At 52.5% G+C, this 115,343-nt stretch carries 102 protein-coding genes and 1 pseudogene (1 of these 103 running past the window's edge); 44 read left to right on the top strand and 59 right to left on the bottom strand.

Annotated features, from left to right (window positions below; translation table 11 throughout):
- Positions 1–525, top strand: the 3' portion of a protein-coding gene (locus OGX91_RS18155) for an ABC transporter permease subunit (protein WP_286627109.1). 471 nt of this gene lie to the left of the window's left edge; only the last 525 of its 996 coding nucleotides appear in the window; the start codon falls outside the window, past its left edge; its stop codon occupies positions 523–525.
- A gap of 115 nt (positions 526–640) precedes the next feature.
- Positions 641–1,582, top strand: a complete 942-nt coding sequence (locus OGX91_RS18150; protein WP_005132549.1) for an ABC transporter substrate-binding protein — start codon at positions 641–643, stop codon at positions 1,580–1,582.
- Between the two features lie 81 nt (positions 1,583–1,663).
- On the opposite strand, the gene OGX91_RS18145 is transcribed toward OGX91_RS18150, so the two are convergent.
- From OGX91_RS18145 to OGX91_RS18125, 5 genes are read right to left on the bottom strand one after another with little or no spacing between them, the layout of a single operon-like run.
- Positions 1,664–3,070, bottom strand: coding sequence for a KPHS_23130 family T6SS system protein (locus OGX91_RS18145; protein ID WP_286627107.1), 1,407 nt, complete (start codon positions 3,068–3,070; stop codon positions 1,664–1,666).
- The gene (locus OGX91_RS18140) at positions 3,067–3,327 is read right to left on the bottom strand and encodes a PAAR domain-containing protein (RefSeq protein WP_199947635.1); all 261 of its coding nucleotides are present in this window, start codon (positions 3,325–3,327) and stop codon (positions 3,067–3,069) included. Before OGX91_RS18140 ends, OGX91_RS18145 begins: the two co-directional genes overlap by 4 nt.
- Position 3,328: 1 nt before the next feature.
- On the bottom strand, positions 3,329–4,114 hold the full coding sequence (locus OGX91_RS18135; RefSeq protein WP_286627104.1) for a T6SS immunity protein Tli3 family protein: 786 nt from the start codon (positions 4,112–4,114) through the stop codon (positions 3,329–3,331).
- A gap of 9 nt (positions 4,115–4,123) precedes the next feature.
- The gene (locus OGX91_RS18130) at positions 4,124–6,220 is read right to left on the bottom strand and encodes a T6SS effector phospholipase Tle3 domain-containing protein (RefSeq protein ID WP_286627102.1); all 2,097 of its coding nucleotides are present in this window, start codon (positions 6,218–6,220) and stop codon (positions 4,124–4,126) included.
- Positions 6,213–8,753, bottom strand: coding sequence for a type VI secretion system Vgr family protein (locus OGX91_RS18125; RefSeq protein WP_286627100.1), 2,541 nt, complete (start codon positions 8,751–8,753; stop codon positions 6,213–6,215). The genes OGX91_RS18130 and OGX91_RS18125 overlap by 8 nt, the downstream gene beginning before the upstream one ends.
- A gap of 550 nt (positions 8,754–9,303) precedes the next feature.
- On the opposite strand from OGX91_RS18125, the gene OGX91_RS18120 reads away from it, so the two are divergent.
- The 3 genes from OGX91_RS18120 to OGX91_RS18110 are packed head-to-tail and all read left to right on the top strand — an operon-like array spanning position 9,304 to position 11,863.
- Positions 9,304–9,987 (top strand): D-lyxose/D-mannose isomerase, encoded by a 684-nt coding sequence (locus OGX91_RS18120; RefSeq protein WP_005132558.1) that lies wholly within the window; start codon positions 9,304–9,306, stop codon positions 9,985–9,987.
- A 14-nt stretch (positions 9,988–10,001) separates the two neighbouring features.
- A complete protein-coding gene (locus OGX91_RS18115) occupies positions 10,002–10,862 on the top strand; it encodes a ketose 1,6-bisphosphate aldolase (protein WP_286627099.1) in 861 nt (286 codons plus the stop codon).
- Positions 10,859–11,863: a carbohydrate kinase family protein gene (locus OGX91_RS18110; protein WP_149691944.1), complete on the top strand. Its 1,005-nt coding sequence runs from the start codon at positions 10,859–10,861 to the stop codon at positions 11,861–11,863. Before OGX91_RS18115 ends, OGX91_RS18110 begins: the two co-directional genes overlap by 4 nt.
- Before the next feature lie 87 nt (positions 11,864–11,950).
- On the opposite strand, the gene OGX91_RS18105 is transcribed toward OGX91_RS18110, so the two are convergent.
- Positions 11,951–12,682, bottom strand: a complete 732-nt coding sequence (locus OGX91_RS18105) for a response regulator (protein ID WP_005132562.1) — start codon at positions 12,680–12,682, stop codon at positions 11,951–11,953.
- Between the two features lie 288 nt (positions 12,683–12,970).
- On the opposite strand from OGX91_RS18105, the gene fdhF reads away from it, so the two are divergent.
- Both fdhF and yjcO read left to right on the top strand, forming a co-directional pair.
- Complete coding sequence (gene fdhF, locus OGX91_RS18100; protein WP_082031702.1) at positions 12,971–15,118, top strand: formate dehydrogenase subunit alpha; 2,148 nt, start codon at positions 12,971–12,973, stop codon at positions 15,116–15,118.
- A gap of 103 nt (positions 15,119–15,221) precedes the next feature.
- Complete coding sequence (gene yjcO / locus OGX91_RS18095; protein ID WP_005132572.1) at positions 15,222–15,911, top strand: Sel1 family TPR-like repeat protein YjcO; 690 nt, start codon at positions 15,222–15,224, stop codon at positions 15,909–15,911.
- 104 nt (positions 15,912–16,015) lie between these two features.
- On the opposite strand, the gene gltP is transcribed toward yjcO, so the two are convergent.
- From gltP to nrfA, 8 genes are all read right to left on the bottom strand, one after another.
- Positions 16,016–17,329, bottom strand: coding sequence for a glutamate/aspartate:proton symporter GltP (gene gltP, locus OGX91_RS18090; RefSeq protein ID WP_005132574.1), 1,314 nt, complete (start codon positions 17,327–17,329; stop codon positions 16,016–16,018).
- 345 nt (positions 17,330–17,674) lie between these two features.
- The gene (gene nrfG, locus OGX91_RS18085) at positions 17,675–18,295 is read right to left on the bottom strand and encodes a heme lyase NrfEFG subunit NrfG (RefSeq protein WP_040229787.1); all 621 of its coding nucleotides are present in this window, start codon (positions 18,293–18,295) and stop codon (positions 17,675–17,677) included.
- Positions 18,292–18,720 carry a heme lyase NrfEFG subunit NrfF gene (gene nrfF / locus OGX91_RS18080; RefSeq protein ID WP_199947699.1) on the bottom strand — a complete coding sequence of 143 codons (429 nt, stop codon included), beginning with the start codon at positions 18,718–18,720 and terminating at the stop codon, positions 18,292–18,294. Before nrfF ends, nrfG begins: the two co-directional genes overlap by 4 nt.
- A gap of 73 nt (positions 18,721–18,793) precedes the next feature.
- On the bottom strand, positions 18,794–20,521 hold the full coding sequence (locus tag OGX91_RS18075; RefSeq protein ID WP_199947701.1) for a heme lyase CcmF/NrfE family subunit: 1,728 nt from the start codon (positions 20,519–20,521) through the stop codon (positions 18,794–18,796).
- Between the two features lie 8 nt (positions 20,522–20,529).
- Positions 20,530–21,486 carry a cytochrome c nitrite reductase subunit NrfD gene (gene nrfD / locus OGX91_RS18070; protein ID WP_040229791.1) on the bottom strand — a complete coding sequence of 319 codons (957 nt, stop codon included), beginning with the start codon at positions 21,484–21,486 and terminating at the stop codon, positions 20,530–20,532.
- The gene (gene nrfC / locus OGX91_RS18065) at positions 21,483–22,154 is read right to left on the bottom strand and encodes a cytochrome c nitrite reductase Fe-S protein (protein WP_005132585.1); all 672 of its coding nucleotides are present in this window, start codon (positions 22,152–22,154) and stop codon (positions 21,483–21,485) included. Before nrfC ends, nrfD begins: the two co-directional genes overlap by 4 nt.
- Complete coding sequence (gene nrfB, locus OGX91_RS18060; protein ID WP_005132587.1) at positions 22,151–22,717, bottom strand: cytochrome c nitrite reductase pentaheme subunit; 567 nt, start codon at positions 22,715–22,717, stop codon at positions 22,151–22,153. The genes nrfC and nrfB overlap by 4 nt, the downstream gene beginning before the upstream one ends.
- Positions 22,718–22,761: 44 nt before the next feature.
- The gene (nrfA, locus tag OGX91_RS18055; protein WP_005132589.1) at positions 22,762–24,198 is read right to left on the bottom strand and encodes an ammonia-forming nitrite reductase cytochrome c552 subunit; all 1,437 of its coding nucleotides are present in this window, start codon (positions 24,196–24,198) and stop codon (positions 22,762–22,764) included.
- Between the two features lie 432 nt (positions 24,199–24,630).
- Here nrfA and acs point away from each other — a divergent pair, with 432 nt between their 5' ends.
- The 3 genes from acs (at position 24,631) to actP (ending at position 28,735) form a co-directional block, all read left to right on the top strand.
- Entirely contained in the window at positions 24,631–26,589 is a 1,959-nt protein-coding gene (gene acs, locus OGX91_RS18050) for an acetate--CoA ligase (RefSeq protein WP_286627090.1), read from the top strand.
- Between the two features lie 185 nt (positions 26,590–26,774).
- The gene (locus tag OGX91_RS18045) at positions 26,775–27,089 is read left to right on the top strand and encodes a DUF485 domain-containing protein (RefSeq protein ID WP_003031750.1); all 315 of its coding nucleotides are present in this window, start codon (positions 26,775–26,777) and stop codon (positions 27,087–27,089) included.
- A complete protein-coding gene (gene actP, locus OGX91_RS18040) occupies positions 27,086–28,735 on the top strand; it encodes a cation/acetate symporter ActP (protein ID WP_040229798.1) in 1,650 nt (549 codons plus the stop codon). The genes OGX91_RS18045 and actP overlap by 4 nt, the downstream gene beginning before the upstream one ends.
- 45 nt (positions 28,736–28,780) lie before the next feature.
- Here actP and OGX91_RS18035 read toward each other — a convergent pair whose 3' ends face one another.
- Both OGX91_RS18035 and OGX91_RS18030 read right to left on the bottom strand, forming a co-directional pair.
- Positions 28,781–29,470 carry an LrgB family protein gene (locus OGX91_RS18035; protein WP_005132595.1) on the bottom strand — a complete coding sequence of 230 codons (690 nt, stop codon included), beginning with the start codon at positions 29,468–29,470 and terminating at the stop codon, positions 28,781–28,783.
- On the bottom strand, positions 29,463–29,873 hold the full coding sequence (locus OGX91_RS18030; RefSeq protein WP_005132599.1) for a CidA/LrgA family protein: 411 nt from the start codon (positions 29,871–29,873) through the stop codon (positions 29,463–29,465). Before OGX91_RS18030 ends, OGX91_RS18035 begins: the two co-directional genes overlap by 8 nt.
- A 101-nt stretch (positions 29,874–29,974) precedes the next feature.
- On the opposite strand from OGX91_RS18030, the gene OGX91_RS18025 reads away from it, so the two are divergent.
- Positions 29,975–30,865 carry a LysR family transcriptional regulator gene (locus OGX91_RS18025; protein WP_005132605.1) on the top strand — a complete coding sequence of 297 codons (891 nt, stop codon included), beginning with the start codon at positions 29,975–29,977 and terminating at the stop codon, positions 30,863–30,865.
- 84 nt (positions 30,866–30,949) lie between these two features.
- Here OGX91_RS18025 and OGX91_RS18015 read toward each other — a convergent pair whose 3' ends face one another.
- From OGX91_RS18015 to soxR, 3 genes are all read right to left on the bottom strand, one after another.
- A complete protein-coding gene (locus OGX91_RS18015) occupies positions 30,950–32,596 on the bottom strand; it encodes a Na+/H+ antiporter (RefSeq protein WP_040229801.1) in 1,647 nt (548 codons plus the stop codon).
- Between the two features lie 157 nt (positions 32,597–32,753).
- A complete protein-coding gene (gene ghxP, locus OGX91_RS18010; RefSeq protein WP_005132609.1) occupies positions 32,754–34,103 on the bottom strand; it encodes a guanine/hypoxanthine transporter GhxP in 1,350 nt (449 codons plus the stop codon).
- 593 nt (positions 34,104–34,696) lie between these two features.
- Positions 34,697–35,155 (bottom strand): redox-sensitive transcriptional activator SoxR, encoded by a 459-nt coding sequence (gene soxR, locus OGX91_RS18005; protein ID WP_003826630.1) that lies wholly within the window; start codon positions 35,153–35,155, stop codon positions 34,697–34,699.
- Between the two features lie 86 nt (positions 35,156–35,241).
- On the opposite strand from soxR, the gene soxS reads away from it, so the two are divergent.
- Positions 35,242–35,565, top strand: a complete 324-nt coding sequence (gene soxS, locus OGX91_RS18000; protein ID WP_005132611.1) for a superoxide response transcriptional regulator SoxS — start codon at positions 35,242–35,244, stop codon at positions 35,563–35,565.
- 2 nt (positions 35,566–35,567) lie between these two features.
- Here the strand turns inward: soxS and pdeC are convergent, their stop codons facing one another.
- The gene (gene pdeC / locus OGX91_RS17995; RefSeq protein WP_040229803.1) at positions 35,568–37,154 is read right to left on the bottom strand and encodes a cyclic di-3',5'-guanosine monophosphate phosphodiesterase PdeC; all 1,587 of its coding nucleotides are present in this window, start codon (positions 37,152–37,154) and stop codon (positions 35,568–35,570) included.
- A gap of 551 nt (positions 37,155–37,705) precedes the next feature.
- Between pdeC and OGX91_RS17990 the strand changes: the two genes are divergently transcribed.
- Positions 37,706–37,987, top strand: coding sequence for a YjcB family protein (locus OGX91_RS17990; protein ID WP_005132615.1), 282 nt, complete (start codon positions 37,706–37,708; stop codon positions 37,985–37,987).
- Positions 37,988–38,070: 83 nt separating this feature from the next.
- Here OGX91_RS17990 and OGX91_RS17985 read toward each other — a convergent pair whose 3' ends face one another.
- Positions 38,071–40,380, bottom strand: a complete 2,310-nt coding sequence (locus tag OGX91_RS17985) for an autotransporter family protein (protein WP_199947653.1) — start codon at positions 40,378–40,380, stop codon at positions 38,071–38,073.
- A 482-nt stretch (positions 40,381–40,862) separates the two neighbouring features.
- Positions 40,863–41,387 carry a single-stranded DNA-binding protein SSB1 gene (gene ssb1 / locus OGX91_RS17980; RefSeq protein WP_003826621.1) on the bottom strand — a complete coding sequence of 175 codons (525 nt, stop codon included), beginning with the start codon at positions 41,385–41,387 and terminating at the stop codon, positions 40,863–40,865.
- 251 nt (positions 41,388–41,638) lie between these two features.
- Between ssb1 and uvrA the strand changes: the two genes are divergently transcribed.
- Entirely contained in the window at positions 41,639–44,461 is a 2,823-nt protein-coding gene (uvrA, locus tag OGX91_RS17975) for an excinuclease ABC subunit UvrA (protein ID WP_199947655.1), read from the top strand.
- 123 nt (positions 44,462–44,584) lie between these two features.
- Here the strand turns inward: uvrA and OGX91_RS17970 are convergent, their stop codons facing one another.
- The 5 genes from OGX91_RS17970 to dnaB form a co-directional block, all read right to left on the bottom strand.
- Positions 44,585–44,941: an MmcQ/YjbR family DNA-binding protein gene (locus tag OGX91_RS17970; RefSeq protein WP_005132621.1), complete on the bottom strand. Its 357-nt coding sequence runs from the start codon at positions 44,939–44,941 to the stop codon at positions 44,585–44,587.
- Positions 44,942–45,068: 127 nt separating this feature from the next.
- The gene (aphA, locus tag OGX91_RS17965) at positions 45,069–45,782 is read right to left on the bottom strand and encodes an acid phosphatase AphA (protein WP_199947657.1); all 714 of its coding nucleotides are present in this window, start codon (positions 45,780–45,782) and stop codon (positions 45,069–45,071) included.
- Positions 45,783–46,029: 247 nt separating this feature from the next.
- Entirely contained in the window at positions 46,030–47,223 is a 1,194-nt protein-coding gene (tyrB, locus tag OGX91_RS17960) for an aromatic amino acid transaminase (protein ID WP_005132638.1), read from the bottom strand.
- A 129-nt stretch (positions 47,224–47,352) separates the two neighbouring features.
- Positions 47,353–48,432: an alanine racemase gene (gene alr, locus OGX91_RS17955; protein ID WP_005132641.1), complete on the bottom strand. Its 1,080-nt coding sequence runs from the start codon at positions 48,430–48,432 to the stop codon at positions 47,353–47,355.
- A gap of 145 nt (positions 48,433–48,577) precedes the next feature.
- A complete protein-coding gene (dnaB, locus tag OGX91_RS17950; protein WP_286627083.1) occupies positions 48,578–49,993 on the bottom strand; it encodes a replicative DNA helicase in 1,416 nt (471 codons plus the stop codon).
- A gap of 64 nt (positions 49,994–50,057) precedes the next feature.
- On the opposite strand from dnaB, the gene OGX91_RS17945 reads away from it, so the two are divergent.
- The gene (locus OGX91_RS17945) at positions 50,058–51,041 is read left to right on the top strand and encodes a quinone oxidoreductase (protein ID WP_182289516.1); all 984 of its coding nucleotides are present in this window, start codon (positions 50,058–50,060) and stop codon (positions 51,039–51,041) included.
- Positions 51,042–51,342: 301 nt separating this feature from the next.
- Here OGX91_RS17945 and pspG read toward each other — a convergent pair whose 3' ends face one another.
- The 3 genes from pspG to OGX91_RS17930 form a co-directional block, all read right to left on the bottom strand.
- Complete coding sequence (pspG, locus tag OGX91_RS17940) at positions 51,343–51,585, bottom strand: envelope stress response protein PspG (protein WP_040229808.1); 243 nt, start codon at positions 51,583–51,585, stop codon at positions 51,343–51,345.
- 133 nt (positions 51,586–51,718) lie between these two features.
- Positions 51,719–52,717, bottom strand: a complete 999-nt coding sequence (dusA, locus tag OGX91_RS17935; protein WP_286627082.1) for a tRNA dihydrouridine(20/20a) synthase DusA — start codon at positions 52,715–52,717, stop codon at positions 51,719–51,721.
- Positions 52,718–52,823: 106 nt separating this feature from the next.
- The gene (locus tag OGX91_RS17930) at positions 52,824–53,312 is read right to left on the bottom strand and encodes a cupin domain-containing protein (protein ID WP_155021927.1); all 489 of its coding nucleotides are present in this window, start codon (positions 53,310–53,312) and stop codon (positions 52,824–52,826) included.
- A gap of 115 nt (positions 53,313–53,427) precedes the next feature.
- On the opposite strand from OGX91_RS17930, the gene zur reads away from it, so the two are divergent.
- Positions 53,428–53,946, top strand: a complete 519-nt coding sequence (gene zur / locus OGX91_RS17925) for a zinc uptake transcriptional repressor Zur (protein WP_005132657.1) — start codon at positions 53,428–53,430, stop codon at positions 53,944–53,946.
- 44 nt (positions 53,947–53,990) lie between these two features.
- Here the strand turns inward: zur and OGX91_RS17920 are convergent, their stop codons facing one another.
- The 4 genes from OGX91_RS17920 to OGX91_RS17905 form a co-directional block, all read right to left on the bottom strand.
- Positions 53,991–54,200, bottom strand: a complete 210-nt coding sequence (locus OGX91_RS17920) for a CsbD family protein (RefSeq protein WP_005132658.1) — start codon at positions 54,198–54,200, stop codon at positions 53,991–53,993.
- 136 nt (positions 54,201–54,336) lie between these two features.
- Positions 54,337–55,656 (bottom strand): MATE family efflux transporter DinF, encoded by a 1,320-nt coding sequence (gene dinF, locus OGX91_RS17915; RefSeq protein WP_286627081.1) that lies wholly within the window; start codon positions 55,654–55,656, stop codon positions 54,337–54,339.
- Between the two features lie 70 nt (positions 55,657–55,726).
- Entirely contained in the window at positions 55,727–56,335 is a 609-nt protein-coding gene (gene lexA, locus OGX91_RS17910) for a transcriptional repressor LexA (protein ID WP_003826596.1), read from the bottom strand.
- A 109-nt stretch (positions 56,336–56,444) separates the two neighbouring features.
- Positions 56,445–56,813, bottom strand: coding sequence for a diacylglycerol kinase (locus tag OGX91_RS17905; RefSeq protein ID WP_005132664.1), 369 nt, complete (start codon positions 56,811–56,813; stop codon positions 56,445–56,447).
- A 171-nt stretch (positions 56,814–56,984) separates the two neighbouring features.
- Between OGX91_RS17905 and plsB the strand changes: the two genes are divergently transcribed.
- Positions 56,985–59,405 (top strand): glycerol-3-phosphate 1-O-acyltransferase PlsB, encoded by a 2,421-nt coding sequence (gene plsB, locus OGX91_RS17900; protein ID WP_005132666.1) that lies wholly within the window; start codon positions 56,985–56,987, stop codon positions 59,403–59,405.
- A 54-nt stretch (positions 59,406–59,459) separates the two neighbouring features.
- Here the strand turns inward: plsB and ubiA are convergent, their stop codons facing one another.
- From ubiA to malK, 5 genes are all read right to left on the bottom strand, one after another.
- On the bottom strand, positions 59,460–60,332 hold the full coding sequence (ubiA, locus tag OGX91_RS17895) for a 4-hydroxybenzoate octaprenyltransferase (protein WP_005132667.1): 873 nt from the start codon (positions 60,330–60,332) through the stop codon (positions 59,460–59,462).
- Between the two features lie 13 nt (positions 60,333–60,345).
- The gene (ubiC, locus tag OGX91_RS17890) at positions 60,346–60,843 is read right to left on the bottom strand and encodes a chorismate lyase (RefSeq protein WP_005132668.1); all 498 of its coding nucleotides are present in this window, start codon (positions 60,841–60,843) and stop codon (positions 60,346–60,348) included.
- A gap of 180 nt (positions 60,844–61,023) precedes the next feature.
- Positions 61,024–61,971: a maltose operon protein MalM gene (malM, locus tag OGX91_RS17885; RefSeq protein WP_005132669.1), complete on the bottom strand. Its 948-nt coding sequence runs from the start codon at positions 61,969–61,971 to the stop codon at positions 61,024–61,026.
- A 113-nt stretch (positions 61,972–62,084) separates the two neighbouring features.
- Positions 62,085–63,440, bottom strand: a complete 1,356-nt coding sequence (locus OGX91_RS17880) for a maltoporin (RefSeq protein WP_005132671.1) — start codon at positions 63,438–63,440, stop codon at positions 62,085–62,087.
- A 78-nt stretch (positions 63,441–63,518) separates the two neighbouring features.
- Positions 63,519–64,628: a maltose/maltodextrin ABC transporter ATP-binding protein MalK gene (gene malK, locus OGX91_RS17875; RefSeq protein ID WP_005132674.1), complete on the bottom strand. Its 1,110-nt coding sequence runs from the start codon at positions 64,626–64,628 to the stop codon at positions 63,519–63,521.
- 361 nt (positions 64,629–64,989) lie between these two features.
- Here malK and malE point away from each other — a divergent pair, with 361 nt between their 5' ends.
- The 4 genes from malE (at position 64,990) to xylE (ending at position 70,560) form a co-directional block, all read left to right on the top strand.
- Positions 64,990–66,180, top strand: coding sequence for a maltose/maltodextrin ABC transporter substrate-binding protein MalE (gene malE, locus OGX91_RS17870; RefSeq protein ID WP_003031680.1), 1,191 nt, complete (start codon positions 64,990–64,992; stop codon positions 66,178–66,180).
- A gap of 131 nt (positions 66,181–66,311) precedes the next feature.
- Positions 66,312–67,856 (top strand): maltose ABC transporter permease MalF, encoded by a 1,545-nt coding sequence (gene malF, locus OGX91_RS17865; RefSeq protein WP_005132677.1) that lies wholly within the window; start codon positions 66,312–66,314, stop codon positions 67,854–67,856.
- A gap of 14 nt (positions 67,857–67,870) precedes the next feature.
- Positions 67,871–68,761 carry a maltose ABC transporter permease MalG gene (gene malG / locus OGX91_RS17860; RefSeq protein ID WP_005132680.1) on the top strand — a complete coding sequence of 297 codons (891 nt, stop codon included), beginning with the start codon at positions 67,871–67,873 and terminating at the stop codon, positions 68,759–68,761.
- A 323-nt stretch (positions 68,762–69,084) separates the two neighbouring features.
- On the top strand, positions 69,085–70,560 hold the full coding sequence (gene xylE / locus OGX91_RS17855) for a D-xylose transporter XylE (RefSeq protein WP_040229820.1): 1,476 nt from the start codon (positions 69,085–69,087) through the stop codon (positions 70,558–70,560).
- Between the two features lie 46 nt (positions 70,561–70,606).
- Here xylE and psiE read toward each other — a convergent pair whose 3' ends face one another.
- The 6 genes from psiE to pgi form a co-directional block, all read right to left on the bottom strand.
- Positions 70,607–71,017, bottom strand: a complete 411-nt coding sequence (gene psiE / locus OGX91_RS17850) for a phosphate-starvation-inducible protein PsiE (protein ID WP_003031674.1) — start codon at positions 71,015–71,017, stop codon at positions 70,607–70,609.
- A gap of 178 nt (positions 71,018–71,195) precedes the next feature.
- A complete protein-coding gene (locus tag OGX91_RS17845; protein ID WP_286627077.1) occupies positions 71,196–73,292 on the bottom strand; it encodes a YjbH domain-containing protein in 2,097 nt (698 codons plus the stop codon).
- Complete coding sequence (locus OGX91_RS17840; RefSeq protein WP_040229825.1) at positions 73,292–74,029, bottom strand: capsule biosynthesis GfcC family protein; 738 nt, start codon at positions 74,027–74,029, stop codon at positions 73,292–73,294. Before OGX91_RS17840 ends, OGX91_RS17845 begins: the two co-directional genes overlap by 1 nt.
- Positions 74,026–74,664 (bottom strand): YjbF family lipoprotein, encoded by a 639-nt coding sequence (locus tag OGX91_RS17835; RefSeq protein ID WP_182289534.1) that lies wholly within the window; start codon positions 74,662–74,664, stop codon positions 74,026–74,028. The genes OGX91_RS17840 and OGX91_RS17835 overlap by 4 nt, the downstream gene beginning before the upstream one ends.
- Positions 74,665–74,783: 119 nt before the next feature.
- Complete coding sequence (gene yjbE / locus OGX91_RS17830; RefSeq protein WP_040229828.1) at positions 74,784–75,026, bottom strand: exopolysaccharide production protein YjbE; 243 nt, start codon at positions 75,024–75,026, stop codon at positions 74,784–74,786.
- A gap of 418 nt (positions 75,027–75,444) precedes the next feature.
- The gene (pgi, locus tag OGX91_RS17825; protein ID WP_003826559.1) at positions 75,445–77,094 is read right to left on the bottom strand and encodes a glucose-6-phosphate isomerase; all 1,650 of its coding nucleotides are present in this window, start codon (positions 77,092–77,094) and stop codon (positions 75,445–75,447) included.
- Between the two features lie 301 nt (positions 77,095–77,395).
- Between pgi and lysC the strand changes: the two genes are divergently transcribed.
- Positions 77,396–78,745, top strand: coding sequence for a lysine-sensitive aspartokinase 3 (gene lysC, locus OGX91_RS17820; protein WP_149691931.1), 1,350 nt, complete (start codon positions 77,396–77,398; stop codon positions 78,743–78,745).
- Between the two features lie 42 nt (positions 78,746–78,787).
- Here lysC and OGX91_RS17815 read toward each other — a convergent pair whose 3' ends face one another.
- Positions 78,788–79,573 carry a nucleotidyltransferase domain-containing protein gene (locus OGX91_RS17815; protein WP_286627073.1) on the bottom strand — a complete coding sequence of 262 codons (786 nt, stop codon included), beginning with the start codon at positions 79,571–79,573 and terminating at the stop codon, positions 78,788–78,790.
- Positions 79,574–79,578: 5 nt separating this feature from the next.
- The gene (locus tag OGX91_RS17810) at positions 79,579–80,706 is read right to left on the bottom strand and encodes a slipin family protein (RefSeq protein WP_040229834.1); all 1,128 of its coding nucleotides are present in this window, start codon (positions 80,704–80,706) and stop codon (positions 79,579–79,581) included.
- Positions 80,707–81,154: 448 nt separating this feature from the next.
- Between OGX91_RS17810 and rtcR the strand changes: the two genes are divergently transcribed.
- From rtcR to OGX91_RS17775, 7 genes are all read left to right on the top strand, one after another.
- Positions 81,155–82,735, top strand: a complete 1,581-nt coding sequence (gene rtcR, locus OGX91_RS17805) for an RNA repair transcriptional activator RtcR (protein ID WP_155021926.1) — start codon at positions 81,155–81,157, stop codon at positions 82,733–82,735.
- Positions 82,736–82,846: 111 nt separating this feature from the next.
- Complete coding sequence (gene panS / locus OGX91_RS17800) at positions 82,847–83,785, top strand: ketopantoate/pantoate/pantothenate transporter PanS (protein WP_286627072.1); 939 nt, start codon at positions 82,847–82,849, stop codon at positions 83,783–83,785.
- A 244-nt stretch (positions 83,786–84,029) separates the two neighbouring features.
- On the top strand, positions 84,030–85,616 hold the full coding sequence (locus tag OGX91_RS17795) for a hypothetical protein (RefSeq protein ID WP_005132774.1): 1,587 nt from the start codon (positions 84,030–84,032) through the stop codon (positions 85,614–85,616).
- 27 nt (positions 85,617–85,643) lie between these two features.
- Positions 85,644–86,483 carry a beta/alpha barrel domain-containing protein gene (locus OGX91_RS17790; protein ID WP_149691929.1) on the top strand — a complete coding sequence of 280 codons (840 nt, stop codon included), beginning with the start codon at positions 85,644–85,646 and terminating at the stop codon, positions 86,481–86,483.
- A 17-nt stretch (positions 86,484–86,500) separates the two neighbouring features.
- Entirely contained in the window at positions 86,501–87,364 is an 864-nt protein-coding gene (locus tag OGX91_RS17785; protein ID WP_005132776.1) for a Cof-type HAD-IIB family hydrolase, read from the top strand.
- Positions 87,351–88,109, top strand: a complete 759-nt coding sequence (locus tag OGX91_RS17780) for a DeoR/GlpR family DNA-binding transcription regulator (protein WP_005132777.1) — start codon at positions 87,351–87,353, stop codon at positions 88,107–88,109. The genes OGX91_RS17785 and OGX91_RS17780 overlap by 14 nt, the downstream gene beginning before the upstream one ends.
- A gap of 62 nt (positions 88,110–88,171) precedes the next feature.
- Positions 88,172–88,444: a YjbD family protein gene (locus tag OGX91_RS17775; protein WP_003031655.1), complete on the top strand. Its 273-nt coding sequence runs from the start codon at positions 88,172–88,174 to the stop codon at positions 88,442–88,444.
- Here OGX91_RS17775 and rluF read toward each other — a convergent pair.
- Positions 88,441–89,322 (bottom strand): 23S rRNA pseudouridine(2604) synthase RluF, encoded by an 882-nt coding sequence (gene rluF / locus OGX91_RS17770; protein WP_005132778.1) that lies wholly within the window; start codon positions 89,320–89,322, stop codon positions 88,441–88,443. The two genes, OGX91_RS17775 and rluF, sit on opposite strands and share 4 nt — an antisense overlap.
- A 475-nt stretch (positions 89,323–89,797) precedes the next feature.
- Between rluF and OGX91_RS17765 the strand changes: the two genes are divergently transcribed.
- The 8 genes from OGX91_RS17765 to OGX91_RS17730 all read left to right on the top strand — a co-directional run bounded on the left by OGX91_RS17765 (position 89,798) and on the right by OGX91_RS17730 (position 96,318).
- Complete coding sequence (locus OGX91_RS17765; protein WP_286627141.1) at positions 89,798–90,745, top strand: sugar-binding transcriptional regulator; 948 nt, start codon at positions 89,798–89,800, stop codon at positions 90,743–90,745.
- A 70-nt stretch (positions 90,746–90,815) separates the two neighbouring features.
- Positions 90,816–91,622, top strand: a complete 807-nt coding sequence (locus OGX91_RS17760; RefSeq protein WP_286627065.1) for an SDR family oxidoreductase — start codon at positions 90,816–90,818, stop codon at positions 91,620–91,622.
- A gap of 9 nt (positions 91,623–91,631) precedes the next feature.
- Positions 91,632–92,039, top strand: coding sequence for a mannose/fructose/sorbose PTS transporter subunit IIA (locus OGX91_RS17755; protein WP_005132790.1), 408 nt, complete (start codon positions 91,632–91,634; stop codon positions 92,037–92,039).
- Positions 92,039–92,533, top strand: coding sequence for a PTS sugar transporter subunit IIB (locus OGX91_RS17750; RefSeq protein ID WP_286627064.1), 495 nt, complete (start codon positions 92,039–92,041; stop codon positions 92,531–92,533). The genes OGX91_RS17755 and OGX91_RS17750 overlap by 1 nt, the downstream gene beginning before the upstream one ends.
- Before the next feature lie 65 nt (positions 92,534–92,598).
- Positions 92,599–93,396 carry a PTS mannose/fructose/sorbose transporter subunit IIC gene (locus OGX91_RS17745; protein ID WP_040229849.1) on the top strand — a complete coding sequence of 266 codons (798 nt, stop codon included), beginning with the start codon at positions 92,599–92,601 and terminating at the stop codon, positions 93,394–93,396.
- An 11-nt stretch (positions 93,397–93,407) separates the two neighbouring features.
- Positions 93,408–94,232 carry a PTS system mannose/fructose/sorbose family transporter subunit IID gene (locus tag OGX91_RS17740; protein WP_005132797.1) on the top strand — a complete coding sequence of 275 codons (825 nt, stop codon included), beginning with the start codon at positions 93,408–93,410 and terminating at the stop codon, positions 94,230–94,232.
- Between the two features lie 51 nt (positions 94,233–94,283).
- Positions 94,284–95,504, top strand: a complete 1,221-nt coding sequence (gene sorE / locus OGX91_RS17735; RefSeq protein ID WP_005132800.1) for an L-sorbose 1-phosphate reductase — start codon at positions 94,284–94,286, stop codon at positions 95,502–95,504.
- Position 95,505: 1 nt separating this feature from the next.
- Positions 95,506–96,318 (top strand): shikimate 5-dehydrogenase, encoded by an 813-nt coding sequence (locus tag OGX91_RS17730; protein ID WP_286627059.1) that lies wholly within the window; start codon positions 95,506–95,508, stop codon positions 96,316–96,318.
- Positions 96,319–96,351: 33 nt separating this feature from the next.
- Here OGX91_RS17730 and OGX91_RS17725 read toward each other — a convergent pair whose 3' ends face one another.
- From OGX91_RS17725 to OGX91_RS17715, 3 genes are all read right to left on the bottom strand, one after another.
- On the bottom strand, positions 96,352–96,669 hold the full coding sequence (locus OGX91_RS17725) for a CcdB family protein (RefSeq protein WP_003841409.1): 318 nt from the start codon (positions 96,667–96,669) through the stop codon (positions 96,352–96,354).
- Positions 96,669–96,962 (bottom strand): type II toxin-antitoxin system CcdA family antitoxin, encoded by a 294-nt coding sequence (locus tag OGX91_RS17720; protein WP_182289546.1) that lies wholly within the window; start codon positions 96,960–96,962, stop codon positions 96,669–96,671. The genes OGX91_RS17725 and OGX91_RS17720 overlap by 1 nt, the downstream gene beginning before the upstream one ends.
- Before the next feature lie 96 nt (positions 96,963–97,058).
- Complete coding sequence (locus OGX91_RS17715) at positions 97,059–97,424, bottom strand: hypothetical protein (RefSeq protein ID WP_286627056.1); 366 nt, start codon at positions 97,422–97,424, stop codon at positions 97,059–97,061.
- 141 nt (positions 97,425–97,565) lie between these two features.
- Here OGX91_RS17715 and OGX91_RS17710 point away from each other — a divergent pair, with 141 nt between their 5' ends.
- The 4 genes and pseudogenes from OGX91_RS17710 to OGX91_RS17690 all read left to right on the top strand — a co-directional run bounded on the left by OGX91_RS17710 (position 97,566) and on the right by OGX91_RS17690 (position 100,278).
- A complete protein-coding gene (locus tag OGX91_RS17710) occupies positions 97,566–97,727 on the top strand; it encodes a hypothetical protein (protein ID WP_005132808.1) in 162 nt (53 codons plus the stop codon).
- Positions 97,728–97,967: 240 nt separating this feature from the next.
- Positions 97,968–99,109, top strand: a pseudogene (locus OGX91_RS17705) (DUF8093 domain-containing protein).
- On the top strand, positions 99,103–99,372 hold the full coding sequence (locus OGX91_RS17700; RefSeq protein WP_040229864.1) for a hypothetical protein: 270 nt from the start codon (positions 99,103–99,105) through the stop codon (positions 99,370–99,372). The pseudogene OGX91_RS17705 and the gene OGX91_RS17700 overlap by 7 nt, the downstream one beginning before the upstream one ends.
- Positions 99,373–99,999: 627 nt before the next feature.
- Entirely contained in the window at positions 100,000–100,278 is a 279-nt protein-coding gene (locus OGX91_RS17690; RefSeq protein ID WP_005132814.1) for an addiction module antidote protein, read from the top strand.
- A gap of 9 nt (positions 100,279–100,287) precedes the next feature.
- Here the strand turns inward: OGX91_RS17690 and OGX91_RS17685 are convergent, their stop codons facing one another.
- A complete protein-coding gene (locus tag OGX91_RS17685) occupies positions 100,288–100,605 on the bottom strand; it encodes a helix-turn-helix domain-containing protein (protein ID WP_286627054.1) in 318 nt (105 codons plus the stop codon).
- Positions 100,595–100,954, bottom strand: a complete 360-nt coding sequence (locus tag OGX91_RS17680) for a type II toxin-antitoxin system RelE/ParE family toxin (RefSeq protein WP_005132818.1) — start codon at positions 100,952–100,954, stop codon at positions 100,595–100,597. The genes OGX91_RS17685 and OGX91_RS17680 overlap by 11 nt, the downstream gene beginning before the upstream one ends.
- A gap of 213 nt (positions 100,955–101,167) precedes the next feature.
- On the opposite strand from OGX91_RS17680, the gene pepE reads away from it, so the two are divergent.
- Positions 101,168–101,857: a dipeptidase PepE gene (gene pepE, locus OGX91_RS17675; RefSeq protein ID WP_155021956.1), complete on the top strand. Its 690-nt coding sequence runs from the start codon at positions 101,168–101,170 to the stop codon at positions 101,855–101,857.
- Positions 101,858–102,003: 146 nt separating this feature from the next.
- Here the strand turns inward: pepE and OGX91_RS17670 are convergent, their stop codons facing one another.
- Both OGX91_RS17670 and metH read right to left on the bottom strand, forming a co-directional pair.
- Positions 102,004–103,635, bottom strand: coding sequence for a Na/Pi cotransporter family protein (locus OGX91_RS17670; RefSeq protein WP_286627053.1), 1,632 nt, complete (start codon positions 103,633–103,635; stop codon positions 102,004–102,006).
- 239 nt (positions 103,636–103,874) lie between these two features.
- A complete protein-coding gene (gene metH / locus OGX91_RS17665; RefSeq protein WP_286627051.1) occupies positions 103,875–107,558 on the bottom strand; it encodes a methionine synthase in 3,684 nt (1,227 codons plus the stop codon).
- Positions 107,559–107,753: 195 nt separating this feature from the next.
- Here metH and iclR point away from each other — a divergent pair, with 195 nt between their 5' ends.
- Positions 107,754–108,578 (top strand): glyoxylate bypass operon transcriptional repressor IclR, encoded by an 825-nt coding sequence (gene iclR / locus OGX91_RS17660; RefSeq protein ID WP_005132825.1) that lies wholly within the window; start codon positions 107,754–107,756, stop codon positions 108,576–108,578.
- 52 nt (positions 108,579–108,630) lie between these two features.
- Here iclR and aceK read toward each other — a convergent pair whose 3' ends face one another.
- The 4 genes from aceK to metA all read right to left on the bottom strand — a co-directional run bounded on the left by aceK (position 108,631) and on the right by metA (position 114,642).
- Positions 108,631–110,415 carry a bifunctional isocitrate dehydrogenase kinase/phosphatase gene (aceK, locus tag OGX91_RS17655; protein WP_286627048.1) on the bottom strand — a complete coding sequence of 595 codons (1,785 nt, stop codon included), beginning with the start codon at positions 110,413–110,415 and terminating at the stop codon, positions 108,631–108,633.
- A gap of 91 nt (positions 110,416–110,506) precedes the next feature.
- Positions 110,507–111,811, bottom strand: coding sequence for an isocitrate lyase (gene aceA, locus OGX91_RS17650; protein WP_003826506.1), 1,305 nt, complete (start codon positions 111,809–111,811; stop codon positions 110,507–110,509).
- 31 nt (positions 111,812–111,842) lie between these two features.
- Positions 111,843–113,444 carry a malate synthase A gene (gene aceB, locus OGX91_RS17645; protein ID WP_286627047.1) on the bottom strand — a complete coding sequence of 534 codons (1,602 nt, stop codon included), beginning with the start codon at positions 113,442–113,444 and terminating at the stop codon, positions 111,843–111,845.
- 268 nt (positions 113,445–113,712) lie between these two features.
- Entirely contained in the window at positions 113,713–114,642 is a 930-nt protein-coding gene (gene metA / locus OGX91_RS17640; protein ID WP_005132837.1) for a homoserine O-acetyltransferase MetA, read from the bottom strand.
- A 157-nt stretch (positions 114,643–114,799) separates the two neighbouring features.
- Here metA and OGX91_RS17635 point away from each other — a divergent pair, with 157 nt between their 5' ends.
- The gene (locus OGX91_RS17635) at positions 114,800–115,237 is read left to right on the top strand and encodes an acetyltransferase (RefSeq protein WP_005132840.1); all 438 of its coding nucleotides are present in this window, start codon (positions 114,800–114,802) and stop codon (positions 115,235–115,237) included.
- Positions 115,238–115,343 lie beyond the last annotated feature (106 nt).

The following is a 115,343-nucleotide window of genomic DNA, read 5'->3' as shown; positions in this document are numbered from 1 at the left end:
GTTATCAACTCCAACATCAGCTTTGAGTGGATCGGCAACAACTATCTCGGCCCGGTACCGTGGCTGGTAGTGATTGCACTGGCGGTGGTGGTGGTGTGCTGGTTCATTCTTAGGCGCACCACGCTGGGCGTCCATATCTACGCGGTTGGCGGCAATATGCAGGCAGCACGTTTAACCGGTATCAAAGTATGGCTGGTGCTGCTGTTCGTCTATGGCATGAGCGGTTTGCTCTCGGGTCTTGGTGGAGTGATGAGCGCCTCGCGGCTGTACAGCGCCAACGGCAACTTAGGCATGGGTTATGAGCTGGACGCCATCGCGGCGGTGATCCTCGGCGGCACCAGCTTTGTCGGCGGGATAGGCACCATCACCGGCACGCTGGTGGGGGCGCTGATTATCGCCACGCTGAATAACGGCATGACGCTAATGGGCGTCTCCTATTTCTGGCAACTGGTGATCAAAGGGGCGGTGATCATCATAGCGGTGCTGATCGACAAATACCGTACCCGACACCATCAAAGTGCATAGACAGGATTGCCGGATGGCGGCGCAATCGCCTTATCCGGCCTACCCATCCGTAGGCCTGATAAGCGTAGCGCCATCAGGCTTATAACAACAATACCCTACGAGTGAGGAATACAGCATGAGATTGAAGCCATTAGTGACCGCGCTCTGTGCTGGCGCACTGCTTGCTAGCGCTCCGTTTGTGCAGGCAAAAGAACTGAAATCGATCGGCGTCACGGTGGGCGATCTGGCCAACCCGTTCTTCGTACAAATAACCAAAGGTGCGGAGCTGGAAGCGCGCAAACTGGCGGGCGATGGTGTTAAAGTGACGCTGGTGTCCAGCGGCTACGACCTGGGCCAGCAGGTATCGCAAATCGACAACTTTATTGCCGCCAAAGTCGACATGATTATCCTTAACGCAGCGGATTCCAAAGGCATCGGTCCGGCGGTAAAACGCGCGAAAGACGCAGGGATTGTGGTGGTTGCTGTTGACGTGGCGGCGGAAGGCGCTGACGCGACCATTACCTCCGATAACACCCAGGCGGGTGAAATGGCCTGTAAATACATCACCGACCGCCTGAAAGGCAAAGGCAACGTCGTCATCATCAACGGGCCGCCGGTTTCCGCCGTCCAGAACCGCGTGGAAGGCTGTCAGACCGAGTTCAAACGCCACCCGGACATCAAGGTACTGTCGCATAACCAAAACGCCAAAGGCAGCCGCGAAGGCGGGCTGGAGATCATGACCGCACTGCTGGCGGCGAATCCGAAGATCGACGGCGTATTTGCGATTAACGATCCGACTGCGATCGGTGCCGATCTGGCGGCAAAACAGGCGCAGCGTAGCGAATTCTTTATTGTTGGCGTAGACGGCAGCCCGGACGGTGAAGAGGCCCTGAAGCGCGAAAACTCACTATTTGTGGCGACGCCAGCACAAGATCCGCAGGTGATGGCTGCCAAAGCGGTCGAAATCGGTTATGACATATTGCAGGGGAAACCCGCCCCGAAAGAGCCCGTGCTGATCCCAGTGACGATGATCGATAAAAACAACGTCGGCAGCTATAAGGGTTGGACGGTTAAATAAATCCTGAACTGACTGATGCTCTCCTGCCACAAAGAGAGTCAGAGAGTCAAAGAACCAAGAGCGCCCGTCAGGGCGCTTATCTCATAAATACTGAGAGTAATAAATATCCATTTCTTCCTCGATATTATGACTCAGTATAAAAGAAAAAATCATAACCGCCGTGTAAATAACCGGAATACCAATAACTAAAGGTGTAAACGTATACCAGGGGTGACTTTGGAACAGTTCCAGTGGTACGAGACTTACAAATCCCATACACCATAAAATAATTGCGCACAATTTTATTATTCTCCAATAATCATCGAAATCCAGCTTATCAAGTGCCGGACAAGATCCTGGATATTTAGCAGCTATTATGCCGGATTGAATAGTATCTGCAGATGTACTGGCGAATAACTGATGGCCTTGACCATATTTTGCAGCATCCGCAGCCAACGCTAATACAACCCAGCGCTGAACTTCTGTGCTTTGCCCAGTGACGGCCTCCAGTTCATATCGGCTATCGGCCAGAATACTCGTTTTTGCGTTTTCTATTCCACTAAACAATACGAATTTTGACTGCTTATCCAGTGAGTTGAACCATAGTTTTTTAATCTTACTAACATCCACTTGCTGTGCAGAAAGATATGTACTTACGATTTCATCAAGATAGTAAGGGGTACTGTCCATCATGCGTAATAAATATAAAGGTGTGTCTTTATCTTCAAGCAGTTTCGTACTGGTAAAAATAAAAGCATTAGCACTTTCGAAAAAATCATAATTATTTTCATCGTGCAATTCAACTGCAATAACAAGGCTATTTTCAGACATATTTAAATCAACCCAATCATTTATTAAAAAATAATCAGGACATTCGTAAAGAATATTGATTTTTCCGACCTTATCGTTGGGAATACCCAGGCTTGCCAGCACCACCTTGAAACTATTGCCGATAGTGTCATCCGCTCCCTTAACATATATCCAGGTATTAAAAGGCCGATAATCCCTGACAAGAGAATATTTGAGGGGCGCTATCAACTGCCTTAGCACCTTATCAACTCTGGTGTCATCCATTGAGTCAACTTCAATATCAATTCGTAACGGCGTTGCAGAACCTGCTGGCGCTTCACCCTCTAGTTTCTGAATTTTTAATGCCAGTTCAGGTACCGGGAGAATGGATGAATAGTCTAAAAGAGGCAATGCCCGTATTGCCCAGTTTTTCCACCTATTCATACCATACTGCTCAAGATAACCCGCATAGTAACATGGAAAAGATATAACACCGTAAGTGATTACCACCACACACCAGATTGCTAACACTATTAGCGACGGGATACCTATTGCATTCCATATCAGATCATCAGGAACCTTCTTGTCCTGCAACCAGCTGAATATATTGTACGTTATAAAAAACAGAGATATTGCACAGCTAATGAACAGCACAATATTAAGCGGGAATTTTTCTGGTTCTGGATACGGATTCTTGTTTGGTCTCTTCCATTTATTCATTTGCTTGTCCCCGCCGTTGGCAGTGTGGTTTTTATTGCACAACCGCATGCAGCCCTACACCCATCCACAACAACGCCTCTACCGTCCATTGTCCAGGTTGGTTCAAAATCAAGTATGGGAAAGGTCCCTTTATGCGCAATACAAAAAACAGTATCCCCCATTAAAGCGACAGGAATTCCCATAAACTTGCTGCCAGAAGCTTTGTTCACATATCCACCGTTTTCCAGCAGGTCATTTAGTCTGATTACACCTTTCATATTATTTTCCCGCATCCATATCGCAGTACATCCGGGTCCAGCCCTTATAGCCCACCACTTCTGGTTCTTTGTCCGGCAGGTTTTGATAGTTGGCCTTATATCCCTCCGTTAAATGGGCCAGGGATGCTTTCATAAACACCACTGTTCCCCAGTCAGCACCTGGAGATTCAGGACGGGTATGACCATAATAATATTTTCCTTTAGATTTTTTCTTTCCGTCTGTATATATAGAGAGATAGTCGGTATCATCGAAGTATTGATAATCGATACCCGGACCACCCGGCTTTAAACGCGGGTCGTCAAAAGGGTATGAACTCATATACAAATGATTTTTCGAGGTGGTAATAAACGCCTGGTTATTGACCACCACCACTCTTTTTATTTCTTTTCCTTCCGGATAGTCACGCATAACCCCATCGGAGTTTCTTTCCAGCGCCCGGGAAGAGGCCATATAGTCTGCTACCTGCCACGTTTGTCCGTAATCTTTAGATATCTTGTAAGCATCTGGCTCCCATCGTGGTATCAGAATATACTCATCTGATGGGTGAATATATACACCGGAAAAGATCTGATACGTTGAATAAACGCCATTTACTAATTCTTTATGTATATTCCTCCTGGTATCATGATACCAGAGTGCCCCCTCGCAATCGAAGCCCTTTAGTTCCAGATATCGGTTATCATCATAGCGATAAATGACCTGTGTGGGTATTTTTTTTGTACAGGCAGCCATAGCGCATAGCAAGACTGCTCCGATTATTATTTTTAACGCACTTCCCTTATTCATAATTCATCCTTAAACGTTAAGCGGTTTGGGCATATCCCATTGCAGATTGGGAGTCTCGGTATTGTATATTTCATTATGTCTGGCAGGTTGAACCGTTGTTGAATGACAATATTCGTTAACCACACCAAATTGACCCTTTGGTAAAATATCATCCGGCCTGTTCATGAAATCTTTCGTACGGTCTTTGCTTAACTTTCCAGTATTATAATAATCAACAGTCCTTGGCAGACCATTAAGCTTCATACGCCAGTCCCCACGGCGAAGCAGTTTTACCCAGAACTCACCATTTTCGTAATCAAATGCCCCGCATATCCCCACCGCCAGATCGAAGGCCATCGCTTTCGCGGGGGCATCTTTCGACATAACAATAGAGGAATGCTGGCTGTAACCAACCTGCTCTGATTTCATCCATTCTTTTTCCAGCTCATCCGGCGTTTTTTCATAAATAAGCTGCACGGTCTTATTGTATCCCCCGCCCAGGACAACGCCTTTGGTATAAGGCTTAGCATATTTTTTGGCGAACATCGCGAGTTCTGCGGGCGTTAATTCCTGCCCCGGCTGTAAATAATCGAAACCTGCGCCGCTGAGATTTTTGAAATCTGTCTCAGTGCGCGCAATAACCGTGGCTTTTGCCGAAAATGAGATGTCCTGATCGGGTGAACCCGGTACTATCGAATATTTATACTGACTTCCCGCGCCCTGTAACTGGTGTCTGAAGGTGACGGGGAGCTGCTCACCATTCACAACAACATCCGCAAACGTATATTGTCTGGTCGCCAGCGTATCCTGATCAAAACAATCCTTTTTTAACGCCGGCATTTCAAAAGGCACGCTCAGTGGGCTGCCGCCTATTTCCGGACCATTTTCGCAGAAAACCCGCTGGCGCAGATTGTCTATACCGCTGGCAATGTCATGGGGGACTCCCCGCCAGCCCAAACCCTGCACGTTAAGTAATGAAACCACGCTGTCATTAGGGCAAAAATAGTTATATACCTTGCCAAAGTTATTACGGGTATAAAGTTTATTCTTGCGCCATTGAGAATTGGTTTTACTCAGACAAATTGCGCCTTCTAATTCATCAATCTCGGCCTGCGTGTGATATTCCCCCTTGCCATATCTGCCGTTTGTCGCCATCAAATGACAGAAATTTTTAAACGTCTGCTGGCGGGCGCGATCCGTCTGGTGATGTCCGGGCGTCATACCTTCAGCAGCCGTTTTTTCCAGGGCGTAGGGAGAATGGTTGAGGATCACACAATCGGCAGGATCGGCACCTGCTGCTTTGACCAGCATATTGGCGAGCATGGTAATAATCGTTCCCTGGGAGTGCGCAATAATATTAATGGGATCGAATTTTGTTGCCGGTTCTCTTCGAATCATCAGGATTAAATCGGCCAGCCGCTGCGCGGCAAAAAACTGATAAATTCGGTGCGGGTTATCATAAATAGGATGCGTAAAATCCCCGCCATTCAGATGAAATGAAGCAAATCCTGCCGTAGCGTTCGCAGGGCCGCCGGAGCCAGGGCCTAGCATATCCGGAATAGTGGTTGTCGCATTGGCAAAGGTCCCCCCGCCTTTGGCGTACACATCGTCCAACACGTTGCCGAAATTATCATTCTGAAATTTCAACGTGGTTTGAGGAATGTGTCCTAACTTTGCCAGCGTTGCGTTGTCATCTTCCTGGTAGGCGTTATAAGGCAGCTTTGCGGCGTCTCCTGATTTAGCCCGCTCATCGCGGTAACGCCGCTGATCGTCAATATACGTTGCATGATCGACGGGTTTATATCCCCAGTAAAATGGGATCACCGGACTGCGCCCGGGCATTTTCACCTGCTGCTGCTCGCCATCCCCCATATCCATTTTGTACTGATGCCATTCATGCGGATACATATCCGTGCGGCCCATACGTTCATTCAGGCCGGCAATAATCCCCTGCTCCTGATTTTGATACGCCTCGCCCACATCGTTGACGCCATGAACAAGGATCACAATACAGGGCATAGGGTTTTTAACCGCCACTTCGCAGACGGCCATTTTTCCGCCGGTGGATTTAGGCACGCCTTGTACACCTGTCGCCACGACCCGCGGATTAAAGGGACTGTTACTCATTTGGCAAAATCTCCATTTTCATTTCATCCATTTCCGTCATATCCAGTAACGGCGTCATGCCTTCATCGTCGGTAACACCTTCAATGATTTCACCGGAGGCCTTAGTCAGTCTGAATTTTGTCTTTTTCAGAACATCGTCCGTATTTCCATAACCATGTAATTTAATTCGGCGGTGAAACTGGTCTTCCTGAAAAACGGGGGATTTATCTTTAACGGATTCCGGCCCGCTCCAGTCAAGGGTGGTGCCTTTGAGCTGCACTTTGGCGGGAGAGAATATTTTTACTGAGCCATCTTCATTTATTCGAATACCGCCCCCTCCACACAGCAACTGAATATTCTTTTTGGCGCTGATGGTTACGTTGCCGTTCATACTTTGAATATGAAAATGCTGATCGGAAAGCAGACCCATTTCCCCGCGCTGCGCCTGGACGGAAATATCATCTTTTGCGGCGATAATTTTGATCCCGATCGCTCTGCTGAAAAGCGATAACCCCTGCCCGACTGCCATGGAGAGTTTCTTAAAAACGTTAAAACTGCCGTTATTGGCCGCGTTCAGCGACAGATCTTTGTTTGCCGACAGCGCCATGGTTTCCGGTGTGAGCAGAGCCATACCGTGATCGGCATAGGCCACCAGCCCCGAGCGGGTGAGCTGTTGAAGCGCAGCGTTAAGCTGCTGCTGTTGCTCCATTTCAACGTTTAACGCTTGCGCCGTCAGGGCGCTTTGCTGAAGAGAAGTTGCCAGCACAAGGGCAGCCTGTAGCTGTTGAACGACTGCGTTCATGTCGAGCTGCTGACCCTGGGCTTTTGGCTGCGCCTCTGTCGTCAGCAATATTCCCTTTGCGGCTCTCAAAACAGCCCGATCATCGGTGCGCAGTTCTGCACCTTCACCGCGCGGCTTACCACCCGCATCAACAAGATGTCCCATGTTCAGCTGGGTTTTAGCGTACTCGGTACTCAGCTTGACGTGTTCCTGCCCGCGTCGGTCTTCCATCCGCAGCTTATTGAGACCCGCAGTGCGGATGACGTTGCGGGTATTGTTGCGGCTGGTGACGGGATCCGGCTTTGGCGCATGATGCAGCGCATGAGCAATGAAAGGTCTTTCCGGATCGCCACCTTCAAACGCAATGGCGACCTCCGCACCCTGAATGAGTGGAAAGTGATGACCATAAGTATCGCCGGCATAAACTCGCGCCAGACGAACGGGCATACTTTCATAGCCTTGCCTGTGCTGGTCGAGGTCAAAATCAAACTTCACCCAATAGCGCCCCTGCAGATCGATGTGGGCATATTGGTCATTGTCTATTCGGGATGAAACAATTGCCGGAACCGTACCCGCGATACGCGGTCGGGGTAGCGGCTGCGGTCGAAAGCAAACGCGCTCATTGTAAGGAATACCGAACAGTTGGGATTGCAGGGCTGCATCACGCCTGCCCGTCACTCGCATTGCCGTTACCACAAAGCCCGAAGTGAACGCCTGCGGAATGGTACCGTCGATGTTAAGCACCATACCTGGCACGATCGACGGACTGGTGGTCACGCCGCTTAAAACGGACTGATTATTAAGAATAATTTCGTGATGCAGTTTGGCGTAGAACCAGCTCGATTCGCCCGGTTGTTCCTCCGCAAATTTCGATCCCGGCTGGTGATGAATATCCGCATAACGATAATCCATTCCATACGTCGTCGACGTCTGTTCAGCTTCCTCGGCATCAGCATTGAGTATTAGCGAATTGGCAAGCCGGTAGTCAAAGTTCTTTACTTTAACGGCTGCGGAAACAACGTTGTGCTTGGATACCAGCTTATCGATCGAATAATCATTTGCTGTCAGACCCGCATGAGATGCATGCATAATCTTTTGATCGAAGATATACCGGCTTTGTGAATCACTGAAGATAAGCACCATAATGTGCGGAACGGCATGATGATTTTCAATTCTGAACCAGATCCCAACTTCTGACAGGATGCGGCTGATAAACGCTAAATCTGATTCCTCCCACTGGACGATCATTTCCCGGTTGGGATACATACAAACAAGATTATCAAAGTCGATTTCATAATCGGCAAAAGCATGTTCTTTGAGGAGCTGCGTGACCAAATTCGGCACATTTATGTTCAGGTAAATAGCCGATCGCTTGCGTCGAGAGAGTAATGCAAGCTTATGCTCCAGCCTGATTTCGTACAGTGATTCGTCCGCTGAAGTGCTAATAAGTGAACATGATGTGATCATCCCTTCTATTTGCCGCTCATTGATCCACATAGCAGAATCCTGGATATATTTACTCCATTTATTATTAGGGGCTCTGATTTGTAGCGAGGCTTCAATATTAAGAAGTGATTCAGGAGGGATATCTTTAAGCTTAGAGGTGAATGTGATTTTATAACTATATGGTTTACTTAAATTTTCATTTCCGTCGATTGATTCAACATCAAGCACACCTAAACTGACCGTCCCCCTGAGGGTTAATAAGTATTTATTTATACTATCATCTGAAACTATACCTTCCAGATTATAGAATCCTGAACCTTTTTTCATTATTGCATCCCTTACCAAAAGAAAGTAACACATAAGAAATAAAGTCCAGTCAGCATATCAATAATAATAAAAAAGGGATATTTTTTACTAAAAACAAATCTGGAAAGTGAGTTAATTATCATTAATTAAACATGTAATATAACCCTGACATATAAATAAACGGTTAACTGGTGCGATTTTATATTCAATAGCATCGTTTTTTAACAAAACGGTTTATATAGTGCAGCATTCGTTTTTTTCATGGTAAGGCAACAATCCAGCAGACAAATCCAAATGGTTCCAAAAACTGAGAAACGCCAAAAAAAATAAATTATTAAGTTAATGATTTACAATAACATTTATAGAAAAATCCTGTTTATTTATTATTTTATTGAATGAATCACATCCTCTCTTAAAAAAACACAATAAAATATAACTATTCCCTGTTCTGCTGTGAGGGAGAGGTAACCGGATGGTGTCCCATTTGATCTATGGGAAAGCTTTTGATTTTCGCCCTCCTCCTTTGAGAGAGGGCCGCATAAAGGTCATCTTATCAGCCACAGGAGAATCAATGAAACGCTCCGCAATAAACGAAATCCTTGGCCACACACGCCAGTTTTTTTCCCTGCACGACGTGCACCTTCCCCCTTTCGCCAGTTTCCCACCTACGCAATGGCGAAAACTTGATGCTTCCGCCTGGAGCGAAGTCTTTGACCTCAAATTGGGTTGGGATGTCACCGCATTTGGCGGCAACAATTTCGCCGCTCAGGGCTTAACGCTATTCACCCTGCGCAACGGCTCGCCAAAAGGTATGCCATACGAGAAATGCTACGCCGAGAAAATCATGCATGTTCGCGATGCCCAGGTTACGCCGATGCATTTTCACTGGCGCAAGCGTGAAGACATCATCAATCGCGGTGGCGGCAATCTGATTGTCGAACTGTGGAACGCCGGTATCAGGGAACAAACGGAGGACAGCGACGTTAATGTGGTCATTGATGGCTGCCGACAAACCCATGCCGCGGGCAGCCAACTACGCCTGACACCGGGTGAGAGCATCTGCCTGCCGCCGGGCCTGTATCACAGCTTCTGGGCGGAAAAAGGTTTTGGCGACGTACTGGTTGGCGAGGTCTCTTCTGTTAATGACGACGACCACGACAACCATTTTCTGCAACCGATTTCCCGCTACAACGACATTGAAGAAGACGAACCGGCGCTGCTAGTGCTGTGCAACGAATATCGCCTGTTCCGCTAACCAAGGAGCGCATTATGCCGTTGATCTCTCTCGCCGATGGGCTTGCCCATGCCCGCGAGCACCGCTATGCCTTAGGGGCATTTAACGTTCTGGACTCACACTTTCTGCGTGCGCTATTTGCCGCGGCAAAGCAGGAACGTTCGCCGTTTATCATCAATATCGCCGAAGTGCATTTTAAATATATCTCGCTGGATTCTCTGGTCGAAGCAGTCAAGTTCGAAGCTGCGCGGCATGACATTCCAGTGGTGCTGAACCTTGATCACGGCCTGCACTTTGAGTCGGTGGTGCGGGCGCTACGCTTAGGTTTCAGTTCAGTGATATTCGATGGATCCACGCTGGAGTATGAAGATAATATCCGTCAAACCCGCGAAGTGGTGAAGATGTGCCACGCCGTCGGCGTATCGGTGGAGGCAGAACTGGGCGCTGTGGGCGGTGATGAGGGCGGTGCGCTGTACGGTCATGCCGACGAGTCGCTATTTACCGACCCGATGATGGCGCGTGATTTCGTCGACAGAACCGGGATTGACGCGCTGGCTGTCGCCATTGGCAATGCGCACGGCAAATATAAAGGCGAACCCAAACTTGACTTCCCGCGTCTGGACGCCATTCGCCAGCAGGCGGCGATCCCGCTGGTACTTCACGGCGGTTCCGGGATCAGCGACGACGATTTCCGTCGGGCAATCGAGCTTGGCATTCACAAAATCAACTTCTATACCGGCATGTCGCAGGCGGCGCTGTCGGCAGTGGAGGCGCGGATGGCGAATCGTCAGCCGCTGTACGACGAATTCGCCGAACTGCTGCTCGGCATTGAGGAAGCCATTACCGATACCGTTTCAGAACAGATGCGTATTTTTGGCAGCGCGGGGCAAATCTGATGGAACGTAAAGGCATTATCGCCGCAGGCAACATGCTGGTCGATCATGTACATCAGATTGTGCAGTGGCCGGAGCGTGGCTGGCTGGCGGAGATCACCCGTAGCGAACGCGCCACCGGCGGTGCGCCGCTGAACGTGCTGCTAACGCTGGCAAAAATGCACACCGGACTGCCGCTGCAGGCGGTGGGCTTAATTGGCAAGGACAGCGATGGCGATTACATCATGGCGATGCTGGAACAGTATCACGTTAATCGCCAGCATGTTCAGCGCACAACATCAGCCCCTACATCAATGTCGCAGGTGATGACCGACCCGAGCGGTCAGCGCACATTTTTTCATTCGCCCGGCGCTAATCGGCTGCTGGATCTGCCCGCTTTTGAGCAACTGGATACTTCGATGAAAATCTTCCATCTGGGCTATCTGCTGCTGCTCGACAGCCTGGACATGCCAGATGAAGAGTACGGCACGCGAAGCGCACGACTACTGGCACAAATGCGTGAAAATGGCTTTGAAACGTCGCTGGATCTGGTTTCACGTAAAGGCGATCCACGCTACCAGCCGCTGGTGATGCCCGCGCTGCGCCATCTCGACTATCTGGTGATCAATGAACTGGAAGCCGGGGAATTCAGCGGGCTGGAAATCCGCCAGCCCAACGGCGAGTTGCATATCCCGCACATCGCTACCGCCGCCCGTGAACTGCTGGATGCGGGTGTGCGCCAGCGGGTGGTGATCCACTGTCCGGAAGGCGCATGGGGGGAAAGTCCGGATCAGGCTGGCGCCTGGGTCCCGTCACAATATCTGGCGCAGGAGGAGATCGTCGGCAGCGTCGGGGCAGGAGATGCGTTTTGCGCCGGATTTTTGTATGGCTGCCACGAGTGCTGGTCGCTGGCGGACAGTATCAGGCTGGCACACGCCTGTGCGCGAGCCAGTTTGTTGTGCGCCAATGCGATAGACGGCGCGAAAACGCTGGCAGAGTTAAAGGCCGCAATGGCTGACGCCTGATGCGCTGCGCTTATCAGGCCTACGAGGTCGTTATCGCTTTTGTAGGCCGGATAAGGCGTTTACGCCGCATCCGGCAACTGCACACGATCACGCCGCCTTATCGTGATGCTGCACGTCGGCGGCGAATACATAGCCCAGCCCGCGCAGGGTTTTGATCAACATCGGTTGGTGCGGGTTAATCTCTATTTTTCGCCGCAAGCGCATGATTAACACATCAATGGTGCGGTCAAACACCTCAACGCTGTCGCTGCGCGTCAACTCCAGCAATTGCTCACGGCTGAGTACCCGACGGGCATTTTGCGCCAGCGCCAACAGGAGACTGTATTCACCCTGCGTCAGATCCACCTTCAATTGCTGAGGATTACGTAACTGACAACCTGCGGTGTCCAGATGCCAGCCATTAAAGGATAACCCCGTAGTTTGTGGGCCGCTGCTTTCGGGTGTTAACACACCGACACGTCTGAGCACGGCTTTTACCCGCGCCACCAGCACCCGGGCATTGAACGGTTTACCGATGTAATCGTCAGCGCCCATTTCCAGCCCCACAACCACATCCGATTCACTACCTAACCCTGTCAGCATCACCACCGGCAATCCCGGCCTTATTTTTTGCACCTGCTGCAGCACCATCAGGCCATTAATATCGGGCAACATCATGTCCAGCAATACCAGCGCGATATCCGGCTGAGCATCAATGCAGCGCAGCGCATCCTGCCCGGTGTGACAGGCGGTCACCGCAAAGACGTGTTCACTCAGCACATCCTGGAGCAGTGTGCAGATTGCCTCGTCATCATCCACAACCAGTATGGCTGGCTTCATCGTTCCTCCCCATTTCTGGCCAACTTAAATGAGTGTGATTGATTCTGCACAGAGTGACAGCGATAAGGCACAAGGACGTGTGGGAAACATAACCTCGGTCACACTGCCGGGGCGTCACGTACTGGAGATTCGTCACGTCAAATATGACGACAGCCTGTTTTTCGTCAGGGTTTTGCGCAAATTTCACCCGTATTATCGGCTGATGCCCCTGATAAAAACATGGCATAAAAGATGCATAACGAAAACGACAAGCGCGTATGCGCGATTTGATTAACTGGAGCGAGACCGATGAAAAAAGTCGTCACGGTTTGCCCATATTGCGCATCAGGTTGCAAAATCAACCTGGTGGTCGATAACGGCAAAATCGTCCGGGCTGAAGCGGCGCAGGGGAAAACCAACCAGGGTACCCTGTGTCTGAAGGGCTACTATGGCTGGGATTTTATCAATGATACCCAGATCCTAACCCCTCGCCTGAAAACCCCCATGATCCGTCGCCAGCGTGGCGGCAAACTGGAATCCGTTTCCTGGGATGAAGCGCTTGATTACGTCGCCACTCGTCTGAGCGCCATCAAAGCGAAGTATGGCCCGGACGCCATTCAGACGACCGGTTCATCTCGCGGTACGGGTAACGAAACCAACTATGTAATGCAAAAATTCGCGCGCGCCGTTATTGGTACCAATAACGTCGACTGCTGCGCTCGCGTCTGACACGGCCCATCGGTTGCAGGTCTGCACCAATCGGTCGGTAACGGCGCAATGAGTAATGCTATCAATGAAATTGATAACACAGATTTAGTGTTCATCTTCGGGTATAACCCGGCGGATTCCCACCCTATCGTGGCGAATCACGTGATTAACGCTAAACGTAACGGGGCGAAAATCATCGTCTGCGATCCGCGCAAAATTGAAACCGCGCGTATTGCCGACATGCACATCGCGTTGAAAAACGGCTCGAATATCGCGCTGCTTAACGCTATGGGTCACGTCATCATCGAAGAAAAACTGTACGACCAGGCGTTCGTCGCCTCGCGTACGGAAGGCTTCGAAGAGTACAGCAAAATTGTCGAAGGCTACACGCCGGAGTCCGTCGAAGATATTACTGGCGTTAGCGCGCAGGATATCCGTCAGGCTGCACGTATGTATGCTTCGGCGAAAAGCGCGGCCATCCTGTGGGGCATGGGTGTTACCCAGTTTTATCAGGGCGTGGAAACCGTGCGTTCACTGACCAGCCTCGCAATGCTGACCGGTAACCTCGGTAAGCCAAGCGTCGGTGTTAACCCGGTTCGTGGCCAGAACAACGTTCAGGGCGCATGTGATATGGGCGCGCTGCCGGATACCTATCCGGGCTATCAGTACGTGAAAGATCCGGCTAACCGCGAGAAATTCGCCAAAGCCTGGGGCGTGGAAAGCCTGCCTGCACATACCGGCTATCGCATCAGCGAGCTGCCGCACCGTGCGGCCCATGGCGAAGTTCGTGCGGCCTACATTATGGGTGAAGATCCATTACAGACCGACGCTGAACTCTCCGCAGTGCGCAAAGGCTTTGAGGATCTGGAACTGGTCATCGTGCAGGATATCTTCATGACCAAAACCGCCGCTGCCGCAGACGTTATTTTACCGTCTACGTCATGGGGCGAGCATGAAGGCGTCTTCTCCGCGGCTGACCGTGGCTTCCAGCGCTTCTTTAAAGCCGTTGAGCCGAAGTGGGATCTGAAAACGGACTGGCAGATTATCAGTGAAATCGCCACCCGTATGGGCTATCCGATGCACTACAACAACACCCAGGAAATCTGGGACGAGTTGCGTCATCTGTGCCCGGATTTCTACGGTGCCACTTACGAGAAGATGGGTGAACTGGGTTATATCCAATGGCCTTGCCGCGACACCTCAGAAGCCGACCAGGGTACGTCTTACCTTTTCAAAGAGAAGTTCGACACCCCGAACGGCCTGGCGCAGTTCTTCACCTGCGACTGGGTAGCGCCAATCGACAAACTCACCCCAGAGTACCCAATGGTACTGTCTACGGTGCGTGAAGTCGGCCACTACTCTTGCCGTTCGATGACCGGTAACTGTGCGGCGTTGGCCGCGCTGGCGGATGAACCGGGCTATGCCCAGATCAACACCGCCGACGCAGAACGCCTGGGTATCCAGGATGAAGAGCTGGTGTGGGTGAACTCGCGTAAAGGTCGGGTCATTACCCGTGCGGCAGTCAGCGATCGTCCAAACAAAGGCGCAATTTACATGACCTACCAGTGGTGGATTGGCGCATGTAATGAACTGGTAACCGAGAACTTAAGCCCGATTACCAAAACGCCGGAGTACAAGTACTGTGCCGTTAACGTTGAACGCATTGCCGATCAGCGCGCCGCCGAACAGTATGTGATTGATGAGTACACCAAGCTGAAAGCCAGCCTGCGCGAAAGCGCGATGGGTTAGTCCATTTTCGTACCTGTTCTGCAACAGCCTCCGCCCGGAGGCTGTTTTTTTATCCATACGATCTCTTTATACTGTTCATTCCGTACCCTAAATAAAACTCAAAATGAAACAACTCATTGCATTGATGTTCTTGATGACATTCTTTGCCCATGCCAGTGATACTGAGCCAGGAAGCCAGTACTTACAGGCCGCTGAGGCAGGAGACCGACGCGCACAATACTTTCTCGCCGATACCTGGTTTAGTTCAGGCGATTTGAGCAAAGCCGAGTACTGGGCGCAAAAAGCAGCCGACAACGGTGATGCGGATGCCTGGGCCTTACTGGCGCAAATTAAGATAACCAACCCGGTCAGTCTGGATTATCCACAAGCCAAAACGCTGGCCGAAAAAGCGACCGAGGCAGGCAGTAAGGCGGGGGAAATTACGCTGGCGAGAATTCTGGTGAACACGCAGGCTGGACGCACAGATTACCCCAAAGCGATTAGATTGCTGCAAAACGCCTCGGAAAATCTGGAAAACGACTCCACTGTCGATGCGCAAATGCTGCTCGGACTGATCTACGCCAATGGCGTGGGTATTCCTGCCGACGATGAAAAGGCCACATGGTATTTCAAGCGCAGCTCGGCCATTTCTCGCACCGGGTATTCCGAATACTGGGCTGGGATGATGTTCTTAAACGGTGAGCAGGGTTTTATTGAAAAGAATAAACAGAAGGCGCTGCACTGGCTGAATCTGAGCTGTACAGAAGGGTTCGATACCGGCTGTGAAGAGTTTGATAAGTTAACAAACGGGTAATGGTTTGTAGTGCCGGATGGCGGCGCTAGCGCCTTATCCGGCCTACAGATCACAGCTTCCCGTAGGCCGGATAAGCGTAGCGCCATCCGGCAATCTTTCATTAATTACTGATTGGCGGTCTTATCAAATTTGCCCAGCACGTCGCGCTCATAAGCCAGCGCTTTCTTGCGGTCAAACTTGTGTTCCCACTTGGCGATTACCAGTACCGCCAGCGCGTTACCCACCACGTTCAGCGCAGTACGCGCCATGTCGAGGATACGGTCAACACCGGCGATAAACGCCAGACCTTCCAGCGGGATCCCGACGCTGCCAAGCGTAGCCAGCAGTACGACGAAGGAGACGCCTGGCACGCCCGCAATCCCTTTCGAGGTTACCATCAGCGTCAGTACCAGCACGATTTCCTGCCACAATGACAGGTCAATACCGTACAACTGGGCAATAAAGATAGCCGCAATACTCTGGTACAGCGTTGAACCATCCAGGTTGAATGAGTAACCGGTCGGTACCACAAAGCTGGTGATTGATGCCGGTGCGCCGTAGGCTTCCATTTTCTCAATAATACGCGGCAGTACGCTCTCAGAACTGGCGGTTGAATACGCCAGAATCAGCTCATCTTTCAGGATACGGATTAAGATCCAGATACTCAGACCACAGACACGCGCCACGATACCCAGCACCACCAGTGCAAAGAACAGGATGGCAAAATGCACCAACAGCACCAGCTTCGCCAGCGGCCACAAGGAGGCGAAACCAAAGTTCGCGACCGTGACGGCGATCAGCGCAAAGACACCGACCGGCGCGTAGCGCATAACCATGTGGGTCACTTTAAACATGGTTTCTGAAATAGAGCGGAACACGGTAACCAGCGGTTCACGGTGCGTGGCAGGCAGGGACGACAGACCTAAACCGAACAACACCGAGAAGAAGATAATCGGCAGCATGTCACCTTTCGCCATCGACGCAACGATGTTGGTCGGCACCAGTGACAAAATTGTGCCCATCAGGCCATGTGCATGACTCTGCACCTCTGCCGTTGTGCTTTGATATTTCGAAATATCCACGGTTGCCAGTTGCGACATATCAACGCCGGTACCTGGCTGGAATACGTTCGCCAGCGTAATACCGAGGATAATCGCCACGGTGGTGATCACTTCGAAATAGATAATGGTTTTGGCGCCAATACGGCCCAGCTGTTTTGCATCCCCTACCCCGGCGATACCGACAACCAGCGTGGAAATCACAATGGGCACGACGATCATTTTAATCAGGTGGATAAAGATATCACCCGCCGGTTGCAACAGGTTTAACACCAGCCATTCGCGGCTGTCACTATGGTAATGCAGGTAACTCCCCAGCAAAATGCCCAGCACCATGGCGATGAGGATCTGCCATGCCAGGCTGACTTTCAAATTTTTCATAACAACGGACTTCCTCGATGGAGCGCTATTCCGCATATAAAAATGCGAGAACAGTACATACTGAAAGGGTATGATTTGTGTTGCGTTCGTTTATAGAGTTTTTTAACGCTTATTATCATTATCATTTGCACGCTATCTCGCGCAAGCCTTTCAGAACAGGGGGTTTAGCTGAAATTATGCATAAAAACACGAGTTTATATCGGTAATCATGAATAACTTTTTGTTATAAAAGAATTTTTATTTGATAAAAAATGAAGAAGTTCTTCCATGAGTTTTTTTTGCCCACTTGTTCAACTGCCTGTTTTTTAAACAGGCAAAATGATGCAAATCACAAAAAAAACAAATTTATTTTTGCCGATTCTGCAACAATTTCGCCATATTAATGGAGTCGATCAACTGCGCACGATTCACCCTCGGCGAGTTTAAATCCATTACTTTTTGCCACACTGAAATCGCCTGTACGTAATCAGCCTGCATAAACGCATCGGAAGCCAACAGCATCAGCGCGGTGACTTCGTTACCGTCCAGCGCCAGGGATTTATCGATCATTTCGCGCGTTTGCGGTGTCATATGCTGCCCGGCCTGGTAATACAATACCGTCGCCAACGCCGAATAGATTTCGGCGTTTTCCCCCCGAAAACGCAACGCCTGCTCATAGGCCAGCAGTGCATTGTGATACGCATTTTGCCAAAGATAATATTCCCCTAGTTGCGCCCATAACACACCGTCCTGTGGAGTGGTACGAATCTGCGACTGCAAAGACAGCAGCTGTTTTTCCTGAATATTTTCATCAGAGAACGCGTGTAATGGGTCGGCCAGTCGTGCTTGCTCCTGACGGACAGCCTGCCATTTTGGTGTTAACAGATAACCGCCGATGCAGGCAATCACCATCATCGCAACCGCGGCAACCAGCCGTTTCACCGGCATCGGACGAAACGGTACCACGCCGCGTTCAGACTGACTCATCGCTCATCCTCCTCGGTACGCTGGCGCGCTCTCACTCGCCAAATCGCCACGCCCACCAGTAGCAATAACACGCACGGTAGCGCCCATAGCAGCAGTGTTTGCTCATTCAGTGGGGGGTTATAACGCACAAAATCACCGTAACGCGCGGTCATCCAGGCGGTGATCTCTGCTTCGTTTTTCCCCTCTTCAACCATGCTGTAAACCTGATGACGCATACTGACCGCCACTGGCGCATTGGATTCCAGTAAGTTTTGGTTTTGGCACTGTGGACACCGCAGTTGGCTGGCAATAGACAGCGCTTTCTCCTGCTGTTGCGGGTTGGCAAACGTCCATGTATCCACAACCTGGGCATGCGTAGAGAACGTGATGAAAAACAAGACGATCGTTAAGAGTAAAAACTTTCTGCCGGATGACGCTGCGCTTATCCGGCCTACGGTTTGCGCACCTTGTAGGCCGGATAAGGCATTTACACCGCCATCCGGCAACGCTGTGATTGATTTACGCATCACGCTTCCTTCCCCGCCAGCCGCTGAGCAGCGCGGCAAATACCATCAGCAGTCCTCCCCCCCAAATCCAGCGCACGCCGGTCTGCACGTACAAGCGCATGGCATAACGGTCCGCTCCGGTTTTTTCGCCCATCACCGCGTACCAGTCATGTAACAGATTCCAGCGGATCCCCGGCTCCATCATCTGTTGACGGCGCGCGGCATAGAAGCGCCTTTCTGGCTGCAGGCTGCCAATGCGTTTCTCATCCTGCCACAGTGTGATCTGCGCTTTTTCACTGGTGTAGTTACCTTTGGCTTCCAGGTCGAGACGCTCAAAACGGAAAATGTAACCCGCCAGTTCAACCTGCTGCCCAGGGCTCAGGTTCAGGCTTATCTCCTGACGGCTACCGCTGGAAAAGACGATCCCCGCCGCAAACACCAGCACTCCGGCATGCGCCAGCAGTGCCGGAAGTTGGATGCGGAAAGACACTTTGCGGCTTCTGACCATTGCCAGCACAATAACCAGCAGCATCAGTAGGCCAAAGGGCAGCGTAGCGCGGTTAAAGTACGGTGCGCCCACGGAAAGCCGCCCCCAGCCGAACAGCCCGTAAATCATCGGGTAGAGCGTGCCAATCAGCACAATCAGCAGCACCGCGCAAAAAAGCAGTAGCGCAACCAGAATCAGCATCTCGCGCGACCAGCCGCCAAAACGCGCACGTTGACGGATATTCTGCCCGCGCCAGGCATACAGCCCGAGCGACGCCAGGCTCAACACGGTAAACAGCGCAAACAGCGGCGCGGCGCGGACGTTATCCAGCGCGAAGGCATGTACCGAAACGAGAATGCCGGAACGCACAATCAACGTCCCCAGCAGCGATAAAATCAGCGTGACGATCGCCAGCAGCAGCGACCAGTGACGGAAGATCCCGCGCTGGCGCGTGATGTACAAGCTATGCAGCAGCGCGCTGGCGGAAAGCCAGGGTAATAAGGAAGCGTTTTCTACCGGGTCCCAGAACCACCAGCCGCCCCAACCCAGCTCGCAGTACGCCCACCAGGAACCAAGGATAATGCCCAGCGTCAACGCACACCAGCCGGGTAAAGCCCAGCGCCAGCACACCCAGGCGCTTTGTGCGTTAAAGTCACCGCGCAGCAGCGAGGCCAGCGCCACGCCTGCCGCCACCATTAACCCCCCGTAACCCAGGTACAGCAGCGGCGGATGGAGGATTAACCCGAGATGTTGCAGCATCGGATTAAGGTCACGCCCTTCAATGGCTGGCGGGAAGATGCGCACAAACGGATCGGACCATACCACCACAAACAGCAGCAGCAGGGCCGTTATCATTGAAAGGATGCTGAGCGTCAGCGGAAACAGCGCGTCGGAATCACGCCGATAGCCAAAAGCGAACAGCGCGCTCCAGCCGGAAAGAAACAGCACCCACAGCAGCAGCGATCCTTCATGACCGCCCCATACTGCCGCCAGTTTTAATCCCCACGGCAGCAGACTGTAGCTGTGCTGAGCAACGTAGACCACCGAAAAGTCGCTGGTCAGAAAGCAGAATACCAGAATGGCAAAGGCCAGCAGCAGCAGGGCAAATTGCATCCACACGCCCACGCTTGCCAGGCGCATCACGCCCTGCCAGCGCTGGCGGACACCCACCAACACGGCAAGCGGGGTCAACACGTTGACCCCGAGGCTTAATAACAGTGCCAGAAAACCGGCTTCAGGAAGGAGAACGTCCAGATATCACCTTACGCAACGGTTAGCTGACCCGCATAGAGAATAAAAAAGCGCAGCAGCAGTACGCCGGTCAGGCTGGCGCCGCACACTGCCAGCACGCCATGAAACGTCGAACTGCGGTTGGCCCAGGGTTTTAGCAGCATCGGCAGTATCAGCCCAAGCCCGGCAACCCCCAGCCAGAACCACCAGGTCCAGAATCCGCCGCCCAGTGCCGCCGCCAGCGCGCGCATTTTGCCGTCATCGCCCAGCGCCAGACCGACGAAAAACGCCGCCAGCAGGAAGATCTCCAGCCATACCACCGGGACTTCCATGCGATGCACAAAGTGCGCTTCCGTACTGTGCGGATTGCTACGATGACGTAACGCCATGGTGATCAGCGCCACCGCCGCACCGGAAGAGATCCCGGAGAACAGGAACAGCACCGGCAGGATCGGGTTATTCAGGAACGGGTAGGATTTCAGCGCCGACAGCAGGAACCCGGTATACGCCCCGAGCAGGACTGCCAGCACCAGCATCAGCGTCTCCAACGCGCGATGGAACGGCGTGATTAGCGTCAGGAGTTTTGACACTATCGTCAGTCGCGGCACGAAGCGTTGTTGCAGGGCAATCACCTCTTTTTCAAAGATTTTTGCCAGCCACAGCACCAACACTACCATGTACAACTGGAACAGCATGACCCCCATCGACATCACCGACGTGAAGCTGTAGTGGAACATCAGTTTCCAGAAGGTCCATGGACGCGTCAGGTGGAACACCAGAATCAGCAAACCGAAGATAATCGCCCCCGGCCCTAACACCAGCGTGGTGCGCAGCAGCGTGCTGTCTGAACCGCCCGCCTCCGGATGGAAACGACGTAGCAGAATTGCCAGCGTGACCAGTCCGGCAGAAATACCAATCAGGAACAGATAGATGGCAATGGGCCAGTCCCATACCAGTGATTCGAAATGAAATGCAGAAGCGGATGTCATTGGCTCACCTCCCCAAATTTAAAGGGAACGCGGTAGACCTTCGGTTTTGTGCCCAACGCCAGCTTGTAACGGTAGGTGGTTTTCTGCTGCAACAAGCGGGAGATATCGCTGTTGGGATCATCCAGATTACCAAACGTCAGCGCCTTCGTCGGACATGACTCAACGCAGGCGGGCTGTTTGCCCGCTTTCAGGTTGGTTTTCCGGCAGAAATCGCATTTATCCGCCGTTTTGCTCACCGGATGGATAAAGCGTACACGATAAGGACACGCGGCGATGCAATACTGGCAGCCAACGCACAGATCCGGGTTTACATCCACAATGCCGTTGGCGGCATCGCGATACGATGCCCCCGTCGGGCAGACGTCAACGCAGGGAGCATGGTCACAATGCTGGCACGAGTGACGGAAGAAGCGATACTTCACATCAGGAAATGTCCCTTGCGGCTCGCTGCGAATAATCGTCAGACGCGATACGCCTTCCGGCACGTTGTTAACTTCCCGACAAGCATCCATACAGGCCGTACAGCCAATGCATAAAGACTCATCATGAACCATACCGTAACGCACACCGTTGATGTTCAGCGTCTTCGCCACAACGCGCCCCGCCGTCCCGCTCACTGCCACCAGCGCGCCGACGCCGGTGATAAACTGGCGACGAGAGCAACTCATGGATGCTCCTTAAGCAACGGAACCGACGCTGGGTTAAAGTTCGGATTGTTACGTTGATCGCTGTGGCAATCGACGCAAATCTTGATCCGTCCTTTATCGCTTAGCGTCTGCATCGTGTCTTGCTTCGGATGCAGTGAGTGACAGCTGGCACACGCCACTTTGGTTACGTGGACATCGTGCGGCCAGAACGCTTTTTGCAACTGCTCAGGCAGGTGACAGGACATACAGACGCTGTTCTGCTGCTCCACGTTGTACATCGGCTCATTAAAGCGCATCACATCCTTCACCCCTTCACGGTGGTTCGGTGACGGCTGGCCGTGACAGTTGGTGCAGGTAACCGGCAGTTTGTTATTCGGGTTGATGACTTCTGCATGCTTACCATGCATGCCTTCGGTATCGGGCTTATGACAATCCAGACAGGCGGCATCCGGATTACGCTGTTGGGTAACCGTCCAGCGTTGATCTGACTCCTGCGGGGTTGGCGTGGCGGTTATCCCGCTCAGGCTCCAGAACAGACCTGACGCCAGCACCCCAGCAGTTAATAACGAACGTAATACGCTCATATTCACTCCGTTGAGTTATCCGCCCCTTGCGGGGCGGAATGGGGTTATTGGCTTAACAGACCGTTTTTACGCGCCTGATCTTCCCACTGCGGAACCACCGTTTTGATGAAGTCCTGCTTCTCAGCGTTGATTTGCTGCATGTTCAGACCAATCGCCGCCTGGGCTTTCTCTTTGGTAGAAATATCCGGTAACGGGATTTCATGCGTGATGCCTTTGGTCGCCAGCAGACGGACCAGTTTGGTACGCGCATCAGCGGCTTTATCCATCGCACTACCCAGCATCCGCAGACCTTCTTCCGGGGCGTGCATATGGATACCGTGAGAAGCAATCGACAGATCCCAGCGCCATTGCGCGTGGCGAATGTCTTCCAGAATCGGCTTCATTTCGGCTTCCGTTGCGCCCGCATCCCATGCGGCTTTCGCTTCGAAGTGGGCATGTACCAGCTGATCTTCAACCTTGATTTTCAGGTCATGAATCGCTTGTTTACGCTCGGCGACCACTTTTTGCAGAGACGCTTTGTCCTGGGTGTGGCAGTTGGCGCAAGTCTGTGGGAAGTTGTCGAACGGGTTACCAATCTTATGGTCGGTGTAGATTTTGCCTTCTGCGTTCTGCACTTTCGGCATGTGACAATCGATACAGGTCACGTTGTTCTTACCGTGAATGCCTGCGCTCCAGGTTTCATACTCCGGGTGCTGCGCTTTCAGCATTGGGGTTTTAGACAGAGAGTTGGTCCAGTCGGAGAACGCGATAGCATCGTAATATTTCTCCATATTCTCGACTTTCATACCGTCGTCCCACGGGAACTTAACGGCTTTGTTTTTACCGTCGAAGTAGTACTCCACGTGGCACTGGCCGCAGACCATGGATTGCTGATCAAAGCGACCGGCTTTCTCAAACGGTTTGCCGATAGTTTCCATCGCGCGTTCTGCATAAGGGCGCGACAGCGTCAGTTCTGGCTTGCCTTTGGCAAAGTCTGGTGACGCGGTGTTATGGCAATCGCCGCAGCCAAGGTTGTTAACAATTTCAGGGCCGCCACGCGCCCATTTACCGTGGAAGTAGCCATCTTCACCGTCTTTCTGGATCAGACGCGCCACATCCGGGCTTTTACAGCTCCAGCAGGCCATCGGCAACGGACCATCTTCTGCCGTTTTGGGTGCGCCGGTACGTAACGTTTCACGCACATCGGTAACCGCATACGCGTGTCCACGCGGTTTGTTGTAATCGCGGGAGAAAGGATATCCCGCCCACAGGATCACCAGACGAGGGTCTTCTGCCAGCGCATCTTCACGGGCTGACTGTTCAGACGTGGCTTTCCAGGAGAGGTATTGATCGGGATGCTGAGGGGCGAAGATTTCATTCTTCGCTTCAACGGTGACGGTCTTTGCGGGTACAGAGGTTTGCTCAGCATGAACGGCAGTAATAAATAAAAACGGTAATATCAGGCTGAAGAAACGGCGTACGCGTGATTTTGTCCTTGCCATAGGGGTCTCATCCAGATGTCGCCATTATCTGCAATGGCGGTTCTTTTATTGTTTTCCATAACAGCAACCACACAATACTGTCATGACATTGCTCCACCCTATTTGTAACAAGAAACCCCACAAGAAATGTTGTTTTTAATCAATTGTAAGTGTATGTAAAATACCACTTTAGAGTTATTCACCCCCTCGACCCCCTCACTCTTTTGTCTATACCCGACACAGATCACCTTTTCAAAACTCTCTATATAACCGCATGTTATCGCGAGGTTTAATCAATTTTTGCTAGTTTTCTTCAAAATTCAGTTTGTCGCTAATTTGCACAATTCGGTTATTGCGTGATCTGTCGCCCAAATACTAAACAAAACTCTCAAAGCCCCTACATTTAACGTTTGTGCGACATATTATTAACATCCTACAAGGAGAACAAAAGCCATGAGCCAAATACACAAACACGCTATTCCCGCAAATATTGCGGACCGTTGCCTGATAAACCCGGAGCAGTACGAAGCGAAATACCAACAGTCCATTACCGATCCCGACACATTTTGGGGCGAGCAGGGAAAAATTCTTGATTGGATCACGCCGTACAGCCAGGTAAAGAACACCTCTTTTGCCCCTGGCAACGTATCTATTAAATGGTACGAAGACGGCACGCTGAATCTGGCCGCAAACTGCCTTGATCGCCACCTACAGGAAAATGGCGATCGCACCGCCATTATTTGGGAAGGCGATGATGCAACCCAGAGTAAAAACATTACCTATCGCGAACTGCATCGCGATGTCTGCCGTTTTGCTAATACCCTGCTTGATTTGGGGATTAAAAAAGGCGATGTCGTAGCTATTTATATGCCAATGGTCCCGGAAGCCGCGGTGGCCATGCTGGCTTGCGCCCGTATTGGCGCAGTGCATTCAGTCATCTTTGGCGGTTTCTCACCAGAAGCCGTTGCCGGACGTATTATCGATTCCAATTCACGTCTGGTGATCACCGCCGACGAAGGCGTACGCGCCGGGCGCGCTATCCCGCTGAAAAAGAACGTTGATGATGCGCTGAAAAACCCGAACGTGAAGACCGTTGAACATGTGGTCGTTCTCAAACGTACCGGTGGAAAAACGGAATGGCAGGAAGGTCGCGACCTGTGGTGGTCCGATCTTATCGAGAAAGCCAGCCCGGAACATCAGCCAGCAGAAATGAACGCGGAAGATCCGCTGTTTATCCTGTATACCTCTGGTTCAACCGGTAAGCCAAAAGGCGTGCTGCACACCACGGGTGGATATCTGGTTTACGCGGCAACGACCTTTAAATACGTGTTTGACTACCATCAGGGCGATATTTATTGGTGTACCGCTGACGTGGGTTGGGTAACCGGGCACAGCTACCTGCTGTACGGTCCGCTGGCCTGCGGCGCCACCACGCTGATGTTCGAAGGCGTGCCAAACTGGCCAACCCCGGCGCGTATGTCGCAGGTTGTGGACAAGCACCAGGTCAATATTCTGTATACCGCGCCGACTGCCATCCGCGCCCTGATGGCCGAAGGCGATAAGGCTATTGAAGGGACTGACCGCTCCTCGCTGCGTATCCTCGGTTCCGTTGGCGAGCCGATTAACCCGGAAGCATGGGAGTGGTACTGGAAGAAGATTGGCAACGAAAAATGTCCGGTCGTTGATACCTGGTGGCAGACCGAAACCGGGGGATTTATGATCACCCCACTGCCGGGCGCTACCGAGCTGAAAGCCGGTTCCGCCACCCGTCCATTCTTTGGCGTACAGCCTGCGATTGTCGATAACGAAGGCAATCCGCTGGAAGGCGCGACCGAAGGCAACCTGGTGATCACCGACTCCTGGCCGGGTCAGGCGAGAACGCTGTTTGGCGATCACGAACGCTTTGAGCAAACCTACTTCTCTACCTTCAAGAACATGTACTTCAGCGGCGACGGCGCACGCCGTGATGAAGATGGTTATTACTGGATAACCGGTCGTGTGGACGATGTGCTGAACGTCTCCGGCCACCGTCTGGGAACGGCTGAAATCGAATCGGCGCTGGTGTCACATCCGAAGATTGCCGAAGCCGCCGTGGTCGGCATTCCACATAGTATTAAAGGCCAGGCCATTTACGCCTACGTTACGCTGAATCACGGCGAAGAGCCGTCACCTGAGCTGTACGCCGAAGTTCGCAACTGGGTACGTAAAGAAATTGGCCCGCTGGCAACCCCGGACGTGCTGCACTGGACCGACTCACTGCCGAAAACCCGCTCCGGCAAAATTATGCGCCGCATTCTGCGTAAAATCGCGGCCGGCGATACCAGCAATCTGGGCGATACCTCAACCCTCGCCGATCCTGGCGTGGTAGAGAAACTGCTCGAAGAAAAGCAGGCCATCGCGATGCCATCATAATCATAACCGTGAAATGCCCGATGGCGCGCTGCTTATCGGGCTTACAAATCCTATCCCTACCCCTCCCCTGACCGGGAAGGAAATATAAAAACCTCCCCAAAGGATTTCGTGTTGCCGGACTGCGACAGCAGACAGGTCGTGCCTGCTGCGCGAAAGACGAAGGGGGACCTCTGGAGAACTCTGTGATGAATGACCAAATTTATCAGCGGATAGAAGACAGTGCGCGTTTCAGGGAATTAGTTGAAAAACGGCAACGGTTTGCCACCATTCTGTCCATCATCATGCTGGCAGTTTATATCAGCTTTATTTTACTGATTGCCTTTGCGCCTGGCTGGCTGGGTACACCGCTACACGCGGGAACCAGCGTCACCCGGGGTATTCCGATTGGGGTCGGTGTGATCCTCATTTCCTTCATCCTGACCGGGATCTATATCTGGCGGGCCAACGGCGAATTCGATCGCCTGAACAATGCGGTTCTGCACGAGGTTAAAGCATCATGAAGAGAGTCCTGACGGCGCTTGCCGCCACGCTGCCCTTCGCCGCAAACGCGGCGGATGCTATTAGTGGTGCAGTTCAACGCCAGCCAACCAACTGGCAGGCGATTGTTATGTTCCTGATTTTCGTCATCTTTACGCTCGGTATTACCTACTGGGCGTCTAAGCGCGTACGTTCGCGTAATGACTACTACACCGCCGGCGGTAACATCACCGGTTTCCAGAACGGGCTGGCGATTGCGGGCGACTATATGTCGGCGGCATCGTTCCTCGGGATTTCCGCGCTGGTATTTACTTCCGGGTATGACGGGCTGATTTACTCGCTCGGCTTCCTCGTCGGCTGGCCGATCATTCTGTTCCTGATTGCTGAACGTCTGCGTAATCTCGGTCGCTACACCTTTGCCGACGTGGCCTCTTATCGCCTGAAGCAGGGTCCCATCCGTATTCTGTCGGCCTGCGGATCGCTGGTGGTGGTCGCGCTGTATCTGATCGCCCAGATGGTCGGTGCAGGTAAGCTGATTGAACTGCTGTTTGGTCTGAACTATCACATCGCCGTGGTGCTGGTTGGCGTACTGATGATGATGTACGTGCTGTTCGGCGGCATGCTGGCAACCACCTGGGTGCAAATCATCAAAGCGGTACTGCTGCTGTTCGGCGCCAGCTTTATGGCTTTCATGGTCATGAAGCACGTCGGCTTCAGCTTCAACAATCTGTTCACTGAAGCAATGGCGGTACACCCGAAAGGCTCCGCGATTATGAGCCCGGGCGGTCTGGTAAAAGATCCGATCTCAGCTCTATCGTTAGGTCTTGGATTGATGTTCGGTACGGCAGGTTTGCCGCATATTCTGATGCGCTTCTTCACGGTCAGCGATGCTCGCGAAGCGCGTAAGAGCGTGTTCTATGCCACCGGTTTTATGGGTTATTTCTACATCCTGACCTTTATTATCGGCTTTGGCGCGATCATGCTGGTAGGGGCTAATCCGGTGTACAAAGACGCCGCGGGCGCGCTGATCGGCGGTAACAACATGGCGGCGGTGCATCTGGCTAACGCGGTGGGCGGTAACCTGTTCCTCGGCTTCATCTCAGCAGTAGCCTTTGCCACCATTCTGGCGGTGGTTGCCGGTCTGACGCTGGCGGGCGCATCGGCAGTGTCGCACGATCTGTACGCTAACGTGTTCCGTAAAGGCGCAACCGAACGTGAAGAACTGCGCGTCTCGAAAATTACCGTACTGATATTGGGTGTGATTGCCATCGTGCTCGGCGTGCTGTTCGAAAATCAGAACATCGCCTTCATGGTGGGTCTGGCGTTCGCCATCGCGGCCAGTTGCAACTTCCCGATCATCCTGCTCTCTATGTACTGGTCAAAACTGACCACCCGTGGCGCGATGTTGGGCGGCTGGTTAGGTCTGCTGACGGCGGTGGTGCTGATGGTTCTTGGTCCAACCATTTGGGTCCAGATCCTCGGTCACGAAAAAGCCATTTTCCCGTATGAATATCCGGCGCTGTTCTCGATAAGCGTTGCGTTCCTCGGGATCTGGTTCTTCTCTGCTACCGATAACTCAGAAGAAGGTAACCGCGAACGCGAGCAGTTCCGTGCTCAGTTCATCCGTTCCCAGACCGGGTACGGCGTAGAACAAGGTCGCGCGCACTAATCGTCCTGCTCCTCCGGCCTTCGGGCCGGAGGATTGCATCCTTTCTCAAAACATCACTCTCGCGACCAGCGGCGCAACTAATACCATCACCACACCGGAAAGCATCATCACCAGACTGGCAACCACACCCTCCTGCTGACCGAGCTCATAAGAGCGCGCCGTGCCTGCCCCGTGCGATGCAGCGCCAAATCCTGCGCCCTTCGCCATCCCTTCACGAATGGAAAGGCGTAAAAACAGAACATCGCCGACCGCCATGCCGAATACGCCGGTCACCACCACGAACAACGCCACCAGGTCCGGCTGCCCGCCCAACGGCTCTGCCGCCGCCAGCGCAAACGGCGTGGTGACGGAGCGTACCGCCAGACTGCGTTGGATCTCATCAGGTAACATAAACAGACGCGCCAGCCACACGGAACTGGTGACGGCTACCAGCGTTGCCGTCACCACGCCCGCCGTCAGCGACATCCAGTGACGCTTAATCACCGCAAGGTTGTCATAGACCGGAACGGCAAACGCAATGGTTGCCGGGCCTAGCAGCCACAACAGCCAGTGCGATTCACCAATATAGTTTTGCCAGGAGATATGCCCGAACACCAGCATCAGCACCAGTAACGCTGGCGTGAGAACCAGCGGCATCAGCGGCAATTTGCGAAAACGGCGATACAGACGCTTGTTGGCAAAGTAGATGCCCAGCGTAATCACCAGACACAGCACGCTTAGCTGGAAATTACTCACGGTTTAACCTGCTCATTTCATAGCGATACACTTTATCGACCACCCACGCCGTGGCGCCGAGCACCATCAGCGTACTTAGCGCAATTACCGCGAATATGCGCCAGCCATCGACCAACAACAGCTGCGTATAGTTGACGACGGCCACCACCGCCGGAACAAAAAACAGCAGCATTTCAGCCAGTAACCAGCGAGCGCCTGCGCGAATCCAGTTGAGCGGGATAACCCGGCAGACAATCAACGCCAGCATCAGCACCATCCCTACCAGGTTGGCAGGAAGCGGCAGATGCAGCCAGGAGACAAGATATTGAGCAAATACAAAGAGACCTGCGTACAACAGAACCTGAACGGGGATCTGGAGTCGTTGAATGACAGCAGGCGTCACGCGGCTTATCGCCACAGCCATGAGGGTATGTCCTTAAAAAATAGAGAGCGCCAGTATAGAGAGCCCCCGTCCAGGACTGAAATGAATTAAACTCATTGCAGGCATAGTCTTAAGGAATAATCATGGATATCAGAACACTGCGATATTTTGTTGAAGTGGTGCGTCAGCAGAGCTTTACCCGCGCAGCGGAGAAGCTTTTTGTCACCCAACCCACCATCAGCAAAATGTTGAAGAACCTTGAAGACGAGCTGAACTGCACGCTGTTAATCCGCGACGGACGACGGCTGTTGCTGACCGATACCGGACAGGTTGTTTTTGAGCGCGGTCTGGCGATTTTGGCCGAGTTTCGCCAGCTTGAAGCCGAACTTAGCGACATTAATCATCTGAACAAAGGGCTATTGCGCCTTGGTATCCCGCCAATGGTCGGTATGTTGATGGCAGGTCCCATCAGCCTGTTTCGCCAGCGTTATCCCGGCGTTGAGCTTAAAATATCGGAGTTTGGTGGCTTAACCGTCCAACAGGCAGTCATGAGCGGTGATTTAGATGTCGCAATGACGGCCCTTCCGGTCGAGGAAGAGAGTGGACTGGCAACCTTGCCGCTTTTCAGCCATCCGCTCTGCGTGCTGGTCCCGCGCTCGGGCCAGTGGACAACCTGCGAATCCATTTCCCCCGAGGCGCTGGCGGAACACCCGCTGCTTATCTACAACGAAGATTTCGCCCTGAGCCGTCAGTTACTGGAACTGTTTAACCAGCACGATGTAAAACCCCGCATCGCGGTACGTAGCGGGCAGTGGGATTTTCTGGCGGCCATGGTGCAAGCCGGCGTCGGTATCGCCATTTTACCGGAGCCGATTTGCCAGCGCCTGGATAAGCAAACCCTGCGCTGGATCCCGCTGGAGAGTGATTTACGCTGGCAACTGGGTATGATTTGGCGCGAAGGCGTGTATCTGTCGCACAGCGCCCAGGCGTGGCTGACATGCTGCGAAGGGTTTTGGTTAACGCAAGAATCGTAAGTGCCGGATGCGGCGTAAACGCCTTATCCGGCCTACAATTCGATTCCGTAGGCCTGATAAGCGTAGCGCATCCGGCACAACCGTTTATTGGTTCTCGATCAGCAACGCTTCCAGCAAGTCCAGATCGTGTAACAGTTTTTGCAGCGTTTCATTGCTGATTTCGCGCGTGGCGCGCAGGTGATAAAGCTCTGCACGTTCTGAACGCAGTGCCGCCAGGCGGAAACGTCGCTCGAGGTTCTCTTCCTGTAATGAGCTTTCCACATCGTTACGTCCATCGACGCGACGGCGCAGGTTACCGATTACACGAGAGCTCACCTCGGTCAACAGTTGATTATCAATATTCTCTTCGCTGTCCGCCGCCAGGCGCTCTTCCATTTTCTGGATAGCAACAATCGCGACTTCTGCCGTCGCAGCGCGGGCTATCCGCTCTTCTTTCAGTTGCTGCGAGTGATCTGCCACTTCCAGGTGTTGCAGCAGAATCGGTAGCATCACTACACCGACAAACAGCGAGAACAGGATCACGCCCGCGGCAAGGAATACTAACTCGTAGCGCGCCGGGAAACCGCTACCATCCGGCAACAGCAGCGGGATGGAGAGCACACCGGCAAGCGTAATCGCCCCGCGAACCCCCGCAAAGGAGGCGATCAGGATTTCACGCGTTGTCCAGGAGCCAAACTCCATCGGCTTTTTCTTCAGGAAGCGCAGACTGAATTTTTTCATCGTCCACAACCAGCCAAAACGCACCAGCATCAGCGCCACATAAATCAGCACGATATCGGTAAACAGCATCCAGGTTTCAACGTTCGGATCGGCTTCTGCCGCCACCAGAGAAGACTCCAGAATCCCCGGTAATTGCAGCCCTAACAGCAGGAAGACCATGCCGTTAAAGACGAACTCCAGCATCGCCCAGGTGCTGTTAGCACGTAAGCGCATCGCCAATGGCGCACGACGCATTACGCCTGAACGGGTTATCGTCATCCCGGCTGCGACCGCCGCGAGGATCCCGGAAACACCAATGTGTTCGGCAATCAGGTAAGAAGCAAACGGCAGCAGGAACAGCAGAACAATTTGCGTTGCCGGCTCATCGCCGCCCCAGCGGCTAAGAAAGCGCAGAGAGCGGCCATACAACCAGCTGACGACAAAACCCGCCAGGATGCCGCCAATCGCTACCTTAAAGAACTCAACCGTCGCACCACCAACGGTAAACACCATCGTTCCCATTGCCACGGCCACGGCAAATTTCAGCGATACCAGGCCAGACGCATCGTTCATCAACGCTTCGCCCTGCAGGATGCCCATGATTTTCTTCGGTATGCGCCCCTCACCTACAATGCCAGAAAGGGCAACGGCATCGGTTGGCGATAACACGGCGGCCAGCGCAAAAGCGGGGATCAGCGGAATCCCCGGGACCAGCCAATAAATCATAAAACCAATGCCGACCACCGTAACCAGTACGAGCGCCAGAGCCAGACCGAAGATCTCTCGTCCGTGCTCCAGAAACTCCCGCGTTGGCGTCTTCCAGCCATCGGCAAACAGCAACGGCGGGATGAACAGAACCAAAAACAGTTCAGGGTCAAATTCCACATGCAAACCAAACGTCGGCCACGCCAGCAACGCGCCGATGGCGATCTGCATAAGGGGTAAAGGGAGTTGGAAGGGCAATACGCGAGTAAATACCCCCGATAGCGAGACCACAAGGGTCATGATGAGTATGGTAAAAAAGATTTCCATGCGTTCCCTGTTTGCGATGTTTCTTATGATTAGTGGTGAGAGGCGTCGTGCCTCAATTCTATCTACTCGAGAGTAACGCAAAAGACAACGAGTGTGTTCTGAAAATAAAAACGGGCGGCAAAAGCCACCCGTTTTGAGGATCTTTATCGAATAAGAATCAGATAGCCCAGCCGCCCGCGTAGAAGGCAACCAGCGCCACGGCAATCACCACCGTGCCGATATTCAGCTTTCGCCATTCGCCGGAAACAATACGGCCAATAACCAGAGTGGCAAAACCGATCATAATACCGGTCACGATATTACAGGTCAGCACGATAAAGACGGCGGTAATCAGTCCTGCCATCGCGTCGACGAAGTCGGTAAAGTCGATTTTCGCCACGTTGCTCAGCATCAGCAAACCAACATACATCAGCGCCGGTGCCGTTGCGTAAGCAGGAACAAGGTAAGAGAGCGGAGAAAGGAACAGGATCAGCAGGAACAGAACACCAACGGTGATCGCCGTCAGACCGGTTTTCCCCCCTGCCGCGGTACCCGCTGCAGATTCAATGTAAACCGCCGCCGGAGCTGCCCCTACCAGACCAGAGAACACGCTGCTCAGGGAGTCGGTGGTCAGCGCTTTGCCGCCATCGATAATCTGACCGTCTTTATCCAGCAGATTCGCCTGTCCGGCTACGGCACGGATGGTTCCGGTCGCATCGAAGACGGCGGTCATGACCAGCGCCAGCACGCTCGGCAGAACGACAGGATTCAGTGCGCCCATAATATCCAGGCTGCCGATCAGCGAGTTGCCGTTTTCGTCGCTCAGAGACGGCATGGCAAAAATACCGGAGAAATGCACGGCAGGATCGAAAATCAGACCAACGACAGAAATACCAATAATGGTCAGCAGGATGCCACCCGGTACTTTCAGTTTTTCGAGGCCGATAATCACCGCCAGACCAATCAGCGACATAATGACCGGGAAGGTGTCGAAGTCACCCAGCGCAACCGGCAGGCCATCCAGCGGGTTCTTAATCACCAGACCAACACCGTTTGCCGCAATCAGCAGCAGGAACAGGCCGATACCAATACCTGTACCATGCGCAACGCCCTGTGGCAGATTGCGCAGGATCCAGCTACGAATACCTGTCGCGGAAATGATGGTAAACAGAACCCCCATCAGGAACACCGCGCCCAACGCAACAGGCACGCTAATATGCTGCCCCAGCACCAGGCTGAATGCGGTAAACGCCGTCAACGAAATGGCGCAACCAATCGCCAGCGGCAGGTTTGCCCACAGACCCATCACAATAGAGCCGACACCGGCTACCAGGCAGGTTGCCACAAATACAGCGGCTGGCGGGAAACCGGCTTTACCCAGCATACCTGGAACCACGATAACAGAGTAGACCATCGCCAGAAACGTCGTTAATCCGGCAACGACTTCCTGTCGAACGGTACTGCCACGGTGCGAAATTTTAAACCAGGCGTCGAGTGAACCGCCGGTACGCGCTGAAGGCGTAGACATAGAAAACATCCCCTGAGAGTTTATTTTTCGTCATTATGCGTGCTGGACAATCCACTGCCTGCTTAACGTTTTCTCCCTGTGCCAGGTTTGCGTCAGTAGGGGTGTCGCAAAAAAGCAAACGTTTAGCTCTGCGCATAAAAACGGGTGGTAAAAAAAAAGCAAACGATTATCTAGCGATCATGTACTGGTTTTCAACTGAACTTTGCCGCTTTTTACTCATTTCTTCTTATAACGCACAATAAATAGCCAGTCGATGCGCAAACGTTATCGTCAATGCGCAATCTGGCAACAAATTTCGCGCAGTTATTACAACCCCGACGGTAATCTTTCACGTTAACTCGCGCAAAAAAATGGATGAAGATGCGGAAAATTTTTCGGCTAAAAAACCATCAATTGACTGGCAAATAGACGGGGGTGGCATACACTTACCTTATCAACACAAGCCGGAACCTCCCCTAATGTGCTCGACTGAGGGGTGTTGATGTCGGGGGAAACCCTCCCGTGAACCAGCGGGATAGAGTGAAAGACAAAGACCGGAACCAAACTAAAGCGCCCTCTGTGGCGCTTTAGTTTTATATCCGTATTTAAACCCATCAATCATCTTCCAGCAGGCGCGCCCCGGTCCCCTGCTCGCCAAGCTGGTCGCCTGGGTTACGCAACGGGCAATCACTACGCGACAAACAACCGCAACCAATGCATCCATCCAGTTCATCACGCAACGCCACCAGGGTATGAATACGCCGGTCCAGTTCTTCACGCCATTGCGACGAGAGCTGTTTCCACTCTTTGGCGCTGAGCGAATGTCCTTCGGGTAATACCCCTAGCGCGTCGCCAATCGTCGCCAATGGTATACCGATACGCTGGGCAATCTTGATAATCGCAACATAACGCAACACATCACGTTTGTATCGCCGCTGATTGCCGCTGTTGCGCATGCTGCTGATTAACCCTTTGCTTTCATAGAAGTGCAGAGTTGATACCGCGACACCGCTACGTTTTGCGACTTCACCTGGCGTGAGTAGCGCTTTTATCCGGGGTAATTTCTTTTCCATAAATCGCTTTACCTAAAGTTAACTTGAGGAATTATACTCGCCCACAGACAAAACGACGAATCGAATACTGAGAAAGAGGCAGCCCTATGTCCCATCAGCAGATAATTCAGACCCTTATTGAATGGATTGATGAACATATCGATCAACCGCTGAACATTGAGGCGGTGGCGAAAAAATCAGGTTACTCGAAGTGGTATTTACAGAGGATGTTCCGCACGGTGATGCGTCAGACGTTGGGTGACTATATCCGTCAGCGCCGACTTTTGTTAGCCGCCGTGGAACTACGGACGACCGAACGACCTATTTTCGATATTGCGATGGATCTCGGCTATGTGTCGCAACAAACATTCTCACGCGTGTTCCGCCGCGAGTTTGATCGTACTCCCAGCGACTACCGTCATCGCCTGTAGGATTATTGCCCGCTCTGCGTCAGTATGGCGGGCGGGCTCTGTAGCCAGTGCATAAACTCCTGCGGCGGTAACGCTTTCGCAAAATACCACCCCTGACAATACTGAACGCCACGTTCAAGCAGCCATTCCATTTGATCTGCCGTTTCCACCCCTTCAGCAATTGTCTTCAGATGTAAGCTTTGCGCCATCTCGATGATATGTTCGGCAATCAGGTGGCTGGTACTGTTGGTCGCCAGCGTACTAATAAAAGATTTATCAATCTTCAGGATATCCACGTTCAGTGCCGCCAGATTGTGCAGATTAGAATATCCCGTCCCAAAATCATCAAATGCCACTTCATAACCGGCCTGGCGGAATGCCTGGATTACCGGGGTCATTTTATGCACATCAATAAATCCACGCTCCGTCACTTCGACTTTAATTTGCTGGGCAGCGACTGAGTAATCACGCGTTTTCTCAGCGATCAAAGCAATCAGTCGGGATGAATGGAAATCAGAAGCAGAGAGGTTAATTGAGATATAAATCTGGGGATGCGCAGAAAGAAAATACCCTAAATCATTGAACACTTCTTCGACCACGTAATCCGTGATCCTTTCAATCATGCCTTCTTTTTCAGCCAGCGGAATAAATTCCGTCGGGCTCATGACCTCACCTTTGCAACCAGGCCAACGCATCAGCGCCTCGGCTCCCACACATTTACCATTCTTGATATCGATGATCGGCTGGTAATGCAGACGTAGCTGGCGTTTTTCCAGTGCACGCCTTAACAAACGACGAGGGGAATGGTACTGCTGGCGCGTACGCCACCACATCAACAGCATCAGAATGCTGCAGATCACCCCAAAGGGGATCGTGAGTGCGGCTTCGTGATAGAAATTTTGATGGACGCGATCGCGGGTCGTCGAAACAATAATCGCGATCGGGCGCTTCTCAGAACGAACGATGGTATAGAACCGATCGTCCAGTTGGAAGGTAGAGGCTTTACCGCGCACCAGCGGCAGAAATTGCTTAACATGCGCCTGATTGCTGGCGGAGAAGAAAGTATCCGTTATCGTGTCATAGACGCCCCACAATAGGCCAGGGTCATCTGACATGACTTCGCTGTAAGATAATGGGTTAATGACAACGACGTAGTTTCCTCTTTGCATATACGTCATGTTGTAGCCAGAGAAAAAAGGCGTATCGCGATAGTAATAGATCGAAACATCCGGCGTACGTTTATAGTCAGCGGTTGGCATAATATAGGGAACTGACGGCGTCATCGACGTAGAGCACAAAAAATGATCAGCTTGCGCATAAATTAGCTCGCTGATATATAAACGTCCGCGAATAATATTCAGCATGCTTTTCTGATGGGCAGGGGTACACATCTTGCCCTGATACAGCTGAGCCATATCACGCGCTAAATCAGCTTGCTGGATCACCAGTTCCGTTTTATTTAACACCAGTTGAGCAAATGAGTGGAGTTGAGTGCGGGTTTCAGACATCGCCCGGATATGAGCAAACCATAGCGCCAGCACCACGGGGAGCAATACCACCGTGAGCGTGCCGAGGAGCTTCAGCATCTTGCTTTGCGCACTGAGATTCATGTCAGCCCTATTTCCCTGTTTCGTATATGCCAGTACCCATCAAGGCAGGATGCTATAAACACCAGCTGGTTAAGTTGCATGAATCTATCAACATTATCAACAGACGTCTCTATGTAAAAGTCTGATAATAGTGGATGATGATATTATTTTCCCGTAAGGCAAACTTAAAGTTACGCTTATTTTGCAACATCATTATCAAGAAAGAGTAATGTTTTACACGCGTTATACTGGCTGCACGTATAAAACACATTAACTTTTTTAACGATTAATTTCGGATAAAGAAAACAAGTAACATGAATGCATCTTACATAACGCATAATTTATTATTCGTTTATGAATCAAAATAACCACACACTTGCCATGGATTAAGGCCGGCAAAAATAACGTCAGATACTGGTGAACAAACGAGCAGTTGTGATATAGTTCACAGAAATAATGTAACAGAAACATTGTTTCATTCATGTTATTGCCCGTCGATAGCCAGAGTAGCACACCCTCTGTGAACAACCCCGCGCTGTCCTGGGCATCAAGACTTTCTGAGGACGCTTTTCATGGCAACAATAACAACTGGCGTGGTTCTTCTGCGGTGGCAACTGCTCAGCGCAGTACTGATGTTTTTAGCCAGTACGCTCAATATTCGTTTTCGTAAATCAGACTATATTGGGCTGGCCGTTATCAGCAGCGGTTTAGGGCTTGTTTTTGCCTGCTGGTTTGCAACCGGATTACTCGGTATCACCCTGGTAGATGTATCCACTATCTGGAATAACATCGAATCTGTGATGCTCGACGTGATGAGCCATACTCCGCCAGACTGGCCGATGGTGTTGAACTGATAACAACAGTGTGTCCGACCAGAGTATACCCGGTCGGACACGGTTTTAAGCGATAACGATTTTACTGACGTTCCGGTAACCGCTTACCACTCCATCCGGAACCCTGCGTTCACCTGCCAGTTCATATCAATGTCGCCTCCAGCCGATCTTTCCAGGTCAACGTACAGTCGGGAATTATTGTTCTGAGTAAGATGGATATTGGTTCCAATACCGTAGTTTATCCACGAGTCACTTCCTCCCTCGCGGACCGTCATGGACGCGTCTTTACCCCACACAGTGACATCACGATCGCCGGCAAACTCATGCAGCAGATCCAGCTTCACATAAATATCGCTGTCCGGGCGTTCTTCAAATCGATAACCCCCCCGCAATCCGACACGACCAATCACGCTGTCGATATCATTCTGACGAACCCGTAACCCGCTGCTGGTGGTATAACGAGCTTCATCCAATCGGGTATACACGAGCTGCGCTTGCGGTTCGATGAAAGAGGATTCTCCCAGACTAAACTCACGACCGTATTCTGCGCTGGCGCTAATTGACCACGTGCTGCTATCCGCCCCCCCCATATTGCCATACACATTTCGGTAGTTAAAATCACTCTCATGGCGGCTATATTTCAGCACCAGATCCAGGTAGTCCTGTTTCTCCGGACGGTTCCATGCAGCATAAAGTGAACCACCGTAGCTCTTGTTATCGCCCGTGCCATAAGCAAAGTCAGCGTTACCTCTCATGTAATGCGCCGCAATGCCTCGCGTCCAGACTGATTGTTCACCCTCTACTTTATTGTCATAACCAAGTTGCCAGAAGCTATACAGGTTTTTGAAGTAGCTGCCATTATCGCTTTCCATTTCGCCGCCTTTATAGCGTATCCACAGACCATTTTGCTGTTGGTTCTGGCGTAATTCCCCTAAACGCTTATTCAGGCTGTCGATTTCGAGACGGGCGGTGGCCGCCGCGTAGTTTAACCCGGCATTGGCAATCGCGGTGTTGCTACCCGCACTGGCTTTCGTTGAAATCCCCGTGATATACCAGTTTGTGCCATACTGGCTTGCCGGATCGCCTTCCCGAATATCAGAGCGCAGTAGCGGTTTATAGTCATATACATACTCGTTAGTGATATCGATTTTATCGTACGCTTCGAACGTCACATTGCTGGCGGCATCAGCAACCCAGATATCTTCTTGCAGATTGCTGAGCTTATTAATATTTAACGCCTCAATGGCATGAGTTCCCCCCGTGCTACTCTTAACGACTTCGATAAAGTCGCTACCATTACGCCGCTGCTCATCTGTTTTATTTGTATTTACATCAATCAGGAAAATACCGTTGTTGCCTTTCAGATCGTGAATCTTCACAGTTTCGTTGATGCTCTGATTGGTATGCAGGTTAAAACCATGCAGGTTTATCGTCCCGCCATCTTGCAAGGTGATAGCACTGATCTGAGCGTCTTTACCATCCGGGATCCAGTGGGCATTATTCATCAGCGTCAGATTCAAATCTCCCGCCCATGTATTACTGTCGATGTCCAGAACATTCGCTTCATGCCCATGCCAAAATGATTCTGCACCATTGAGCGTAATATTCATCTGGCTGGCATGAGCATATATTTTATCGCCAAAGTCGATATTTCCCAACAAATTGACCTTGTACTCACCTGACTGATTAATATTAACGACACCACCATCTTTAGCACTAACCGCATCACTTTTTGATGAACCATCAGGATAACCGCTGTTGTTTTCCAGCAGTTCTCTGAAATTACTGGCGTAAGTATTAATGTAAATATTACCACCGTTTGCCGTAATAGTTGAACCTACTCCACGTGCATAGATTCCATTATTTGCCAGCGTGGCATCTTCCCCATCGTTGGTGTGTTCAACCTCTGAACGAACATACACATTGCCGTTTACAGTGATATCCGCACCGCTTCCCGCATACAACGCAGTATTGTTATGGGTATATTTAGAGCCAATTAAGAAAGTATTTTTCAGACTAAAGTTATCAACTTTGACGTTGGTGTCCTGACCTTCGGCGGATAAGCCAAAAAAGGCCAGCCCGGCGCGGTGTTCCTGTTGCGTAGTTCCGCTAATATTAACGTTGTAATTACCAATTTGATACTCTCCCGCCTGGTCTTTGGTGATACTGCCAATCTTCACCTCAAGGCCATTACCTTCACCTCGCACAGGGTTATCAATATTTACCGTGATGTCATAGTTTTTATCATCAGCAATCGTATCCCGAATGATGATCCCTTCCTGACCACCATTAACATCTATATAATTCAGTTCATAGTTTTTTGCACTCGCAAATCCAGCGCAAACCAACTGTGCTGCGGTAAATGATAGTGCAAAGGGTATTATTGCTTTAGGGTTTATCTTCCTTTGATACATAGTAAGCTCCATAACAAATAGTTTATCAAATCACTTATTAATACCCCACCAATAAAAAGCAGCAAATAATAAATGAATTTTCATCAATGAAGAATCGATAAGCTAAAAGCATTATTTAAAGCCATGTATTAATTTGTCAATATTTACCATGCAGTAAAATACAATTTTTCCATTAAATTAATTGAATATTACTCTCAGGAGAACTATCTCAAGCAGAAAAAATTAAACATGCGACATATATTCATTAGTTATTATCGTAACATTTACTGTTATTGTTCGGTAATACCTACATTAATTTTTATTCCCCGTAACCACCAATAAATATTACCGAATATTAACGTGAATCAGTTCGTATAAAATGAATGATAAAGCTGCGATGATAAACCAGAAAATACCGAATAATTAATTCTGAATAAGAGATGTAAAAAAACCCCGTCGCAACGAGGTTTTCATCAGTACGAACGTTAATGCGTTCAGCTATCTTAGAACGGAATATCGTCGTCGAAGTCCATCGGCGGTTCGTTAGACGGCGCTGCCGGAGCGGACTGCTGCGGACGAGACTGTGCGCCACCGCTGAACTGGTTGCCGCCCTGCGGCTGCTGAGGCTGACCCCAACCACCCTGCTGCTGACCACCACCTGCTGGCGCGCCGCCGCCCTGACGACCACCCAGCATTTGCATGGTGCCGCCAACGTTAACAACGACTTCAGTGGTGTATTTTTCTACGCCGGATTGATCGGTCCATTTGCGGGTACGCAGTTGGCCTTCAATATAGACCTGAGAACCTTTACGCAGATATTCGCTGGCAACTTCCGCCAATTTGCCGAACAGCACAACACGGTGCCACTCAGTCTGCTCTTTCATTTCGCCGGTCGCTTTATCACGCCAGGATTCGGAAGTAGCCAGCGTAATGTTGGCAACTGCGCCACCATTCGGCATATAGCGTACTTCCGGGTCCTGGCCCAGATTACCGACGAGAATCACCTTGTTTACGCCTCTGCTGGCCATGATCGTGTCTCCTGAAAAACGTTACTGAATAAGTGTAAGCGCGGGATTGTAGCATTTCCAATAGCGCTTTTACTACGTTGCGAAGTTGATTCCAGTAAACAACCTCAGCCAGACATTGTTGCACAGACACCTGTGTTTTGCATTCCAATACTGTATATCCATTCAGGTTAGGTTGTGTCATAATTAACCGTTTGTGATCGCCGGTAGCACCATGCAGCCAGGCAAAAAAGCGTTTAATCCGGGAAAGATGAATGGATAAGATCGAAGTTCGGGGCGCCCGCACCCATAATCTCAAAAACATCAACCTCGTCATCCCGCGCGACAAGCTGATTGTCGTCACCGGGCTTTCGGGCTCAGGCAAATCTTCGCTCGCTTTCGACACCTTGTATGCCGAAGGGCAGCGTCGTTACGTTGAATCCCTTTCCGCGTACGCACGTCAGTTTCTGTCGCTGATGGAAAAACCGGACGTCGACCACATTGAGGGGCTCTCTCCTGCCATCTCAATCGAGCAGAAATCGACGTCGCATAACCCGCGATCCACGGTTGGGACAATTACCGAAATTCACGATTATCTGCGCCTGCTGTATGCCCGCGTTGGCGAGCCACGCTGCCCGGATCACGACGTGCCACTGGCGGCGCAAACTGTCAGCCAGATGGTAGATAACGTGCTGTCCCAGCCGGAAGGCAAGCGCCTGATGCTGCTGGCACCGGTAATTAAAGAACGTAAAGGTGAGCACACCAAAACGCTGGAAAACCTGGCAGGCCAGGGCTATATCCGCGCGCGTATTGATGGCGAAGTGTGCGACCTTTCCGACCCGCCTAAACTTGAGCTGCAAAAGAAACACACTATCGAAGTGGTGATTGACCGCTTCAAGGTACGTGACGATCTTACCCAGCGACTGGCCGAATCGTTTGAAACCGCACTGGAGCTTTCCGGTGGTACGGCAGTGGTCGCTGATATGGATGACCCGAAAGCAGAAGAGCTACTGTTCTCCGCCAACTTCGCCTGCCCGATTTGTGGCTATAGCATGCGCGAGCTGGAACCCCGACTGTTCTCGTTCAACAACCCCGCCGGCGCGTGTCCAACCTGCGATGGTCTTGGCGTACAACAGTATTTCGATCCTGACCGGGTGATTCAAAACCCGGAACTGTCGCTGGCCGGTGGCGCCATCCGTGGCTGGGATCGCCGTAACTTTTATTACTTCCAGATGCTTAAGTCGCTGGCAGAACACTATAAGTTCGACGTCGAAGCCCCGTGGGCCAGCCTGAATCCTGCGGTTCACAAAGTGGTGCTATACGGTTCCGGCAAAGAGAATATCGAATTCAAATACATGAACGATCGCGGCGATACGTCCGTGCGTCGTCACCCGTTTGAAGGTGTGCTGCACAATATGGAGCGCCGTTATAAAGAGACGGAATCCAGTGCGGTACGCGAAGAATTAGCCAAGTTTATCAGCAACCGACCTTGCGCCAGCTGTGACGGAACCCGTCTACGCCGGGAAGCTCGTCACGTGTTTGTCGAGAATACGCCACTGCCAGCGATTTCCGACATGAGCATCGGTCATGCAATGGATTTCTTCAACAACCTGAAACTTGCCGGTCAACGGGCGAAGATTGCTGAGAAAATCCTCAAAGAGATCGGCGATCGTCTGAAGTTCCTGGTCAACGTAGGCCTCAACTATCTGACGCTGTCCCGTTCAGCGGAAACGCTCTCCGGTGGCGAAGCACAACGTATTCGTCTGGCAAGCCAGATTGGCGCCGGTCTGGTCGGTGTGATGTACGTGCTGGATGAACCGTCTATCGGTCTGCATCAGCGCGATAACGAACGTCTGCTGGGTACGCTTATCCATCTGCGCAATCTGGGTAACACCGTGATTGTGGTTGAGCACGATGAGGATGCCATTCGCGCCGCCGACCACGTTATCGACATTGGCCCAGGTGCAGGCGTTCACGGCGGCCAGGTGGTTGCTGAAGGAACGCTGGAAGACATCATGGCCGTACCGGAATCGTTAACCGGCCAGTACATGAGCGGTAAGCGCAAGATTGAAGTACCGAAACAGCGCGTAGCGGCTGACCCGGGAAAAGTGCTGAAGCTGACTGGCGCACGCGGCAACAACCTGAAAGATGTTACCCTGACGCTGCCGGTGGGTCTGTTTACCTGTATTACCGGCGTGTCCGGTTCCGGGAAGTCGACGCTGATTAACGACACCTTGTTCCCGATTGCCCAAACCCAGCTTAACGGCGCCACGCTGGCAGAGCCCGCGCCATACCGGGATATCCAGGGTCTGGAACATTTCGATAAAGTCATCGACATTGACCAAAGCCCGATTGGTCGTACGCCGCGTTCTAACCCGGCAACCTACACCGGGGTATTTACGCCTGTGCGCGAACTGTTTGCCGGCGTGCCGGAGTCACGTGCACGCGGTTACACCCCGGGCCGTTTCAGCTTTAACGTCCGTGGTGGACGCTGTGAAGCCTGTCAGGGCGATGGCGTGATCAAAGTCGAAATGCACTTCCTGCCAGATATCTACGTGCCGTGCGATCAGTGCAAAGGTAAGCGCTATAACCGCGAAACGCTGGAGATTAAGTACAAGGGCAAGACTATCCACGAAGTGCTGGATATGACGATTGAAGAAGCCCGTGAGTTCTTCGATGCCGTTCCGGCGCTGGCGCGTAAGCTGCAAACGCTGATGGACGTTGGTCTGACGTACATCCGCCTGGGGCAGTCCGCAACGACCCTCTCAGGCGGTGAGGCGCAGCGCGTGAAGCTGGCGCGTGAGTTGTCAAAACGCGGTACCGGACAGACGCTGTATATTCTCGATGAGCCGACCACGGGTCTGCATTTTGCCGATATTCAGCAACTGCTGGACGTGCTGCATCAGCTCCGGGATCAGGGCAATACCATCGTGGTGATTGAGCACAATCTGGACGTGATTAAAACCGCAGACTGGATTGTCGATCTCGGTCCGGAAGGCGGCAGCGGCGGCGGGGAAATTCTGGTCTCCGGCACGCCGGAGACGGTCGCTGAATGTGAAGCCTCACACACGGCGCGTTTCCTCAAACCACTGTTGTAATTACGCAACACTTATCAGGCCCACAGAACAGGCGTAAAGCTTGTAGGCCTGATAAGGCGCTTGCGCCGCATCAGGCAACGGTTGTGCCTGATGGCGCTACGCTTATCAGGCCTACAAGACCGTTCAGGGCTGCGCCAGCAACCTGCGTTTATCTTCCGGCAAGGTGTTGATGGCCTGCTGGTAAGACGCGTCCACCAGATAATAAATCTGTGAACCTGGCAGCGAGCCGTCAAGATACACCGTGCTCCAGTGCGCTTTATTAAGATGGCGGCTGGGTCGCACGTCTTTATGTTGCTGACGCAGCAATTCTGCCAGTTCAGGGCTGGTTTTCAGAGACACCGCCGGGCGACCTTCAACCTCTTTGACCATCGCAAAGAGTACATCTTCAACTTTGATTTGCGTGGCTTTCCAGTCACTGTGCACGCTCTGCTCCGCGCCTGTTTTTGCCATGCAGTATTGCAGCAACTCCGAATTCGTCATTTTTATTCCCCTTACCAGCAAATCGCCTAATAAGAACATCATTTATTCAGTGTGCAGCAAGTCCGCAAAAGGTAAAAGCCGGTAACGTAAATTTGTTTAAAAAACCACCAATCCGCATTCAGTGACCTCAGTACTCTGAATTTACGATCACCTCTTCACCAAACCCTCCTGCCTGTGGCAGCGGCTTATAGGTAGAGTTAGAGGCGCGTAAAATACGGATACCGCGGATTCCTACGTCACGGGCGGCGGTGATGTCATTGTCGGAGTCGCCGTAGAACATGCGGATGCTTTTATCCTGTAGCCACTGTGTTTTGGTGTTTTGACCGGGTTTATCACCGGCAAAAATGACTGGATTCATATTGCCGGCCGGGATGTGAAAGTTATCGGCCAGCGTTTTAGAGACCGTTTCGGTCTTCGTCGGGCTGCGTCCGGTCACGAAAAAGATACTGTCTCCACGACGCACGTGCATATCAATCAGCTGCCGCGCCACTTCTTTCGGAATGCTGAATTCATCCCAGCCGTTGTTCATTTTTTCCCAGAAGGCCGGATTCTTCAGGTAATCCTCACTGTCCGGAGAGTACGTTTTTTTACCGCGCCAGAAGCCCGGGCTGGAAAAGAGAACCGTATCATCGATATCAAAGCCAACGGCCATCGGCGGGCGGCCCGTCAGACTATTTTCAATTTGAGCAACAGAGACCCAATGAATGGGAGCCTGCTCAGCGAGTTTTGCAACGTTAGTACCGGGATTGAGCTGAGAAGGAGAGGAAACTAACGCCTGAGCGGGCTGATTCAACGTGAACAATAAATAAACGGCACTCAGTGCCAAAGTAATCTTGCGCATATTTTTCCCTAAGTAGTCAGTTAGTTATCATTTTTTATTTAACAACTGGTCAAAAAACTATCTGACCTTACCCCTTGGGGGAAGGGAAAGGAAGGATTTTCTCTGGTTTTGTCCAGGAAAAGGAGCATGATCACACAGGAAAGTGTGCCTGATGGCGCTGCGCTTATCAGGCCTACAAACGAAAATCCATGTACCCTTGTAGGCCGGATAAGGCGTTTACGCCGCCATCCGGCACACACAAAGCCGATTACATGACGGCGGCAAATGCCTTTGCCACTCGCTGCACGTTACCGTGATTCAACCCGGCCACGCACATACGACCACTGGCAATCAGGTACACCCCGAACTCATCGCGCAGGCGATCGACCTGAGCGGCGCTGAGTCCGGTATAGCTGAACATACCGCGCTGTTGCAGCAGGTAATCAAAGTTACGACCGGGGATCTCCGCATTCAATACGTTAACCAGCTCCTGACGCATCGCCAGAATACGGGTACGCATCTCTTCGACTTCCGCCAGCCAGCTGGCTTTCAGCGCGTCATCACCCAACACCGCGGCAACCACCTGCGCACCAAAGTTTGGCGGACTGGAGTAGTTCCGGCGCACTGTCGCTTTTAGCTGTCCCAGAACGCGGCTGGCGGCATCGGCATCTTCACACACCACTGACAGCCCACCGACGCGCTCACCGTATAAGGAGAAGATCTTCGAGAATGAGTTGCTGACCAGAGCAGGCAATCCGGCGCTGGCAATGGCGCGGATGGCGTAGGCATCCTCTTCCATTCCACCGCCGAAGCCCTGGTAAGCAATATCCAGGAACGGGATCAGATCACGTGCCTTCAGGATCTCAATGACGCCATCCCACTGTGCGGGAGTTAAATCCGCACCCGTCGGGTTATGACAGCACGGATGCAGCAGCACGATGCTACGCGCGGGTAAGATATTCAGCGCTGCCAGCAGGTCGTTGAAACGCACACCGTTGGTCGTGTTGTCATACCAGGGGTAAGTACTTACGTCGAATCCAGCGCCTTCAAAAATCGCGATATGGTTTTCCCACGTCGGATCGCTGACCCACACGCCAGAATCAGGGAAATAGCGCTTCAGGAAGTCTGCGCCCACTTTTAACGCACCAGACCCCCCCAGCGTCTGAATCGTTGCCACGCGCTGCTGCTGGAGAACCGGATGATCTGCGCCAAACAGCAACGGCGCAATAGTATGGCGATAAGCGTTCAGACCTTCCATCGGCAGATACAGCGAAGCGCCATGCGGTTTGGCATTGAGTCGGGCTTCCGCTTCCGCCACCGCTTTAAGCTGAGGAATAATCCCATCTTCGTTGTAATACAGGCCAATGCTGAGGTTCACTTTGTCGCTACGTGAATCTTCTTTGAACCGCTCCATAAGCGATAAAATCGGGTCGCCAGCGTAGGCGTCAACTTTTTGAAACACGTGTGGTTCTCCAGGTTTACAGACAGAGGATTAGAACACAATAAACCGGAAGCAGGAGAAGATCGAGAGGATGTTGAGAGGAATATTGCCGGAGGGCGGGGTAACCGCCTTATCCGGCACATTATGCGCTTAATCGATATACTTCATCGCCACGCGCGACGTCAGGCGCGTAATAAGTTCGTAAGCACTTACTTTCGTCATTTCAGCAATGCGTTCAACGGGCAGGCCTTCACCCCACAGGATCACCGAATCGCCCGCTTTGTCCTGCGCCTCGGGGCCTAAATCGACGCAGATCATATCCATCGCGACGCGACCGACGATCGGCACTTCACGGCCATTAACCAGCACCGGCGTCCCAGACGGCGCTGCGCGCGGATAACCGTCGCCGTAACCCATCGCTACTACGCCGAGACGCGTATCGCGCTCGCTCTGCCAGGTTCCACCATAGCCAACCGGTTCGCCCGCTTTGTGCTCACGCACCGCAATCAGGCTGGAGGTCAGCGACATCACCGGCTGGCAGCCAAAATCGGCGCCGATAGAGTGGTTTTCCAGCGGCGATACGCCGTACAGAATCAGCCCCGGACGCGCCCAGTCGAAGTGGGACTGAGGCCACAGCAAAATACCACCCGACGCGGCAATTGAACGCTGCCCCGGTTTGCCCTCGCAAAAGCTGTTGAAGATATCGAGCTGTTTTTCCGTCGCACCGCATTCAGGTTCGTCTGCGCGGGCAAAGTGGCTAACGATATTGACCGGCTGGCGCACGTTTTCACATTGCGTTAAGCGCTGATAAAACGCTTCGGCCTGCTCAGGGCGCACGCCCAGGCGGTGCATTCCCGTGTCGAGCTTCATCCAGACGGTGACCGGTTCAGCCAGTTCTGCGGCTTCCAGGGCTTCAAGCTGCTCCTGGTTGTGGACGGCAGTATGCAGACGCTGCGCGGAGATCGTCGGCAGATCGGCGGCATCAAAAAATCCCTCCAGCAGCAGGATGGGCTGCGTGATCCCTCCCGCTCGCAACCGCAGGGCTTCTTCAAGACGAGCGACACCAAAAGCGTCCGCATCGGGGAGCGTTCGCGCGGTCTCTAACAGACCATGGCCGTAAGCGTTCGCTTTCACGACCGCAACCAGTTTGCTGGCAGGAGCCAGTTCACGCAGACGTTGCAGGTTGTGTCGCAGAGCGCGGCGGTTAATAACTACAGTTGCCGCTTGCATTTGTATTCCTTAATAAAAGAATCTCCTCAATCATTCGTGTTGCAGCAAGGCGACAAGCCTGAGAATCACCGGGAGCTTAGTAAACTAAGTGACCGGGGTGAACGGGCGTAGTCAACGCATCTGCAGCATGAAGGATGACGGAGATTTATTCGTCGTCGTATTGTGGGCCCGCATAATTGTCGAATCGCGACCACTGGCCGTTAAACGTCAGGCGCACCGTGCCGATCGGACCGTTACGCTGCTTACCAATAATAATTTCGGCAATACCTTTTAAATCGCTGTTTTCGTGATAAACCTCATCACGATAGATAAACATGATTAAGTCGGCATCCTGTTCGATGGAGCCGGATTCACGCAGATCCGAGTTAACCGGGCGCTTGTCGGCGCGTTGTTCCAGTGAGCGGTTAAGCTGCGACAGCGCTACCACCGGCACATGCAGTTCTTTTGCTAACGCCTTCAGCGAGCGGGAAATTTCAGCAATTTCCAGCGTACGGTTATCGGAGAGCGACGGCACGCGCATCAGCTGCAGGTAGTCGATCATGATCAGGCCGATACCGCCGTGTTCACGAGCGATACGACGAGCACGCGAGCGCACCTCCGTTGGCGTCAGGCCGGAAGAATCATCAATATAGATGTTTCGTTTCTCCAGCAAAATACCCATTGTTCCGGAAATTCGCGCCCAATCTTCATCATCCAGTTGACCGGTACGGATTTTGGTTTGGTCTACGCGTGACAGCGAGGCCAGGGTACGCATCATGATCTGTTCTGAGGGCATTTCAAGACTAAAGATAAGAACCGGCTTATCCTGCAACATCGCCGCATTTTCGACGAGGTTCATTGCAAATGTCGTCTTACCCATCGACGGACGCGCGGCGACGATAATCAAGTCTGACGGCTGCAAACCCGCCGTCTTTTTGTTGAGGTCATCATAACCGGTGTTTACCCCGGTGACGCCGTCGTGCGGCTGCTGGAACAACTGCTCGATACGCGCGACGGTGGCGTCGAGCACATCGGTGATGTTTTTCGGGCCTTCGTCTTTGTTGGCGCGGCTTTCAGCGATTTTAAAAACGCGTGATTCCGCGAGGTCCAGTAGATCTTCACTGGAACGGCCTTGCGGATCAAACCCGGCTTCCGCAATTTCGTGCGCAACCGCAATCATGTCACGAACAACGGCACGTTCGCGGACGATATCCGCATAAGCACTAATGTTCGCCGCACTTGGCGTATTTTTAGATAACTCAGCCAGGTAAGCAAAGCCGCCGACGCTGTCCAGTTGTCCCTGAACCTCCAGCGATTCTGCGAGCGTGATCAGGTCGATAGGTTTTCCCATCTCCTGCAGTCGATGCATTTCCGTGAAGATGTGCCGGTGCGGTCGGGTATAAAAATCTTCCGCCACCACGCGCTCGGCCACATCGTCCCAGCGTTCGTTATCCAGCATTAAACCGCCCAACACCGACTGTTCCGCTTCAATCGAGTGCGGCGGTACTTTCAGCCCGGCGACCTGGGGATCGCGCTCACGAGCATCAGTCTGTTGTTTGTTGAAGGGTTTATTTCCTGCCATAGTGAATGGAGTTACCGAGATAATGATTGGGTCGAAAGATTACCACATTTCTTTTGGAGGAAGCATGGCAACGCGTATTGAATTTCACAAGCATGGTGGTCCTGAAGTGCTTCAGGTCGTCGAGTTTACGCCTGCAGATCCGGCGGAAAACGAAATCCAGGTCGAGAATAAAGCGATTGGTATCAACTATATCGACACTTACATCCGCAGTGGTCTTTATCCACCGCCTTCTCTGCCCAGCGGTCTGGGAACCGAAGCCGCAGGCGTCGTCAGCAAAGTGGGGAGCAAAGTGGCGCACATTAAAGCTGGCGATCGCGTGGTTTACGCCCAGTCTGCGCTTGGCGCTTACAGCTCAGTACATAACGTTCCGGCCGATAAAGCCGCCATTCTGCCTAATGCCATCTCTTTTGAGCAGGCAGCAGCCTCATTTCTGAAAGGGTTAACCGTTTTTTATCTGCTGCGTAAAACCTATGAAATCCAGCCCGACGAGCCGTTTTTATTCCATGCGGCTGCTGGCGGCGTCGGGATGATTGCCTGCCAGTGGGCAAAAGCATTGGGTGCGAAGCTGATTGGTACCGTCGGCAGTGCGCAAAAAGCGCAAATTGCGCGGCAGGCCGGCGCATGGCAGGTTATTAACTATCGTGAAGAAAGCATAGTTGAGCGAGTGAAAGAGATAACCGGCGGTAAAAAAGTGCGGGTGGTGTATGACTCGGTGGGGAAAGATACCTGGGAAGCCTCACTGGATTGCCTGCAACGCCGGGGATTGATGGTCAGCTTTGGTAATGCTTCCGGGCCGGTGACTGGCGTGAACTTAGGTATTCTGAACCAGAAAGGTTCGCTGTACGTGACCCGTCCTTCACTCCAGGGGTATATCACCAATCACCGTGAATTAACTGAAGCCAGCAATGAGCTGTTCTCGCTGATTGCCAGTGGGGTGATCAAAGTGGATGTCGCGCCGGGTCAGAAATTTGCGTTAAGTGACGCGCAACGGGCCCATGAAGCACTGGAAAGCCGGGCCACGCAGGGCTCGAGTTTACTGATCCCGTAATGCTCCGACTTCCCCTAAATAATTCAAGCAGCAGGAAGGCGGCAATTGAATGAATCCCCAGGAGCTTACTGGAGTAAGTGACTGGGGTGAATGAAAGCAGCCAACACACCTGCGGTTTGAATTATGACGGGGAAGTAAAGAATTAGGGCTTCCCGTAGGAAGCCCTTTCTTTTTTTAGTTCGGCTGTATGTAGGGTACAGCTCGATGAATTCGTTAACCGCGCAATAGTGACAGATTTGATAATCAATTCCTATTTGGTTCTAAAGGCAATGTTGCAGGTTGTGACGCACCGCTCAATACCTTAGTAAAATCGACGGTTATTGCGCTGATACTGTGGGACTTTTGGCGCTTTTATCGCCTTGATAATCCACACCACGGCAACGGCCAGCAGCAGCCAGGGTAAAAGTTTTATCATCAAGGCAAAGAGTCCGCCCAAAAACATCACCACAGTGGCAACCACCAATGCGGCCAACACCCCCAGCAAAGATACGCCGGTGACCATCAGCATGATAAAAAACCCAATCACAAAAAGTAGTTCCAGCATGGCTCTCTCCCGAAATGAAATTCTCTCCATTGCATTACAAGAAACATGCCAAAATTAATGCATTGATTTATAAAGAAAACGCCCCGCGACAAAGCGCAGGGCGTGGTGAAATTAACTAACTTTTGGTGAGAACTTAACGCTTGTCTGCCACCAGCTTCAGCGCGTGCTCCAGTACGTTAATATCTGCCCCGGCTTTATGCGCATTTTCGCTCAGATAGCGACGCCACTGACGAGCCCCAGGGATCCCCTGAAACAGCCCCAACATATGGCGCGTCACATGTCCCAAATAGGTTCCCTTACTCAGTTCACGCTCAATGTACGGGTACATGGCGCGCACCACGGTAACCGGATCGGTATCTTCGGTGGTAGCTGCAAAAATCTCGCGGTCAACGGACGCCAGAATTCCTGGGTTTTGATAAGCTTCACGCCCCACCATCACGCCATCCATATGTTGCAGATGCGTTTTCGCTTCTTCCAGTGATTTAATGCCGCCGTTGATCGACATCGTCAGCTGCGGAAAATCGCGTTTTAGCTGATAAACACGGTCATAATCCAGCGGTGGGATTTCGCGGTTCTCTTTCGGGCTTAACCCCGACAGCCAGGCCTTGCGGGCGTGGATGATAAACATCTCACATTCGCCGTTACCGGAGACCGTGTTGATGAAATCGCACAGAAATTCGTAGCTGTCCTGGTCATCAATGCCGATACGGGTTTTCACCGTGACAGGTATCGACACCACATCGCGCATCGCTTTGACGCAATCAGCGACCAGTTGCGCATTCCCCATCAGGCAAGCGCCAAACATCCCGTTTTGTACGCGATCGGAAGGGCAGCCGACGTTGAGGTTAATCTCGTCATAACCTCGTGCTTCAGCCAGCTTTGCGCACTGGGCCAGCGCGGCAGGATCGCTCCCGCCCAGTTGCAATGCGACCGGATGCTCTTCTTCGCTATACGCCAGGTAATCGCCTTTGCCATGAATAATTGCCCCGGTGGTCACCATCTCCGTATAGAGCAGCGTCTGGCTGGACAGTAAGCGCAAAAAGTAGCGGCAGTGTCTGTCCGTCCAGTCGAGCATCGGCGCGATAGAAAAACGATGAGCGGGAAAAGCGGTAGACTGAGATTCAGGCAGCATGGCGAATATTCAAGCATCCGGTTAAAAAAGGGGCGCTACTATAGCATAGACCGTTGCGATAGTGAGCCACATCATCGTGGATAGCGCCCTTCGTCCGCGTGGATCGTCATTTCCGCCCGGGTTTTCCGTCGTGTGGACCAAAAAACTGTGGAGGATGGTCAACCCAGCGATCCTCGCGCGTGGCGGCATAAACCGGATTAAGCGGATAATAAATGCGATTGTATTTTTTGTTCGCCTCACCGACGACCAGCAGACGTACCTCTTCACTGGTGTTATTGATAAAAGTGTGGCACACACCGGTTCCTGCCGGAAAACCGACGCTATCGCCGGGTTCCAGCTTCCATAAGTAACCATTTATCCAGGCTTCCGGGTAGCCTTCCAGCACGTAGATGAACTCTTCTTCATCGCTTTCAGCGTGTGGATAAGAAGTACGACGCCCCGGCGGCAGACGTTCGTGATGAATGCCTAATCGCCCTAACCCCAACCTGCGGGCCAGCGGCGCGCCAATAGAAAAAATCTCATCGCTGCCTGGATAGGTGGAGTCATCAGGCCCCTCAACTTCACGCCAGTGGCGAATACAATCGGGTCTTTTCATGTTAATTTTCCAGTGTTGCGATGCGTCAGGTATAGCACACAGCGGTGGATCTCGGCGTTTTAAGCAGAACATGATAAAGTAAGGGATTAACCTTCCACGCAAATCGAGGCGCCAAATGGACAAAACCACCACGCAGGAGTTATTGGCTCAAGCTGAAAAACTCTGTGTGCAACGTAACGTGCGGCTAACGCCACAACGCCTCGAAGTGCTGCGCCTGATGAGCCTGCAGGAAGGTGCGATCAGCGCCTATGACCTGCTTGATCTGCTGCGGGAAACCGAGCCGCAGGCCAAACCCCCTACCGTGTATCGTGCGCTCGATTTTCTGCTGGAACAAGGGTTTGTGCATAAGGTGGAATCCACCAACAGCTATGTCCTTTGCCATCTGTTCGATCAGCCAACCCATAGCTCGGCAATGTTTATTTGTGACCGCTGTGGCGTGGTAAAAGAAGAGTGTGCGGAAGGCGTGGAAGATATTATGCATACGCTGGCAGCTAAAATGGGATTTGCTCTGCGCCATAATGTGATTGAAGCCCACGGCCTGTGTCCGGCATGTGTGGAAGTTGAATCATGCCGCCATCCTGGCGAATGCCAGCATGACCATACAATTCAGGTGAAAAAGAAAGTCGGGCGGTAAATAAAAGAGCGTACGTCCTTGTACTCTCAGGAGGGAGGGGTTAATTACCAGCGGTAATCGTTGCGTTTTTCCCAATCTTTAACTTCTTTCTCCGCCTGATCTTTCGCGTACCCGTATCGTTCCTGGACTTTACCTACCAGCTGGTCGCGTTTACCTTCAATGACCGTCATATCATCATCGGTCAGTTTGCCCCATTGCTCTTTCACTTTACCTTTGAACTGTTTCCAGTTACCGCTGACTTCGTCTTTATTCATCATCAAGTCCTCATCGTTAGGTTGTGAATAGCGCGAGTGCCATGTCCAGACACATGCTGTTTTCTCTGGACGTGAGAATAAGTGTAGTCAGTGATTCTGAGCTTTATTTACTATTCGGAATTTTTAACCATTCCTTTCAGGCAAACCAGGTACCATTACGCCAGTGACGCCGCCAGATAAAGGCCAGCGATAGCCCGCGCAGCGCGAGAAAAACGGTTAACGCCAGCCACAAACCATGATTTCCGAGCCACGGCAAAGTCAGGAGCGTTAAGGTGAATCCCACTGCGGCAACGGCCATACTGTTGCGCATTTCTGCAGCCCGCGTCGCGCCAATAAACATCCCGTCCAGCAGATAACACCACACCCCCACCAGCGGTAACACCACCTGCCAGATGAGGTAACGATCGGCTAACTGCTGAATCTGTGGCAGGGAAGTCAACGATACAATGATGTGCTCGCCGAACAGGGCATAGACCAGCGAAAAAAGGATCGCCACAATTCCCGACTGCCGACACGCCGCTCGCCAAACATCCAGCAGTTGACTGCCATCCCGCGCGCCATAAGCCTGACCAGAATGGGCTTCCACGGCATAGGCAAATCCGTCCAGCGCATAGGCGGTGAACGTCAACAGAGTCATCAGAACGGCGTTGACTGCAATAATATCGCCCCCGAGACGCGCCCCCAGCACCGTAATCGCACCAAAACAGAGCTGCAACAACAGCGAGCGCAGCATGATGTCACGGTTAAGCGCCAGTAAACGGCGGAAGTTGCCACGCCACGCCTGCTTCAGCATTGCCAGCGAAATTCCGCGCATATGCAGGACCTTACGTACCATCATCAGACCGATCAGCAAAGTGGCATATTCGGCAATCACCGTCGCCAGCGCCGCGCCCTGTACGTTCATATGCAGGCCCATCACCAGCCACAAATCGAGCATGATGTTAAGCACATTGCCGACAATCAGCAGGATAACCGGCGCACGCGCATACTGAACGCCAAGCAGCCAGCCGAGCAGCACCAGATTAGCCAGCGAGGCGGGTGCGCTGAGCCAGCGGATTTCAAGGAAACGCCGGGCTTGTTCCAGTACCGCTTCACTTCCCCCGACAATATGCAGCGCGACATCGATAATCGGAGTGCGAAACAGCGCGATAAGCAGCCCCGCTCCCAGCGCCAGCATCAGCGGCTGAACCAGCGCGCGCGCCAGTGCCTGCGGATTTTTCGCACCGAACGCCTGGGCTGTCAGACCAGTGGTACTCATACGCAAAAAAAGCAGCAGCATAAAGAGAAAACTGGTCGCTGTTGCGCCAACGGCAACGCCACCAAGGTAGACCGGGCTATCCAGATGACCAATCACCGCGGTATCCACCAGTCCCAGCAGGGGAACAGTGATATTGGAGAAGATCATCGGTAAGGCGAGGTGCCAGAGTGCTTTATCAGAGGAGGTAAAGAAAGGCATACAGGAAAGCCTGATGAAAAGAAGTGAAAACTAACTGTGGCGCAGAATGCGCCACAGTATTAATACATGATTACAGCCATTCACCGTTACGAATCACGCCTACCGCCAACCCTTCAATGGTGAAGTTTTGCTCGCGCAGATCGACAACGATAGGTTTAAATTCACTGTTTTCCGGCAGAAGTTCAACCTTGTTGCCCTGCTTTTTCAGGCGCTTAACAGTGACTTCATCATCAATACGGGCAACAACAACCTGGCCGTTACGCACGTCCTGCGTTTTATGCACAGCCAGTAAATCGCCATCCATAATCCCGATATCTTTCATCGACATACCGCTGACGCGCAGCAGAAAATCGGCGTTCGGTTTGAACAGTGATGGGTCAACCTGGTAATGGCCTTCGATGTGCTGCTGTGCCAGAAGTGGCTCACCGGCCGCGACACGACCAACAAGCGGTAAACCTTCCTCTTCTTCCTGCAGCAGGCGAATACCACGCGATGCGCCAGAAACGATTTCCAGTACACCTTTACGCGCCAGTGCTTTCAGGTGTTCTTCAGCCGCGTTTGGGGAACGGAACCCCAAACGCTGCGCGATCTCCGCACGCGTCGGTGGCATACCTGTCTGGCTGATGTGATCTCTAATGAGATCAAACACCTCTTGCTGCCTGGCCGTTAACGCTTTCATTCCGCCCCCTGGGTGTATATACAGTTATGCTGTGAGTATATACAGCTAAAGGCGAATTTGGAACCGCAAACTGCACAAAAAACAGGAGATTTATGAAGTTGTGGAACCTTTATCGCAAATGCGACCACAACAGGATGCCCCAGGTGATCAGAGCGACAAAAATAGAAAGCAATACTGCAGCCGATCCCATATCTTTCGCCCGGCCAGAAAGCTCGTGATACTCCGAACCAATTCGGTCGACGACCGCCTCAATGGCGCTATTCAGAATTTCAACGATCATCACCAGCATCACCGAACCAATCAGCAGTACGCGGGTAATCGCGTCAACGTCCAGCCAGCAGGCGATGGCTACCCCCAACAGTACGGCAACGCTTTCCTGACGGAATGCCGCCTCATTGATCCATGCGGCGCGGAAACCTTGCCAGGAATAGCCTGCTGCTTTGATAATCCGAGTAAATCCAGTGGTATTATTGGCCATCAAAAGAACCTTTTTACATAATTAGCGTGAGTATTATTGTATCGTTACCCTGTTTGTTTCAGGGCATAAGCAAAGCTGCGCGAAGTATGACGGGATACCACAGAAATTCACTAAACTTTCTGATATCCTTGCAGCGCATTTGCATTATTAACCAGAGGCTTTACATCGTTTATGTCCGGCTGGCCACGAATTTACTACAAATTACTGAATTTACCATTAAGCATCCTGGTAAAAAGCAAGTCTATCCCGGCGGAACCCGCCCCGGAATTGGGACTCGATACCTCTCGTCCCATTATGTACGTCTTACCGTACAACTCAAAAGCTGACTTGCTGACACTGCGTGCCCAATGTCTGGTGCACGACCTCCCTGACCCCCTGGAACCGCTGGAGATAGATGGGACTTTGCTGCCGCGCTACGTGTTTATACACGGCGGCCCGCGTGTATTCACCTATTACACGCCAAAAGAAGAGTCCATCAAGCTGTTCCATAACTATCTCGATCTGCATCGCAGCAACCCCGATCTGGATGTACAGATGGTGCCGGTGTCGGTGATGTTTGGGCGTGCTCCAGGGCGCGAGAAAGGCGAAGTCAATCCACCGCTGCGCATGCTGAATGGCGTACAGAAATTCTTTGCCGTCTCCTGGCTGGGACGCGACAGTTTTGTCCGCTTCTCACCTTCCGTCTCCCTGCGCCGCATGGCAGACGAACACGGCACAGATAAAACTATCGCGCAGAAACTGGCACGCGTGGCGCGTATGCACTTTGCCCGCCAGCGCTTAGCGGCGGTTGGCCCTCGCCTTCCTGCCCGCCAGGATCTGTTTAATAAACTGCTGGCCTCAAAAGCCATCGCACGCGCGGTGGAAGATGAAGCACGTAGCAAAAAAATCTCCCATGAAAAGGCGCAGCAAAACGCTATCGCATTGATGGAAGAGATTGCCGCGAATTTCTCCTATGAGATGATCCGCCTGACGGACCGTATCCTGGGCTTTACCTGGAACCGGCTGTACCAGGGAATTAACGTTCACAATGCCGAGCGCGTACGCCAACTGGCGCACGACGGACATGAAATCGTCTATGTGCCGTGCCACCGCAGTCATATGGACTACATGCTGCTGTCGTATGTTCTGTACCATCAGGGGCTGGTTCCACCGCATATCGCGGCAGGGATCAACCTGAATTTCTGGCCGGCAGGTCCGATTTTCCGCCGTCTGGGCGCATTCTTTATTCGTCGTACGTTTAAAGGCAATAAGCTCTATTCCACCGTATTCCGCGAATACCTGGGCGAGTTGTTCAGCCGTGGTTACTCGGTTGAATACTTTGTCGAAGGTGGCCGCTCACGTACCGGCCGTCTGCTTGACCCGAAAACCGGCACGCTGTCGATGACCATCCAGGCGATGCTGCGCGGCGGTACGCGTCCCATTACACTGGTGCCTATCTACATCGGCTACGAGCATGTGATGGAAGTGGGAACTTACGCAAAAGAGCTGCGTGGCGCGACCAAAGAGAAAGAGAGCCTGCCGCAAATGCTGCGCGGTTTGAGCAAGCTACGTAATCTGGGTCAGGGCTACGTTAACTTTGGCGAACCTATGCCATTGATGACCTACCTGAATCAGCATGTGCCGGAGTGGCGCGAATCTATCGATCCTATCGAGTCTATTCGCCCGGCCTGGCTGACGCCGACAGTGAATAACATTGCTGCCGACCTGATGGTACGCATTAACAACGCGGGCGCGGCCAACGCCATGAACCTGTGTTGTACCGCGTTACTGGCTTCCCGTCAGCGTTCTCTGACGCGCGAGCAGCTAACCGAACAGCTCGATTGCTACCTGAGCCTGTTGCGCAATGTGCCGTATGCTTCGGATACGACAGTGCCGACACAAAGCGCCAGTGAACTTATCGACCACGCCTTGCAGATGAACAAGTTTGAGGTTGAGAAAGACACGATCGGTGACATCATTATTCTGCCGCGCGAGCAGGCGGTACTGATGACCTACTACCGCAACAACATTGCGCACATGCTGGTTCTGCCTTCGTTGATGGCCGCGATTGTGACTCAGCACCGCCGGATTTCACGCGCCGCATTGCAGCAGCATATTGAAGCGCTGTACCCGATGCTGAAAGCAGAGCTGTTCCTGCGTTGGGAGCGTGATGAGCTTGCCGGGGTAATTGACGAGCTGGTCAACGAAATGCAGCGTCAGGGTCTGATAACCCTGCAGAACGATGAGCTGCATATCAACCCGGTTCATTCTCGCACGCTGCAGCTGTTGGCTGCGGGCGCGCGTGAAACGCTACAGCGCTATGCCATTACCTTCTGGCTGCTGAGTGCGAACCCATCCATCAACCGCAGTACCCTGGAGAAAGAGAGCCGCACCGTGGCACAACGTCTTTCCGTGCTGCACGGTATCAACGCGCCTGAGTTCTTCGATAAAGCTGTGTTCAGCTCCCTGGTGCTGACGCTGCGTGACGAGGGCTACATCAGCGATACCGGTGATGCCGAACCGGAAGAAACGATGAAGATCTATCAGATGCTGGCCGAGCTGGTCACATCCGATGTGCGTCTGACCATCGAAAGCGCAACGCAGGGCGAGTAAGCATAAAAAAACCGGTCGAAATGACCGGTTTTTATTGTGCAGGCTAAGCCAAACTCAAAGGTGCCAGTAGCTCATCGCCAGCCCTAAGAACAGCACCAGCCCCACATAGTTATTGTTCATAAACGCTTTAAAGCAGGCATCCCGTTCACGATCGACAATCAGTTTCTGCTGATACACAAACAGCGCGCCCGCCACCAGCAGTGACCAGTAATAGCCCAGCCCCAACCCGTTTAACCAGCCCACCATCGCCATCAGCGCCAGCACACCAACCTGCAGAATGCCAATAATCAGCTTGTCGTTCTGACCAAACAGAATGGCGGTTGATTTAATGCCAATCTTCAGATCGTCATCACGATCGACCATCGCATACTGGGTGTCATAGGCCACCGCCCAGAGAATGTTGGCGAGGAACATCAGCCAACAGCTCAGTGGTACAGACTCACTCACGGCGGCAAACGCCATGGGAATAGACCAGCCAAACGCCGCCCCCAGCACCACCTGCGGCAGGTGCGTATAGCGTTTCATGAAGGGATAAACCCACGCCAGTGCTAACGCGGCAACGGACAACAAAATCGTCATCGTGTTAAGAGTCAGAACCAACAGGAAGGCGAGCAACACCAGCACAACAAACAGTGTTCGGGCCTCTTTCTCCGTGACTGCACCGCTCGGTAGCGGCCGGTTTGCGGTCCGTTTGACGTGTCCGTCAAATTTCCTGTCGGCATAATCATTCACCACGCATCCGGCAGCGCGCATCAGCCACACACCGGCGACAAACACCGCCAGTATCCACAATTGCGGTACGCCGGGGGTCGCTACCCACAGCGCCCACAGCGTAGGCCAGAGCAGTAGTAAGGCACCGATTGGCTTATCCGTACGCATCAAGCGGTGAAACGCCAGCAGCTTATTCTGCGTCAGACTCCACTCCATCTTTATCTTCCTCTCAGTACAACGGCGATGCAGGCAAAAAAAGCTCGGTAAGCATCAGCGGCTTACCGCTCAGCCGCAGGCGGGAACGACGTCCCCACAACGCTGCATCGCGGCCAATCTCAATAAAATCGCGGGTCAATGTCGATGATGTAAACAAATAGCGCCCGAGCGGGGTTTTCCCCAAATTTTGTAAAGCCAGTTCGGGGCCGCACAAGGTGGATTCCGGCACGACAGTCCGACCGGCAAGCCACGGCTCACCATCCGCGCATAACAGGATTTCCCGCAACCAATAGCGGGATTCTGCCGGCAGCAACGTCAACTCTTCAGTGACCTCATTTTGCCCAACGAATCCTTCTCGTATCAATGTTACGGTGACCTGTTTTCCCTGCTGCTCAAAACGTTTGGTCATGGAATCTTCCAGTAACAACCAGTCGAGCAATTGGGGGTCAAGCGACGGGATCGCATCAAAATAACGCAGAGCACGCAGTTGCGTTAACGCGGGGTGTGGCATGCCTTACTCTCCGATTCATAACCTGAAGGCATTGTATCGCAGAAAAGGCTTTGCGGGGTGAGCAAACACGATTAAGTGATCGGTAGGGCAACATAAGTGTAACAAGTAGCATCGAAGGATAAAAAAAGGTGCGCCAGGAGACGCACCAGTTGTTGCAAAATCAACAATGTGGGGAGATGGTTACCCCTTGCCTTTTACACTGCTGATAAAGGTGGAACGGGCAGATTTGGATCCCAGACGTTCAGCTTCATCAAGCAGCTTCAGCGCTTTATCGACATCGCCTTTCGCCACGGCATCCTTAATGCCCTGGTTAAAATAACTTTCCGTGTCATTTAACATCGGCTCGCTTTTCTTCACTGGTTGCGGTGCCGGTGCGGCTACCGCGGCAGCCGGAGCCGCATAGGCCACCGCAGGCGCTGCGGTATTACCCACCGTGACAGGGCCAGGGCCGGATGAGCCAAACAGCGGCCCGACCAGCACGCTGGAGGAGGAGCTGGTTTTGACTTTCAGTTTCAGCAGACCGTCGGTGGTATGACGGGCGATCGGGTCAGGAATATCCGGAACAGCGTTGCCCACACCCTTGGCATAGGCTTTTGCCGGGTCAAGCAGGGTCGTGGTCTGCTGGAGATCTTTATCTGTGGTAAAGACCAGAACATAAAGTTTTTGCTGGCCCAGCGCTGGCGTCAGACGCATTACCCCTTCCAAACGATCGGCACTCATCACGCCGGGCTCCTGGTAGGTGAAATAGCTGCTGGGGAAGAACGCAGATGGCGTCATGTTCTGATCAAGAATTAAGACGTTTGGCGCAAATACACTGGTTTGTTTGTTGACTTCACTGGTCAGCGTCAGGGTTAACTCACCAATATTTGCGGGTACGCTGTACGCAGCAACTGGGCCAGTAATACCAGCAACATCCAGACGCTGACCCGCTGTCGCTAGCTGTGTCGCCTGGGTTTTGGATTGATCAACCGGCGTCCAGGTTAACTGTTGTAGCGCAGCAGTGGGGATAGTTGGAGCCGCGGTGGTGTTCTGCGGAACAATATTTACATCGGCCAGGCTGATGCCAGGCGCGCTGGCAAATAACCCTGCAGATAAACAAAGGGCAACGAGACTTTTCTTCATTTTCATTGTTATCACCTCAGATAGCATGGGTTCAGCGGTGGCCAGGCAATAGCGCGCTAAACCGTAATCAAGAGGGGCTGGCGCCCCTCTTTCGGTCTTTACGTCAGGTTAGTGCTGAATTACCACCAGATTTCCATCTGGGCACCGAAGGACCACTCATCGCTGTCGCCACGGCTGGTTGTGCTGATACCAGAGTTCGTTGCAGCGGCGTATTTGGTTACGTCGTTACCATTTTTAACGTAGCCCCACTCTTCATCCCATTTGGCATAGGTTGCAAAGACACGAATTGCCGGGCGGGACCAGATGCTGTCACCCGCCTGCCACTGTTGCGCCAGGGTGATTTTGTATTGGCTGTTGCGATCGCTGGTCTGCTGAGATTTGACGTTGTCGTAACCGACTTCCAGCAGGGTGCTCATGATCGGTGTCCATTTGTACATCGGACGAATACCGACGGTGTACCATTCGGTCCCCAGGTCGTTATCCATATCGAGGTTCTGGTACATACCGACGTACATCAGATCCCATTTGTCGCCCAGGGAGATTGCACCGTGGTCAAGTACGCGGAACAGGCTACCGTTGTTATTAATAACGTTATTGGCGTAATTCGTTTTACTACCGTCTGGGTTAGTAACGGTGATGGAGGATGAACCGTAAGACCCTTGGTTCAGACCTTTACCCTGAGTGGTCATAGAATCTGTCGCGTACTGAACAACAAACTTGTTGTAGCCCTTCAGCATGCTCTGGGTATGTTCAGCGGTGAACATCCAGCCGTCTTTAGATGCGCCGTCTGCCAGGTGGTAATCATCGGTGGTATTCGCACGGCCATAGTCAACGCCCAGTTCCAACATCCCATCCGGGTTAGTTGCCAACTGCGCTAAACGAACATCAAATACGTCGTTGGCGGTGTCTTTGGTACGATCATAGATATTCTGGCTACTGAAAGCGTATGAACCACCCGCTTCCTGTGAACGGCTCGCGGCCAGAGACAGTTTACCGAAGCCCAGATCGATGTTTTCAATACCAGCACCAGGACCTGAAATATCCCAGTAGTAGAAGTCGATCATGTGAACGTCATGACGCTGATAGAAGCGCTTACCGGCCCAGATAGTGGAGCCTGGCAGCCATTCAATCAGGTTTTTACCCTGCACGTTGGCTTCACGGAAGGCCGGGTCAGTCCCTTCCCAGTCATTCTGCTGTGCGACGGAATAGGCAACGTTAGTGTCGAAGTAGAAGCTCTTATCGCCTTCTTTCCACACTTCCTGGCCCAGCTTAATTTCGGCATAGGTTTCACATTCGTTACCGAGACGGTATTTACTTTGGGCACCGGTTGCCTGGAAACATTGTTGTTCGCCGCCACTACCTGTCCAGCCGATACCGGAACGAGCATAACCATGGAAATCGACAGCCATTGCCTGAACAGACATAATGCCTGCCGCCACAGCAACCGCCAGAGGGAGCTTGCGCAGAGTAATCATCGTTCTATCTCCTGAGATCATTGCTTTTCTTTAAACGCTTCACCTTGACGGTTTTGCGCTTTTTTTTAATGGGATACCTTAAACGCCCGGCTCCTGGTGCAACCGACGACATGCAGTGCCATCCTCACGGAACAGATGGCAACGCTCTGGCGGCAGGCCGATAGCGAATGTGGCACCCTCTTCTACCAACACCACGTCGTTCTGGCGGTAAACCAGGTTCTGACGGATGGCGGGGATCTGGATATGGATTTGTGTTTCGTGACCCAACTGCTCGACTACCTGTACTTCACCTTCGAGGGTGACATCAGCAATATCGCTGGGCAGCAGATGTTCCGGGCGAATACCTAAAGACATATTGGCGCCGACCTGCACCGCACGGCTTTCCACTGGTAGCCATATTTGCTGGCGGTTAGGCAGCTCAACCTGAACCTGATCGATCGCCGTTGCCGTCACTTTCACCGGCAGGAAGTTCATCTTTGGCGAACCAATAAACCCGGCAACAAAGCGGTCAGCCGGGTAGTGGTACAGCTCCAGGGGTTTACCGACCTGCGCGACGCGGCCGGCATCCAGCACCACAATTTTGTCGGCCAGGGTCATCGCTTCGACCTGATCGTGGGTGACGTAAATCATCGTGCGGCCAAGACGCTTATGCAGGCGGGAGATTTCAATGCGCATCTGGACGCGCAGTGCGGCATCGAGGTTTGACAGCGGTTCGTCCAACAGAAAGACACGCGGCTCTGCAACCAACGTACGGCCAATCGCCACACGCTGACGTTGTCCACCAGAGAGCGCTTTGGGTTTGCGCTCCAGCAGATGGGCCAGTTGCAGCACTTCCGCGACCTGATTAACACGCTGATTCATCACCTCTTTTTTCGCGCCAGCGAGTTTGAGGCCGAATGACATGTTTTCGGCGACGGACAAATGGGGATACAGCGCATAGGACTGGAAGACCATCCCCACGCCACGTTCGGCAGGTGGAATGTCATTCATCCGGGTCTCCCCGATGAACAAATCACCACTGGTGATGGTTTCAAGTCCGGCGATCATACGCAGCAAGGTTGACTTACCACAGCCTGACGGTCCGACAAACACCACGAATTCCCCTTCATGAATGTCGAGATTGATATCTTTCGATACCACCACGTCACCCCAGGCTTTCGTTACATTTCGCAGCTGTACGCTCGCCATGCCCTTCTCCCTTCGTTACAACCTGTCATCGACAGCAACATTCATTGATGGATTGACTATGCGTTATCCCTTAACGGCGTGAATCCTCCACCCCCCAGCTTTTTTATGGGGGAGGAGGCGGGAGGATGAGAGAGCAGCGTCTGAGACCCTGGCTGTACGCCGTGGAGGAATTTCGTGATGTCGCTTGCAAAAATCAGTGGGTTTTTATGTGCGCCAGTACGCATTACTCACATTTATGTAACACAGATCACATAAAGAACGGGTGGGGCGTAGGGGTAAGGAGGATGGAAAGAGGTTGTCGTATAAAGAAACTAGTCACCGTTAAGCCACCTCTGCAAAATCACCAAACAGGATGGGAACTATGAAAATCAAAACTGGCGCACGCATCCTCGCATTGTCCGCATTGACGACGATGATGTTCTCCGCCTCGGCTCTCGCCAAGATTGAAGAAGGTAAGCTGGTTATCTGGATTAACGGCGATAAAGGCTACAACGGCCTCGCTGAAGTGGGCAAAAAATTCGAGAAAGACACGGGTATCAAAGTCACCATTGAGCACCCGGACAAACTAGAAGAAAAATTCCCGCAGGTTGCCGCGACCGGTGATGGCCCGGACATTATCTTCTGGGCGCATGACCGTTTTGGTGGTTACGCACAGTCTGGCCTGCTGGCCGAAATCACCCCGGACAAAGCGTTCCAGGACAAACTCTATCCGTTCACCTGGGATGCCGTACGCTATAACGGCAAGCTGATTGCCTACCCAATCGCGGTTGAAGCGCTGTCGTTGATTTATAACAAAGACCTCGTTCCGAACCCGCCAAAAACCTGGGAAGAAATCCCGGCGTTGGATAAAGAGCTGAAGGCAAAAGGCAAATCTGCACTGATGTTCAACCTGCAAGAACCGTACTTCACCTGGCCGCTGATTGCTGCCGACGGTGGTTACGCATTCAAGTTTGAAAACGGCAAGTACGATGTGAAAGACGTCGGCGTGGATAACGCTGGCGCGAAAGCCGGTCTGACCTTCCTGGTTGATCTCATCAAGAACAAACACATGAACGCGGATACCGACTATTCCATCGCTGAAGCGGCCTTTAACAAAGGCGATACCGCGATGACCATTAATGGCCCGTGGGCATGGTCGAACATCGACAAGAGCAAAATCAACTACGGCGTAACGCTGCTGCCAACCTTCAAAGGTAAAGCGTCTAAACCGTTTGTTGGCGTGCTGAGCGCCGGTATTAACGCCGCCAGCCCGAACAAAGAACTGGCGAAAGAGTTCCTCGAAAACTATCTGCTGACCGATCAGGGTCTGGATGAAGTAAACAAGGACAAACCGCTGGGTGCCGTTGCGCTGAAATCCTTCCAGGATCAATTAGCAAAAGATCCACGCATCGCTGCCACCATGGATAACGCCCAGAAAGGCGAAATCATGCCGAACATCCCGCAGATGTCAGCATTCTGGTACGCCGTTCGTACCGCAGTGATCAACGCAGCCAGCGGTCGTCAGACCGTCGATGCCGCACTGAAAGATGCACAAGGTCGTATCACCAAGTAGTGCTGTAGCGCACGTGCCGGATGGCGGCATCAATGCCTTATCCGGCCTACAACTTACCGTAGGCCTGATAAGCGCAGCGCCATCAGGCACGCTGACCAACAGGTTTTCATTGTTGTTGAGGATTGAACCCCATGGATGTCATTAAAAAGAAACACTGGTGGCAAAGCGACACACTGAAATGGTCAGTGATGGGTCTGCTTGGGCTGCTGGTCGGTTACCTTGTTGTTTTGATGTACGCTCAGGGGGAGTACCTGTTTGCCATCATGACGCTGATTTTAAGCTCTGCTGGCCTGTATATTTTCGCTAACCGTAAAACCTATGCCTGGCGTTATGTTTATCCTGGCGTCGCCGGTATGGGGCTGTTTGTTCTGTTTCCATTGGTTTGCACCATCGCGATTGCCTTTACCAACTACAGCAGCACCAACCAACTGACCTTTGAACGTGCTCAGGAAGTCCTGATGGATCGTTCTTATCAGGCAGGTAAAACCTACAACTTTGGTCTGTATCCGGCGGGTACGGAGTGGCAACTGGCTCTCACCGACGGTGAAACCGGCAAGAATTATGTTTCCGACGCCTTCAAATTTGGCGGCGAACAAAAACTGCAACTAAAAGAAACGGATGCCTTGCCAGCGGGCGAACGTGGAACGCTGCGTATCATCACGCAGAATCGCCAGGCGCTGAACCAACTGACCGCCATCCTGCCGGATGAAAGCAAAGTGATCATGAGCTCGTTGCGCCAGTTCTCCGGCACGCAACCGCTCTATACTCTCGCTGACGACGGCACGCTCACCAACAACCAGAGCGGCGTAAAATACCGTCCAAACAGCGACATTGGTTATTACCAGGCGATTAATGCCGACGGGAGTTGGGGTACAGAAAAGTTAAGCCCTGGCTATACCGTGACCATCGGCTGGGATAACTTCACCCGCGTGTTTACCGACGAAGGTATCCAGAAACCGTTTTTCGCCATCTTTGTCTGGACGGTGGTCTTCTCCGTTCTGACCGTGATCCTCACCGTGGCCGTCGGGATGGTGCTGGCTTGTCTCGTACAGTGGGAGTCTCTCAAAGGTAAAGCGGTTTACCGTGTGCTGCTGATTCTGCCGTATGCCGTGCCGTCGTTTATCTCGATTCTGATTTTCAAAGGGCTGTTCAACCAGAGTTTTGGTGAAATCAACATGATGCTGAGCGCACTGTTCGGTATCAAACCGGCCTGGTTCAGCGACCCCACCACCGCGCGTTCAATGATTATTATCGTCAACACCTGGCTGGGCTATCCGTACATGATGATCCTGTGCATGGGTCTGCTGAAAGCGATTCCTGACGATCTGTATGAAGCCTCGGCAATGGACGGCGCAGGCCCGTTCCAGAACTTCTTTAAGATTACGCTACCGCTGCTGATTAAGCCGTTGACGCCGCTGATGATCGCCAGCTTCGCCTTTAACTTTAACAACTTCGTGCTGATTCAACTGTTGACCAACGGTGGCCCGGACCGTCTTGGCACCACCACGCCTGCAGGCTATACCGACCTGCTCGTCAGCTACACCTACCGTATCGCCTTCGAAGGCGGCGGCGGTCAGGACTTCGGTCTGGCAGCAGCGATTGCCACGCTGATCTTCCTGCTGGTGGGTGCGCTGGCGATTGTTAACCTGAAAGCCACACGAATGAAGTTTGATTAAGGGAGACAACGAACATGGCTATGGTACAACCCAAATCTCAGAAACTGCGTCTCTTAACAACGCACCTGCTGTTGCTGATTTTCATCGCAGCGATCATGTTCCCGCTGCTGATGGTTATCGCTATCTCGCTGCGCGAAGGTAACTTCGCCACCGGTAGCCTGATCCCGGAAAACATCTCCTGGGAACACTGGAAACTGGCGCTGGGCTTTAGCGTTGAGCACGCAGATGGCCGTGTGACGCCGCCGCCGTTCCCGGTACTGCTGTGGCTGTGGAACTCAGTGAAAGTGGCCACCATTACCGCGATCGGTATTGTGACGCTTTCCACCACCTGTGCTTACGCCTTTGCCCGTATGCGCTTCCCCGGCAAAGCAACCCTGCTTAAAGGGATGCTGATTTTCCAGATGTTCCCAGCGGTGCTGTCTCTGGTCGCGTTATATGCCTTGTTTGACCGCCTGGGCCAGTACATTCCGTTTATTGGTCTGAACACTCACGGTGGCGTGATCTTCGCCTATCTTGGCGGTATTGCGCTGCATGTGTGGACGATTAAAGGCTATTTCGAAACCATCGACGGTTCGCTGGAAGAAGCGGCCTCGCTGGACGGCGCGACCCCGTGGCAGGCCTTCCGCCTGGTGCTGCTGCCACTTTCCGTTCCGATTCTGGCGGTGGTGTTTATTCTGTCGTTCATTGCCGCTATTACCGAAGTCCCGGTCGCGTCACTGCTGCTGCGTGATGTGAACAGCTACACCCTTGCGGTAGGTATGCAGCAGTACCTCAATCCACAGAACTATTTGTGGGGCGACTTTGCCGCCGCAGCTGTACTTTCAGCTATTCCGATCACGCTGGTATTCCTGCTGGCGCAGCGCTGGCTGGTCAACGGCCTGACGGCGGGTGGTGTGAAAGGTTAAGTTTTACCGAAGTAAACGCCCGGCAACGGGCAATGCCACTGCAACCCTCAACTTATGTTATCCCAACCTGTGACTGTTATTCGGCGCTCTACGGAGCGCCATTTTTTATGTTATTTTGCATTACGTTTACGATTATTTCCTTTCGTGCTCCCCATCACTGCAATTCTATTTTTCACCTGAAAATAAACCAATTAAACGGAATTAAGATCACAGAAAAGACAAAACGTAATTGCAATGTAAAAAATGATAATTGTCTTCCCTGCCTGTTAAATTCACCATCACGGCACTGATCAAAAGAGCTGTACCCTCTAAGGCAGGTCTGAATGAACACTCAATATAATTCCAGTTATATTTTTTCGATTACATTAGTTGCAACTTTAGGAGGACTATTATTCGGTTACGACACTGCTGTCATATCCGGAACGGTAGAATCCTTAAATACCGTATTTGTCGCGCCACAACACTTAAGTGAATCCGCCGCTAACTCGCTGTTGGGTTTCTGTGTTGCCAGTGCGCTGATTGGCTGCATCATCGGCGGTGCGCTGGGCGGCTATTGCAGTAACCGCTTTGGTCGCCGGGATTCGCTGAAAATCGCTGCGCTGTTATTTTTTATTTCCGGCATCGGATCCGCATGGCCAGAATTAGGTTTTACCACCATTAACCCCGATAATGCTGTGCCTGTTTATTTAGCAGGGTACGTCCCCGAATTCGTTATTTATCGCATCATCGGTGGTATTGGCGTAGGTTTAGCTTCCATGCTTTCACCTATGTATATTGCTGAGCTGGCTCCGGCACATATTCGTGGAAAACTGGTTTCCTTTAACCAATTCGCGATTATTTTTGGCCAGTTGCTGGTGTACTGCGTTAACTATTTTATTGCCCGTTCTGGCGATGCCAACTGGCTGAATACCGATGGCTGGCGATATATGTTCGCCTCCGAAAGTATCCCCGCCCTACTGTTTTTACTGCTGCTGTATACCGTACCAGAAAGCCCACGTTGGCTAATGGCGCGCGGCAGACATGAACAGGCAGAAAGTATTCTGCGCAAGATTATGGGTAGCACACTCGCCACTCAGGCCATGCAGGAGATTAATCAGTCACTCGAGCATGGTCGCAAAACCGGTGGGCGTCTGTTGATGTTTGGTGCAGGCGTGATCGTTATTGGCGTGATGTTATCTATCTTCCAGCAATTTGTCGGCATCAATGTCGTGCTGTACTACGCACCAGAAGTCTTCAAAACGCTTGGAGCCAGTACCGATGTGGCGCTATTGCAGACCATCATTGTCGGCGTAATCAACCTGAGCTTCACCGTGCTGGCTATCATGACGGTAGACAAATTTGGTCGCAAACCGCTGCAGATCATTGGCGCACTCGGCATGGCAATTGGGATGTTCAGCCTCGGTACCGCGTTTTACACGCAGGCTTCCGGCCTGGTGGCGCTGCTGTCGATGCTATTTTACGTTGCGGCATTCGCCATGTCCTGGGGACCGGTTTGTTGGGTGTTGCTGGCAGAAATCTTCCCCAATGCGATTCGCGGTAAAGCGCTCGCCATTGCGGTTGCGGCCCAGTGGCTGGCGAACTACTTCGTCTCCTGGACCTTCCCGATGATGGACAAAAACTCCTGGCTGGTTTCCCATTTCCACAACGGTTTCTCCTACTGGATCTACGGTTGTATGGGCATCCTGGCGGCGCTATTCATGTGGAAGTTCGTACCGGAAACCAAGGGCAAAACGCTGGAAGAACTTGAAGAACTGTGGGAGCCCGCAGCAGAGAAAGCGAAGCCTGCCTCTGCGCAGTAACCCTGAGCAGCAACACGCCGCAGCCCGATTGCGGCGTGTTGTTTTTTTACTCTCGCTTCAGCCGTTTGGAATTACACAGCCACAGGGTGATCACCAGCAGCAGGATCGCCGCGGAATAGATCAACACATCCATGGGTGCTTTATGATCGACAATGATCAACCGCACAATCGCCGTGATCCCGATATAGACAAAGTAGCGCAGCGGAAAGTGAAACCCTGACTGAAAGTACTTCACAATCAGCGCGATAAATTCAAAGTACAGGAAGTAAACCACCAGCCCTTCCACCAGCTCATATTTGCTGGTTTGTTCCGGCGCGAACAGCACATCTGCCAGATGCAGCGTTTCTTTCCCGAGGAATACGACCAGGATCAGGCCCAGACTCAGCAGCCCCAGATTCAGCACGGTCTGCAAGATGGTGGAGATAAACTCCACGCGGGGACGAGATAGCGACGTCATAACAGCACCTCTTACTCAGTGGCGAGGTTCCTGTATAACGCAAAAATGTGACAGAGATCTACATTTTTTGTTTATGTTTTGTTCGCCATATGATCTTTGCCGGATGGCGGCTTTGCCTTATCCGGCCTACAGCCGTACTGTAGGCCCGGTAAGCTCTGCGCCACCGGGCAAGCAAGCATTAACGGAAGTTCTCGCTCCGGTCGCTGGTCATATCGTACAGACCAAACTTACGCCCAAGCTGCTGACCACCATCACGCGTTAACGGTGTCCAGCCTATCGCCGCACGACTGCGGGTTGGACCAGAGGAGAAAAGATCCAGCGGCACGGAAACGTACACCCCTTTGGTGAAATCCCCCTCTCCGTACTCGTCCGGCGATGCATTCGTGATGGTCGCATAACCGCCAACAACCACGCCGCTATCGAAGCGTTTCGCAATTTCCAGTGTGCCGCCCTTGTCCCCCGCCAGATATTGCCCCACGCTGGCTTTCACCAGAACATCCTGGGCAAACGAAGGATTCCAGTACGCGGTCAAATGCCCGGTCTTCACGCTGTAGTCGGTGAATTTCATCATGTCCTGCGCGCTACGCCAGTCACGCTGTTTCACGTAGTTGGCGTCAACGCCAAACGCCCAGTTGCTGTCCAATGGACGGTACAATATTTCCGCGCCCGCCCCGCCGTACATGGTTTCCAGATAACCGCCGTAAACCTGTCCATAGAATCCGTTACCGAGAGACTGGAAGTAATTGGCCTGCAGGTTATTCACGTAGACGTCGTTCTGTACATACTCACGCACATGGGTACGCACGCGTGGCAAATGCGAATCCTGCGGTGGGTTAGTGTAGTTAAACTTGTCGTAGTTATTGGCGAGATTGGCAAACAGGCTACCGGTAGTCAGCAGATGATCGGTAACCCACAGATCCGCCGTGCCCATCACGCCCAGTTGATACATATAGAAATTTTCCGGGCCGCCCACCGACTGGTTAAGTACCGGATCGATGTGAAAATCGAAACGTGATTTGTCGATATACCAGCCCTGCTCGGTGGTTTTCGGCACCACCGGCTCCACGCGTTTTTGCGCCAGTTGAGTCTCATGGCCCAACGGCTCGCCTTCCAGATGGCGCTTGAGGCTGGAAACTTCTGTTTCGGTCGTCACCTGCGGCAAGTTAAGGCGATTTTCCGTAATACGGATCGTGCGGATCCCGTCGGGAAGATCGTTCATCACGATCCGGTTCGCACGTTCGATCCCTTCACGCGAATCACGGTATTTCACCTGTTCGCCGGTCACATACAGGGTATCGCCCTGCACCTGAATTTTAGGATCCGCCAGCCCGGCGTTATATTTCAGCAACGTTAGCTGATTCGCCACCACCGAATGTTGCAGGATGGCATCCTGCGGCTGCGGCTGGTATTTCGGGCGGGCGTTGTCGTTATAGTGTGGTCGCAGATCGTTAAAGTTAGTCCGCAGCGTGACCCCAAACATAAAGGTGTTGCCGCGCTCATAGCTGAGGTTAACGTCGGCCCAATCGGTGACGCGATAAATAGCGCCGACGTTAAACTTGCTCTTCTGATCCAGCTTGCCCGCAAAATCCTGCTGATAATTATTACCCTCATACTCCAGTCTCAGGCGCAGCGGCTGCCAGGGTGTCTGATACTCTACGCCGCCAAACAGCGATGCCGGGCCGTGGAACATCTGGCTACCGTCAATGGAACCCGCCTGTTTGTAGCTGTTATCGCGATGACAGAATTTATCGCTGTATGAGCAAAACGGATTGCTGACGTTGCCGCTGGTCCCGAGGTATCCCCAACCGAGACCGAGCGAGAAATCAAACGGTCCCCAGGCTTTGTTCGCCACAATATACTCCGCATCGAACAGGCCGGTTCCGCCGATATCGCGTGCCCCCACCGCCACCTGTGGCATCCAGTAGCTCTCTTCCCACAATCGCAGCTTCAGGTCGAAAGCCTTATCCTTGTATGTCTGATCGCCTGAAAACGACTCCACGCTGCTGTATTTTTTGGTGCGCACATCGGTATAGCGCAGGGTCGTTTCCAGCCACGGGAACAGTTGCACCGACGCGGAGTAGTAGCGGTACTGATCGTTATCGCGGTAGTTGAGGCTCATTTCGCCTTCACGGGCCATACGTGCGGTTGGGGTTTGCAGCAGCCCTACGCCGCCAAAATCAGACTGGGAAGGACCAATCGGCGCAGGATAAGTTTCACCGTGACAGGCCGCGCTGATACCCAGCGCCAACAGGCTGAGCAGATAAGTTTTTCTCATTATTCGGGTATCCGCTGGGTCAGGGTGCGAAGAATGTCGGCATTGATTTCATCCGGGGTGCTGCTCCAGACAGAGTCCGACAGCCCGACAAAAATGATGCTGCCGGGCATCGGCTCAATGTGACGTTTGTTCCAGTAGGCGACCGCTACTTTTTGTGTGCGTCCGTCGGGATAGACAATCCAGGCGTAGCTACGATCCGCGCCGCTGAGCCGACGCTGCCCATCGAGATAGCTGGCAACATCACGTCCGGGTATAAACGGCTGCTTACCCGGGTGGCTTAGCAAACCCAGCAGCGTGATATCCGTGGGCTGCGGCCCAACCCACAGCGTGTAATTGCCCTGCAATGGCGGGTTGCCTCGCTCGCTGACACGCACCACATCCGGGTCAAGATTAATCGTCTGTCTGCCGGTCACCTTAAGCGCCTGAATTTGCTGGCGTAACGCGTTGATAGCCGCGGCATCGTTACCACTTTCTTCAGCGCTCAGCGCCGCCAGGCGCGCCAGTAATGCCTGCTGTTGACGTTGTGCCTCAGCCGTTGCCTGCTCTTCGCCAATCACCGCACCTGGCCACCAGCTATTCGCCAGCTTCGGTTGACCCACCAGATCGACCAAATGCTCCGCGCCGGTCAACGTTTTTGCTTCGGTGCTGCCTGTCGTGATCACTTTTACACTGCCCGCAGCAAAAACAGATGCCGTGCACAGGCTGAATGTCAGCGCGGTAATCATTTGTTTCATCATGGTTTTGCCGCCTTAATCAGCGTGGTTTTCACCGGGAAGAAACCTGCGCCAAGATACTGTTCTGACCGGCGAATCATGCCGTCACTGTCTACCCAGTAGCGGTTATGCCAGCGCGTTTGATCGGTGGTGACGTCTTCATCGAGGATCCGTACCGGCGTTTCATCGCTGCCGACCTTGATGGTGTCAGCACCATCCCATGTGAAAACCGAGCGGGCGGTGGCATAGCGTACCTGCTGATGCTCGGTCCAGCCCATCGTGCGAGACCACGTTGCGCCATCGACTATCTGATTGGGCTTACTAAGCGGGTCGGCAGCCAGATTATTCACCTCGATGAGGTTGTCTCCGTCGAGCTGTGTTTTCACAATGCGCCCATGCTGCGTGACAAGAATGGCCCGATCCTGAGTCACCCATTTCTGCTGTCCGTTTTCCGCGAACGCGAGTACCACAAACAACTGGGGACCGCCGTTGAGCTGCATATACTGGCTGGCGTAAGGCATATTTTGGATTTCATCATCCGTCATCTGTACGCCGGGAGTCCCAAATACGCTATCCCACAGCGAATGCCCCAACCCTTCGGTGGTGGCTGAGCACGCCTGTAGTAGCAGGCAAACCATTATGAGCGCTGGTCGCTTCACGACGTTTCTCCGCATTATTGCCGGGTGGCGCGACGCTTACCCGGCCTACAAATCCCACAGACTTTTGGCAATTCCAAAATAACCACACCGAAGTGTGGTTAGAATTAAACGTACCTTTATTACTGGGTACTGGTGGTTGTCGTGGTGGTGGTTCCGGTATTAGAACCATCGCCGCCACCGGTTGCCGCCAGGGCAACCCCCACCGCAGAACTTACGGTGCTCACGCTGGTCGCGGAGGAACTTCCCGCCGAAACCGACGCGGCAGCCGACCCTGCAGCCTCCCCCACCTGAACGGGGGCGGCATAGACAGACGTCGCCGCAAGCGCAGATATAGCCCACAGGCCATACACAACTTTTTTCATCACAAATTCCCTTCATTGCATGAATGGAGATTTACCCAAAAGAATTTCGGGCGAGATCGAGTATACACAAGCCAAAGTGTACAAATTACGCCACAGGGGAATTTAGGATAATTAGATAACAAGAGAGAAAATAATTAGAATTTGATAATAAAATTAAAGTAATCAATCAGTTAAAATATATAAATAGAAAATGCAATATCCGGTAAATCTGAAAACATCAGAGACAGGACAACGTTGAATGAATTATTTTAGGATTAAGCTCAATTAAGAAATGAAGCAAAGACGCAGATATCCTGGAGCATTCTTATAAAAAAGCCGATATTAATATCGGCTTTTTTATTTCATTAATGCCGGATGGCGGCTAAACGCCTTATCCGGCCTACAAGAGTGTCCTGTAGGCCTGATAAGCGTAGCGCCATCAGGCACGCCAGGACTTATAACGGTTAATCAAACCGTTGGTAGAACTATCGTGGCTGCTCACTTCGGAACCATCTTTCAGCTCTGGCAGAATACGGTTCGCCAGTTGTTTACCCAGCTCAACGCCCCACTGGTCAAAGGTGAAGATGTTCAGGATCGCGCCCTGAGTGAAGATTTTGTGCTCGTACAGCGCAATCAACGCACCCAGGCTGAACGGCGTGATTTCGCGCAGCAGGATAGAGTTAGTTGGACGATTACCTTCAAACACTTTGAACGGCACAACGTGGTCCAGGGTTGCCGGATCTTTACCCTGGTCGCGATATTCCTGCTCAACCACTTCACGAGACTTGCCGAATGCCAGCGCCTCGGTCTGCGCGAAGAAGTTAGACAGCAGTTTCGGATGGTGATCCGACAGCGGGTTGTGGGTGATGGCCGGGGCGATGAAATCGCACGGAACCATTTTAGTCCCCTGGTGAATCAGCTGGTAGAACGCATGCTGACCGTTAGTGCCCGGCTCACCCCAGATGATTGGGCCAGTCTGGTAATCCACGGCGTTGCCGTTACGGTCAACGTATTTACCGTTGGATTCCATGTTGCCCTGCTGGAAATAGGCCGCGAAACGATGCATATACTGGTCGTACGGCAAAATCGCTTCGGTTTCAGCACCGAAGAAGTTGTTGTACCAGATACCGATCAGCGCCAGCAGCACCGGCAGGTTTTTCTCCGCTGGGGTGGTGGAGAAGTGTTTGTCCATTGCGTGCGCACCAGAGAGCAGCTCAACAAAGTTGTCGAAGCCCACGGACAGGATGATGGATAGACCAATTGCAGACCACAGGGAGTAACGACCGCCAACCCAGTCCCAGAACTCGAACATATTGGCAGTATCAATACCGAACTCGCCAACCGCTTTACCGTTAGTGGAGAGCGCTGCGAAGTGTTTGGCTACGTGCTTGTTGTCGCCAGCGGTCGCCAGGAACCAGTCGCGCGCGCTGTGGGCGTTGGTCATAGTTTCCTGGGTGGTGAAGGTTTTAGACGCGACCAGGAACAGCGTGGTTTCCGGATTCACTTTTTTCAGCACTTCGGCAATGTGCGTACCATCGACGTTAGACACAAAGTGCATATTCAGGTGATTTTTGTACGGACGCAGCGCTTCGGTCACCATGAACGGGCCGAGGTCAGAGCCGCCAATACCGATGTTCACGACATCAGTAATGGCCTTGCCGGTATAGCCTTTCCAACTGCCGGAGATAATCGCTTCAGAGAAGGATTTCATCTTTTCCAGCACCGCATTCACTTCCGGCATCACATCTTTGCCGTCAACGATGATCGGCGTATTGCTACGGTTACGCAGCGCCACGTGCAGCACGGCACGGTCTTCAGTACGGTTGATTTTCTCACCGGAGAACATGGATTTGATGGCACCCGCCAAATCGGTTTCTTTTGCCAGATCCTGCAGTTTAGCCAGTGTCTCTTCAGTGATGCGGTTTTTGGAGAAATCCACCAGCATCAGATCGTCAAATGTCGCGGAAAACTTAGTGAAACGATCGCTATCTTTCGCGAACAGATCCGCGATAGTAACGTCTTTCATCTCTTCAAAGTGTTTTTGTAGTGCCTGCCAGGCTGAGGTCTGCGTTGGATTGATGTTTTTCATTAGCAATACTCTTCTGATTTTGAGAATTGTGACTGAGATCGATTGTAACGCCAGCCACAGAAAAGTGTGATTGTTTTAATGCCATTGCCAGGGCATCCGCCAAACGTAGCTAAAAAGTATAGCTGTTATAAGTACTGTTACTCAGCGCTAACACAGCATGAAAAATCCGCATAATCCCAGCGTTGACAGTACAGGCTACACATTTTATTTATAAATACGGTATTTGCATTTGCGCCTGCACCGGTTTCCGTTCTGCCTTTGTGCCATGGTCGCTCTATTCATTCCCTGACACGAGGTAGTTATGACTGATGTAGTTGTCTCCAAATTTGGCGGTACCAGCGTGGCAGATTTTGATGCCATGAATCGCAGTGCTGATGTCGTGCTTTCTGATGCTAACGTACGTTTAGTGGTGCTGTCCGCTTCGGCGGGTATTACTAACCTGCTGGTCGCGCTGGCAGAAGGTCTGGAGCCAACCGAGCGCTTCGAAAAACTCGACGCCATTCGTCAAATTCAGTTCAATATTCTGGAACGCCTGCGTTATCCGAACGTCATCCGTGAAGAGATTGAACGTCTGCTGGAGAACATCACCACGCTGGCAGAAGCGGCGTCACTGGCGACCTCAACCGCACTAACCGACGAACTGGTCAGCCACGGGGAACTGATGTCTACCCTGTTATTCGTCGAGATCCTGCGTGAGCGCAACGTGCAAGCGCAGTGGTTTGACGTGCGTAAAGTGATGCGCACCAACGATCGTTTTGGCCGCGCAGAGCCCGACGTTGCGGCGCTGGCCGAACTGGCAGCCATTCAGCTTGCCCCACGGTTGAACGAAGGTCTGGTCATTACTCAGGGCTTTATCGGCAGCGAAAGCAAAGGCCGCACCACCACGCTGGGACGCGGCGGCAGCGATTATACCGCCGCCTTACTGGCAGAAGCCCTGCACGCAACGCGCGTCGATATCTGGACTGATGTTCCCGGCATTTACACGACCGATCCACGTGTCGTTCCGGCTGCGCAGCGTATTGATGAAATCGCTTTTGAAGAGGCCGCGGAAATGGCGACCTTTGGCGCGAAAGTGCTGCACCCGGCAACCCTGTTGCCTGCCGTACGTAGCGATATCCCGGTATTTGTTGGCTCGAGCAAGGATCCAAAAGCAGGCGGCACGCTGGTGTGCAATAAAACCGCGAATCCACCGCTGTTCCGGGCGCTGGCCTTGCGCCGTAAGCAGACGCTGCTGACGCTGCATAGCCTGAATATGCTGCACTCTCGCGGCTTTTTGGCGGAAGTGTTCGGCATCCTGGCACGCCACAATATCTCGGTCGATTTAATTACCACATCCGAAGTCAGCGTGGCGCTGACGCTGGATACCACTGGTTCAACTTCCACCGGCGATACACTGCTCACGCAGTCTCTGCTGATGGAGCTGTCGGCCCTGTGCCGGGTTGAAGTTGAAGAAGGCCTGGCGCTGGTGGCATTGATTGGTAACGACCTGTCCAAAGCCTGCGGCGTGGGTAAAGAGGTGTTCGGCGTACTGGAGCCGTTCAATATTCGGATGATTTGCTACGGCGCGTCCAGCCATAACCTGTGCTTCCTGGTGCCCGGTAGCGAAGCCGAGCTGGTGGTACAGAAGCTGCACCATAATTTGTTTGAATGAATCGACGTCAACGCCCGATGGCTCTTGCACCATCGGGCATTTTCACCGCATCACCGTGCCATATAACAGTCTGTCCAGTTCCCTCACATCCCCTTCCCGGCTGTCTGGTAAGGTTGGCGGGATTTCTCCTCTCTCCAGTTCGGCGCGGATAAACGTATGTAACAATGGACGACGCGGACCATACTCCGCCTCACCTGATCGCTGTTTGCGCGCCAGCAATTCGTCGATTTCATGACGCAATGGTGCATCCAGTTCATTTCCCGCCAGCAGCTCGGCAAAACGCATCGGCGGTACGCCCTTGCCCGCTTCCACCCAACGCACCGCCAACAGGGGTCGCAGAACGTAGAAGTACTTCTTCAATCGCACGTCGTCACCCTGCAAATAACCACGGAAGTTTTTCCGCGCCATCGAGTAGTAGTGCCAGCGAGCACGCAGCGGTGAAAACCATTCAGGCACCAACGCTTTCAGCGCCGACACGGTCGCGTCATCCTGCTGATAGACCACCGGCGAATCCAGCCACTCAATAAGCGTCGGGTTTGCGCCTTTAAGTAACCTCAGCGCCTTGCGCCATTCCCAGCCGCACACGTCCAGCTCATCATCTATCGGCAGCTCGATAACATCACGTGGCGCTTCGACCCGCAGATACCATTCAGGGGGATGAACATAGAGAAATCGCACGTCGTAATCGCTGTCCGGCGAGGCAAATCCCCAGCCACGGCTACCGGACTCACAGGCATACAGCACCCTGACGCCATAGCGCCGCTCAACCTCTTTTAGCTGGCGCACTACCCGTTCGCGCATTGCGCCGTCCACTGTGTTGTCGCTCATTATTCTTATCCTTTTATGTTCACAAGACCGTGCAACACCTGGTCCAGGCCACCGAATACCGAGATTTTATCGATCCGTTCCGCGACTCTTTCGAGGGTTTCCAGTTCTTTTAAGCGCAGCGCTACCGGGTTGTTTTCCATCACTTTTGCAGTATTCAACAGCGATCGCGTGGCGGCAGTCTCTTCACGACGTCGGATCACGTTGGCCTGGGCGGATTTTTCCGCTTCAACCAGTTGCGACAAAATAGCCTTCATATCGCCGGGCAGGACAATATCCTTCACCCCCAACGAAGCCACCTCGATACCAAACGGCGTCATGCGGGTTTTCACCTGCGCGCTCACCACTTCATCGATCACCTGCTTATCTTCCAGCAGTTCGTCCAGCGTGCGTGTTCCCACCGCTTCACGCAGCGCAAACTGCAATTCACGGTAAAGGTGATCCAGCGGTTTAGTCAGTTGACCAAATGCCAGCAACACATCGCTATAACGCCAGTTCGCCGCCAGGTTTAAACGCAGGTTGACCTTATCTTTGGTCAGGATCTCCTGGCCGCCAACCTCCAGCACCTGCAAACGGGTATCCACAACTTCCGCTTCAATCAGATGGTTTACCTTCCAGTATGCTGTTAACCCCGGCGGCAACAGCGCCTGAGTTTCGCCATCAATTTTCAGTACACCGACGTGCCACGCCGGAACCTGCACCGTTAAGATTGCTTCGCGACCTTTTACCGCACCGCTGCGACGGGGCTGTAACACTGCATTCATGACGTCCGTTGGCACCTGAACCTCGCGCGTATCCATACGTACCAGCGTTAACGCTTCGTCGGCTCTCCAGTACAGACGACGCGTTGCCGGTGGCAGGATCTCCTGCAAAACGCCATTGACATACAACGCCACGGCTTCGGTATCCGTCGTATCCGCGACCAGGCAGAAACGCTCCACCCACTCGGGCTGAAAGCGACGTAAATACTCCGCCAGCGTCTCAGGTATTTCACTGCCATCGGTATTTACCACCAGAACGTCAGGTGTGTTAAACCACGGTAAACGGTGTTCACCTGCATTCAGCACCTGATAGTAGTCACCCTGTCGGGATAACAGGCCAAGCTGGCCTTTACGAATAGTGATTTTCTTCATCATTTTTTATTCCTTATTGTGAGCCAGGCGCGGGTGCAGGGGCGAAGCGGCAGGGGAATTCCCTTTTGCCTGTCGCACGGCATCTTTACCGGCAGCCTGTTCTGGAGCGTGCTAACTGCGCATTGCTCCGTTTTATTTCTATGATTAACAACCAGTTTCATTGGGAGAATGAATCGGGAATCGAACCCGTTTGGTGGTCATCGGCTGACGGAACACACCCGGAAAACAGCCTGTGCCGTTCCTGACGTGCCGGCGAGGTTTAACCCCCTGCGCTTTCAGCGTGATTGACGCAAGTGTTATTGCCAGAAGCGTGCCAGGAATTAAAACAGGCATGATTAAATTTTAATTAATTGATTTTCATGACTTTAATTTTTTAGACCAATAATGACTGTTGTCTCGAGTGGTTAATTTTTTTATCTTTTATTCTCTTATTTATCTTTTTGGATAAACCATGAAGAAGCGACGGGTAGTGATTGGCGTACTGGGAACGGTACTGGACAAACGCGGCAAGCGGGCCAATCGGTTTAAGAAGTGGCGACCCACGGTTGGGCTATGCCAACAACCCGATCTCCCTGTCGACAGACTGGAGCTCCTCCACCAGCCACGCGATGAAAGCATGGCGCAACGGTTGATTGAAGACGTCGCGCAGCTTTCACCGCACACCAAAGTCCGACCGCATACCGTAACCATCAACGATCCGTGGGACTTTGAAGAGGTCTACGCCGCCTTCCTCGACTTTGCCACGCATTATGAGTTTGATACGGAAAACGAAGAGTATCTGGTGCACATCACCACCGGGACTCACGTGGCACAAATCTGCTGGTTTTTGCTGACGGAAGCGCGCTACCTGCCCGCCAGCCTGCTGCAAACCAGCCCGGCGCCACGCGGTTCATCAGATGAAGCCGTCGCCGCTGGCGTCTGCTCGGTTATCGATCTCGATTTAAGCCGCTATGCCACGCTCACCAGTCGTTTTCAGCGCGAGCAGCAGCAGTCGGTCTCTTTTTTGAAAGCCGGGATTGATACGCGTAACGCCACCTTCAATAAACTGATTGATCGCATTGAGCGGGTAGCTCTGCGCTCGACCGACCCGATCCTGCTCACCGGCCCTACCGGCGCAGGCAAATCCTTCCTCGCGAAACGTATTTTTCAGCTACGCCAGTCGCGGCACCTGGTGGCGGGAAAACTGGTGGCGGTTAACTGCGCGACCCTGCGCGGTGACAATGCGATGTCCACGCTGTTTGGTCATGTGAAGGGGGCGTTTACCGGCGCGCTCACGGCGCGTAGCGGATTGCTGCGAGAAGCGGATGGCGGCGTGCTGTTTCTCGATGAGATCGCCGAGCTGGGGCTGGACGAGCAGGCCATGTTACTCAAAGCGATTGAAGAAAAAACCTTTTTCCCGTTTGGGTCGGACAAAGAAGTACACAGCGATTTTCAGCTGATTGCCGGCACCCATCGCGACATGCGGCAATGGGTCGCTGAGGGCCGTTTTCGCGAAGATCTCTACGCGCGGATCAACATGTGGTGCTTCGCCCTGCCCGGTCTCGCGCAGCGGCGGGAAGATATCGCCCCGAACGTCGAGTATGAGCTGCAACGTTTTTCCAGCAACAAGCAGACGCAAATCCGTTTCGATAAAGAGGCTCGCACTGCCTATCTGGCGTTTGCCTGCTCCCCACAGGCGCGATGGCGCGGCAATTTTCGCGAACTCAGCTCATCCATCGCGCGCATGGCGACACTTGCCGAACAAGGTCGCATTACCTTATCCCTTGTCGAAGAAGAGATTGCGCTGCTAAAGGAGAGTTGGCAGATAGCAAATCCGCAGCCTGAACTGAATATGGACATTGACCTGTTCGATCGCCGCCAACTGGAAACGGTGCTGGAAGTGTGCCGCCGTTGTGCGTCACTGTCGGAAGCCGGACGCGAACTGTTCGCCGTCTCACGGCAGAAAAAAGCCAATCCTAACGATGCGGACCGCCTGCGCAAGTATTTGGCCCGCTTTGGACTAAGTTGGGAAAATCTCCGCAGCGCAACATGAACATAATTTGTTTGAATAATATTCCATCACGCGATAAACAATAACTATAGCCGGGCTCGATCCCGGCTTTTTTATAACAACACAACATCTTTAAATCGCAAGGAATACAACATGCTCGCTACTCTCACGCGGCTGTTCCCGTTATGGGCGCTGCTGCTCTCTGTTATTGCGTATTACACGCCCTCCACCTTTACGCCTGTTGGGCCATTTGTGCCGTCGTTACTGATGGTGATTATGTTCGGCATGGGCGTACACCTGAAGGTGGATGATTTTAAACGCGTACTCTCACGCCCAGCCCCGGTTGCGGCGGGTATCTTCCTGCACTATCTGGTGATGCCGCTCGCCGCATGGATTTTGGCGCTGGCTTTTAATATGCCGCCGGAATTGTCCGCAGGTATGGTGCTGGTCGGTAGCGTCGCCAGCGGAACGGCATCTAACGTAATGATCTACCTGGCGAAAGGCGATGTGGCGCTCTCCGTGACGATTTCATCGGTTTCAACCCTGGTCGGTGTTGTCGCCACGCCGCTGCTCACCCGTCTTTACGTCGACGCGCATATCCAGGTAGATGTGATGGGTATGCTGCTGAGCATTCTGCAGATCGTAGTTATTCCGATCGCTTTGGGCCTGGTCATTCATCATCTGTTCCCACGCGTCGTAAAAACCGTAGAAGCGTATCTGCCCGCGTTTTCTATGGTGTGCATTCTGGCGATTATCAGCGCTGTTGTGGCAGGTTCTGCGTCGCACATTGCGTCGGTCGGCTTTGTGGTGATTATCGCCGTTATTCTGCATAACACCATTGGTCTGCTTGGCGGCTACTGGGGCGGGAAACTGTTCGGCTTTGATGAATCCACCTGCCGCACACTGGCGATTGAAGTCGGCATGCAGAACTCCGGCCTCGCCGCTGCGCTGGGCAAAATCTACTTCGGTCCGCTCGCTGCCCTGCCCGGCGCGTTGTTCTCCGTCTGGCACAACCTTTCAGGTTCGCTGCTTGCGGGTTACTGGTCCGGGAAGGCGATTACTGAAAAGCGAAGCGCTATAAAACAAAACTGATCGCGTATAAATGGAGGGTCACCCTCCATTTATTTAAATATTCCTTTGAACCCCATCACAAAACAACAAACACCAACACAAAACAAAATCTTAATTTATTCTTTTTATTTCAACTAATTAATAAACAAACCACATGCAAATGATAATTTATCTCGATCATTTAATGTTGATTTGTTTTGTTTTAGTTGGAATTATGACTTCACTACAACACAGATAACCCCTTTACCCTATCTTTGAGGCCGCTATGAAAAAAATTGCGATTATTGGAAGCAGTGGAGGCAACCTCTACAACCTGGGTGGCGCAGAGCCAGAGAAGTTACTCCAGGAAATCTATCAGCAGTGCGAAGCCGCAGGTGTGGAAGTTGCCGCCGTGCAGTTTATCGCGGCGGAAGCCTCGATGGATGTTGCCAAACCCCACACACCGGCATCCGTGTATGCATTAACCACAGAAAACCAACAAAAACCACAACGGATATTTCAGGGCAAACTCTCAGAGGTGAACGCTTCGGTGGTCGAAAGCGATCGCCAGATTGCTGAGATGATCCGTAGCGGCGCGATCGACGGGATCGTCGTGATGAGCGCCGATCCGGGAAAAGCGAACCACGAAGTCTTCACCGCAGCTGTTGAGATGAAAACACCGATCGTTGGCACCGGGGGAACGTCAATGGCGCTGGTGGCGGCAAAAGGGGCAAATGTCGTCGCAACCTCGGGTACGACCGGCACCACCAGCCGCACCCGCGCAGTCTCCTTCGTGGCGTCTCTGTGTAAACACTGGGGCGTTAAGTACAAGCCGCAGTTGGGTAGCGCTTCACCCTCCCAGGGTGGCTCCGGAAAGAGCCTGCTCAAACGCTTTAACATTCGCAGCATTATGATCCCTGCGCTGCCTGGCTTTATCGCGATGGCGATTGTTCTCGCCCTGAGCCACATCCCGGGTCTGGAAAAACTTAACGATATTTTTGAAATCCTGCTGAAAGGCCTGCCGGTATTGGTTGCCGTGCTGGCGGCAAAACAGATTTCTGAGCTGGATGAAGTCTCAATCGTTGCCGGGGTCGTCGCCGGGGTGCTGTCCGTCGAGGGGGGTCTGATCGGCGGGATAATCGGCGGTTTGATGGCCGGGATTTTCGTTCGTTGGCTGTTTGAATTATGCCTGAACTGGCGCTTTCCGATGACCACCGTCAACATCGTCGCCGGTGGGATTTCAGGTCTTGCCGCCGGGTTGATCATGCACTATCTGTTGAGTCCGCTGGCGTTGTCAGCAGGTAATTACATCAAACTGGCTATCGAAAGCACCCTGGCTTTCAGTCCTGTTCTTGCCGGACTGCTGGCGGGGCTGGTTATCTGGCCAGCCATCCTGGGTGGTGTCTATCACGCGGTCATCCTGCCGCTGGTTCTGCTGGAGATGGAAAAATCCGGCGTCAGCTTCCTCGGCGCAGTCGATATGGTGGGTCTGGTGATGGTTGCCGCAGGAATTAACCTTGCCAACGTTATCGCCCCTCGTGAAAAAAGTGAAGCCGCCGTCGCCACACCGGGGCTGCTTATTAACCTGGGTTTCGGAACCTTCGTGGAATCTGCCTATCCCTTCATGTTCGCCAACAAAATTGTCTTTGGCTCCGCCATTTTCTGGGCCGGAATGGGCGGCATGATGCTGGGCTTCTTTAACGTTAAAGGCGTGGCCTATGTTCCCGCTTTTGCCTCGCCGTTCTTGTCCAGCAATGCACTTCAGATGGCTATCGTGATGATCACAACAATGGCGATGACCTGCATTACCACCATTATTGCTAACCGTTTTAAGGCTGTCGTACAGAGCGAACCCGCAGCGTCAGCCCGTTAATTAATGCACCAACACCAGAGGTACACCATGTTTAAAGGCGATATGAATAAAAAACGCGCCAAAGCGTTACAGAAAGTGAAAGACGCCATTGCGCTCCACGGCGGACAAACCATCCTCAGTACCGGGATCACTGGCGACGATGCGCGTCTGGCGAAAGCGGTGTGTGAGGCAGGCGTTAAGCTGCTGGAACCAAACCACCCGGCACTGGCGCTGGCGCGTGGACACAAAGGCGTGAGCAATATGCATGCAGCGGAGCAGATCCGCCATGAAATCACCAACGGGCAAATGGCTGAAGCGGTACACGGCGTGCGTAACGTGGTTCCTGACGATATTTTCATTACCGTGGGTATTGCGGGAGGTTTTACCGAAACCTTGCCCGTACCGCTCAGTGACACTGAGATTCTGGAGATTGCCCGTGCCGGGGCCGATGGTTTACACACGCATAAATCCGACTGGGACGATCTGCAGGATATCGTTAATCTCGCCCATCAATATGGTCTGACCGTTGACGCCTATATTGGTCACCCGGACGATCTGCATACTTTCGGTATTCCTGCGCGTACGCCGGAAGAGGTTTCCAGCGTGGCGAAGCGGATGCAGGAAATTGGCGTCGATATGATCGGCCTGATGACCGGTATGAGCTATGAAGGCGTAGCAGCAGGCGACATTCCACAGGCCATTAAAGACAGGCTGCGAGCGCTGGTTGGCGCGGTTGATGTGCCGACGCTGGCAGAAGGCGGTATTAACCTCGCCAACGCCAAAGCGTTTAAAGATACCGGGGTCAATATTCTGGTCGTCGGTACGGCAATCGACAATATGGTCTGCAACGCCGCCAAAGAGGCCGTCACGCCGTTTATTGCTCAGTAAACTCAGAGGAAAGAGATATGTTGCTGGTGACCGATCTGGATGGAACGTTACTGACATCGCAGAAAACAATCAGCCCGCGCACGCGTCAGGCGCTGGTTGAGTTCCGCCAGCGTGGCGGTCTGCTGGCAGCCTGTTCCGCCAGGCCGGTCTCCTCCATGGTGCGCCTGTTACAACAGCAACAGGTAGATAAATTGTTTGCCTGGTGCGCCGGTTTTAATGGTGGGCAAATTCTGGAGATTGCGTCGCAGCATATTATTCATACTGCGGCACTCTCTTGCATGGACCTCCAGGAGATTGACCGATCTATTTCTCTTTCCTGCTACCCCCATCATTTTTTTAGCGCCGATGCTATTTATCATCGTGATGACCGACTCGTGGCACCATGGACGACTTATGAGGCCAACTTATTTGAACTACCCTTTATTTCGGCAACGCCTGAATATATTTTTAATCAGCATGATGTTTATAAAATCACATTAGTGGCAGAACAATCAAAAATAAATTCATTATGTACGGCAATGAATAATGAATTGCCCTGTGGTTATATGGCGACAATCACCGGGGGAAATTATATTGACATCCAACGTACTGAAATAAACAAAGGCTATGCTATAAACATGTTAAGGCAGCAGCTAAATATAGCGACCGAACAGGTTACGGCGATTGGCGATCAGCAGAACGATATCAGTATGTTTACCACTGCTAACATCGGTATCGCCATGGGCAATGCGCCTGATGCAGTAAAACAACACGCCACCTATGTGACGACCTCTAATGATGATGAAGGTATTGTCCGTGCGCTGGAGTGGTTGCGTTGCTTTGCGCATCCAGTTACCATGCGCCAAAGCACGACATTGGCGGAAAATAATGAACCCGATTAAAAGAAGAAAACATATTCTTGATGAATTAAATAAGTTCGGTGAAGTCACAGTCATCAAATTATCGGAAACGCTAAAAGTTACATCAGAGACCATTCGCCGTGACCTCTCGATACTGGAGTCCGAAGGACAAATTACCAAAATCCATGGAGGGGCTGTCAAAAAACAGGTCGTTCAGGAAGATGAGTTTGGCGCCCGTATAGATATACACCGCGATGAAAAAATGGCAATTGGTAAAATTGCCGCCACGATGGTTAGCGAACGCGACACATTGTTTATTGACTCCTGTACGACTAACTTAATTCTTGCTGAACTATTACCCCCACTCGCTTATTCTGTTATTACCAACTCAGCGTTAATTGCGGATAAAATTAAAGAGCATAATCTTCAGGCCCGCGTTTACGTCTTAGGTGGCGAATATGACTACCATTTTCGCGCCAATCTCGGTGTCTCGGTTTGTCAGCAAATTAACGCCATTCACGCCGATATCTGCTTCATTGGCGCAGGTGGGATTTCGCCTCAGCATGGAGTGCTGGTAAAAAGTTTTGATGAAGCGTACGTGGCGAAGTCCATGATTGCCATGAGCAAAAAAGCGGTAATTCTCGCCGACCATACCAAATTTGGTCAGGATGGGGTGATGTGTATCGCCACGTTAAAAGAAATCGATAGCATCATCACAGATAAAGGATTCAAAACAACGGGTTATACCCAGCAGGACTTTGGCGGAAAATTGCGTATTGCCTATTGAGCGCTATCAGGCTGGCCAGGATTACCGTACACTGAGAATATCGGCTAACAGAGGGCACCCGTATGGCACTCCCCCGCATTACCCAAAAAGAGATGACCGAGCGCGAACAGCGTGAACTGAAAACGCTGCTCGACCGCGCGCGCATTGCGCATGGTCGACTGCTGACCAACGCTGAGACCAACAGCATCAAGAAAGAGTACATCGATAAGCTGATGGCCTTGCGCGAAGCCGAAGCTAAAAAAGCCCGCCAGTTGAAGAAAAAGCAGGCTTATAAACCGGATTCAGAGGCGTCATTCTCCTGGTCGGCGAATACGCCAACGCGCGGCAGACGTTAACGTCCTTTCTTCTTACGCCCCGGCGAGGTAAAACGCTTGCCGTTTGCCGCCGGGCGCGATTTCTCTTTCTCCGCCGATTTTTCGATTTTCACTACCGGGCGCTTGATGCCTGCGGTGGCGGCTTTTGGCTTCGCTTTCGCCTTCGGTTTAGCTTCTGAAGAAGAATTCTCAATCAGCTTGAACAGTTCGATCAGTTCATCCCCCGTCAGGTCACGCCATTCGCCCAGCGGCAGACCGGACAAACTCACGTTCATGATGCGCGTGCGCTCAAGCTTCGTCACTTCATAACCAAAGTGCTCACACATACGGCGGATCTGGCGGTTCAGCCCCTGAATCAGCGTGATGCGAAACACAAACGGCGCTTCTTTCTTGACCTTACATTTCTTGGTGACGGTACCGAGGATTGGCACACCGGCTCCCATCCCACGAATAAAGTCGTCGGTTACGGGCTTATCGACCGTCACCAGATACTCTTTTTCGTGATCGTTACCGGCACGCAGGATTTTATTCACCAGGTCGCCGTGGTTGGTCAGAAAGATCAGCCCCTGGGAATCTTTATCCAGACGGCCAATGGGAAACACGCGCTTGCTGTGATTAACGAAATCCACAATGTTGTCGCGTTCGCTGTCTTCGGTGGTGCTGACAATCCCTACCGGCTTGTTCAGCGCGATAAAAACCAAATCCTCCGCTTCACGCGGCTCAATCAACCGACCATTCACTTTCACGACGTCGCCAGGCATCACCTGATCGCCAATGGTGGCGCGTTTGCCATTCAGGAAGACATTCCCTTGTTCGATAAAGCGATCCGCCTCGCGGCGCGAGCAGATTCCGCTTTCACTGATGTATTTGTTTAATCGGATGGATGAGTCGGGCAGCATAATTTCTCCTGTATACACTTCATCCTTCAAGCCGTCTCTGCGTTGGCTGCCCTCACTCACCCTGGTCACATAGTTATCTATGCTCCCAAGGATTCGTTCCCTTGCCGCCTTGATACAACTTGAATGCTTTTGTGTATTAAAAGCGAAATATACCCTACCTTGCGGACGATAAAAAATAATCGTGCGCGAATGTCTGAGCGCTATTTGTGATCTGTCACACCTTTAGACACAAAAGTGTGGGTGATCCATAACTGCAATTTTGTTGGGCGAAACGAAGCAGAATCAATACATTAGCGCAACAAGCACATCTGTGCCGACATCGCACAATCGTCACATCAAATGTGCAGCACAATCAGCCAGATCAGGGCGTTGAAATAAGTGAAAATAGCTTTGAGCTGCGGAAAGAATGGGGTTATATCAGATCAAGAAGGCAATTTCGTGATTTGCACAAATGTGCAGGAGTTCAAAAATGGCGATGGAAAACAGCGATGATATCCGCCTGATCGTAAAAATAGCCCAGCTGTATTACGAACAGGATATGACACAAGCGCAAATCGCTCGCGAGCTGGGGATTTATCGTACCACCATCAGTCGCTTGCTAAAGCGTGGCCGCGAGCAGGGTATCGTCACCATTGCCATTAATTACGACTACAACGAAAACCTGTGGCTGGAACAGCAGCTAAAACAAAAATTTGGCCTGAAAGAGGCGGTGGTGGTCTCCTGCGACAGCGAACAGGAAGATGAACAGCTTAATATGATGGGCGTACACGGGGCGCAGTTACTGGAGCGCTTACTGGAACCCGGCGACATTATTGGGTTTTCATGGGGGCGTGCGGTACGGGGACTTGTTGAAGGATTATCCCCCGCCAGCCAGTCACGTCAGCTTATTTGCGTGCCGATTATTGGCGGGCCGTCCGGCAAGCTTGAAAGCCGCTACCACGTCAATACGCTGACCTACGGCGCAGCGGCAAAGCTCAAGGGGGAATCGCATCTGGCCGATTTCCCGGCGCTGCTGGAGAACCCGCTCATTCGCAATGGCATTATGCAGTCCCAACATTTCAAATCGATTTCCGCCTACTGGGATAATCTGGACGTCGCGCTGGTCGGGATTGGCTCTCCGGCGATAAGAGATGGCGCCAACTGGCACGCCTTTTACGGCAGCGAAGAGAGCGATGACCTACATGCCCGTCAGGTAGCCGGAGACATTTGCTCGCGCTTTTACGATATCAACGGCGTGACGGTAGAAACCAATATGAGTGAAAAAACACTCTCCATCGAAACCAATAAATTAAAACAGGCGCGTTACTCGATTGGCATTGCAATGGGTGAAGAGAAATACAGTGGAATTTTGGGCGCATTACGTGGGAATTATATTAACTGTTTAGTGACCAACAACCATACCGCTGAATTATTGTTGAAGTAAATATATTCGAATGGGTCCTGACATAATTAATTTTATGTGAGAGCCCCTTATCTGAAATTGGGAGTTAATTATGCAAACGTGGTTAAATCTGCAGGGCAAAGTTATTATTGTTACCGGCGGCGCATCCGGAATCGGGCTGGCGATTGTTGAAGAGTTATTAGCACAGGGCGCTAATGTGCAAATGGCGGATATTCACGGTGGTGAAGGTCAATATGAAGGCCATAGTGGATATCATTTCTGGCCAACAGATATTTCCAGCGCCAAAGAAGTTAATCATACCGTTACCGAAATTATCCGCCGCCATGGGCGTATTGATGGTTTGGTGAATAACGCAGGCGTTAATTTCCCACGCCTGCTGGTCGATGAAAAAGCACCCGCCGGGCAATATGAACTCAATGAAGCCGCTTTTGAAAAAATGGTCAATATCAACCAGAAAGGTGTGTTCTTAATGTCGCAAGCAGTGGCACGCCAGATGGTGAAACAACACACCGGCGTGATTGTGAATGTCTCTTCAGAGAGCGGACTGGAAGGCTCAGAAGGCCAAAGTTGCTATGCCGCCACCAAGGCCGCACTGAATAGTTTCACCCGTTCCTGGTCGAAAGAGCTGGGTAAACACGGGATTCGTGTGGTTGGCATTGCGCCAGGCATTCTGGAAAAAACCGGTCTGCGCACCCCAGAGTATGAAGAAGCGCTGGCCTGGACCCGCAACATCACCGTCGAACAGCTGCGCGAGGGTTATACCAAAAACGCGATCCCGATTGGTCGGGCTGGTCGATTAAATGAAGTCGCTGATTTTGTTTGTTATCTTCTGTCAGAACGCGCCAGTTATATTACCGGAGTAACCACTAACATTGCGGGCGGTAAAACGCGCGGCTAAGGAGGTTTTATGGTCAATGCAATCTTCTGCGCCCACGGCAAACTGGCCTGCGCCATGCTGGAATCGGTACAGATGGTCTACGGCGAGGCCAACGTCGAAGCGGTGGCATTTGTCCCGGGAGAGAACGCCAACGACATTGCAGAAAAGTTGAAAAAGTTAGTGAGCGCCAACTACGATGGTGAGTGGCTGATTGCCGTCGATCTACAGTGCGGCAGTCCATGGAACGCCGCCGCAACGCTGGCAATGCAAAACCCCGCCATACGCGTTATTAGCGGGTTGTCTCTGCCTTTGGCACTGGAGCTGGTCGATAACCAAAGCAGTATGAATGTGGATGAACTGTGCAAACACCTGACGACCATTGCTCAACAAACCTGTGTCGTCTGGCAACATCTGGCAACGACCGAAGAGGATTTCTGATGAACATTACCCTTGCACGTATTGATGACCGCTTGATCCACGGTCAGGTCACTACCGTCTGGTCGAAAGTGGCAAATGCCCAGCGGATTATTATCTGCAATGATGAGGTATATAACGATGAAGTTCGCCGAACATTATTACGCCAGGCCGCCCCGCCGGGGATGAAGGTCAACGTCGTGAATATCGAAAAGGCAGTCGCGGTTTACCATAATCCGCAATATCAGGACGAAACCGTTTTTTATCTTTTTACCCGTCCGCAAGATGCCCTGGCAATGGTAAAACAAGGGGTAAAAATTGCCACGTTAAATATTGGCGGCATGGCCTGGCGACCCGGTAAAAAACAATTAACCAAAGCGGTCTCATTAGATGACGACGATATTCATGCTTTTCATGAGTTAGCTAAATTAGGCGTTTCGCTGGATTTACGCGTCGTCGCATCAGACCCATCAATTAATATTCTTGAAAAAATAGAAGAACAATCGCTCGCTGAATAAATAAAAACGCCTGTGTATTTATGCTGTAACAGGCAGGGATGATCACATTCACAAGGTGACATATTATGGAAATAAGTACCCTACAAATTATCGCCATATTTCTATTTTCCTGTATTGCCGGAATGGGCAGCGTGCTGGATGAGTTCCAGACCCACCGCCCGCTCATCGCCTGTACCGTTATCGGCCTGATCCTCGGTGATTTAAAAACCGGGATTATGCTCGGCGGTACGCTGGAGTTAATCGCACTTGGCTGGATGAACGTTGGCGCTGCACAGTCTCCCGATTCGGCACTCGCCAGTATTATCTCCGCCATTCTGGTGATTGTCGGGCAACAGAGTATCGCCACCGGTATCGCCATCGCTCTGCCAGTCGCGGCAGCAGGCCAGGTACTGACGGTATTCGCCCGTACCATCACCGTGGTGTTCCAGCACGCGGCGGATAAAGCCGCCGAAGATGCCCGCTTTCGCACCATCGATTTGCTGCACGTTTCCGCTCTGGGCGTACAGGCGCTGCGCGTCGCCATTCCGGCGCTGATTGTCTCGCTGTTTGTCAGCGCGGACATGGTCAGCAACATGCTGAATGCCATTCCGGAATTCGTCACCCGCGGGCTGCAGATTGCCGGAGGATTTATCGTGGTGGTCGGTTACGCCATGGTGCTGCGCATGATGGGCGTGAAGTACCTGATGCCCTTCTTCTTCCTCGGATTTATCGCCGGGGGTTACCTCGATTTAAGTCTGCTGGCCTTTGGAGGCGTGGGCGTGATTATCGCGCTGGTCTACATCCAGTTGAACCCACAGTGGCGTAAGGCTGAACCGCAGGCGCAAGCCCCCTCTTCTCAAGCCCTCGACCAGCTTGACGACTAACGGAGCCCATCATGGAACAAAAAAAACTGACCAAATCCGACCTGTTTAGCATGTTTGTTCGCTCCAACCTGCAGCAGGCGTCATTCAACTTTGAACGCATTCATGGGCTGGGCTTTTGCTACGACATGATCCCCGCCATCAAGCGCTTGTATCCACTGAAAGAGGATCAGGTTGCCGCACTCAAACGTCACCTGGTGTTCTTCAATACCACCCCTGCCGTTTGCGGTCCGGTGATTGGCGTCACCGCCGCAATGGAGGAAGCACGCGCCAACGGTGCGGAAATTGACGATGGCGCGATCAACGGCATCAAAGTCGGCCTGATGGGCCCGCTGGCCGGCGTTGGCGATCCGCTGGTGTGGGGTACGCTGCGCCCGATTACCGCCGCGCTTGGCGCCTCTTTAGCGCTCTCCGGCAACATTCTCGGCCCATTATTATTCTTCTTTATTTTCAACGCAGTACGCCTGGCGATGAAGTGGTACGGCTTACAGCTTGGCTTTCGTAAAGGCGTCAACATCGTCAGCGACATGGGTGGCAATCTGCTGCAAAAGCTGACTGAGGGAGCATCGATTCTCGGCCTGTTTGTGATGGGAGTACTGGTCACCAAATGGACCAGCATCAACGTGCCGCTGGTGGTATCGCAAACGCCTGGCGCAGACGGTACCACCGTCACCATGACCGTGCAGAACATTCTCGACCAGCTCTGCCCCGGCCTGCTGGCGCTGGGTCTGACGCTGCTGATGGTGCGTCTGCTTAATAAGAAAATTAATCCGGTATGGCTGATCTTCGCCCTGTTTGGCCTGGGGATTATCGGTAACGCACTGGGCTTTCTGTCCTGATTTTTCGCCCCGATGAGAAGTCGGGGCTCCTGTCAAAACTGAGGTGGAACAATGAAAACAACAGCTTTACGCCTTTATGGTAAACGCGATCTGCGCCTGGAAACCTTCGACCTTCCTGAAATGCAGGATGACGAAATTCTGGCTTCCGTCGTGACGGACAGCCTGTGCCTCTCTTCCTGGAAAGAAGCGAATCAGGGTGAGAACCATAAAAAAGTACCGGACGATGTGGCCACCAACCCGATTATCATCGGCCACGAATTCTGTGGCGATATTATTGCCGTGGGAAAAAAATGGCAGCATAAGTTTCAGCCCGGCCAGCGCTATGTCATCCAGGCCAACCTGCAACTGCCGGATCGCCCGGACTGTCCGGGATACTCCTTCCCGTGGGTAGGCGGTGAAGCCACCCACGTCATTATTCCTGATGAAGTCATGGAACAAGACTGCCTGTTGGCCTACGAAGGCGAAACGTACTTTGAGGGTTCACTGGTAGAACCGCTTTCTTGTGTAATTGGCGCATTCAACGCCAACTATCACCTGCAGGAAGGCACTTATAACCATAAGATGGGTATTCGTCCGCAGGGACGAACGCTGATCCTCGGTGGCACCGGGCCGATGGGGCTGCTGGCGATCGACTACGCGCTGCATGGTCCGGTAAACCCGGCGTTGTTGGTGGTGACTGACACCAACAACGATAAGCTGAGCTACGCCCGCAAGCACTACCCATCAGAACCACAAACGTTGATCCACTATCTCCACGCCGAGGATGCGGCGTATGACACGTTGATGGCGCTGAGCGGCGGTCACGGGTTCGACGATATCTTTGTGTTTGTGCCGAACGAGCAACTGGTCACGCTGGCCTCTTCCCTGCTGGCAGCCGATGGCTGCATGAACTTCTTTGCCGGTCCGCAGGATAAACAGTTCAGCGCGCCAATTAATTTCTACGACGTGCACTACGCCTTCACTCATTACGTGGGGACATCTGGCGGCAATACCGACGATATGCGCATGGCGGTTAAACTTATTGAAGAGCAGAAAGTCCAGGCGGCAAAAGTGGTGACGCACATTCTGGGGCTGAATGCGGCAGGTGAAACCACGCTGGAACTGCCAAAAGTCGGTGGCGGGAAAAAACTGGTCTACACCGGCAAGGCCTTTCCGTTAACCGCACTCACCCAGATTGACGATCCAGCCTTACGTGACATCCTGGAACAACATCAAGGGATTTGGTCGCAGGAAGCCGAACAGTACGTATTGTCTCATGCCGGGGAGATTTAACATGATTAACCGCGACACTCAGCTGTGCATGTCGCTTGCCGGTCGCCCCGGCAACTTTGGCACGCGTTTTCACAATTATCTGTATGCAAAGTTAGGGTTAAATTTTATCTACAAAGCCTTTACTACGCAGGATATTGAGGCCGCAGTGAAAGGCGTTCGCGCACTCGGGATCCGCGGTTGCGCGGTCTCCATGCCGTTTAAAGAGAGCTGTATGCCGTTTCTGGATGCCATCGCCCCTTCCGCAAAAGTGATTGATTCCGTCAACACCATCGTCAATGACAGCGGCACGCTGACGGGATTTAACACCGACTATATTGCGGTAAAAAGCCTGATTACCAGCCACCAGCTTGATAACCGCGCACGCGTCATTATCCGCGGTAGCGGTGGAATGGGCAAAGCGGTCATCGCCGCGTTTCGCGATGCCGGTTTTCGTGATGTGATTATTGCCGCCCGTAATCGAGAAAGCGGCCCTGCGCTGGCAAAACAGTACGGTTTCCAGTGGCAGCCGCAGCCGGATGGAATTGCCTGCGATATTCTGGTCAACGTGACGCCCGTCGGCATGGCGGGCGGTAAAGAGAGTGATGCACTGGCCTACAGCGAAGCGATGGTTGCTGCCGCCAGCGTGGTGTTTGACGTGGTCGCCCTACCGCCGGAAACACCGGTGATTAAGCTGGCGCAGAAGCTGGGTAAAAAAACCATCAGCGGCGCAGAGGTCATTGCCTTACAGGCGGTGGAGCAATTCGCCATGTACACCGGCGTGCGCCCGGATGACGCGCTGATTGCCGAAGCCGCAGAATTTGCGCGGGCGGGGTAAGAGAGTAGGAACAGAGCGCCGGGAATGGGCGCTCTAATAGCCATTAATCAGAAAATCAATCGCATCTCGAAGTTCTGCCCTGTTTGCGGTCAGATCTCCCACAAAGTTACCCACATTCTTCACAGGTATGCCTGTCATCATGTACGTCATCACCACATAGGCTTGCCCACCAATGCTAACAACCGGGCAAATTTTAGCTGGCGGGACTTCGTTGGGAAACTGGCTTAGCGCTATAACGGGTGCGACCAGTACATGCTGCAAAACAGCGGCCACCGGATGCTGTAAGCTAATTAAAAACGGATAAACGCTTTTTCCACTTCCTGTATTCTCATAAGCGCAATACTGCTCCATCAGAATGTCCTTTGAAAATCACTGAACGAACCGTTTTCTTCCACCCATTGATTTAATGCTTCTATCGATTTTCTATTATCCCGCAACCATTCTTCGCGTTTGTTCTCGCGAAATTTTTCGATTAGGGCTTCGGTTAAAACCGCTGACAGATTGATTTTAAGCTTGCGCGCCTCTTCCAGGATCTCTGGAGCCAGAGAGACATTAACTGATTTTTTTACCTTAGACATAGTGCGCATGATAACCCCCATAGCAGTGCGCATGACATACCTAAGGTTAGCGTAATAAGCGAGCATTTCCTATTCCCCGACCAGCAAATCATCATGTCACACTAAGATGGTTGCACAGGTCTGTCACGCCCCGAAGAAGAAGTCTGCGAGGCGCTTTCCAGATTAGTTTAGGGAGTCGCTGACAAACAATTGCTGGTCAGCTTTCGCTTCCAAATGCGCCAGCGCGGGAATCAACTGGCTGATGTTTACCAGACTGTGTCCTAACTGGCATATGCTCTCATACGCAAAATGTTCCTGACCTTCACCCGCCATTGTCAGCAGGCTTTCGCCCATAAAATTCAGCGTATGGTACAGCCCTGCCAGAGCTTCCTCACAGCCGAATGACAGCGCCAGATTTTCTTCGGTGGTGAGATGGCGACAATCAAGATGGCGAAACGCCTCGGCGAGTGGAGAATAAAGCAGATCGGCCTGTGGAATGGGAGAAGAAGACGCAAAACAGGCGTTAGTGGTACTATTAGCATCAGCCATAGCATTACCTCGTATAATGTTGTGGTAAGACGCCCTGATCGTGTTCCCGCACTTTCGGGGCGTTGTCATTTTTGGTGTGTGAGAGTAATGTGTCATCACACATACTCACACTACTCTTGTGTAATTAAGGTGTCAACACACATGAACGAAAGAAGAGGCAATCCCCCGTTTCAATTCCGTCTGGATCCGGAACTGCGCAAAGCGATGGAAGAAGCACAGCGGCAGGCTGGCGATGAATCGTTGGCAGCCTGGATTAAACGTGTAATTAGAAAAGAGTTGAAGCAGAAAGGGATCGAAGTCTAGCGATCGGCATTCTGTATCGTTTTCTTGAGGTGTGCTTAGAGCGGGCTGCGGACATTGGTAAGGTCTTACTTACATCGTGGCGTTTTGAGCAGCTTTGAGCAGCAATAGTGCTGCCAGAGCGATGGTGACTCTTCCTTCCAGTAAACCAAAATAGCTCAACCACAAAAACCAATCCGTTTGATTTTTCGCCGCTTTAACGAAATAATCCTTATCAAATACATGGGATAAGGAACAAACGGAATGTTCACTCTTTACATGAGGTGGGATGCTGAGCGAGAACTGGCTCCAAGTGATATTCAGTTCATTCTATCGCCACGAGATGCGCTGGATATGGCGAGCATCTTTTACGAACTGGATTACCTGGAATATGACCAGCGCAACCGCATTCTGCCTCACAGCGTCCCGAAGCGACGGAGAGGGGTTTACCACCGATTCGCAACACAACCCTACAAACGCAAGCGTCTTACTGAATACGACGGACTCTATGATGAGGTGAAATGGAATCTGGAGCTCGGCTGGATGGTCGGCGTTAACACTAAGGAAAAATGGGATCACTTCCGCAATCCGTTCTATTTCGATGATGAAAGTAATCTGATTTATGACTGCTTTATGGACATCTACAGCGAGGGTTTTCAGCAGGCAGTGCGTCAAATCTACGAATATAGCCTCAACGAGCATCAAGGAAGGAAGCCGCCTCCGACAATTAAACATCACGATTCCGATGCCCCTATACAGCGCGCTCAGGCGGGTAAAACTATTAATAGTAAAGCAGCCGGGAGGCTTTTGGCGGCTGGCGGTATCTATAATGGCAACATTGAGGGATTCCATCAGGCGGCAGAACAACTCGGTGGTGATGCTCTAGCGGGTTACGATCAGGTCATGGACAACAAGGGATTACTCATTACTGCCGCTTCGGCAGCAGCCGCACTGACGATGGGAAAAATGCGGTTCCCTGAGCTGGATGAGTTTGAATATTTCGGGGCCAGGGGCACTTTCTCAGGAAGACCATTCGATCCAGAATTGGCTGGGGGCCCAATAGAAAACCTAACAACTGATGGTGTAATTATTACACACAAAGGGATAGCCACAGTTGAAAAGCACATATCTCGCTTTGGTCCTGACAGTGCCAATGATTTTATGGTTGATAGACTAAAAAAAGCCGCTAATGGCGAAACACCCCTGAGCAAGTAGACTTAAATTACTACGCACATGAGTGTCGGGAATTCGAGCGCTACTGCAATTTAGGTTGGGAAACAGGTAGGCCAGTCGATGACATTGAAGCCCACACTCTGTGGAACAACACACATACAGCCACCCTTGAAGATTATAAGTTAAGCGGTGCCATAGAAGACCTATACCATCCGGACGCCCCATTATGGTAAATAATACTGAACTGAATATCCTGAAATTATTAGCTTCCAGAGACGATGTTAATTGGACTTGGTACAACCTTGATAGAGCAATGAGCATCAGAAAAATGGATGGCATTGGCAACGTTGCAAGGCTTGTCTCCAATCTATCAGAGGCCGGGTTAGTGGACATTGTTCCGGGAACAACTGGTGGGATGAATTATTATCGCGTATCTGAAAAGGGCCATAACTTACTGAATGATATTAACGAGCAACATCTGGTCGATTTACCATAACACCCGTTGCAAGGCTTACGTGAAAAGCCCGCATTCCAACTGCGGGCTTAAGGTGTAGTGGTCAACTAAGACGGATCACTGAGTTAGCGTTTTTTCCAGTATTGGTTTTCCGATTCGTTTGGTGGTAACTCACCATTATATTCATGCATCCTGAGCACACTGTAATACCCAACGATATAATCCGTTATTGCCTAGGCTGTATCACTCCCTGCAAAACAATCCATTCACTTTTAGAAAACCGCTGACACTGCGAGCCTCCGCTCCTGACAAAAAGCCCCTCTATCCCCTATTATTGTTTCCCGAATCAAGCATAACATCTGAAAAATGACGCATTACTGCGAGGCGCTTTCCTGTTTATGCCCACCAGCATTTCCTCTTACCTCCCAGTTTTTTATTCTCTACTTTCAACTTGTCAATTCAAAATGTAGTTTATAAAATACATGGAACATAATCATGGAAATTCTTCAGACCACGGTTTTCCAACGCTGGGAGCAGAATCTGCGAGATCGCAGGGCCAAAACGCGCATTGCCGCACGACTTTTTCGACTGGCGAATGGTTTAGCTGGCGATGTTAAACCTGTAGGTGAATGCTCGCTCATTCACTGGATTATCAGGAGATCTACCGTCATGAATAAACTTACTCACAACGATCCCGCGACTGCGCTGGTTGATGATGAAGAAATTGCTGTATTTATGGCGGATGCCCTCGAAACAGGCGATGCAACGTACATTGCAAAAGCGTTGGGCGTGGTGGCACGCGCTAAGGGAATGGCGAACATCGCGGCAGAAACGGGATTATCCCGCGAACAACTCTATCGCTCGTTTAGCGAGAAAGGAAACCCGACGCTGAAAACCACGCTGGCAGTGATGAAGGCGCTCGGTATTGGATTGACGGTTAAGGTTTAAAGTTGGATATCAGCCAAATTTCACTTTCAGCTTTCCTGACATATTGCCCTCTTTCCCGACAACAATCTCTACATCACGGCCCAGTCTCACCAGGCATTCGAGCATCTTTGCTTCACTGATACCACGAAACTGACCACGTAGCAGGTTGGAAAGTTTAGGCTGCGTCATTCCCAGTAGCTGCGCAGCCTGCTGCTGCGTTAACCCTTTGCATTGCAAAATCTCACCAATCACCATTGCCAGTTGCGCCTTCAACTGCATCTGTTCCGCGTCATACTCACCCAAATCAGCGTAAACGTTGCCGCTACTGGTTTCGATATCATGTGACATATCCACTCTCCTGCGCATGCCGCTGTGCAGCCTTAAGCCGCTGGTAAATCAAGTTAATTTCGGGTTTCGGCGTTGCCTTCCCGGAAACAGATTTTTTCTGAAAAACATGCAGAACATAAACTGCATTTTTCAACTGGATAGTGTAAACCGCCCGCCATGTGTTGCCGTGATAATCCTCTACAACTTCCAGAACTCCCGCCCCACCAAATCCTTTTAACGGTTTAGTCTGTGAATGCTGCTTACCCTGCTGCGCCAGCCAAAGAGCAAACCCAAACGTATCCCGAACATGTTCTGGCATTCCCTGTAGATCTTTCCTGGCATGCCCAACCCAGTAAAGTGGTTTCGTCATCCCTCCCCCTTAATTATATCCATATAGGTATAAAACACCATCACCCGCCTGAAGAATAAATCAACAATCTCGTTTTCAGCCGAATTAAAACGCCAGTCTGCGAGCCGCTTTCCAGAACCTCACTTCCAACATCGTGAGCCATATCAGTGAGGCGTTATACTGACGGTGGTAACATGACTGCGGTTTGTAATTTTCTGATTACATGGAGAAATGATGGAACTGCTTTTATTGAGTAACTCGACGCTGCCGGGCAAAGGCTGGATGGAACATGCGCTTCCGCTGATCGCAGAGCAACTGAATGATCGCCGTACGGCGGTGTTTATTCCGTTCGCCGGCGTGACGCAAACCTGGGATGAGTACACGGCGAAAACGGCAGCCATCTTTGCGCCAATGGGCGTTAACGTTACCGGTATTCATACCGTTGCCGATCCAATTGCAGCCATTGCAAACGCAGAGCTGGTGATTGTCGGCGGGGGTAACACCTTCCAGTTGCTGAAAGAGAGCCGCGAGCGCGGGCTGCTGACGCCGATTGTGGATGTCGTCAAACGCGGTGCGCTGTATATCGGCTGGAGCGCGGGTTCCAACCTCGCCTGCCAGACCATCCGCACCACCAACGACATGCCGATTGTCGATCCCAAAGGATTTGATGCGCTGGGTCTGTTCCCGCTGCAGATTAACCCACATTTCACCAACGCGCTGCCGGAAGGCCACAAAGGCGAAACGCGTGAACAGCGTATTCGCGAGCTGCTGGTGGTTGCACCAGAGCTGACAGTGATTGGCTTGCCGGAAGGTAACTGGATTAAGGTGAGTAACGGTCAATCTGTGCTCGGCGGCCCAAACACCACGTACATCTTTAAAGCGGGTGAAGAGGCGGTTGCTGTTGAAGCAGGCCACTGCTTTTAGTTGATTTGTTGTCTGATGCCGGATGGCGGCTTCGCGTTATCCGGGCTACAACTGTAGGCCTGATAAGCGCAGCGCCATCAGGCAGTTCAGCGCACATTGCCGGATGGCGGCATAAATGCCTTATCCGGCCTACCGCTTCACCTCACTCAATAATCATCCCGCTCATCGTCTTCATCCGACTGTTCCAGCACGCTGTAGGCCACGGAGCAAAACAGCGAGTTCAGACGCTGCATATCGCCCAACAGCGCCAGATGCAGGGAACTGGTCTCGATGCTTTGCACGTTCTGCTGATGCAGTCGGTCAACGTGCGCGTGCGAATAACGACGGTTGAGAATACGGAAGCGATGCTTGCTGCGGCGTAGACGACGGGCGCTGGTCACATCGCCGGAGAAGAACACCGACATCGCCAGCTGCAGATTGCTGAGCAGCTGATCGTAAAGCGCATCCAGCTCTTTCAGCCCTTCGACAGAGAATGCCCGACGGGCGGCCAGCGACTTATCGGCAATCTCACTCCCCATGCGCTCGACGATATCGGAAGCCTGTTCGAGGTTGAGCGACATTTCGATGATCTCCGCCCAACGGCGTGACTCCTCTTCCGCCAGTTCATCCTTTGGCATCCGCGCCAAATAGAGCTTAATCGCCGTGTACAGCACGTTGATGTCATCCGCCATCCTGCGCAACTCTTTCTCTTCGCGCGGCTCGCCGTGCATCACCTTCTTCAGCCCGTCCATCATCTGTTCCATGGCGTCGCCAATACGCAGGGCTTCACGGGCGGCATTCGCCAGCGCGAGCGTCGGCGTATCCAGCGCACTGACGTCCAAGTGTTTGGGCTTCAGATGCGCATCCAGCTCCGGTTCATCGCGGATGATGCGCTTACAAAAACGCGCCATCGGTTCAGCGAACGGTACCATCGCCACACAGCGTACCAGGTTGTAGAAGACGTGGAAGTAGATAACCAGTTCAGATTTCGGCAGCGGTAACTCATCCATCAAATTCGCCAACGGATGAACAAACGGCAGGATAATCAGGCTGCCCACCAGCTTAAACAGCAGACTGCCGAGCGCCACACGACGGGCAGCGGCATTCGCAGCACTGTTGTTGAGCATCGCCAACAGGCCAGAGCCGAGGTTAGCCCCAATCACCAGACATAACGCTACCGGGAACGAGATAATGCCTGCGGCGGTCAGCGTTGCCGTCAACAGCACCGCCGCCAGGCTGGAGTAGCTGATAATCGCAAACATGGCGCCAATCAGCGCATCCAGCATGATATCGCCGGTAAGTGAGGCGAAAATAACCTGTACGCCGTTAGCCTGAGTGATCGGCGTTACCGCCTGCACAATCAGCTCCAGCGCCAGCAAAATCAACCCCAGACCAATGCCTACCCGGCCCAGCTGTCCGGCACGAGACTGCTTGCGCCCAAGAAAGAAAATGACGCCGATAAAAATCAGCAAGGGTGACAGCCAGGAGAGATCGAAGGTCAGGATACGCGCCATCAGCGCGGTCCCCACGTCGGCGCCGAGCACAATCACCAGCGCAGGGGTGAGCGCCACCAGATCCTGCGCGACGAACGAGGTCACCAGCATAGTGGTCGCGTTGCTGCTTTGCACCAGAGCAGTAACGCCGATCCCCGCGCAAAAGGCGAGCGGCTTCTTTTCAACACTACGGCTGAGTACGGTGCGTAAACGAGCGCCGAAGACGCGCATCACACCCGTACGCACAATATGCGTACCCCAAACCAGCATCGCGACGGCAGAAAGCAGGTGTAACAGAGTTAACACGGAATCAGGTACTCCTTATCGTTATATGTTCCTGGGCTCGGCGCGGATAGCGTGCCTGATGGCGCTGCGCTTATCAGGCCTACAGAATGTCCCTTGTAGGCCGGATAAGGCGTTTACGCCGCCATCCGGCAAACAGCGCTCGCGAACCTTCTTTCAGTATAAGGGTTTAAACGTAATAAAGAGACAGGGCACTCATTGAGCGCCCTGTTTGTTGTAAAGAAAGATGACAGTTTTGTGAATCAATCGGCATCGTAGCCGAGATTCGGCGCTAACCAGCGCTCAACCTCCGCTACGCTCATCCCTTTACGGAAGGCGTAATCTTCAACCTGATCGCGCTGAATTTGCGCCACGGCGTAGTATTTGCTGTCCGGATGACTGAAATACCAGCCGGAGACCGACGCACCTGGCCACATCGCGAAGGATTCGGTGAGCTTCATTCCGGTGTGCGTTTCCACATCCAGCAGTTCCCAGATGGTGGCTTTTTCGGTATGTTCCGGGCACGCCGGATAACCCGGCGCCGGACGAATCCCCTGGTAGTTCTCGCGAATTAGCTCTTCATTACTGAGGTTCTCGTTTGCCGCATAACCCCAGTAGACTTTACGCACGCGCTCGTGCAGATATTCCGCGAATGCTTCCGCCAGACGGTCGGCGATCGCTTTCACCATAATCTTGTTGTAGTCGTCATGCTGGGCTTCGAAGGCGTCCGCCAGCGCATCTTCCTCCAGACCACCGGTAACTGCGAAAGCCCCAATGTAATCAGCTTTGCCGCTCAGTTTCGGCGCGACAAAGTCAGACAAGCAGTAGTTGGCGAAACCGACTTTTTCCGTCTGCTGACGTAGGTGATGGCTCACGTTGATGACGTGCGTCCGCGTCTCGTCACGGTAAATCTCGATGTCATCACCCACGCGGTTGGCCGGGAATAAACCCACCACACCGCGCGGATTCAGGGTCTTCTCTGCGCTGAGTTTATCGAGCATGTCGTTGGCGTCTTTGAACAGGCGCTTCGCCTCTTCCCCCACCACTTCATCCTCGAGGATGCGCGGATATTTTCCCGCCAGCGACCAGGTCATAAAGAACGGCGTCCAGTCGATGTAGTTACGCAGCGTTTCGATGCTGGCTTCGACTGGCTGTACGCCGAGGCGGTGCGCCACCGGCGGCGTGTAGTTTTCCCAGTCAAACGCCAGATCGTTTTCACGCGCGGCTGCCAGCGTTACCGGCGGGGTACGCGGTTTTTTACGCGCGTGCTGGATACGCACGGTTTCGTACTCTTTACGTGTACGGGCGACAAAATCATCGCGCTGGGTGTCAGAGAGCAGCGCGGCCACGACACCCACGGTACGCGAGGCGTTCTGCACGTAAACCGTCGGGCCGCTATAGTTCTGCTCGATTTTTACCGCCGTGTGCGCTTTCGAGGTGGTCGCGCCGCCAATCAGCAGCGGAATAGTGAAGCCCTGACGCTCCATCTCTTTCGCCACGTTGACCATTTCGTCCAGCGACGGGGTGATAAGCCCGGAAAGGCCAATCAGATCGGCATTCACTTCACGCGCGGTTCTGAGGATTTTCTCCGCAGGCACCATCACGCCAAGGTCGACGATTTCGTAGTTGTTACATTGCAGCACCACGCCGACGATATTTTTACCGATATCGTGCACATCGCCCTTCACGGTCGCGATGACCATCTTGCCATTGCTGGAGCCTTTCTCTTTGCTGGCCTCAATGTACGGTTCGAGGTAGGCCACTGCCTGCTTCATCACGCGGGCGGATTTCACCACCTGCGGCAGGAACATTTTGCCCTCGCCGAACAGGTCGCCAACCACGTTCATGCCGTCCATCAACGGCCCTTCAATCACTTCAATAGGGCGGGCAGCCTGCTGACGCGCTTCTTCGGTATCCAGTTCAATAAATTCAGTTATGCCTTTCACCAGCGAGTATTCGAGGCGCTTTTTCACGTCCCAACTGCGCCATTCCGCCATCTGAGCATTGGCAGTCTCGTCGGTTTTGCTGCCGCGATATTTCTCGGCCAGCTCCAGCAGACGCTCGGTGCCATCGTCACGACGATTGAGGATCACATCTTCAACCGCATCGCGCAGCTCGGCGGGCAGGTCATCGTAAATTGCCAGTTGTCCGGCGTTGACGATCCCCATGTCCATGCCGTTGCGAATGGCGTAGTAGAGGAATACCGCGTGAATGGCTTCACGTACCGGGTCGTTGCCACGGAACGAGAATGAAACGTTAGAAACGCCGCCGGAGATCAGCGCGTGCGGCAGTTCGCGTTTGATGTCTTCACAGGCACCGATAAAGTCCTGCGCATAGTTGTTGTGTTCCTCAATGCCGGTCGCCACCGCAAAGATGTTCGGGTCGAAGATAATGTCTTCCGGCGGGAAACCGACGTCTTCGGTCAAAATTTTGTAGGCGCGACGGCAGATCTCAATTTTGCGCGCGCGGGTGTCAGCCTGGCCCTGCTCGTCAAAGGCCATCACCACCACCGCGGCACCGTAGCGACGCAGCAGCTTCGCGTGATGAATAAAGGTCTCAACCCCCTCTTTCATCGAGATGGAGTTAACGATGCCTTTGCCCTGAATGCACTTCAGCCCTTTTTCGATAACGTCCCATTTTGATGAGTCGATCATAATCGGCACCCGGGCGATATCCGGTTCACCGGCAATCAGGTTGAGGAAACGCACCATCGCCGCTTCGGCGTCGAGCATCCCCTCATCCATGTTGATATCGATAATCTGTGCACCGCTTTCTACCTGCTGGCGGGCGACGTCCAGCGCCTCGCTGTATTTCTCTTCTTTGATCAGACGCTTAAACTTCGCCGAACCGGTAACGTTGGTCCGTTCGCCGACGTTTACAAACAGGCTGTCATTGCCGATGTTCAGCGGTTCGAGGCCAGACAGGCGGCAGGCCACCGGGATTTCCGGCAGCCGGCGCGGCGGCAGCCCGTCAACCGCACGGCTCATCGCAGCGATATGTTCCGGCGTGGTGCCGCAGCAGCCGCCAACAACATTCAGGAAACCCGCCTCGGCCCATTCGCGGATTTGCACCGCCATGGTGTCGGCATCGAGATCGTACTCACCAAAGGCGTTCGGCAGCCCAGCATTCGGGTGCGCGGTAACGTAGCATTCGGCAATGCGCGACAGTTCCTGCACGTACTGGCGCAGTTCATCCGGCCCTAAGGCGCAGTTCAGACCAAAAGTCAGCGCATCGGCGTGGCGTAGGGAGTTGTAGAATGCCTCGGTGGTCTGGCCGGAGAGCGTACGCCCGGAAGCGTCGGTGATGGTGCCGGAGAGCATAATCGGCAGCTCAACACCCAGCGCTTCGAATTCAGTTTTAACCGCGAAAATGGCGGCTTTGGCGTTGAGGGTATCGAAGACGGTTTCAATCAGGATCAGATCGCTGCCGCCTTCCACCAGCGCTTTGGTGGATTCCCGGTAGGCGGCCACCAGCTGATCAAAGGTAATATTGCGGTAAGCTGGGTCGTTGACGTCGGGCGAGATAGACGCCGTACGGTTGGTTGGGCCAAGCACGCCCGCGACGTAGCGCGGTTTGTTCGGCGTGCGCGCCGTCCATTCGTCTGCCGCCGCGCGCGCCAGTTTGGCTGCCGCAAAGTTGATTTCCGCCGACAGGGATTCCATCTGGTAATCCGCCATGGCGATAGTGGTGGAGTTAAAGGTGTTGGTCTCGATGATATCCGCACCCGCCTCGAAGTAGGCGTGGTGAATCGCGGCTATCACCTCCGGTTTGCTGAGCACCAGCAGGTCGTTGTTGCCTTTCAGATCGCATGGCCAGTCGGCAAAGCGTTCGCCGCGGAAATCCTCTTCGCTCAGACGATATCCCTGGATCATGGTGCCCATACCGCCGTCCAGCACCAGAATACGTTCATTTAACTGCTGACGTAATTGTTCAACTTTGCTGCTCACACTCGCTCCCGACAACGCTCAACCAGACCGAAAAAAACTCAACAGGCCATACTGGCACAAACCTGAGAGGCGGAAAAGAGAACAACGGCCAACATGAGACATGTTCAGCTTCACTCATCCGATCAGTACAGGAATTCTTGCATTATATTTGAATAAAACGAAAATGATTTCCACGATACAGAAAAGGAGTCTGCCATGGTTGCCCCCGTTCCCGCGAAACGCGGTAGAAAACCCGCCGCTACCACTGCGCCCGCAACCGGGCAGGTTCAGTCCCTGACGCGTGGCCTGAAGCTGCTCGAGTGGATTGCGGAATCCAACGGAAGCGTGGCGCTGACCGAGCTGGCGCAGCAGGCCGGCCTGCCAAACTCCACGACTCACCGATTGTTGACCACCATGCAGCAGCAGGGATTTGTTCGTCAGGTCGGTGAATTAGGCCACTGGGCCGTGGGCGCACATGCGTTTATCGTCGGCAGCAGCTTTCTGCAAAGCCGTAATCTGCTGGCGATTGTCCACCCAATCCTGCGCAAACTGATGGAAGATTCCGGTGAAACGGTCAACCTCGCCGTGCTGGATCAAAGCGACCATCAGGCGATTATTATCGACCAGGTGCAGTGCACCCAACTGATGCGCATGTCCGCGCCCATCGGCGGCAAACTGCCGATGCACGCCTCCGGGGCGGGCAAAGCGTTTTTATCCCAGCTGAGCGAAGAACAGGTGACTGGGTTGCTGCACCGTAAAGGTCTGCACGCCTACACTCACGCCACGCTGGTGTCACCGGTGCATCTGAAAGAGGATCTCGCCCAGACACGTAAGCGCGGCTATTCCTTTGATGATGAGGAACATGCGCTGGGCCTGCGTTGCGTGGCGTCGTGCATCTATGACGAGCACCGCCAGCCGTTCGCCGCCATTTCCATCTCCGGCCCGATTTCGCGCATTACCGACGATCGCGTGACCGAGTTTGGCGCCATGGCGATCAAAGCGGCGAAAGAAGTGACGCTGGCGTATGGCGGCATTAAATAAACAAAATGCCCCAAAGGGGGCATTTTCGGTAGGCCTGATAAGCGTAGCGCCATCAGGCAGATCGGCGCACATTTCCGGATGGCGGCGCAAGCGCCTTATCCGGCCTACGGTCGGTTTCATAACGCACGCTGAACCGTTGCCGACGACGGTAGGCGTAGACATCTTCCACGTGCCCTTCCCGGATCCGCGTTTGCAAACCCCGCCAGTAGTCGGCGTTGAACAAGTCAGCGTGCATCTCTTCAAATAGCGGACCAATACGCGGGTCAGCACACAGCCAGTGGCGAAACTCTTCCGGGAAGACATCCCCTGGCGATACGCTGTACCACGGCTCGGCGCTCATCTCATCTTCCGGATAACGCGGAGGCGGGATATGGCGGAAATTCACCTCCGTCATATAGCAAATTTCGTCGTAGTCATAGAACACCACGCGCCCGTGACGGGTCACGCCGAAGTTCTTAAACAGCATATCGCCTGGGAAAATATTGGCGGCGGCCAGCTGACGAATCGCGTTGCCGTACTCTTCAATGGCATCGCGCAGTTGCTGGCCTTCGACCTGTTCCAGCCAGATATTCAGCGGCACCATCCGCCGTTCAATATACAGATGGCGAATGACAATCTGATCGCCGAGATCGGTAATTTTTTCCGGGGCTTCCTGCAATAACAGCGCCATCAGTGCCGGATCGATTTGCCGTTTATCCAGCACAAAGTTCTCGAACTCCTGGGTGTCAGCCATCCGCCCAACGCGATCATGCTCTTTAACCAGTTGATAACAGGCGCGGACGTGGGCGGCAGACATCTCTTTTTGCGGCGCAAATTTGTCTTTGATAACTTTAAACACCCGATCAAAGCCCGGTAGAGTAAACACCAGCATCACCATGCCGCGAATCCCCGGCGCTTCGATAAATTGCTCATCGCAATGGGCAAGATAGAGCAGATATTCACGGTAGCTTTCGGTTTTGGCGTGCTTCTGGCAGCCAATCGCCATATACAATTCAGCGGTGGTTTTACCGGGCAGGATCTCGCGCAACCACTCCACCAGTGCCGCGGGCAACGGTGCATACACCATGAAATAGGAACGAGCAAAGCCAAAAACAATGCTCGCCTCCGCCGTCGTGGTCAGGCAGGTATCGACAAACAGCTCGCCTTCGTCTGTCCGGTGAATTGGCAGTAAAAACGGCAGCGTCCCGGAAGGGGTAATCAGCTTCCCGACCAGCCAGGCGGCCTTATTGCGATAAAACAGCTCGTTCGCCACCTGCAAATGACAGCGCGGCAACACATTTTCACCAAAGGTTTCCGTCAGGTGTTCAATGATGTAGTGAATATCCCGATGTTTATTCTGCCACGGCAGACGCAGGGGGAGATCGCTGAGTACGCGCGTAAGGAGCCCTTCCCAGCCTGAATCAGGAAAAAAGTCTTTCGCCAGCGGGCGCGGAATGGTACGAAAACGGCGTTCCGGTTGAGAGCTAAAAATAAACAGCCGCTCGGGCGTCAGCGAGCGGTGGTCAAATAATCGGCAGTAAACGGAGTTAAAAAAACTCTCCGCAATCTCGAAGCGTGGGTAATCCGGCAAGAGCCGGGTGTAATGCTCTTTCACGCGAAGTAAAAAATCCGCGTCGGTACTTTTGCCGTCAGTAATGCAGCGCAGCTGCTCCACCACCAGACCCACGTGGTGATCGTAAAGGTGAATACGGCTTTTCATCGCCTGCTGAACCGCATGCCAGTCGGCATGTTCAAAACGCTGCTGCGCGCCGGAGGTGACTTCCAGAAAACGCCCGTACTGGGCGTCGAAACCTTGCAAAATCGTTTGGGCAATCAGGAGTTCCAGGCCACGCGTCATCTTTCGCCCTCATTGCCGGATGGCGGCTCACGCCTTATCCGGCCTACATTTTCGGGTAGGCCGGATAAGCGCGAGCGCCATCCGGCATTCATCAGAACTGCGATTCTTCAGTCGAGCCGGTCAGCGCGGTAACGGATGACGCGCCACCCTGAATAATGGTCGTCACTTTGTCGAAGTATCCAGTGCCCACTTCCTGCTGATGGGACACGAAGGTGTAACCGTCTTTCGCCGCCGCAAATTCTGGCTGCTGAACTTTCTCAACGTAGTGGCGCATGCCTTCACCCTGCGCATAGGAGTGTGCGAGGTCGAACATGTTGAACCACATGCTATGAATGCCCGCCAGAGTAATAAACTGATACTTATAGCCCATGTCTGACAGCTGCTGCTGGAAGCTGGCAATGGTTTTGTCATCCAGGTTTTTCTGCCAGTTAAACGATGGCGAACAGTTGTAGGCCAGCAGTTTGCCCGGGTATTTGGCGTGGATCGCATCGGCAAAGCGCTTCGCCAGTTCGAGATCCGGCGTGGAGGTTTCACACCACACCAGATCCGCATAAGGTGCATAGGCCAGACCACGGCTGATCGCCTGCTCAATACCCGCATGCGTACGGTAGAACCCTTCGCTGGTACGTTCGCCGGTGATGAACTCGCTGTCGTATGGGTCGCAGTCAGACGTTATCAGATCGGCTGCGTCAGCATCAGTACGCGCAATAACCAGCGTCGGAACGCCCATCACGTCGGCTGCCAGACGGGCGGCCACCAGTTTCTGGATAGCTTCCTGAGTCGGCACCAGAACTTTGCCGCCCATGTGACCACATTTTTTTACCGATGCGAGCTGATCTTCGAAGTGAACGGCCGCTGCACCAGCCTCAATCATCGATTTCATCAGTTCAAACGCGTTCAGTACGCCGCCAAAACCCGCTTCCGCATCGGCGACGATCGGCAGGAAGTAATCCACATAGCGCGGATCGTTCGGTTCAATACCTGTTGACCATTGGATCTGATCGGCGCGACGGAATGTGTTGTTGATCCGATCCACCACTGCCGGGACGGAGTTCGCCGGATACAGCGATTGGTCCGGGTACATGCTGGAGGCCAGGTTGGCATCTGCCGCCACCTGCCAGCCTGAAAGGTAGACCGCTTCAATACCGGCTTTCGCCTGCTGCAGCGCCTGGCCGCCGGTCAGCGCGCCGAGGCTGTTGATATAGCCTTTCTTCGATTCACCGTGCAGCAAACGCCACATTTTCGCTGCGCCAAGCTGCGCCAGCGTGCATTCCGGGTTGACCGAGCCACGTAATTTCACCACTTCCTCCGCGCTATATGGGCGGGTAATGCCTTCCCAGCGCGGTTGTGTCCATTCTTTCTGTAATTCTTCGATTTGTTGGGTACGGGTTTTCATGTGCAGATGCTCCATATTGTTTTGTGGTGGATTACGCAAGCAGGCGGTAACCTGGCAGGGTGAGGAAGTCGATTAAGTCATCTGATGTGGTGATTTGCTCCATCAGGCGCGCGGCATCGTCAAAACGCCCGCTGCTGTAGCGGTGTTCGCCCAGCTCGTCCTGAATCACCAGCATCTCTTCAGCCAGCATCTGGCGGAACAGCGGCTTGGTCACCGGTTTGCCATTGCTGAGCGTTTTCTGGTGGTGGATCCACTGCCAGATGGAGGTACGGGAGATTTCGGCGGTGGCCGCATCTTCCATCAGACCGTAAATCGGTACGCAGCCGTTGCCGGAGATCCACGCTTCGATGTACTGCACCGCCACACGGATGTTGGCGCGCATGCCTTCTTCAGTACGTTCACCTTCACAAGGCGCCAGCAGTTGTTCTGCGGTAATCGGCGCATCTTCTTCACGGGTCACGAACAGCTGATTTTTGTTTTCACCGAGTACGTCGTTGAACACCGCCATTGCGGTATCTGCCAGTCCCGGATGAGCAATCCAAGTGCCGTCATGACCGTTATTGGCTTCCAGCGCTTTGTCCGCTTTGACTTTGGTCAGCACCTGGTTGTTACGTTCCGCATCTTTGCTGGGAATGAACGCCGCCATGCCGCCCATCGCGAACGCGCCGCGTTTATGGCAGGTTTTAATCAGCAGGCGCGAATAGGCGCTGAGGAATGGCTTATCCATCGTCACCACCTGACGGTCTGGCAACACGCGATCCGGGTGGTTCTTCAGCGTTTTGATATAGCTGAAAATGTAGTCCCAGCGACCGCAGTTCAGGCCGACAATGTGGTCACGCAGCGCGTGCAGAATTTCGTCCATCTGGAAAACGGCCGGCAGCGTTTCAATCAGCAGAGTCGCTTTAATGGTGCCACGCGGCAGATTAAAGCGATCCTCCGCATAGCTGAACACTTCGCTCCACCATGCTGCTTCTTGCCAGGCTTGCGTTTTTGGCAGATAGAAATAAGGACCACTGCCTTTTGCCAGCAACGCTTTGTAGTTGTGGAAGAAATAGAGGGCAAAGTCGAACAGGCTGCCCGGGATGGATTCACCACGCCAGGTGACATGTTTTTCCGGCAGATGCAGGCCGCGAACGCGACACACCAACAGGGCTGGATTGGGTTTGAGCTGATAAATTTTACCGGCTTCGTTGGTGTAACTAATGGTGCCATTGACCGCATCGCGCAGGTTGATCTGCCCGTCGATTACTTTGCTCCACCCAGGAGCCAGCGAATCTTCAAAATCAGCCATAAAGACTTTGACGTTCGCGTTCAGCGCGTTGATGACCATCTTGCGCTCAACAGGCCCGGTTATCTCTACGCGGCGATCCAGTAAATCATCAGGAATACCGCGAATTTTCCAGTTACCTTCACGAATGGAAGCTGTTTCCGAAATAAAGTCAGGCAACTTACCGTCATCAATATCCTGCTGCTGTTGGATACGTGCAGCCAGAAGTTTATTGCGTTTTGGCGTAAATCTTGTCACCAGCTCGGTCAGAAACTCTACCGCTTCAGCGGTCAGAATCTGCTGTTCCTGTTCGTCACGCGGCATGATGAAGACCAGTTCATCGGTTGTCGTTGCCTGTTGATTCATTGCGTAGTTCCTCATCATTGATCCAAACACATCCCCAATGCGAACGAAGGATCGTTGTGCGGTTTTCGTTCAGCACAACTAAGACTACTCATTTAAATTTCAAAATCAAAAACAATTTCCATTTTTAATTTAATTATCAATTAACCTATTGATAACAATATAAATAAAATTTAATTACACCGTGAGGTGCGTTTCGGAAATAAAAAAGGCACCCGAAGGTGCCTGATTCAACATGCTGAAACGCTTAAGGATCGTCTGCTACAGAAGATTAATCCAGCGTTGGATTCATGTGACGCAGATCATATGGCGTGATCTGGTAGACGTAATAGTTGAGCCAGTTAGTAAACAACAGATTGCCGTGGCTGCGCCAGGTTGCCCGCGGTTTGTTTTGCGGGTCATCTTTCGGGAAGTAGTTATAGGGTACTTCCGGCGTCAGGCCCGCTTCGACGTCACGAAAATACTCACTGCCGAGCGTATGGGCGTCATATTCCGGATGGCCCGTCACAAAGGCAATACGTTTATCTTTGCTGGCAAACAGGTAGGCATCTCCCTCTTCTGTCTCGGCAAAAATCTCGAGATCGGTGTAGTCGCGAATAAGCGCAGCAGGAAAATCGGCATAGCGCGAATGCGGAGCTAGGAACGCATCATCGAATCCACGCGTCAGCAGCGCATGAGGATGCAGAATATGGTGCTCATAGACGCCTGAGAGTTTGTCCGTACGGGTTTGCTTAGGAATTCCGTACAGGATATTCAGCGCGGCCTGCACCGCCCAACAAACAAATAGCGTTGAGGTAACGTGATCTTTCGCCCATTCAAGCACTTGTTGAATCTGCGGCCAGTAAGCCACGTCATTAAATTCAACCAGACCCAACGGCGCGCCGGTCACGATCAGTCCGTCAAAGTTCTGATCGCTGATATCTTCGAAATTACAGTAAAAGTTATTCAGATGCTCCGTAGGGGTATTGCGTGACTCGCGAGCATCGATGCGCAATAGCTGAACATCTACCTGTAGTGGTGAGTTAGACAGTAAGCGCAGGAACTGGTTTTCCGTTTCAATCTTCTTGGGCATCAGGTTGAGGATGAGCACCTTCAGTGGTCGAATTTCCTGACCGGAAGCGCGGGATGTCGTCATCACAAAGACGTTTTCCTCACGTAAGAAACTGACGGCGGGTAGCTCGTCCTGCACGCGAATTGGCATAACCTGATAACCTCACTACATACGTTTAAACGTTTAGACATCCAGACAGCTGAAGATACCCAGGAATCATGCGAATGTCGAGCCTGCATGTTCAAGTTGAGAAAGTTTCACGGTTCCTTGCTGTAGAATAGTGCAGTAAACATAAAAGGAGAATGCTATGGCCCTGACCATTCGTCGTTCACGCCGGGACGAAGGCGAGAAGTTAGTTTCTATCTGGTGTCGTTCAGTCGATGCGACGCACCATTTCCTCTCACCGGATTACCGAATTGAGCTGGAAGAGCTGGTACGTTCATTTTTACCAGAAGCTCCACTATGGGTTGCAGTAACGGAAAAGGATGAGCCAGTCGCCTTTATGCTCCTGACCGATAAGCATATAGATGCTCTGTTTGTTGATCCGGATATGCGCGGTAGCGGTGTCGGTAAACTGCTGATTGAACATGCTTTATCGTTAACATCGACACTGACAACTGACGTTAACGAACAAAATGATCAAGCGGTGGGGTTTTATAAGAAAATGGGCTTTAAAGTGACGGGACGCACGGAAGTAGACGATCTCGGACGACCGTATCCGTTACTCAGCCTCGTACACGGGTAGCCGTACTTCCGGATAACTGCTGCACGCCGCACAGACGCAAAAAAGCCCATCCGTCAGGATGGGCTTCTTCACTTTAATTAATGCCTGGCAGTTCCCTACTCTCGCA

The sequence above is a fragment of the Citrobacter sp. Cpa228 genome (genome assembly GCF_030333085.1).
GTDB classification, from domain to species: domain Bacteria; phylum Pseudomonadota; class Gammaproteobacteria; order Enterobacterales; family Enterobacteriaceae; genus Citrobacter; species Citrobacter pasteurii.
This window is presented reverse-complemented; position numbering and strand designations above follow the sequence as displayed.

Bases quoted from the DNA above. Each gene is read 5' to 3' on its own strand.
- OGX91_RS18150 (WP_005132549.1), top strand. From the start codon at position 641: ATGAGATTGAAGCCATTAGTGACCGCGCTCTGTGCTGGCGCACTGCTT.
- OGX91_RS18145 (WP_286627107.1), bottom strand. From the start codon at position 3,070: ATGAATAAATGGAAGAGACCAAACAAGAATCCGTATCCAGAACCAGAA.
- OGX91_RS18140 (WP_199947635.1), bottom strand. From the start codon at position 3,327: ATGAAAGGTGTAATCAGACTAAATGACCTGCTGGAAAACGGTGGATAT.
- OGX91_RS18135 (WP_286627104.1), bottom strand. From the start codon at position 4,114: ATGAATAAGGGAAGTGCGTTAAAAATAATAATCGGAGCAGTCTTGCTA.
- OGX91_RS18130 (WP_286627102.1), bottom strand. From the start codon at position 6,220: ATGAGTAACAGTCCCTTTAATCCGCGGGTCGTGGCGACAGGTGTACAA.
- OGX91_RS18125 (WP_286627100.1), bottom strand. From the start codon at position 8,753: ATGAAAAAAGGTTCAGGATTCTATAATCTGGAAGGTATAGTTTCAGAT.
- OGX91_RS18120 (WP_005132558.1), top strand. From the start codon at position 9,304: ATGAAACGCTCCGCAATAAACGAAATCCTTGGCCACACACGCCAGTTT.
- OGX91_RS18115 (WP_286627099.1), top strand. From the start codon at position 10,002: ATGCCGTTGATCTCTCTCGCCGATGGGCTTGCCCATGCCCGCGAGCAC.
- OGX91_RS18105 (WP_005132562.1), bottom strand. From the start codon at position 12,682: ATGAAGCCAGCCATACTGGTTGTGGATGATGACGAGGCAATCTGCACA.
- yjcO (WP_005132572.1), top strand. From the start codon at position 15,222: ATGAAACAACTCATTGCATTGATGTTCTTGATGACATTCTTTGCCCAT.
- gltP (WP_005132574.1), bottom strand. From the start codon at position 17,329: ATGAAAAATTTGAAAGTCAGCCTGGCATGGCAGATCCTCATCGCCATG.
- nrfG (WP_040229787.1), bottom strand. From the start codon at position 18,295: ATGAGTCAGTCTGAACGCGGCGTGGTACCGTTTCGTCCGATGCCGGTG.
- nrfD (WP_040229791.1), bottom strand. From the start codon at position 21,486: ATGACATCCGCTTCTGCATTTCATTTCGAATCACTGGTATGGGACTGG.
- nrfC (WP_005132585.1), bottom strand. From the start codon at position 22,154: ATGAGTTGCTCTCGTCGCCAGTTTATCACCGGCGTCGGCGCGCTGGTG.
- nrfB (WP_005132587.1), bottom strand. From the start codon at position 22,717: ATGAGCGTATTACGTTCGTTATTAACTGCTGGGGTGCTGGCGTCAGGT.
- nrfA (WP_005132589.1), bottom strand. From the start codon at position 24,198: ATGGCAAGGACAAAATCACGCGTACGCCGTTTCTTCAGCCTGATATTA.
- acs (WP_286627090.1), top strand. From the start codon at position 24,631: ATGAGCCAAATACACAAACACGCTATTCCCGCAAATATTGCGGACCGT.
- OGX91_RS18045 (WP_003031750.1), top strand. From the start codon at position 26,775: ATGAATGACCAAATTTATCAGCGGATAGAAGACAGTGCGCGTTTCAGG.
- actP (WP_040229798.1), top strand. From the start codon at position 27,086: ATGAAGAGAGTCCTGACGGCGCTTGCCGCCACGCTGCCCTTCGCCGCA.
- OGX91_RS18030 (WP_005132599.1), bottom strand. From the start codon at position 29,873: ATGGCTGTGGCGATAAGCCGCGTGACGCCTGCTGTCATTCAACGACTC.
- OGX91_RS18025 (WP_005132605.1), top strand. From the start codon at position 29,975: ATGGATATCAGAACACTGCGATATTTTGTTGAAGTGGTGCGTCAGCAG.
- OGX91_RS18015 (WP_040229801.1), bottom strand. From the start codon at position 32,596: ATGGAAATCTTTTTTACCATACTCATCATGACCCTTGTGGTCTCGCTA.
- ghxP (WP_005132609.1), bottom strand. From the start codon at position 34,103: ATGTCTACGCCTTCAGCGCGTACCGGCGGTTCACTCGACGCCTGGTTT.
- soxR (WP_003826630.1), bottom strand. From the start codon at position 35,155: ATGGAAAAGAAATTACCCCGGATAAAAGCGCTACTCACGCCAGGTGAA.
- soxS (WP_005132611.1), top strand. From the start codon at position 35,242: ATGTCCCATCAGCAGATAATTCAGACCCTTATTGAATGGATTGATGAA.
- pdeC (WP_040229803.1), bottom strand. From the start codon at position 37,154: ATGAATCTCAGTGCGCAAAGCAAGATGCTGAAGCTCCTCGGCACGCTC.
- OGX91_RS17990 (WP_005132615.1), top strand. From the start codon at position 37,706: ATGGCAACAATAACAACTGGCGTGGTTCTTCTGCGGTGGCAACTGCTC.
- OGX91_RS17985 (WP_199947653.1), bottom strand. From the start codon at position 40,380: ATGTATCAAAGGAAGATAAACCCTAAAGCAATAATACCCTTTGCACTA.
- ssb1 (WP_003826621.1), bottom strand. From the start codon at position 41,387: ATGGCCAGCAGAGGCGTAAACAAGGTGATTCTCGTCGGTAATCTGGGC.
- uvrA (WP_199947655.1), top strand. From the start codon at position 41,639: ATGGATAAGATCGAAGTTCGGGGCGCCCGCACCCATAATCTCAAAAAC.
- OGX91_RS17970 (WP_005132621.1), bottom strand. From the start codon at position 44,941: ATGACGAATTCGGAGTTGCTGCAATACTGCATGGCAAAAACAGGCGCG.
- aphA (WP_199947657.1), bottom strand. From the start codon at position 45,782: ATGCGCAAGATTACTTTGGCACTGAGTGCCGTTTATTTATTGTTCACG.
- alr (WP_005132641.1), bottom strand. From the start codon at position 48,432: ATGCAAGCGGCAACTGTAGTTATTAACCGCCGCGCTCTGCGACACAAC.
- dnaB (WP_286627083.1), bottom strand. From the start codon at position 49,993: ATGGCAGGAAATAAACCCTTCAACAAACAACAGACTGATGCTCGTGAG.
- OGX91_RS17945 (WP_182289516.1), top strand. From the start codon at position 50,058: ATGGCAACGCGTATTGAATTTCACAAGCATGGTGGTCCTGAAGTGCTT.
- pspG (WP_040229808.1), bottom strand. From the start codon at position 51,585: ATGCTGGAACTACTTTTTGTGATTGGGTTTTTTATCATGCTGATGGTC.
- dusA (WP_286627082.1), bottom strand. From the start codon at position 52,717: ATGCTGCCTGAATCTCAGTCTACCGCTTTTCCCGCTCATCGTTTTTCT.
- OGX91_RS17930 (WP_155021927.1), bottom strand. From the start codon at position 53,312: ATGAAAAGACCCGATTGTATTCGCCACTGGCGTGAAGTTGAGGGGCCT.
- zur (WP_005132657.1), top strand. From the start codon at position 53,428: ATGGACAAAACCACCACGCAGGAGTTATTGGCTCAAGCTGAAAAACTC.
- OGX91_RS17920 (WP_005132658.1), bottom strand. From the start codon at position 54,200: ATGAATAAAGACGAAGTCAGCGGTAACTGGAAACAGTTCAAAGGTAAA.
- dinF (WP_286627081.1), bottom strand. From the start codon at position 55,656: ATGCCTTTCTTTACCTCCTCTGATAAAGCACTCTGGCACCTCGCCTTA.
- lexA (WP_003826596.1), bottom strand. From the start codon at position 56,335: ATGAAAGCGTTAACGGCCAGGCAGCAAGAGGTGTTTGATCTCATTAGA.
- OGX91_RS17905 (WP_005132664.1), bottom strand. From the start codon at position 56,813: ATGGCCAATAATACCACTGGATTTACTCGGATTATCAAAGCAGCAGGC.
- plsB (WP_005132666.1), top strand. From the start codon at position 56,985: ATGTCCGGCTGGCCACGAATTTACTACAAATTACTGAATTTACCATTA.
- ubiA (WP_005132667.1), bottom strand. From the start codon at position 60,332: ATGGAGTGGAGTCTGACGCAGAATAAGCTGCTGGCGTTTCACCGCTTG.
- ubiC (WP_005132668.1), bottom strand. From the start codon at position 60,843: ATGCCACACCCCGCGTTAACGCAACTGCGTGCTCTGCGTTATTTTGAT.
- malM (WP_005132669.1), bottom strand. From the start codon at position 61,971: ATGAAAATGAAGAAAAGTCTCGTTGCCCTTTGTTTATCTGCAGGGTTA.
- OGX91_RS17880 (WP_005132671.1), bottom strand. From the start codon at position 63,440: ATGATTACTCTGCGCAAGCTCCCTCTGGCGGTTGCTGTGGCGGCAGGC.
- malK (WP_005132674.1), bottom strand. From the start codon at position 64,628: ATGGCGAGCGTACAGCTGCGAAATGTAACGAAAGCCTGGGGTGACGTG.
- malE (WP_003031680.1), top strand. From the start codon at position 64,990: ATGAAAATCAAAACTGGCGCACGCATCCTCGCATTGTCCGCATTGACG.
- malF (WP_005132677.1), top strand. From the start codon at position 66,312: ATGGATGTCATTAAAAAGAAACACTGGTGGCAAAGCGACACACTGAAA.
- malG (WP_005132680.1), top strand. From the start codon at position 67,871: ATGGCTATGGTACAACCCAAATCTCAGAAACTGCGTCTCTTAACAACG.
- xylE (WP_040229820.1), top strand. From the start codon at position 69,085: ATGAACACTCAATATAATTCCAGTTATATTTTTTCGATTACATTAGTT.
- psiE (WP_003031674.1), bottom strand. From the start codon at position 71,017: ATGACGTCGCTATCTCGTCCCCGCGTGGAGTTTATCTCCACCATCTTG.
- OGX91_RS17845 (WP_286627077.1), bottom strand. From the start codon at position 73,292: ATGAGAAAAACTTATCTGCTCAGCCTGTTGGCGCTGGGTATCAGCGCG.
- OGX91_RS17840 (WP_040229825.1), bottom strand. From the start codon at position 74,029: ATGATGAAACAAATGATTACCGCGCTGACATTCAGCCTGTGCACGGCA.
- yjbE (WP_040229828.1), bottom strand. From the start codon at position 75,026: ATGAAAAAAGTTGTGTATGGCCTGTGGGCTATATCTGCGCTTGCGGCG.
- pgi (WP_003826559.1), bottom strand. From the start codon at position 77,094: ATGAAAAACATCAATCCAACGCAGACCTCAGCCTGGCAGGCACTACAA.
- lysC (WP_149691931.1), top strand. From the start codon at position 77,396: ATGACTGATGTAGTTGTCTCCAAATTTGGCGGTACCAGCGTGGCAGAT.
- OGX91_RS17815 (WP_286627073.1), bottom strand. From the start codon at position 79,573: ATGAGCGACAACACAGTGGACGGCGCAATGCGCGAACGGGTAGTGCGC.
- OGX91_RS17810 (WP_040229834.1), bottom strand. From the start codon at position 80,706: ATGATGAAGAAAATCACTATTCGTAAAGGCCAGCTTGGCCTGTTATCC.
- rtcR (WP_155021926.1), top strand. From the start codon at position 81,155: ATGAAGAAGCGACGGGTAGTGATTGGCGTACTGGGAACGGTACTGGAC.
- panS (WP_286627072.1), top strand. From the start codon at position 82,847: ATGCTCGCTACTCTCACGCGGCTGTTCCCGTTATGGGCGCTGCTGCTC.
- OGX91_RS17795 (WP_005132774.1), top strand. From the start codon at position 84,030: ATGAAAAAAATTGCGATTATTGGAAGCAGTGGAGGCAACCTCTACAAC.
- OGX91_RS17790 (WP_149691929.1), top strand. From the start codon at position 85,644: ATGTTTAAAGGCGATATGAATAAAAAACGCGCCAAAGCGTTACAGAAA.
- OGX91_RS17785 (WP_005132776.1), top strand. From the start codon at position 86,501: ATGTTGCTGGTGACCGATCTGGATGGAACGTTACTGACATCGCAGAAA.
- OGX91_RS17780 (WP_005132777.1), top strand. From the start codon at position 87,351: ATGAACCCGATTAAAAGAAGAAAACATATTCTTGATGAATTAAATAAG.
- OGX91_RS17775 (WP_003031655.1), top strand. From the start codon at position 88,172: ATGGCACTCCCCCGCATTACCCAAAAAGAGATGACCGAGCGCGAACAG.
- rluF (WP_005132778.1), bottom strand. From the start codon at position 89,322: ATGCTGCCCGACTCATCCATCCGATTAAACAAATACATCAGTGAAAGC.
- OGX91_RS17765 (WP_286627141.1), top strand. From the start codon at position 89,798: ATGGAAAACAGCGATGATATCCGCCTGATCGTAAAAATAGCCCAGCTG.
- OGX91_RS17760 (WP_286627065.1), top strand. From the start codon at position 90,816: ATGCAAACGTGGTTAAATCTGCAGGGCAAAGTTATTATTGTTACCGGC.
- OGX91_RS17755 (WP_005132790.1), top strand. From the start codon at position 91,632: ATGGTCAATGCAATCTTCTGCGCCCACGGCAAACTGGCCTGCGCCATG.
- OGX91_RS17750 (WP_286627064.1), top strand. From the start codon at position 92,039: ATGAACATTACCCTTGCACGTATTGATGACCGCTTGATCCACGGTCAG.
- OGX91_RS17745 (WP_040229849.1), top strand. From the start codon at position 92,599: ATGGAAATAAGTACCCTACAAATTATCGCCATATTTCTATTTTCCTGT.
- OGX91_RS17740 (WP_005132797.1), top strand. From the start codon at position 93,408: ATGGAACAAAAAAAACTGACCAAATCCGACCTGTTTAGCATGTTTGTT.
- sorE (WP_005132800.1), top strand. From the start codon at position 94,284: ATGAAAACAACAGCTTTACGCCTTTATGGTAAACGCGATCTGCGCCTG.
- OGX91_RS17730 (WP_286627059.1), top strand. From the start codon at position 95,506: ATGATTAACCGCGACACTCAGCTGTGCATGTCGCTTGCCGGTCGCCCC.
- OGX91_RS17725 (WP_003841409.1), bottom strand. From the start codon at position 96,669: ATGGAGCAGTATTGCGCTTATGAGAATACAGGAAGTGGAAAAAGCGTT.
- OGX91_RS17720 (WP_182289546.1), bottom strand. From the start codon at position 96,962: ATGCTCGCTTATTACGCTAACCTTAGGTATGTCATGCGCACTGCTATG.
- OGX91_RS17715 (WP_286627056.1), bottom strand. From the start codon at position 97,424: ATGGCTGATGCTAATAGTACCACTAACGCCTGTTTTGCGTCTTCTTCT.
- OGX91_RS17710 (WP_005132808.1), top strand. From the start codon at position 97,566: ATGAACGAAAGAAGAGGCAATCCCCCGTTTCAATTCCGTCTGGATCCG.
- OGX91_RS17700 (WP_040229864.1), top strand. From the start codon at position 99,103: ATGGTAAATAATACTGAACTGAATATCCTGAAATTATTAGCTTCCAGA.
- OGX91_RS17690 (WP_005132814.1), top strand. From the start codon at position 100,000: ATGAATAAACTTACTCACAACGATCCCGCGACTGCGCTGGTTGATGAT.
- OGX91_RS17685 (WP_286627054.1), bottom strand. From the start codon at position 100,605: ATGTCACATGATATCGAAACCAGTAGCGGCAACGTTTACGCTGATTTG.
- OGX91_RS17680 (WP_005132818.1), bottom strand. From the start codon at position 100,954: ATGACGAAACCACTTTACTGGGTTGGGCATGCCAGGAAAGATCTACAG.
- pepE (WP_155021956.1), top strand. From the start codon at position 101,168: ATGGAACTGCTTTTATTGAGTAACTCGACGCTGCCGGGCAAAGGCTGG.
- iclR (WP_005132825.1), top strand. From the start codon at position 107,754: ATGGTTGCCCCCGTTCCCGCGAAACGCGGTAGAAAACCCGCCGCTACC.
- aceK (WP_286627048.1), bottom strand. From the start codon at position 110,415: ATGACGCGTGGCCTGGAACTCCTGATTGCCCAAACGATTTTGCAAGGT.
- aceA (WP_003826506.1), bottom strand. From the start codon at position 111,811: ATGAAAACCCGTACCCAACAAATCGAAGAATTACAGAAAGAATGGACA.
- aceB (WP_286627047.1), bottom strand. From the start codon at position 113,444: ATGAATCAACAGGCAACGACAACCGATGAACTGGTCTTCATCATGCCG.
- metA (WP_005132837.1), bottom strand. From the start codon at position 114,642: ATGCCAATTCGCGTGCAGGACGAGCTACCCGCCGTCAGTTTCTTACGT.
- OGX91_RS17635 (WP_005132840.1), top strand. From the start codon at position 114,800: ATGGCCCTGACCATTCGTCGTTCACGCCGGGACGAAGGCGAGAAGTTA.